Raw genomic sequence first — 115343 nt, forward strand, 5'->3', positions numbered from 1 at the left:
GAACAGCATCGCGCACTGTACGAATGGTCCACTCCGACAAGGACTTATGTCACCGAAACCGCCACACTGGCCGACCGGTTCGCGCTGGCCGCCGCGCTCGATCCGACAGCCGTCGCCGCCCGGGCAGGGACGCGGTCGCTGTCCTATGCCGAACTCGACGCCTGGTCGAACCGGCTGGCCAGGCGGCTGATCGCGGCCGGGGTCGGACCGGAAGCACTGGTGGCGGTGGCGCTGCCGCGGTCGGTAGAACTGGTCGTCGCGTTGGTCGCGGTGATCAAGGCGGGCGGTGGTTATCTGCCGATCGATCCGGATTATCCGGCGGATCGGATCGAATACATACTCGATGACGCCCGGCCGATCTGCGCGATAACCAGCGCCGAAACCGATTTGGCACCCGGCTGGTTCGGCGGGCCGGTGATCGATATCGCTGCTGCGAATCAGTGTTCGAGCGCCATCTCCCAGACGGAGCGACGCAGGCCGCTGAATCCGGCGCATACGGCTTACGTCATTTACACCTCCGGATCCACCGGGAACCCGAAGGGCGTGGTCGTCCCGCACCGCAATGTGTTGCGTCTGCTCGACAACACCCGGTGCCACTTCGAGTTCGGGCCCTCGGATGTCTGGACCCTGTTCCACTCCTACGCCTTCGACTTCTCGGTATGGGAGCTCTGGGGTGCGCTGCTGCACGGCGGCACGCTCGTAGTGGTCGACTACTACACCTCGCGATCACCGCAGCAATTCCTGGAACTGCTTGCCGCGGAACGGGTGACAGTGCTGAACCAGACGCCGTCGGCCTTCTATCAACTGATTGCCGCAGAGCCTGCCGAACTCGCACTGCGCTATGTGATTTTCGGTGGCGAGGCATTGGAACCGCAGCGGCTCCTCGGCTGGTTCGCTCGGCATCCGCGGTCGCCGCGACTGGTGAATATGTACGGCATCACCGAGACCACCGTGCATGTGTCCTACCGGCCGATCGAGGCGGGCACCGGATCGGCGAGTGTGATCGGTGGGGCCATACCCGGATTGGTCGTGCGGGTGCTCGATGCGCGGTTGCGGCCGGTGCCGGTCGGGGTACCCGGCGAGATCTACGTCTCCGGTGGTCAGTTGGCGCGTGGCTATCTCGGACGGCCCGCGCTCACCGCGAGCCGGTTCGTGGCCGATCCGTACGCCGGGGACGGTGCGCTGGCCTATCGGTCCGGTGACCTCGCACGGTGGACGGCCGACGGGGAGTTGGAGTATCTGGGCCGGGCCGACCAGCAGGTGAACCTGCGTGGGTTCCGCATCGAGTTGGGGGAGATCGAGGCGGCGCTGCTGGATGCGAGTGCAGCGGTGCGCGAGGTGGCGGTGGTCGTGCGCAGCGATCTGGTGGATGAGCCGCGCATCGTCGCGTATGTGGTCGGCTTCGACGCGGTCGATCGGGTGCGGCTGCGACGGCAGCTCGCGCGCCGGTTGCCTGAGCACATGGTGCCCGCCGCGATCGTGGTGGTGGATCGAATTCCATTGACCGTCAACGGAAAGCTGGATCGGGCGGCGTTGCCCGCGCCCGAATTCGAAGCGACGACCTATCGCAAGCCGGGGACTGTCGAAGAGGAGATCGTCGCCGGGACTTTCGCGGATGTGCTCGGAATAGACGGTCTGATCGGCGCGGATGACGACTTCTTCGCCCTCGGCGGCTCCTCCCTGCTCGCCGCGAAAGCCGCCGCTCGCATCGGGGCAGCGCTAGGGCGCACCGTCGGAATCCGCGCATTGTTCGAATCGCCGCGGGTCGCCGACCTCGCCGCGGCGGTGAGCGCGACCGATATGGCTGCGACCAGGCCGGCGCTGGTGGCCGCCGCCCGTCCGGACCGAATTCCGCTCTCCCCGGCGCAGCAGCGCATGTGGTTCCTCAACCGGTTCGACCAGCACTCCATTGCCTACAACATTCCGTTGGCGCTACGGCTCACCGGCGCATTGGATATCGCGGCGCTACGAGCCGCGGTCGGGGATCTGATCGGCCGACATGAATCGCTGCGGACACGGTATCCGGAAGTGGACGGTGCGGCGACCCAGCTGATCGTGCCGGTCGTGCAGGCGATCCCATCGCTGTACCCGATTGATATCTCTGAAGCCGAAGTGCCGGAACGGATTCGGGAGCTGGCGGCTACCACGTTCGATGTGACGACCGATATCCCGGTGCGGATGCGGCTGTTCCGGATAGCGGGGCGTGCGGAGTTCGTATTGGCGGCGGTGCTGCATCACATTGCCGCGGACGGATCCTCGCTCGCGCCATTCGTCCGGGATCTGATGCTGGCCTACAGCGCACGCCTGGACGAAAGTGCGCCCGGCTGGACACCGCCCGTCATGCAGTACGCGGATTACGCACTGTGGCAGCGGCAACTGCTCGGTCGCGAGGACGAGCCCGAATCGCTTTCGGCACAACAGATCGCATTCTGGACCAGGACGCTGGACGGACTGCCGGATCAACTGGCGCTGCCGACCGATCACCCGCGGCCCGCGCGGCAGAGTTTGCGCGGCGTGAAAGTGGAGTTCGCGATCGACGCGCGGTTGCACAGCGCGCTCGTCGCGCTCGGACGACGCAGTGGCGCAACGCTGTTCATGGTGGTACACGCGGCGTTCTCCGCACTTCTCGCTCGGCTGTCGGGCAGTTCGGATATCGCGATCGGTACGCCGATCGCGGGCCGGGGCGATGCGGAACTCGACGATGTCATCGGCATGTTCGTGAACACGCTGGTGTTGCGTACTCGGGTCGATGGCGGTGAAGGCTTCGATGCGCTGCTCGAGCAGGCCAGGGCCGCCGATATCGCCGCCTTCTCGCATGCGGATGTGCCGTTCGAGCGCCTGGTGGAGGTGCTGAATCCAGAGCGATCGACAGCGCGGCATCCGCTGTTCCAGGTCGGGCTTTCGTTCCAGAATCACGAGCGCGGTGAACTACGGCTGCCCGGGCTCGAAGTGCGAGAACTCGAATTCGACAGTGGGGTAGCACAATTCGATCTGCACCTGTTCGCTATCGATCACTACGGTGCGGACGGCGCGCCCGAAGGCATCGATCTCGCGCTCGGATTCGCGACGGACTTGTTCGAGCCCGCTAGCGCGCAGCGGTTCAGTGCCCAGCTGCTCCGAGTGTTCGAATCGGTTGTTGTCCAGTCGGATACGGCTGTCGGTGAGTTGGATCTGCTCGGTGCGGCGGAGCGCGCGCGGTTGCTCGAGGAGTGGAACAGGACCGCGCATCCGGTGGCCTCGGCGACATTGGCGGATCTCGTCGATGCTCAGGTGGCGCTGACGCCCGAGGGTGTCGCCTTGGTCGATGCGAGCTTCGAATCGGCGCTCACCTATGCCGAATTCGATACCGCCGTCAACAGGTTGGCGCGCAAGTTGATTGCCGACGGGGTCGGCCCGGAGGCGACCGTCGTGCTCGCAATGCGGCGCTCGGTCGAGTTGGTCGTCGCCATGTACGCGGTGGTGCGAGCCGGTGGTGCGTACGTGCCCATCGATCCGGATCATCCGGTCGACCGGATCGCGTACGTTATCGAGACGGCCGCGCCGACGTGTGTGCTCACCACGTCACGCGATGGTTTGCCCATCGAAACATCTCTTCCCGCAATGGAAGTGGATCGACTCGAGCTGGCCGACTACGCGGCGACTCCGATTATGGATCGCGAACGGGTGCGACCCTTGCGACCCGAGCACCCGGCATATGTGATCTTCACATCCGGTTCGACCGGACTGCCCAAGGGCGTCACCATTTCGCACGCGGCGATAGTCAACCAATTGGCCTGGCTGCGTGACCGATTCGCACTCGGGCCACACGGGAGTGCGTTGCTCAAGACTCCGGCGACGTTCGACCTGTCGGTGTGGGAGTTCTGGTCGGTCCTGACGACGGGCGGTCGCCTGGTGGTGACCGAGCCCGGCACCGAACGCGATGCGGATCGGCTGCTCGCCCTGATCGAACGGCATGCGGTGACGGTGCTGCACGCCGTGCCGTCACTGGTCGGCATGCTGCTCGCGGTATCGGATGCGCCGCTGCCGAACTCGCTGCGTCAGGTACTCGCCATCGGTGAGGCGCTGCCGCCCGCCACCGCGATCGAATTCCGTCGTCGAGCCGGACATTCCGGTGCACGACTGTTCAACCTGTACGGACCGACCGAGGCAGCCGTGTCGATCACCGCCTTCGAAGTCGATGCGGACCCGACCCATATCGTGCCGATCGGCGCGCCCGCCTGGAACAGCCGGGTCTACGTCCTCGATTCGCGGTTGCGGTCGGTCCCGGTGGGTGTGACCGGCGAGTTGTATCTGGCCGGGGCGCAATTGGCGCGCGGCTATCAACGCAGGCCCGGGCTGACCGCCGACCGTTTCGTCGCGGACCCCTTCGCGAGCGCCGTCGGCGCGACGATGTACCGGACCGGCGATATCGTCCGCTGGCGTTCCGATGGCACGCTCGAATATCTGGAGCGCGCCGACTTCCAGGTCAAGATCGGTGGATTCCGGATCGAGCTCGGCGAGGTGGAGGCCGCGCTGCTGCGGCTACCCGAGGTGCGCGCCGCCGTTGCGGTGGCGCACTCTGGAACTCGGCTCATCGCCTACGTTGCGGTGTCGGACTCGACCGCTGCTCCCGAACTGGCCGGGGCGTTGCGTGCGGCGGTGGCGACAGAGCTGCCCACCTACATGGTGCCCGCCGCGATCGTTGTGCTGGAGTCGTTGCCGCTCAATGCCAATGGCAAGGTCGATCGGGCCGCACTGCCCGAGCCGGCATTCACCGCGGCCGCTTTCCGCGCACCGACAAGTGAGCTGGAGCGCTTGGTCGCCGCCACGTTCGTCGAGGTGATCGCGGCCGAGGAAACGGTCGGGCTGGATACCGACTTCTTCGCGCTCGGGGGCAATTCGCTATTGGCGACCCGGCTGGCGGCACAGTTGGGCGCGGCACTCGGAGTGCGGATCCCGGTGGCCGCGGTATTCGACGCACCGACCGTCGGGCTGCTCGCCGCGCGACTGGGCGACCTCGGGGACGTCGATGCCAGGCCCGCGCTCACTCGGCGTTCCGGCGGCGCGCCTGCACCGCTTTCGCCGGCACAGCAGCGGATGTGGGTGGTCAATCGGCTGGCCCCGGACGCCTCGGCCTACAACATCCCCGCCGCACTGCGTTTGACCGGTGCATTGGATATCGCTGCCCTCGGCGCGGCAATCCTGGACGTGATCGAACGCCACGAAACCCTGCGCACCCGATATCCGGATGCCGAGCCCGAACCGGTGCAGCAAGTACTGGACGTCGCCGAAGTCGATCTGGCACCGATCCTGTCGGCACAGAATGATATCGACGCGCGCATCGCTGAATTCGTCACCGCCGGTTTCGATATCACCTCGGCACCACCGGTCCGCGCGGCATTGTTCCGCACCGACGGTGATGAGCATGTGCTCGTCGTAGTGCTGCACCACATCAGCGCCGACGGCTATTCCGTCGCTCCGATGACGCGGGATCTCATGCGTGCTTACCTCAGCCGGATCGCGGGCAATGCGCCCGACTGGGAGCCACTGCCGATCCAGTACGTCGACTACAGCGTCTGGCAACGCGCGGTGCTCGGCTCCGATCGCGATCCGAACAGCCTGCTGTCCAGGCAACTCGGCTATTGGACAAGGGAATTGGCGGGCTTGCCCGAGGTACTGCCCTTGCCGACCGATAGACCGCGCCCGGCGCGCCGGGATATGCGCGGTGCCACAGTCGGTTTCGAAATCGACACGGTACTCACCGCGCGATTGGAAACGGTTGCCCGTGCGCACGGCACAACACTGTTCACCCTGATCCACACCGCGTTCGCGGTCCTGCTCGCGAAACTGTCCGGCACCACGAATATTGCCATCGGCGCACCGGTCGCGGGGCGCGGCGAGCGTGAACTCGACGATCTGATCGGCATGTTCGTGAATACCGTCGTACTGCGGACGGAGGTCGACGCACGCACCGGCTTCGCGGATCTGCTTCGCCAGGCCCGAGATCGCGATATCGCGGCGCTGTCCCATGCCGACGTGCCGTTCGAGCGGGTGGTCGATGCCGTCGGCCGGAACAGGTCCAGTGCCTATACGCCGCTGTTCCAGGTGATGTTCACCTTCCAGAATATGGCGTCCGACCGCGTCGCATTGCCCGGGCTCGAGGTCGAGGTGCTCGATCTCGAGCTGGCGGAGGCCAAATACGACCTGCAGCTCACCGGCATCGAGTTGTTCGACGCGGCCGGTGACCGGGCCGGACTGGGTATGCGATTCGGTTACGCGACCGACATTTTCGATGCCGCGACGGTCCGGCTGTTCGCCGAGCGGCTACTCCACATATTCGAGGTAATCGTGAAAGACCCGGCTATCGCGATCCGCGCCATCGACATTCGCGATGCCGCCCAACAGTCGGCAAGCCCTGCGGTTCCCGCCGACCTGCGCGCACTGATCAACGCCGCCGCCGAAATCAATCACCGTGCCGTTGCTTTCACTCATGACGAGCACGCGGTGACCTTCGGCGAGCTGGCCGCGAAGCTCGCGACGGTCGCCAAGGCCATGGGGACCACCGCGAAACCGGAAGCGCTCATCAATGTCGCCCTGGCCGGGCTGGTGCCCGGCCTCCTGGCCGCGCTCGGCGGCAGTGGTCTCGCCGCAGTCCTGCGGTCCCTGCACACCGAGGCGCGGGCCGTGCTCGCCAACTCGGATCCGGAAGTCGATTCGGAAGGAATCAACTGATGTCCCAGGCAGAATCGGTCGCATCCAGCAAACTCGGCAATCGAATTGCCGCATACGATCATTCGGCACTGCGCCGCGCGTACGGACTCGACGATCTCCCCATCCTGATCGATAAGGTCGCCGAATTGGATCCGGATCGGGTCGCTCTACGCCACGACGGCACCACCATCACCTACGGTGTGCTGGCCACCGAGATCATGGTGCTGGACGAGGCGATGGGCGGCGGTCTCGGTGCCGACGCACTGGTATCGGTCGTGGTCTCCAGCCAACTGCCCGCCCTGCTGGAGTCCGAGGACGGCGCACTCGGCATCGTGCTGGAGGGACTGCTCGATGATGCCCTGACGGCGGCGGCGCACGCGCTGCCGTCGATATTCGCGCCGATCGAGACCCTGGTCAGCGAATTCGAGGCACAGGTGCGCCGGACACCGGACGCGGTAGCCCTGGAGTACGCGGGTGCGACGTTGACATATGCCGAGTTCGACGACCGGGTGAACGCCGTCGCGCTGCGGTTGATCGACCTGGGTGTCGGCCCGGACAGCCTGGTGGGACTCGCCGTCCGACGTTCGTTCGACCTGCTGGTCGGCATGTACGCGATCCTGAAGGCGGGTGGTGCGTATGTGCCGATCGATCCGGAGCATCCGGTCGAGCGCATCGGCTACGTGCTCGAGGTCGCCGCACCGGTCCTGGTACTCACCACGACCCACGACCAGCCCGAGCTCGGACCGGGTATCCCGGTACTGCGGATCGACGAATTCGACACCGTCGAAGCTGGGGCGTCGATGGATGACCGTCCGCGTCCGTCGGCGGACAATACCGCCTACGTCATCTTCACCTCCGGATCGACCGGACGCCCGAAAGGTGTTGCGGTATCGCACCGTTCGATTCTGGCCAATCTACGGTGGCGACAGCGGCTGTATCGGCTACGCGGCGATGATGTGGTGCTGCAGAAGACGCCGTTCACCTTCGACGTCTCGGTATGGGAATTCTTCTGGCCGTTGCAGATCGGTGCGCGTCTGGTGATCGCGGCGCCGGATGGTCATCGCGATCCGGCGTATCTGACGCGCACGATCGCCGAACGCGGCGTCACCGTCGCGCATTTCGTGCCCTCCATGCTCGCCGTATTCGTGGCCGAATCGCAGATCGAAAGCGCGGCACGGACCTTGCGCCTGGTATTCGCCTCCGGCGAGGCGCTACCGGCCGCCACCGCGGCCGCCTTCCGCGATATCAGCGGCGCGACACTGCACAACCTGTACGGCCCCACCGAGGCCGCCGTCGATGTCACCGCGCACGAGGTCACCGCCGCCGACAGCACGACCGTGCCCATCGGTGCGCCCGCCGACGACACCGAATTGCTGGTGCTGGACGACAATCTGAGGCCGGTGGCCACTGGCGTGGTCGGTGAGCTCTATCTCGCCGGCGTGCAACTGGCCCGCGGCTACGTGGCCCGTCCGGGACTGACCGCCGACCGGTTCGTGGCCAATCCGGAAGGTGCGCCCGGTGACCGGATGTATCGCACCGGCGACCTGGTCCGCTGGCGCACCGATGGCGGCGGCCCGGACGAACTGGAATATCTGGGCCGCATCGACTTCCAGGTCAAACTGCGCGGGCTGCGCGTCGAACTCGGCGAGGTCGAGGCGGCGCTGCTGCGCAATGAGCAGGTCGCGCAGGCCGCGGTGCTGCTGCATCGGCATGCGGGCGGTGATCACCTGGTCGGTTACGTGGTGGCCGACGGTGGTGTCACCATCGATTCGGCCGCGGTAGTCGAATCGATGCGCCGGGACCTACCGGACTACATGGTGCCGTCGCTGGTGGTTGTCCTCGACGAAATGCCGGTCAACGCCAATGGCAAGCTCGATCGGCGCGCACTGCCGGAACCGGTATTCGGAACGGCCGCGTATCGGGAACCATCGACCGAGGCCGAGGTAGCCGTCGCCGAGATCTTCGGTCGGCTGCTGGAGACGGAACGGGTCGGCGCGGACGACGACTTCTTCGCGCTGGGTGGCAACTCGCTCATCGCTACCCGCGCTATTGCCCGAATCGGGGCCGCGCTCGGCATCACCGTCGATGTCCGCGACTTTTTCGACCGCCCGACGGTAGCGGCGCTGGCTGGGCTGGCACGCACCGGAGCCGCACGACCGGCGCTCACCGCAGCCGCACGGCCGCAGCACATTCCACTGTCTCCGGCGCAGCGGCGCATGTGGTTTCTCAACCGGTTCGGCACGCACACCGAATCCGCCTACGTCTTCGATACCGCGGCGGTGGACAATATTCCGGTCGCACTGCGGCTGCGCGGTGCACTCGAGGTCACCGCCCTGTCCGCGGCGATCACCGACCTCGTTGCCAGGCACGAGATCCTGCGCACCGTCTATCCGCAGACCGCCGATGGTCCGGCTCAGGTGGTGCGGCCGATGCACGCCGCGTTCGACCTCTCCCCGAGCGCTATTCCCGAGGCCGAACTCGCCGCCGCGGTATTGGCAGGCGCGGTACAGGGATTCGATGTCACCGAGGAGATTCCGGTCCGGGTGCGGCTGCTGCGCAGCGGACCCGAGGACCACACATTGGTCCTGGTGGTGCATCACATCGCCGCCGACGGTGTCTCGATGGGACCGCTGATGCGCGATCTCGTCACCGCCTATGCGGCCCGTCGTGTCGGCCGCCGACCGGACTGGGCGCCGCTGCCCGTGCAGTACGCGGACTACGCGTTGTGGCAGCAGCAGGTGCTCGGCAGCGAGGACGACCGGGAATCGGTGGCCGCACGCCAGCTCGAATTCTGGGCCGCCGAATTGGCCGACCTGCCCGCACAGCTGGATCTGCCCACCGATCGGCCCCGCCCCGCCGTCGCGTCCTACCGCGGGGCGACCCATGAGTTCGCCATCGACGCGGAGCTACGCCATGCGATCGACCGGATTGCCGCCCGCAGTCGCGCCACGCCCTTCATGGTGGTCCATGCGGCGCTCGCCATGTTGCTCGCGCGGCTGTCCGGCACCGCCGATATCGCCATCGGCACACCCGTCGCGGGACGTGGCGATCGCGCCCTGGACGACCTGGTCGGCATGTTCGTCAATACCCTCGTGCTGCGTACCGAGGTACGGGGCGAGCTGAGCTTCGCCGACCTCGTCGCCCATGCGCGCGAGCGCGATCTGAATGCCTTCGCGCACAGCGATATTCCCTTCGAGCGTCTGGTCGAGGTGGTGAATCCGGCGCGTTCCCAGGGCAGGCATCCGCTGTTCCAGGTCGCGCTGTTCATGCAGAACATCGGCCCGATCGCATTGACCATGCCCGGCCTGGACGCGGAGCTGGTCGATTTCGATCCCGGCTTCGCCAAATTCGATCTGCAGCTCACCCTTTCCGATACCGAGGCGGGCTACCGCGCCGAATTCACCTATGCCACCGACCTGTTCGATGCCGCGACCGTGCGCGAGTTCGGTATCAAATTTCTCCGGCTGCTGCGCGCGGCGGCCGCCGATCCGGATGTCACGGTCGGCGATATCGAACTTCTCGACGCGGGTGAACTCGATTACGTCACCGCGAGCTGGAATGCCAGCGGGCACAAGGTCGCCGATCGATTTCTGCACGAAGGGTTCGACAGCCAGGTTCGTCGCACGCCGAATGCCGTTGCCCTGGCTTCCGATACCACCGAACTCACATATACCGAACTGACCGAGCGGGCCAATCGCCTCGCGCGGCTGCTGATCAGTACCGGCGTCGGCCCGGAATCGCTGGTGGTGCTCGCGCTGCCGCGCTCGATCGAGCTGGTCGTCGCGATGTATGCGGTGCTGCGCGCCGGCGGCGCCTACGTTCCGGTGGATCCCGGGCATCCGGCCGAACGCATCTGGCACATCCTCGATACCGCCCGGCCGCATTCGGTACTCACCACGCGCGGAACCGGTTTCGCCCTCCCCGCGACCGTGCCGCCGAGCGTGCACCTGCACCATATCGACGAACTGGACCTTTCGGAGTACTCGGCGGCGAATATCACCGACCGCGAGCGTCGCGCGTTACTGCGGCCCGAGCACCCCGCCTACGTAATCTTCACCTCCGGCACGACGGGCCGACCGAAGGGCGTATCGGTCGAGCACCGCGCCATTGCCAACCAACTCGCCTGGATGCACGCCGAATATCGGCCGCGCGTCGGCGATGTCTATCTGCAGAAGACCGCGACCACCTTCGACGTTTCGCTGTGGGGATACTTCCTGCCGCTGCGCGCGGGCGCGACCCTGCTCCTCGCCACGCCCGATGGCCACCGCGATCCGCGCTATCTCGCGGAAACCATTGCCCGCCACGGCGTCACACTGACCGACTTCGTGCCATCGATGCTCGCGGTTTTCGCCGCCCATGCCCAAGTGAACGAACTCGATTCGCTGCGCGATGTTTTCGTCATCGGCGAGGCCTTGCCGCCGGAGACCGTCGCGGCCTTCCACGCGGTGAGCGATGCCGCGCTGCACAATCTGTACGGCCCGACCGAGGCGGCCGTATCCATTACCCATCGCGAGGTCACGGTCGACGACGAGCTGGTGCCGATCGGCGAGCCGGAGTGGAATTCCCAGGTGTACGTGCTGGATGCGCGACTGCATCCGGTACCGATCGGGGTACCCGGCGAACTGTATCTGGCCGGTGACCAGCTGGCCCGCGGCTACCACGGCCGGGTCGATCTGACCGGTGAGCGGTTCGTGGCCAACCCTTTCGGGCGAGCGGGTGCGCGAATGTATCGCACCGGGGATCTGGTGCGCTGGAGCGCCGATGGGGAACTCGTCTACCTCGGCCGGGGGGACTTCCAGGTGAAGTTCCGCGGTCAGCGCATCGAGCTCGCCGAGATCGAGACGGCACTACTCGCGGTGCCCGAGGTGAGTCAGGCCGCGGTACGGCTGATCGATGGTGACTATTTCGCGGGGTATGTGATTCGCACGCCGGGCAGCGTTTTGGATCTCGAGGCTGTCAAGGCCGGGCTGGCCCGGCGTCTTCCTGGATATATGGTGCCGACCGCACTGGTCGAGCTGCCCGAATTCCCGCTCAACAGTAGCGGCAAGCTGGACCGCGAGGCGCTGCCGGTGCCGGTGCTGCGGCAACAGAGCTTCCGCGCGCCGACCAATGCGGCGCAGCGTCTGGTCGCCGCGGTATTCGCCGAGGTGCTGCGGCTGGAACGAGTCGGCCTCGATGACGATTTCTTCGCGCTCGGCGGCAGTTCGCTGGATGCCACCCAGGTCACCGCGCGGGCGGGGGAGGCCATCGGCATGCGCATCCCGGTGCGCGCCCTTTTCGACGCCTCGACGGTCGAGGGATTCGCGGCCGCCGTCGACGAGCTCAGTAGGACGGGTGCGGCCGCGCGTCCGCTGGTGCGCCGCGAGCGACCGGCGCGCATCCCGCTCTCGCCCGCCCAACAGCGGCTGTGGTTTCTCAACCGGATCGAAACCCAGGACGGCGCCGCGAGCGTGTACAACCTCCCGGTCGTGCTCCGGCTCACCGGCAGGCTCGATGTCACCGCGCTGGAGCGTGCGGTGCACGATGTGCTGTCCAGGCACGAATCGCTGCGCACCATCTACCCGGACAGCGAATCCGGTCCGTACCAGTCGATTCTGGTACCGGCCGATATCGGCCTGACCCTCGATCCGGTACCGGTCGATCGTGCCGATCTGACGGCTGCCATTACCGCGATCACGACGGCCGGATTCGACGTGAGCACCGAACTGCCCTCGCGCGTAGCGTTATTGAGCGTTGACCGGGTGGATGATCGGCACGGCATTTCCGGTGACGAATACGTGTTGGTCTTCGTCGTTCACCACATCGCCGCCGACGCATTGTCGATGACACCGCTGATCACCGATCTGGTGCACGCCTACCTGGCCAGATCAGGTACTGCATCGCGCGGCGATTCGATGGGGGGTGGTGGGCCGAGCCGCAAGCCCGACTGGCGCGAGCTGCCGGTCCAGTACGCGGATTACAGCCTCTGGCATCGCGAACTGCTCGGTTCCGAGGACCGGCCGGGCGATCCGGCATACCAGCAGTTGCGATTCTGGCGCGCCGCTCTCGACGGCACGCCGACCCAACTCGCGCTGCCGACCGACCGGCCCCGCCCCGCGCTGCCCTCGAATCGCGGTGCCGCGGTAAATTTCGAGATAGATCCCGAGTTGGCCGGCGCGCTACGCGTACTGGCACATCGCAGCGGTGCGACGCTGTTCATGGTGGTGCACGCGGCCTTCGCCGCGACGATTGCCAGATTGAGCGGCACCGATGACGTGGTGATCGGCTCGCCCGTCGGCGGTCGCGGGGAGCGCCAACTCGACGCGCTCATCGGCATGTTCGTGAACACTTTGGTACTGCGGACTCGGGTCGACGCGGCCGCCCCCTTCACCGAACTCCTTGCGGGCGTGCGTGATTGCGATCTCGCTGCCTTCGCCAATGCCGATCTGCCGTTCGAGCGACTGGTCGATGCCATGGCCGTGGACCGGAGAACCGGCGCGCACCCGCTGTTCCAGGTGCTGTTCAGCTTCGGCGCGGCACCGCGCGGCGTCGCGGGCAGTCGGGCGCTCGAGGTGCCGTGGCTCACCGTGCAGCCGCTCGAATGCCCGGATACCACAGCGAAATTCGACCTGCACCTGGTGGTGAACGAACGCGCCGGTGATCACGGGCTCAGCGGAAGTCTGCGCTATGCCACCGACCTGTTCGATGCGGCGACCGTCGCCGCGTTCGTCCGTCGCTTTCGGCGGGTACTCGCCGCGGTGGCCGATGCGCCGCAGACCCGGATCGGTGCGATCGAGCTGTTGGCTGCCGACGAGCGGTCGATATTGGACCGCTGGAACGACACGACGCACGCTGTCGACGAAACCCGGACGCTCGCTTCATTATTTGCCGAGCAGGTGTTGCGTACTCCAGGGCCACCTGCGCTCACCTTCGAGGGGACGACCCTGTCCTATGCGGAGTTGGCCGGACGGGTGAACCGGTTGGCGCGCTGGCTGATCGAACAGGGTGTTGGTCCGGATTCGCTTGTCGCACTCGGCATGCGGCGCTCGATCGACCTGGTAGTCGGCATGTATGCCATCACCGTGGCGGGCGGCGGCTATGTACCGCTGGATCCGGACCATCCGGCCGAACGCACCGGCCACATCCTCGATACCGCCGATCCGCTCTGCGTGCTCACCTCGGGTATGGATCTGGATATCGCCGCCACACAGGTCCGTATCGATCGTCTCGACCTTTCCAAGTATTCGGTCGCGCCGGTTACCGATGTGGATCGGCGCGCGCCGCTGCGGGCCGCCAATACCGCCTACGTCATCTTCACCTCGGGCTCCACGGGTCGCCCGAAGGGTGTTGCGATGACCCACCGTGGCATCGTGAACCGCCTGCTGTGGATGCAATCGGCGCACGTCGCGCTCGATGGCACCGATGCGCTGCTGCAGAAGACGCCGGTGACCTTCGATGTTTCGGTGCCCGAGTTCTTCTGGCCGCTGCAGGTCGGCGCCCGGCTGGTTTTGGCTCGTCCGGACAGTCATCAGGATCCGGTGTATCTGGCGGATCTCATTCGGCGCGAGTCGATTACGGTCGCGCATTTCGTACCTTCCATGCTCGCTGTCTTCGTCGCGGACGATATCGATGTGTCGCCACTGCGGCACGTGCTCTGCTCGGGCGAAGCGCTGCCCGCCACCATCGCCCAGCGGGCACGGGCGGTTACCGGCGCGCGGGTGCACAACATGTACGGGCCCACCGAGACGGCGGTCGAGGTCAGCGCATACGAGGTGACCGCTGCCGATAGCGGTCAGCTGCCGATGGGCGGACCGATCTGGAATACCCGTGCGTATGTGCTCGATGCGCGGTTGCGTCGGGTGCCTGTCGGTGTGCCCGGGGAGCTGTATCTGGCCGGAGCTCAGCTGGCCCGCGGCTATCTCGGTCGGGCCGATCTGACCGGTGAGCGGTTCGTGGCCGATCCGTTCGGTCCGGCCGGTGCGCGGATGTATCGCACCGGCGATCTGGTCGTCTGGCGGGCGGCCGCTCAACGGGGTGTGCTGGAATACCTCGGTCGCACCGACTTCCAGGTGAAGGTCCGCGGCCTGCGAATCGAACTCGGTGAGATCGAGTCGGCATTGCTGTCGGTTGCCGCGATCGCGCAGGCAGTCGTCGTGGTTCGCGACGACCACGGTGACCAACTGGTCGCCTACCTGGTGGCGGACGGTGAACTCGATACCGAAAGCGTTCGAGCCGAACTCGCGCGGCATCTGCCCGCCTACATGGTCCCGTCCGCCTTTGTCGTCTTGGCCGAATTCCCGATCACAACCTCCGGGAAGTTGGATCGAAAAGCATTGCCCGCACCGGCTTTCGTTGCTGCCGAGTTCCGTGCGCCCGGCGATCTCGCGGAAACCCTTGTCGCCGAGACATTCACCGCGCTGCTCGGCGTCGACCTGGTCGGTGCGGATGACGATTTCTTCGCCCTCGGCGGCAATTCGCTCATCGCCACGCAACTCGCGGCCCGGCTGACCAAGGCGACCGGCGCGGATATACCCGTCCGCACCATCTTCGATGCATCGACAGTGCGGGAGCTGGCGCGCCGGATCACGGTCGAGCAGGAGGCCGCGCCGCCGACCTTGCCGCCGTTGACGGTTCAGGATCGCAATGAGCCGATTCCGCTGTCGATCGCCCAGCAGCGCATGTGGTTCCTGAACCGATTCGACTCCGCGAGTGGCGGATACAACATCCCGTTCGCGCTACGCCTCACCGGTGTGCTGAATGTGCCCGCACTGGAACGTGCGATTGCCGATGTCATCGCCAAGCACGAGACACTGCGCACCATCTATCCCGAACGCGACGGCGCCGCGACGCAGGTGGTGCTGCCCGCCGGGACCAAGTTGGTGGAACTCGTCGCTCGTGCGGTGTCGACATCCGAGTTGCCCGAACTCGTCGCCACCGCCGCCCGGACCGGATTCGATGTCACTGCCGAAGTTCCGTTGCGTGTCCGGCTACTCCGAATCGACGACGGTGACAGCAGGTCCCGCCAACAGATGTACGTACTGCTGTTCGTCGTGCACCACATCGCCGCCGACGGCTGGTCTTTCGCGCCGCTGACCAGGGATCTGGCGACCGCCTATGTGGCTCGCTGTGCGGATGTCGCACCGTCCTGGAGCCCGCTCGCCGTGCAGTACGCGGACTTCGCGATCTGGCAGCGCGATGCTATGGGCCGGGCCGATGACAAGGGTTCGCTGCTGGCCCATCAGCTGCGGTACTGGACCGGTCGGCTCGCGGGCGTTCCCGAGGTATCGACGCTGCCGACGAACCGGCCGCGCCCTGCGGTCGCTTCGAACCGCGGCGGTGCCATCACCGGCCGCCTCGATCGGGTATTGCACCTGGGCATCCAGGATCTGGCGGCCGCCCATCGGGTCACCCCGTTCATGGTGCTGCACGCCGCGCTCGCGGTACTACTGAGCCGCCTGAGCGCTGCCGACGACGTCGTCATCGGTACGCCGGTCGCCGGACGCGGTGACCAAGCCCTGGACGAGCTCGTCGGCATGTTCGTCAATACGTTGGTGCTGCGTACCGAGGTGCGCGCCGACGCAACGCTCGGTGAGCTCTTGGCGACCGTCCGCGCAGCGGATCTGGCGGCCTTCGATCACGCCGTCGTGCCCTTCGAACAGCTCGTCGAAGTGGTGAATCCCGTTCGCTCGCAGGCACATGCGCCGCTTTATCAGGTGGCGATGACGTTGCAGAACCAGTCCGCGCCGGACTTCCGACTGCACCGTTTGAATATCGCCGCACTCGATATCGGACCCGCGCCGATCCAGCTGGATCTGGACTGGACGCTGACCGACCGCTACGACGCCGATGGCGCACCCGACGGCATTGATGTGCATCTGCACTACGCGCTGGACCTCTTCGACAAGGCAACCGTCGACGGGTTCCTGGCAGGTTTCGAGCGGGTAGTACGCGCCATGGTGCGTGACGTGCAAACCCTGGTCGGCAATGTCGAGTTGATGTCGGTGGCCGAACGCGGACTGCTGCTTTCGGATCGCAATGCCACCGCGCGGCTACTGCCTTCCGAAACCCTCGACGATCTGCTGACGGCCCGGGTGGCCGCGACACCCGATGCCGTTGCGGTGATCTTCGAGGACACCTCGGTGACCTATGCGGAACTCGAAGCCCAGGTGAATCGCCTTGCGCATTGGCTCATTTCGGCAGGTGTGGGTCCGGAGACGATCGTCGGACTCGCCGCGCTGCGATCCGTCGACATGCTCGTGGCCGTATTCGCGATCGTGCGTGCGGGCGGTGCCTACCTGCCATTGGATCCGGCCCATCCGGCCGAACGGATCGCGCAGGTGATCGACAGTGCCGCACCGGCACTGGTGTTGGCCGTCGGCGGCGCGGAGCTGCCCGACCTCGGTGCCGTCCGTGTCGTCGATATCACCGACCTCAGCAGTTCGGACGCCGCGCCGAGCGACAGAGCGCCACTGCGCCGCGACAATACGGCGTACGTGCTGTTCACGTCCGGCTCGACCGGCCGGCCGAAGGGTGTCGCGGTCACCCACCGCGCCATCATGAACCAGCTGCGCTGGCTCGAGTTCCGCTACGGCGTCACCGCCGCCGATCGCATTCTGCAACGTGCCCCGCTCACCTTCGATGTCTCGGTGTGGGAGTGTTTTCTGCCGATCGCGGTCGGTGCACCGCTGGTGATCGCCCGTCCGAGCGGCCACCTCGACCTGGCGTATTTCGCCGGACTTTTACGCGAACACGGCATCACCATCGCCGAGTACGTGCCATCGGTACTCGCGGCGCTCATCGGTGAGGGCATGGGCGATGCGCTGCGCTCCTTTCGCCACCTGCACTGCGGCGGTGAGGCGCTCACCCCGGACCTGCTCGCAGCAATTCGCGAACATGTCGGCGGCGCGGTGCACAACGCGTACGGCCCGACCGAGGCGGCGATCTCGGCGATCTATCACGAATTCACCGACCACGATTCCGGCCACGATGTCGCCATCGGACGTCCGTGCTGGAACACTCGCGCCTACGTCCTGGACGCACGGTTGCGCCCGGTCCCGATCGGTGTCACGGGCGAGCTGTATCTCGCCGGCGACCAACTGGCCCGCGGTTACCACAACCGCGCCGGACTGACCGCCGAGCGCTTCGTGGCCGATCCGTTCGGTGTACCCGGCCGGTTGATGTACCGCACCGGCGATCTGGTGCGCTGGAACCGCGACGGCGACCTGATCTACCTGGGCCGCAATGATTTCCAGATCAAGTTGCGTGGTCAGCGGATCGAACTCGGGGAGATAGAGTCGGCGCTGGCCGGGGTGGCGGGCGTGACGAATGCCGCGGTGGTATCGACGCGCGACACCTCCGGCTACGACTGCCTGGTCGGCTACATCAGTGGGACGGAACTGTCCTCGGATGCGGTACTCGCGCAGGCGCGTGCGCATCTGCCCGCATACATGGTGCCCGCACACCTGGTTGTGCTGGACGAGATGCCGCTCACCACGGTCGGCAAACTCGACCGCGCGGCGCTTCCCGCAGTCGAAGTCGTCGGTACCGCAACGGAATCCCGTGCACCGCGGGAAGGCACCGAATCGGTACTCGCCGCACTGATAGCCGACCTGATCGGTGGCGTGCGGGTCGGCGCGGATGACGATTTCTTCGCGCGCGGTGGCAATTCGCTATCGGCCATGCGCCTAGTGGCTCGAGCGAACGCGGCGTTCGGTAGTGCGCTGACCGTGCGCGAGATCTTCGAAGCACCGACCGTGGCCGAATTGGCTCTGCGGGTGACGCGCGCCGATGTCGCGCGGCCCGCGCTCGTGGCTAGGGGTCGTCCGGAGCGTATTCCGTTGTCGCTGGCCCAAACTCGGATGTGGCTGCTGAATCGGATCGATCCCGAATCGTCCGTTTACAACATTCCGATCACCATCCGCCTGACCGGTGCATTGGACGAAGCAGCGCTGCGTGCCGCGCTGGGCGATGTTGTCGCCCGGCACGAGTCGCTGCGCACTGTGTTCCCCGCGGACAGCATCGGTCCCGCGCAGGTGGTGACTGAATCGACCTTGGACCTGCAGCGGGTCGATATCGCCGAATCCGACCTGACCGCGGCGGTTGTCGGCGTCACCCGGATCGGGTTCGATCTGCGCACCCGGATACCCGTGCGCGCCAAGCTGTTCCGGATCGCGTCCGACGATCATCTGCTCGTCGTGGTGGTGCACCACATCGCCGCCGACGGTGTTTCAACGGCCCCGCTGGCGCGAGATCTGATGGTGGCATACCGCGCTCGCACCGAAGGCGTGGCACCGTGGTGGCAGCCGCTGCCGGTCCAGTACGCGGACTTCACACTGTGGCAGCACGACGTGCTCGGCTCCGTTGACGATCCCGACTCCGTACTGGCCCGACAGATCGCGCATTGGCGCACCGAACTCGACGGACTTGCTCCGGTGCTGGAATTGCCGGCCGATCGCACGCGCCCCGCCGTGGCATCCGGTCGCGGTGCGGCGTTCGAGTTCGCCATCACCTCGGAACTGACCGCCGCGATCGCGGATCTGGCGCGCAAACACGGCGTGTCGTCGTTCATGGTGGTGCACGCCGCTTATGCGGCATTGCTGGCCCGACTTGCGCGCGTGGAGGATATCGCCATCGGCACCCCGGTCGCGGGCCGGGCCGAGGCAGCGCTGGACGATCTGGTCGGCATGTTCGTCAACACGCTGGTGTTGCGCACCGAGGTCGCGGCCGGGGCAACCTTCGCCGAACTGCTCGACGGGGTGCGTGCCACCGATGTCCGGGCATTCGAACATGCCGATCTGCCGTTCGAGCGCCTGGTCGACGAGTTGAATCCGGTTCGTTCGCAAGCGCATTCGCCGATCGTGCAGACATTGCTCACCTTCGAGCATCGTGACGATACGGTGTTGCGCCTACCCGGGCTCGAGGTCGCCGCGTATCCCATCGACAATCAGGTCGCTCAGTTCGACCTCGCGCTCGAACTCGCGGAAGGCGACGGTACCGCGCTGCGTGCCGTCATGCGCTACGCGACGGATCTGTTCGACCGGGCGACGGTCGAATCGTTCGCGGTCCGCTTCGTGCGCTTACTCGAGGCGGTGGTAGCCGATTCCGCCGTACGCGTCGGCGATATCGAGCTACTGGACCGCGACGAGCTGTCTCTGCTCGATCGTTGGAACGACACCTCGTTCGCGATAAACCGGTCACAGACTCTGGTTTCGCTGTTCGAGGAACAGGTACTGCGGACACCCGACGCGACCGCGGTGACGTTCGAGGGGCGGAGTCTGTCCTACGCCGAGTTCGCGGGCCGGGTCCATCGCTTGGCGCGATGGCTGGTCGGGCATGGCGTGGGCCCGGATTCGGTTGTCGCGCTGGGCATGCGGCGCTCGCTCGACTTGGTGGTCGGCATGTACGCGGTCACTGTCGCCGGTGGCGCGTATCTGCCGCTCGACCCCGACCATCCGGCCGACCGGATCGCCTATGTGCTCGAGACAGCGCGTCCGGTGTGGGTGCTGACTTCGGGTACTGATCTGGAAGCTGTTACGGCACGCCAGGTTCGGATCGATCGTCTGGAGCTGACGCGATATTCACCCGCGCCGCTCACCACGAAGGATCGTCTCGGCGGGCTGTTGCCGAACCACCTCGCGTATGTCATCTTCACCTCTGGTTCGACCGGCCGTCCCAAGGGCGTCGCGGTGTCCCATGCCGCGATTGTCAACCGCCTGGTGTGGATGCAGTACGAGTATGGACTCCACGCCGACGACGCGGTATTGCAGAAGACCCCGGCGACTTTCGATGTCTCGGTCTGGGAGTTCTTCTGGCCGTTGCAGATCGGAGCGCGATTGGTGCTCGCGCGGCCGGACGGTCACCGGGATCCCGCCTATCTGGCGCGGTTGATCAGCGACGAAGGAATCTCCGTCGCGCATTTCGTGCCTTCGATGCTCGCGGTGTTCCTAGCGGAACCCCGTGTGCGCGAATGCGTCACGCTGCGAACTCTATTCGCCTCCGGTGAGGTGCTGTCCGCACCGACCGCGCAGCGAGCCCGTGAGCTGACCGGTGCCCGCGTGCACAATCTGTACGGGCCGACCGAGGCCGCGGTCGATGTCACCTTCCACGAGGTGACTGCTGCCGACGCGGAGTCGGTGCCGATCGGCAAGCCGGTGTTCAATACCCGATTGCTGGTGCTGGATGCTCGGATGCGGCTGGTCCCGGTGGGTGTGCCCGGTGAGTTGTACCTCGCGGGTGAGCAGTTGGCGCTCGGCTATGTACGGCGGCCGCAGCTGACCGCTGAACGTTTCGTCGCGAATCCCCACCGCGTGGGGGAGCGGATGTATCGCACCGGTGACCTCGTCCGGTGGACTGCGGAGGGCGAGCTGGAGTACCTGGGCCGCACCGACTTCCAGGTGAAACTGCGCGGGTTGCGCATCGAACTCGGCGAGATCGAATCCGCGCTCACCGCACTGGATGTCATCGAGCAGGCCGTTGTCGTGGTGCGTAGCGACGAGCGACTAGGCGATCAGTTGGTCGCCTACCTGGTGGCTGACCGCGCAGTCGATATCGACGACGTGCGCGCGGAACTGGACGCCGCACTGCCCGCGTATATGGTTCCGTCGGCCTGCGTCGTGCTCGATGCCCTCCCGCTCAATACTTCCGGCAAGCTCGATCGCGCCGCGCTGCCGGCTCCCGTATTCGAGACCGCCACCTACCGACCTCCCTCGACCGAGACCGAACAGACCGTTGCCGAGATCATGGGCGAACTGCTCGGCATCGAGCGAATCGGCGCCGACGACAACTTCTTCGCACTCGGTGGCAATTCACTGATCGCCACTCAGCTGGCTGCCCGGATCGGTGCCGCGCTGGATGCCGAAGTCCCCGTGCGGATGATGTTCGAGGCACCGACCGTTGCCGGAGTGGCCACCCGCGCCGCCCTGCTCACCGGCACGGGCGGTCGTCCGGAGCTCACCGCGCGCCAACGCCCGGACCTGATTCCGCTTTCCCCCGCACAGCAACGGATGTGGTTCCTCAACCGCTTCGATCCCGGCGAGACGGTGAACAATATTCCGGTCGCGATCCGGCTCACCGGAGATCTCGACACCGATGCGCTGGCCGCCGCGCTGGCCGATGTCGTCGCCCGCCACGAAACCCTGCGCACCGTATATCCGGACGTCGATGGCACCGGCTACCAACGGATTCTGGTCGCGACGCCCGAAATCCGCGAGCTGGATTCGTCGGCACTGGTGGACCTGGTTGCCACACCTTTCGACGTGACTACCGAAATACCGCTGCGTATCGGCGTGGCCACCCTGTCGGAGCGCGAGCACCTACTCGCCATCGTGGTCCATCACATTGCGGCGGACGGGTTCTCGATGCCCCCGCTGGCGCGCGATATCGCCACCGCATACGCGGCACGGGCCACCGGCACCGCACCGACGTGGACAGACCTGCGTGTGCAGTACGCGGATTACGCTCTCTGGCAACGCGAGGTCCTCGGAGCCGAGGACGATCCGGAATCGGTGGCCGCACAGCAACTGCGCTACTGGAGCGGCGTACTCGGCGGGTTGCCCGCTCAGCTCGACCTGCCCTCTGATCGGCCACGTCCCGCGGTTGCCAGTAACGCCGCCGCCAGCACCACCATCGGGCTCGATGCCGCCATCCGCGACGGCATAGCCGCCATCGCCGCCCGATACGACGTCAGCCCGTTCATGGTCGTCCATGCCGCGCTGGCCACCTTGCTGGCGCGACTGTCCGGCATGGACGACATCGCCATCGGCGCACCGATCGCAGGCCGCGGTGCCGCCGCCCTCGATGACCTCGTCGGCATGTTCGTCAACACACTGGTGCTGCGCACCGAGGTGGCGGGCTCGGACTCCTTCGCCGCCGTACTGCGTCGGGTCCGCGACGGTGACCTGGATGCCTTCGCCAATGCCGATGTGCCGTTCGAGCGGCTGGTCGAGGTGTTGGATCCGCCGCGCTCCGAGGCACGGCATCCGCTGTTCCAGGTCGCGCTGTTCTTCCAGAATCTCGCGCCCGTATCGGTGGAGCTGGCGGGCATTACTGTCGCCGAATACGAGATCGAATACGAGACAACACGATTCGATTTGCAACTGACCGTAGCCGACGACGTCCTGCGCTTCACCTACGCCACCGACCTCTTCGACGAGTCGACCATCGCGATCTTCGGCGCACGCTTCACCCGGCTGCTCGGCGCGGTCATCAGCGATCCGGAACAGGTGGTCGGCGATATCGATCTGTTCGAGACCGGTGAGCTGGAACGGGTGGTGACCGCATGGAACGATTCCGCGCACACCGCATTCGTGTCGGAAATGCTGCTCGACGAATTCGAGCAGCAGGCCGCCGCGACACCGGACGATATCGCCTTGGTCTTCGACGGAACCACCATGACCTACGGCGAATTGGACCGCACGACCAACCAGCTGGCTCGACATCTGATCGCGACCGGTGTCGGGCCGGAATCTTTGGTGGCATTGGCGATTCGGCGTTCGGTCGATCTCGTGGTCGCCATGTACGCGGTGCTCAAGGCGGGCGGCGCTTATGTACCGATCGACCCCGACCATCCTGCCCAGCGCATCGCGCACATCATCGGCACCGCCGCACCTATTGTGCTGCTCACCATCGAAAGTGATCGTCAGGACTTCGGATATGCCGGCTCGACAGTGTGTGTCGATACGGTCGCGCTGGGTGACTATGCCGACGACCCGATCGCGGTGAACGAGCGGACCGCGCCCATTCACCCGCAGAACCCGGCCTACGTGATCTTCACCTCCGGTTCGACCGGAAAACCCAAGGGTGTCAGCGTCTCCCACGCCGCGATCGTCAACCAGATGGCGTGGATGCAGTCCGAGTACCAGCTGATCGCCGAAGACGTATACCTGCAAAAAACGGCGACCAGCTTCGATGTCTCGCTGTGGGGCTATTTCCTGCCGCTGCGCATCGGCGCAACGCTGGTGCTCGCCACCCAGGACGGTCACCGCGATCCCGGCTACCTCGCCGAAGTGATCGCCGAATACGGCGTGACCGTCACCGATTTCGTGCCATCGATGTTGAGCGAGTTCGCGAGACATATCGAAACCGCTGCCGTTCTCGACACATTGCGCACGGTATTCGTCATCGGTGAAGCACTGCCCGCCGAGACCGTCCGTGCCTTCGGCGCGTTGAGTTCCGCGCGCCTGCACAACCTCTACGGCCCGACCGAGGCCGCGGTGAGCATTACCCACCGCGACGTCACCGGTGAAATCGAACGCACCGTCATGCCGATCGGCAATCCGGAATGGAACAGCCGCGTGTACGTGTTGGATTCCCGGCTACGACCGACGTTGCCAGGGGTCGCCGGTGAGTTGTATCTGGCAGGCACCCAACTCGCTCGCGGCTATCACGGCAGGCCCGATCTGACGGCGGACCGCTTCGTAGCGAATCCATTCGGACCCGTAGGTGAACGCATGTATCGCACCGGCGACTCGGTCCGCTGGGACACCAGTGGCGTCACCCCTGAACTCGTGTACCTGGGCCGCACCGACTTCCAAGTGAAGTTCCGCGGCCAGCGCATCGAACTCGGGGAGATCGAGGCGGTACTCGCGGCGGTGCCCGGTGTTTCGCAGGCCGCGGCAGGCGTGGTCGGCGACCGACTCGTCGGCTATGTGGTGAGTGATGCACAAGATGTGCGCGCGGCAGTTCTGGCGGCCGCGGTGAATGCGTTGCCGTCCTACATGGTCCCATCGGCGATCGTCGTACTGGCCGCATTCCCGCTCAACGCCTCCGGCAAATTGGATCGAAAGGCACTGCCGGAGCCGGTATTCGACAGCGTCGCCTACCGTGCCCCGGTCACCCCGGCCGAACGGCTGGTGGCCGAGGCATTCGAGGCCGTACTCGCGCGGTCGCCGATCGGCGCGGACGACAACTTCTTCGACCTCGGCGGCAACTCACTCATCGCCATCCGAGTCCTGGCCAGACTCGGCGAGCGGCTCGGTCGGGTGCCTGTGCGGTTGCTGTTCGAGGCGCCCACCGTGCATGCCTTCGCGGCATGCCTGGCCGCGCACGCACACGACCAGCTTGTACCACTGATCGCCGGGCCACGCCCCGAGCGCATTCCGCTCGCACCGGTACAGCGCGGCATGTGGTTCCTCAATCAACTCGACCCGGACTCGGCTGCCCACAATATTCCGGTCGCGGTGCGCATCGCAGGCGAGTTGGACCAGGCGGCGCTGTGTGCCGCGTTCAAGGATGTGATCACCCGCCATGAGGCACTGCGCACGGTGTATCCGGCCGATGCGAACGGCATCGGACACCAGGTGATCCTGCCGGCCGAACCGGCCCCGGTATCCCTCGTGGTCGAGACCCCGAGCTCGGTGGACGAGCGCATCGCCGATTTCCTCGGCACCGGCTTCGATATCACCACCGAGGTGCCGGTGCGCGCGATACTGCTGCGGGAGCACGCGACCAGCCATGTGCTCGTCGCCGTGCTGCACCACATCGCGGCGGACGGCTATTCGATGGGTCCGCTGCTGCGAGACCTGTTGTCGGCCTATCTGTCCCGAGTGATCGGCGGGACCCCGGTCTGGCCGGAGCTCGCGGCACAGTACGCCGATTACGCACTCTGGCAAACGGCCGAGCTGGATTCGGTTGCGGCCGAACAACTCACGTACTGGACCGAAGCGTTGCGGGATCTGCCGGAAGAACTGGCATTGCCCACTGATCGGCCACGCCCGGCTGTCGCGTCCAAGCGTGGCGGCGCGGTGCGTGCCCGCATCGGCGGTGGTGTCGGCGCCCGCATCCACGAGCTGGCCGCGCGTCACAACGCGACACCGTTCATGGTGGTGCACGCCGCACTTGCCGTATTGCTGGCCCGGGTGTCGGGCTCCGCCGATATCGCCATCGGCACCCCGGTCGCGGGTCGCGGCGCGGCGGCGTTGGACGACCTGGTCGGCATGTTCGTGAACACCCTGGTGCTGCGCACATATCCGGACCCGGCCCGTTCGTTCACCGATCTACTCCATGAGACCAGAACAAACGATCTGGCCGCGTTCGCCCATGCGACCGTTCCGTTCGAGCGCGTCGTCGATGAACTCGGCATCGAGCGCTCGCAGTCCAAGCATCCGTTGTTCACCGTGGCGCTGAGCTATCCGAATACCGGCACGGAGGAATTCACGCTGCCAGGCCTGGAGTTGACGGCTGTCGAATTCGATGAACAGGTGGCGCGCTTCGATCTCCAGTTCACCGTCGCGGCGGCATTCGACGCCGAAGGTCACCTGGCAATCGAACTCGACTATGCGACAGACCTTTTCGACGCAACAACCGCTACGGGACTGCTTCGCCGCTTCGGTCGGGTGATCGGCGCGCTCACCGAGAATCCATCCGCGCCGATCGGCGCCATCGATGTGCTCACTCCGGCCGAACGGAGCGAACTGCTCGGCAGGCGCGGCGGTGAACTGGTGCCGCCGCGTACTCTCGCCGAGCTGATGGCCGACGCCGTGGCAATGAATCCCGATGCGCTGGCTCTGCTTTCGGACGACCGTGAGCTGACCTACCGCGCACTGGACGAGCACTCGTCCCGGCTGGCCAGAATGCTGACCGGGCACGGCATCGGCGCCGAGGACTTCGTCGCCGTGGCCATCCCGCGTTCCGTGGAATCCGTGCTCGCGGTCTGGGCGGTGGCAAAGACCGGTGCGGCCTTCGTCCCGGTCGACCCGACGTATCCGGCAGATCGCATCGCACACATGCTGTCGGATTCCGGTGCCGCCGTGGGCCTTACGCTCACCGCATGCCGCCCGGCACTGCCCGGCACCGCCGAATGGCTGGTACTCGACGCACCGGCCACGGCCGCCCGCATACGGCATTCGAGCGCGGCACCCCTTGCGCCCGATGAGCTGATCCGTCCGGTGCGCGTGGCCAATCCCGCGTGGATGATCTACACCTCGGGTTCGACCGGCACCCCGAAGGGCGTAATCGCGACCCACGGCGGCCTCGCGGGCGTGGCGCGCGCACAGCGGGATCGCTACCAGGTCACCGCGACATCCCGCGTCCTGCACGTGGCATCGCCCAGTTTCGACGCCTCCATGCTCGAACTCTTGCTGGCCCTGCCCGCCGGCGCCGCACTGGTGATCGCTGCGGCCGGTGTCTACGGCGGTGCGGAATTGACCGCGCTCATCCGCGAGCAACGGGTGACCCACGCCTTTATCACCCCGGCCGTGCTGCAAACACTGGATCCCGACGAACTCCCCGAACTCACCCACCTGACCGTCGGCGGTGAGTCCTACGGCCCCGATACGGTGCGACGCTGGGGAACCGGGCGTGCGTTCCACAACACCTACGGTCCGACCGAGACCACGATCATCACCAATATCAGCGCACCACTGCGGCCCGGCGAATTCGATCTAGGCACCACCATTCACGGCATGTCCGCGGTGGTGCTCGATGCTCGATTGCAACCCGTCCCGGATGGGGTGACCGGCGAACTGTACTTGCGCGGGCCGGGTCTGGCTCGCGGATACCACGCGCGGCCGGGACTTACGGCGGATCGTTTTGTCGCCGATCCCTACGGTCCGGCGGGCGGGCGGCTGTACCGGACCGGTGATCTGGTGCGCTGGACCGCATCCGGCGCGGTCCAGTACGTAGGACGTGCCGACCATCAGGTGAAGGTGCGCGGTCTGCGCATCGAACCAGGTGAGATCGACGCGGTGCTCTCGGCCCACGAGAGCGTCGAATTCGCGGTGACGATCGGGCACACCGACGCCGCAGGTTCGGTTTCGCTGGTCGCGTATGTGGTAGCTGACCGAGCGATCGACACCGCCGAACTCAGCGCTTTCGCCGCGCGCTCGCTGGCCGCCTATATGATGCCCGCCGCCATCATGGTTCTCGACCAGATCCCGCTGACCCCGGTCGGCAAGCTGGACCGCAAGGCACTGCCCGCCCCCGAGTTCCGTACCGCGACCTTCCGCGCACCGGAGACGGTCGCCGAGCGGATCGTGGCCGAAATCTTCGCCGAGGTGCTCGGCCTGGCAGCGGTCGGGCTCGACGACGACTTCTTCGCCGTCGGCGGAAACTCCCTGACCGCAACACAATTGGCCGCACGACTGAGCGCTCGATCGGACTCCTCGGTCGGCGTGCGAATTGTCTTCGAGAACCCGACCGTATCGGCCTTGGCCGCCGCTCTCGACACCACTGCGACGCGCGCACGTCCGGCGCTGACCCGGCGCACCGGCACCGATCCGGTACCGCTTTCGCTGGCACAGCAGCGCATGTGGTTCCTCAATCGCCTCGACCGCCAGTCCACCGCCTACAACATCCCACTGGCAGTGCGGCTCACCGGCGATCTCGATATCGCGGCACTCGATGCGGCCGTCAGCGACGTGGTCGAACGCCACGAGGTGCTGCGCACGGTCTACCCGCAGCGCGAAAGCGGCCCGGTACAGGTTGTTCTGCCGATGGCCGCCGCGGGAGTGCCGGTGCTGGCCCCCATTCCGGTGGCCGTCGATGATCTGACATCCGCCGTCGCGGATTTCATCGGCGCCGGATTCGATGTCACCGACTCGGTTCCATTGCGCGCCAGGCTGTTCCGTCCGGAGGCAGGCTCGGCAGCTCTCGGTGAGCACGTGCTGGTCGTGGTCGTACACCACATCGCCGCGGACGGCTCGTCACTGGTACCGCTGGCACGTGACGTGATGGCCGCCTATGCCGCACGTAAGCACGGTATTCCGCCGGAGTGGACCCCGCTGCCGGTGCAATACGCGGATTTCAGCCGCTGGCAACGGGATCTGCTCGGCAGCGAGGACGATCCGAATTCGCTGATCTCCCAGCAACTCGGGTTCTGGACCGCAACCCTCACCGGACTGCCCGCACAACTCACGCTCCCCACCGACCGTCCCCGACCCGCCATCGTCTCCACCCGCGGCCGGCATGTCGACTTCACCATCGACGCCGACATGCAGGCGAGATTGGCGGACTTGGGCCGGAACACCGGAGCGACACTGTTCATGGTCCTGCACGCCGCCTTCGCGGTACTGCTGGCCCGCCTGTCCGGCAGCGCCGATATCGCCGTCGGTACGCCCGTCGCGGGCCGTGGTGCGGCCGAACTCGACAATGTGGTCGGCATGTTCGTCAATACGCTCGTGCTCCGTACCCAGGTGGAGGCGGCGACCGGTTTCACCGAACTCCTTGGTCAGGTGCGCGCCGCGGATGTCGCCGCCTTCTCCAATGCCGACGTACCATTCGAGCGGCTGGTCGAGGTGCTGAATCCGGAGCGCTCGACCGCACGGCATCCGCTGTTCCAGGTCGGCTTCTCCTTCCACAACCAGGCCGAGGCGGAATTCGCACTGGACGGATCGACCGCCACCGCAGTCGATTTCGACTCCGAGATATCGCAATTCGACCTGCACCTGGTCGTCACCGACCGCTACGGCCCGGATGGAAACGCGGCAGGCATGGCCGCATCGATCACCTATGCCACCGCACTGTTCGACGAAGCCACGGTCGCCGGTTTCGCCGGACGACTGCAACGCCTGCTGGCCGCCGTCTGCGCCGAACCGCAGCTGCCGGTCGGAGATCTGGCGCTACTGGATACCGCCGAACGCGACCGAATGCTGGTGTCCTGGAATCGGACCCAACGCGGATTCACTCCCACTACCCTCATCGCGGCCTTCGAGGCGCAGGTCGCCGAGACGCCCGATGCGGTGGCGATTGTCGATGACTCGGTAACGGTCACCTACGGCCAGTTCGCCTCGCGGGTGAACCGACTCGCCCGCGCGCTCATCGGTCGTGGCGTCATCCCGGAATCGCTAGTGGCCCTGGCGATTCCGCGCAGTGTCGACCTGCTGGTCGCAATGTACGCGGTGGTGACCGCGGGCGGCGCGTATGTCCCGCTCGACCCGACCCACCCGCTCGACCGGACCACGAGCGTACTCGCCGCCGCGAACCCAGCACTGGTGCTGACCTCGGCCGAGCGGCCGATGCTGCCCGAGTCGGTGGCGGATCACGATGTGGTGCTGGATATCTCGGTTGCCGCCGGTGTCCTCGACAGCAGTCCGATTCGTGCTGAGGAGCGGCGGTCCACGCTGACTCCCGCACACACCGCCTACGTCATCTTCACCTCGGGATCGACCGGAACCCCGAAAGGCGTCGCCGTCCCGCATGCTGCGGTCGCACACCAATTGGACTGGCTGCAAACGGAATACGCGCTCGAAGCGCACGACGCCACGCTGCTGATGACCTCGGCGGCCTTCGATCTCTCGGTCTGGGAGTACTGGTGGGCCTTGCGCACCGGTGCCCGGGTGGTGCTGGCGCCACAGGACGCACAACGTGATCCGGCCAGCGTGCTGGATCTGATCCGACGCGCCTCCGTCACCACGGTGACGCTGGTGCCATCGCTGCTGGCCATGCTGACCGAAGTCAGCGGCGACCAGCGACTGCCGAGATCGCTGCGACGACTGCTCGTCATCGGCGAGGCACTGCCCGCCGCGACCGTCGACCGGATCGGCGCACTCACCACCGCCAGGATCGACAACCTGTACGGCCCCACCGAGGCAGCGGTCTCGGTTACCCGGTTCCGCGCCGACGCCGGTATCCGCCAGACGGTAGTCCCTATCGGCACACCGGAATCGGGAAACCAGGTCTACGTACTCGACGACCGGCTGCACCCGGTGCCGACGGGTGTAACCGGTGAGCTGTACCTGGGCGGCGCGCAGCTGGCCCGCGGCTACTACGGCAGGCCCGACCTGAGTGCGGAACGGTTCGTGGCCAACCCGTTCGGCGCACCGGGCACCCGGTTGTATCGAACCGGCGATATGGTCCGCTGGGGTACAGACGGCAACCTCGAATATGTGGAGCGCCGCGACTTCCAAGTGAAGGTACGCGGTTATCGCATCGAACTCGCCGAAATCGAGCACGCGCTGCGCTCACGTCCGGGGGTCGCCGAGACCGTTGTCATCGCCCATCGCGGCGACCTGCTGGTCGGGTATTTCACCGCCACCGAGCCGCTCGATCCGACCGCGCTGCGATCCGCACTGACCGGCACCCTGCCGAGCTACATGGTTCCGACCGTGCTGATCCAACTGGATGCCCTGCCGCTCAACGCCAATGGCAAAGTCGACCGGAGCGCACTGCCCGAGCCCGAGTTGAGCGCCAGAGAATTCCGGGCTCCTGAGACGGAGTTGGAGCTGCTGGTCTGCACCGTCTTCGCGGAGGCGCTGGAGGTCGAGCGAATCGGTATGGAGGACAACTTCTTCGAACGTGGTGGTAATTCACTGTCGGCCACTCGACTGGCGGCCCAGCTGAGTACCGCACTCGCCGAACAGATCCCGGTGGTATGGCTATTCGCCGCCCCGACACCCGCGGACCTGATCACGCAACTGGAACTGCGCCGCTCCGGCCGCGGCCGCGTCGACGCGCAAGCGGCCTTCGATGTCCTACTACCGTTGCGTCCCGGAGGCTCTCGCGAACCGCTGTTCTGCATCCACCCGGTCGGCGGCGTCGCCTGGTCGTTCGCGGGTCTGGCCGCACATATCGATGCGGAGCGCGGCATCTACGGCATCCAGTCGCCGGTGCTGAATTCGGATGCGGCGCTGCCGGATTCCATCGAGAACTGGGCCGGACACTACGTCCGCGAAATTCGCGCGGTACAGCCCGAGGGCCCCTACCACCTGCTCGGCTGGTCGCTCGGCGGTGTACTCGCGCACGCCGTCGCGAATCAATTACAGGACCAGGGCCAACATGTCGCATTGCTGGCCATGATGGACAGCCCGCTGCACATTACCGTGGACGAGACGGCGACGGTGCCGGTGGCCGATCTGCTCGGCGGACTACTCGGCGAACAGGCCGACGACACCGATACCGAACTCGATCGCACCCGGCTCGCCCGGCGCATCGCCGAACTTCCGGAGCCGTTCGCGTCCTTCGGATTCGACCGGCTCGGCCGACTCCTCGACGCGGGCACGCACTCGCTGGAACTCATCACCCGCTACCGGCCACGGCCCTATAAGGGCAATCTCGTCTACTTCACCGCCGCACTCGACGACCCCACCGGGGCCACCGGCGCGGCCGGCTGGTCCGACGCCGTCGACGGCACCGTGCACAACCACGCCGTCCAGGCCACGCACTGGCGTATGACCTCCGAATCCGCCCTCGCCCGCATCGGCCACGTCCTGACCGATGTTTTGGCGGCTGGTGCGCCCTGCCACATCAAGCCAGGGTGCGCGGAGTATTGACGATCATCCGAGCCTGCTCGCGCCAATCGGCGACCGCGCGGCCCTGGAAACCCGACAGCGCGGTATCGAATTGTTTCGCGCGCTTGGTGACGGTGAGGCCGACGTAGGTGTGGCCATTGGTGATCGCGCGGGTCGCCACCGCGCAGGCCTCGTCCACCTCGCCCGAGGCGAGCAGCGCGGTGGCGTGTTCGAACCGGACCAGCGCGGGTTCCATGGTCTCGCTCGGGTCGTAGAGCCCGATAGCTCGCTCGGATGCCAGGGCGGTCTGCTCGGCGCGGCCCAATCGGGAGTAGCCGATGGCCTGATAGAAGGCGAGCTTCTCCGGGCGGAACGAAAAGATGCCGATCGAGAGTTGTTCCGCGGGAAAATTTTCCAGCGCCTGCTCCGACTTCGAGATGCAGCGGGCGAAGCCGTCGGAATTACCCAGGCTGGCGTGCGCGCGGGCCGCCATTCCCCACAGCCAGGCCGCCGCCGGACCGTTGCCCGGATTTTCTTCGAGGCGCGGGCTGAGCAGGTTCAAAACTTCCTTCGGATTATCGCTATAGGTCGGTAAATACGACAATCCAGCCAGTGCGATGTCCTCGGAAAAGCGATCGCCGATGTCCTGGGCGGCGTGAATTGCGGTGGTGTACCACAATCGGGCCTGACCGAAATGGCCCTCATTGAACAGAATTTCGCCGACGACATTCGCCAGGCGACCAGCCGTACGGACCAGTCGGATTTGATGAGGGGTCGCCTGCCGCTCCGCGAGACAGCTGCGGACCGTACGGAATTGGTCGAGCGTGGCCTGCAGCAACTCGTGCGGCGGAACCTGCACGACGCGGGTGCCAAGGGCCTCGACGGATTGCTCGAGCAGGCCGAGCCGTCGTTCGCTCATCGAGCCCGCGTCCAGGGTGGCGAGCATCTTCTCCGGTTCGCTCGCGACCATATCGGCCGCCTGACCGGCCAGGCCCGCGCCGATGCAGGCCAACAGCAATCGCCTTCTCACGTCGTCATCCTCGACTTCCTTGTCGAGCCCGATGTCCCTACCGAGCTGTATCCGATCGAGCGCCGCGCTCGTGTCTTCGGTATCGCGGGCCGCCGTCGGATCCGCGATCGCGCGCTCGAATCGCGCGACGACGACCGAATCGGCCTCCGAGAGCACTCGATCGAGCAAACGCCTGCTTGCGGCATGCATCCGGGTTGTCCGGCCGTTCTCCCACAAGATCACGGTGCGCGGGGTGACGCCCACCAGGCGTGCGAACTCATAGCGACTTCGCTTCATCGCCACGCGAAGAGCGAGTACGTCTTCGCCGGTCCAGTCGATCTCAACCATAGGTCCCGCTCCCTCGTACCAGGTTGATTCAATCGGAAATTACTCGCATTTATCGCATTCGGCTCTGTTATCCACCGAATCGCAACGTGCACGCTTAAGCGGTACCCGGCACCGGGTTTGTACCCCAAACCCTTTCGGGGGTGCCGGCTCTCCGGAACCCGACGCACGGTCCCGACGCTGTTCCGATCCACAGCGTCGACGGCGGGTTCCGGTGGCGCTGCCGGTGCCGGGTGCACTTATCTCTTCGGCGGAGGTGAACAATGGACGTTTTGCATTCGGATATCCGGGATTTGTGGCTGGTACAGAGCCGCGACTGCAATCAAGAGCCGGTGGGTCTCAGTGATGACCGGGCTCGATTCATCCTCTCCGTTCATGCTGGACACGGCGCCCGCTGCCGCCAATATCTGGCTGCGTCCGCGCACTGCTTCCGACGCACAGCTGAGAGATAACCCGCGGCCCTGATGGGGGTTCCGGTGCGGCGCTTATCCGCAGAAGTGCCGCACCGGGATGGGGCCGAAAGGCCTCGGGTGCAGGCGACATTGCCCAGGCGAATCGCGGGGGCGTTGTCTGCCGGTCGAGGTGCGTCAGTCGCTGGAGCGCTCCGCGAAAACCGTGCGTGCCACTGTGATTCCGTTGAGTGCGGCCGGGAATCCGGCGTAACCCGCCATCTGCGTGATGATTTCGACGACTTCGGTCTGGGTGCCCCCGACATTCAGCAGGCCGTGTATGTGCACGCCCAGTTGCGGCGCCGCCGTGCCGAGCGCGGTGCACATGGCGACGGTGACCATCTCACGGGTCTTCAGGTCCAGGCCGGGACGCGAGTAGATATCGCCGAAGCTGTACTCGATGATGTAGCGCCCGAGATCCGGCGCGATATCGCGCAGCGAGGCGATGACCTGTTCGCCCGCGTGCCCGTCGATCTCGGCGAGCTTGGCGCTCCCACGCTCGAACCGGTCACCGGCCGGTGCCGGTGCCGGTGCGGCCGGTGCGGGGAGATCGGTACGGGCGTCGAACACTTCGCGCGCCGCACCCAGTCCGTTCAGCGCGGCAGGGAACCCCGCGTACACGCTGACATGGATCAGCGTCTCCACGATTTCCTCCCGCGTGCATCCCACATTCAGCGCGCCGTCGATGTGGAATCGCAACTGCGGCACGGCATTTCCCATCGCAGCCAGTGCCGAGACGGTCGCCAGCTGCCGCTGCCGCAACGTCAACCCCGGCCGCGAGAGTATGTCGCCATACCCGAATTCGACGGTCAACCGCCCGAGGTCCGGTGCGATATCCGCGAGACTGTCCAGCACCGCGGGCCGCTCCTGCCCGCCGACCCGCCGAAGCAGTTCCAGTCCGCGCTCGAAACGATCATTGCTGGTAGAGCCCTGTGCGTTGGTCATGCACCGAACTCTAGAAGTTGGAGTGTGCTCCAATGCAAGCCCTGATTCTCCCGGCTGGCCATAAGCCGTGACCTGGCGCCCTGACCACCCACCACAACCGCCAAATCCCTTTCACCGTATGGGCGTATCTCGGAGTCCAAGGCTGTCGCAGAGCCAGTGACCACCGCGCAGAAGCCGCAACCTATGCGAGGTAGGCATTCGATTTGTGCGACCTCAATCGGATGGGTTTCTGCTCGGTGGGCCACCGTCTTCGCCGACCTTGTAAAGGGAGCCGTCCGGGAGTTCACACAGCGGGCGGCTGTCCGACGGGGCGAGTTCGAGCTTGATCCAGGTGTCTTGGTGGAAGGCGACGAGCAGTGTTCTGATGGCAGGCGAGATTTCGTTTCCCGGTGGTCGAGACATATGCGTCACGGCTCCAACGAGTTCGGGAGATCGGTCCGACTCAGGAGGGCAGCCCGGTAGTCGTCGCGCAGGACATCCCACAGGTCCTCGTGCTGGGGAAGCAGTTCCCGGGGCGTCGGCCGTGCTGGTTCGGGCGGGGGAGTCCTGGACCGGCTGGTCAATGCTTGGTGGATGCGGTCAGGGGTGGAGGTCTTTCACATGTAGGCGAGCCTACCAACGGTAGGGGGTATGTTACTGCAGATTCTGTACTGAATCAGCCAAGTGTAGCGCGCTGTACAGCGTGCGCAGCCGATAATCTCTGCTGTAAGTGTTGCAAAGTTCTTCCGCAATCGAAGGAATCATGCGTAACATACGCACCCATACCCGACCGATCGCAGCATGATCGGCCGCACTCTCGCCGCAGCGATGTCGCGCCTCGGCGTGTGTCCGGCTGTGCCGCTCGGGCGGCGGGGGAAAGGACACAGGCGCATGCTCAAGAAGCTGGATCGAATATTCAGCTACGAGATGAAGGTCTCCGAATTCCTCGGCACCCTCATCATTCTCGCCATTCCGTACGGGCTCGTCGGCCTCATCTGGACACTGACCCACACCAGCCATCTGCACCGCATGCACGGCATCGACGTGGTCATATCCTTCCTCGGCTCGATCGTGTGCTGGCCGGTGCTCACCTTCTCGAATGTGTGCATGACCTGATGATGATCTTGGTTTGGCTCATCGACATCTTGGTGATCGGCGTCAAGATCCTCGGGGGGCGTATGAAAGTCAATCCGGTGCTGCGATTCGGGCTCTGGCTCGCCGTGCTCAGCACCGCCGTCGCCGGTATCGCCGTGGTCGGCTATCTCCTCGTCCTGCTGCAGCATCAACTCAGCGAGTCGGCATGAGCACTCGACTCACCGAAAGACCTACTGAGCCAACAGATCTGGAACGGGCAGTCGAGGATCTGAAGGGCCTGTGGCAACGGCATCCGCAGCGGTCGCTGGAGACCTTGGGGCGCCAGGTACGGCTCATGCGCGATGCCTTCATCGAGATGCTGCGCGCGATATTCGTGCGCCGCTTCCCGTTCCACGAGTTCATCAAGCAGTGCGCGTTCATGGCGAGCGTTTCCGCCGCACCGACCGTATTCGTCGCGATCCCGGTGGCCGTTGTCGTGTCGATCCAGGTCGGCGCGCTGGTGAATCAGGTTGGTGCGACGACATTCATCGGCGCGGTCAGCGGTCTCGGCATCATTCGGCAGGGTGCGCCGCTGGTCACTTCGCTGATGATCGCGGGCGCGGTCGGTTCGGCCATCTGCGCCGATCTCGGCTCCCGCACCATTCGCGAGGAGATCGACGCGATGATGGTGATGGGCGTCGATCCGGTGCGCCGGCTGGTCGCGCCGCGACTGCTGGCGGCGATCCTGGTCAGCATCCTGCTGTGCGGATTCGTGGTGTTCGTCGGCTTCGCCACCGGCTATATGTTCAACGTGTACGCCCAGGGCGGCACGGCAGGCTCGTTCATCAGCACTTTCGCTTCCTTCGCGGTGGCGAACGATCTGGTGATCGCACTGGTCAAGGCCGCCATCTTCGGTGCGCTGACCGCAATCATCGCCTGCGATATCGGACTGCACACCAAGGGCGGTCCGGGTGGGGTCGCGAACTCGGTGAACGCGGCGGTGGTCAATTCGGCGCTGATGCTGTTCGCGACGAACATCATCATCACCCAGATCTACAACACGCTCTTCCCGGCGAAGGTGATCTGAGATGGGCACCCGATACACCCCGCCCGCGCTGAAGCCGTTTCGCGCGGTCGGCGCGGTCGTCAGTGTGCCGGTTCAGGCCAACCGGCGGCTCGGCCACCAGGCGATCACCTTCTGTCGAGCGGTGGCGGCAATTCCGTTCGTGCTCAGGCACTATCGCAAGGAAGTGCTGCGGCTGACCGCCGATGTCGGCTGGGGCAATGGTTCGCTCATTGTCGGCGGCGGCACGGTTGGTGTGGTCATCATCCTGTGCGGATTCGGCGGGATCACCGTCGGCATGGAGTCCTACACCGCGCTGAATCTGCTCACCATGAATCCGCTGACCGGCGCGATCTCCGGTTTCGCGACGACGCGCGAAATCGGCCCGATCCTTGCGACTTTGGCCTTCGCCATCCAAGCGGGCTGCCGATTCACCGCGCAGCTGGGTGCGATGCGGATCTCCGAGGAGATCGATGCGCTGGAATCCATTGCCATCCGGCCACTTCCATATCTGGTGACCACGCGGATGATTGCCGCGACACTGACCATCGTTCCGCTCTACAGCGTCGGTCTCGCCGTTGCGTATCTGATGACCAAGCTGTCCGTGCTGTTCCTCGGCGGCACCTCCGCCGGGACCTACGACCACTACTTCTTCCAGTTCCTCAACGGTATCGATGTCTTGTTCTCGGTCGTCAAAGTCGTGGTGTTCGTACTCATTTCGACCTTCATCCAGTGCTACTACGGCTATATCGCCACCGGTGGTCCGGAAGGCGTCGGCCACGCGGCCGGCCGCGCGATCAAGATGGTGATCGTCGTCATGGTGTTCGTGAATCTGTTTCTGACCCTTGCGATCTGGGGAATCGACCCCGGATTCCGGATTTCGGGGTAGGTGGCGATGCTGCTCGATCCAAGTGGGCGCGGTCCCACCGTACGTCAACTCACGCTCGCCGGAATAGCCATGACTACGGCGGCCGCATTGCTGCTGTACCTGCTCGGCCTGCGCTATACCGGCTATTTCCAGGACAAGGTCCCGGTTGTCGCGGTGCTCACCAGTACCGGTGACGGGCTGCCGACCCATGCCGATGTCAAGTTCCGCGGCATGGTCGTCGGTACTGTGGCCGATGTCGATGTCGTCGCCAAGGGCAAACGTCAGGATGCCGCCCTGGATCTGAAACCGGCTGTGGCGGGCTTTATTCCGGCGACTGTCACGGCCCGGGTGATCCCCAACAATATCTTCGGCGTGACCGCCATCGAACTCGTCGACAACGGGCACGCCACCGAAACCCTGCGGGCGGGAGCCCGGATTCCCGAGGACACCAGCGAAGGCACCGTGCAGTTGCAGACCACGCTCAGTGTGCTGCGCGATGTGCTCGACCATATCCAGCCGGAGAAGCTGGGCCGGGTGCTCGCAACCCTCGCCGACGCACTCGATCCCGCCGCGCGGGTGCCGGGTTCCACCATCGAACGCCTCGATACCTGGCTCACCCAGGTGCACGCGACTCCCGGCATCGGCGATCTGCTCGGCAACCTCGGTCGGGCCGTGACGGCGCTGAGCGTTTCGGCGCCGGAGCTGGTCGGCGTGCTGTCGGATTCGGTGACCACCGCACGCACGCTCACCGAGCGGCGCGACAACCTTGTCGCACTGCTGACCAATGCCGGCGGCGCGGTCGACTCGGTCAATTCGCTGTTCGCGCGGAATCCGGACGCCGGGAAGGACTTGGTCGTCGGACTCGACGGCCTGTTCGGCGGTCTGGCCAGGGATCCGCAGGCCATCCCGGATACCGCCGCCAACTTCAATGCCGCGCTGCAACGGGTGCGCACGACCTTCGGATTCGGACCGAGCCGGCAGATGGTGTGGAAGATGGATGTCAGCTTCACGCCGTTCCAGCAGTACACGGCCAAGGACTGTCCGCACTACGGCACAATGGCCGGTCCGCGCTGTGGCGGTAGTACGGTGCCGGATGTCGCGCCGCCGCAGGAGTTTCCGCCGCAGCTGATGCCGCAGCGGTTGGCCGCCGCGGGACCCGCGCCCATTGCTCCGACGCAGGGGCTGCCGAGTATTCCCGGCCTACCGAGTATGCCCGGCCTACCGAGTATGCCCGGCCTGCCAAGTAATCCCGGGCTGCCGAGTATTCCAGGGCTGCCGACGATTCCGGGGCTGCCGACGATTCCGGGTATCGCCGCGCCCGCCGCTGCGACGGATCAACCCGCCCAGCCGAATTCGAATCTGCGCGGTCTCGATGCTGCCGCCGCGATCGTCGGCGGGCGGCCGACCACCGCGCAGTACCTGCTCTTGGCTCCGGTACTGGCCGGTGGCTCGGTGACCGTGTACGACACCGCACCGGATGAAGGGCGGTGAGTACATGAAATCAAAGAAAGCGCTGGCCGGATTCAGTCTGTTCGCCGTGGTCGCCGTGCTGTTGACGTACACGATCTGGTCGACGCTGCAGCGTTCGGTAGCCGGCGATACCGACTCGTACTCGGCCACTTTCACCGATGTGCTCGGACTGCGCGTCGGCGATGACATCCGGATGGCGGGTGTGCGGGTCGGGCGGGTCGACGCCATCGATTTCGACGGCGACTACCGGGCGCGCGTGGACTTCCGTATCCAGCACGATCAGCGGCTGACCACGACGACGAAAGCCCTTGTGCGCTACCAGAATCTGATCGGCCAACGCTATATCGCATTGGTTCCGGGCAAGGACGAGGGTGCGGTGCTGACCGCCGGATCCGCGATTCCCGTCGAACGCACCGAACCGTCGTTCGATGTGTCATCGCTGCTGTCGGGTTTCGAACCGCTGTTCAGTGTGCTGCAACCTGATCAGGTCAATTCGCTGTCGGAGACCCTGATCCAGGCCCTGCAAGGCAACAATGTCTCGCTCAGTGCGCTGATTACCCAGGCTGCTGAACTCGCGGGCACCTTCGGTCAGCGCGACAAGATTCTCGGCGATGTCATCGGCAATCTCAGCAGTGTGATCGCGGGCCTGGCCAATCGCAGCGGTGAATTGGAAACCCTGATCACGCAGGCGCGTTCGCTGGTGGAATCGCTCTACGCACAGGGCGAATCGCTGAAGTCGTCGGTCGGTACGGTGGCGAAATCCACTGATTCGCTGGCGGCGCTGATCGGTCAGGTGAAGCCGAATCTGGCTCGGGCGCAGAACGATGCGACCAGCGGTGTCGCCCTGCTGATCCTCAATGGCGCGTCCCTGGATCAGGCGGCGGTCGAGCTGCCGACCGTCCTCAATGGTCTCGCCCGGTTCACCGGCTACGGCGCATACGCCAACGCCTACATCTGCTCGCTGGACGTCTCGCTGTGGGGCGTGCTGCTGCCACCCGGGTTGTTCTCGCAGGTTGGCGGCAATTCTCATTCGGAGGTCTGCCGATGACGGCATCAGTGGCTCGGCTGCGCAATCGCTTGTTATGGCTGGGACTGCTCGCGGCGGGTTCGGTCGTCGTGCTGCTGGTCGGCTCGAGTGCGTTATCGCAGGCGCATCTCGGCGATAAAACGATTCATGCCGAATTCGCGCAGGCGGCGGGGCTGCGGTCGGGAGCATCGGTGGATGTCTCCGGCATCGAGGTCGGCTCGGTGAGTGCCGTGCGACTCGACGGCGCGAAGGTCGTCGTGGATCTGAAGGTGCGCAAAGATCTTCGACTCGGTCCGGACGCCTCGGCTGCCATCAAGATGACGACCATCCTCGGCAAGCTGCATGTCGAGTTGGTGCCCGGTAATGGAAAAGGACTGCCGGACAACCGCATTCCGCTGAAGCAGACATCGGTGCCCTACAACCTCGGCAAGGTCATCCGGGATCCGAACTACAAATCGTCCTTCGAGCGCATCGAACGCCTGGATCCGGCGAAACTGCGGCAGTCACTGGATGTGCTCAGCCGGCAGATGGGTGACTCTCCGCAGCTCACCGTCGAGGCACTGAACAGCATCGGCGCGCTGGCCAAGGTGATCAATGATCGCCGCGACGAGGTGGACATACTGCTGAAGAGCATGGATCAGGTGGCCGAGCTGGCCTCCGACAACCGCAATAGCGTGCTGGTGCTGCTGACCCGCGGCGAGGCCATCGGCAATGCCGTCGCACTGCGGCAGAACCTGCTGAAACAATTGCTCGACAATGTCGCGAGCCTGTCGCGGCTGCTGCAGGACATGGGCCTGGAGAACCAGAATCAGCTCGGCCCGCTCATCCAGAATCTGAACACCATGTCCGAGGGCCTGGAAAAGAACCGGGACAACCTCGATTCGCTCTACGAGATCATGCCGGTCGCATTGCGGCAGTTCAACAATGCCCTCGGCAACGGCCCGTACGGCGATGTGTGGGCGCCGTGGGTATTCCCGGACAACTGGCTGTGCTTCGCCCAAGCCGTACAGGGGTGCAATTGATGAAGATGGGTACCTTGCTGAAATCGACGGTGCTCGGCCTCGCCGTAACGGTGGCGACCGGTTGTTCGCTGCTACCCGACAGCCTCACCGCACTGCCCGATCAGTATCTCGGCGACCATCTGCAGATCAGTGCCGATTTCGAGAATGTCGCCGGCCTTTATGCGGGCAATGACGTCGCGGTGCTCGGTGTTCCGGTCGGCCGGGTCGATACCGTGATCCCCAAGGGCAGTTACGTCGAAGTCACCATGTCCATCGATAAGGGCGTGCGAATTCCGGCCGACGCCATGGCGGCGTTGGTCTCACCACAACTGATCACCAATCGGCATGTGGAACTCGCCCCGGCCTACGAAGGCAATGGTCCGGTGCTGACCGACGGCCAGCACATCCCGCTCGCCCGGACTCGTACCCCGGTCGAACTCGACCGCATTCTGGAAACCTTCGATCAGCTCGGCGCGGCTCTCAAGGGCGACAACGAAACCGGTCCGATGGCGAGCCGGGTGTTGTTTCCGCTGCTGAACGGCAATGGTGACAAGCTGCGCGAAACGCTCGACGATCTGTCTTCCGCATTCGAGGTCACCCTCGCCAATGGCGACCAGGTCTCCAATACCATCGTCAAACTCAATGAGATCACCGAGATCATCGCCCAGAACGACCAGACGGTAAGGGACTTCAGCGGGCGGCTCACCGAACTCGTGCAACTGATGGGGGAGCAGGCGCCGGGTTTGCAGGCGGTGATCACCCAGCTCAACGACTTCGTCACCAATACCTCGACCGTGGTCGGCCAGAACCGCGAACAACTGCTCGGTGCGCTCACCCGATTCACGACATTGACCGCGCAGATGCGGGCCAATGCCCGCGGGCTCACCGAAATCACCGATGTGACACCGCTTTTCTTCCAGAACTTCTCGAATGCCGTGAGCCGTGAGAACCGGGCACTGCGCCTGCACGGTCTGCTGGACAAAGCGGTGCTCGACGGTGAGGCGCTTTCGCTGTTCTGTGAGCGTATCCAGCTGCGCCTCGACGGCTGCCGAACCGGGAGGATCCAGGACTTCGGCCCCGACTTCGGATTGACCGCCGCACTGCTCGGGATCACCAAATGAGGGCGGCGCGTTCGGCTTTCGTCGCGGCGATGGTGGTTGTCGCCTCGGCGGGGTGTGCGGTTACGGTCGACAATGTGCCACTGCCCAAGCCGGGTATCGGCGGACCGGGTTATGAGTTGCACGCCGTTTTCGAGGACGCACTCAACCTGCCCGCGAATGCACACGTGAAGATCGGTGGAACCGAAATCGGCATGGTCTCCAAGATCAGCACCACGAATTTCCTCGCCGATGTGGAAATGCAGATTCGGCAGGATATCCAGCTGCCCCGCGGCACCACGGCCGAACTGCGTCAGGCCACTCCGCTCGGTGACATGTTCGTCGCCATGTCGCTGCCCGCCGAGCAGGAGAGCACCGAAATGCTGCGCCCCGGCGACACCATCGCGCCCGACCACACCGGTACCGGCGCGTCGGTCGAACAGTTGATGATGTCGATCTCCATGCTGCTCAACGGTGGTGGGCTCAATCAGGTGGCTCGGATAACCACCGAGATGAATTCGATGTTCGCCGGGCGGGCGCCACAGCTGGCACATCTGATCACCGAAATGACCGATGTGCTCGCGGCACTCAACGCACGCACTGCCGACGTCGACAGCGTGCTCTCCGGACTGAATGCGCTCACCGGCGAATTGGCCAGGCGCAAGGCGGAATTGGGTGCTGCCGCGGATACGTTCCCACCGTTGATCGGATTGGTCGCCGAAAACAACAGGAGTATTGCCGACCTCGTCGCCAAGGTCTCGGTCACCATGTCCGCGCTCGGTGATTTCACCGATACCACCGGCCCGGAATTCCTGAGCCTGTTCGACAGCATCCAGCGGCTGATGTCCGGCTTCACCCAGATGGGCGACAATCTGGCGGGCACGCTGGACGGGCTGCACGCCATCTATCCCGATGTCATGGCCAGTTATGACGGACCGGTGCTTGCGGTCGCCGCCACGGTTTCTTATCTCGATATCGGTGCGCTCACCGATCCGAAGGGTAGCCGCTGGCCGGAAATCGGCGATGTACCCGCATTCATCGGCAGTCTGGCCGAGGTGATCCAGAAGGTCATCGGGCGGTTGCAGGGCGGTGGGCGATGAATATTCCGCTGTGGCACTGGCTGGTTCGGCATCGGATCGCGGTGGCGAATATCGGTCTGATCGTCGTCCTTATTCTCGGCATGTCATATCTCGGTGCGGCCGTGCTGCGGATCAATCCGCTGCCGAGCACCTATCGGGTCCGGGTCGAGCTGAAGAGTTCCGGTGGACTCGCACCGAACAATGACGTCACCTTCCGCGGCAGCAGGGTCGGCAAGGTAGTCGACGTCCGGGTATCCGGCGACGGTGTCGCCGCCGTCGCCGAAATCAATGACACCGCAAAGATTCCGGTGGGCGGCACCGTCGCGGTCGGCAGGCTTTCGGCGGCGGGGGAGCAGTACCTCGACTTCCGCCCCGACTCCGACAGCGGTCCGTATCTGTCCGACGGTTCGATCGTCGATCGGTCGGCCACGAGCACACCGGTGACGGTGCAGTCGGTGCTCACCGATATGAGCGGGCTGATCGGCGGGATGAATCCGGCGCGACTCAATGTGATCATCGATGAACTCGACAAGGCGCTGGCCGGTGGTCCGGATCGGTTGCGCAATATGGTCGCCGGAATCAGCCGGGCCATGTCCGGACTGACCGATCTACTTCCGCAAACCCAGCGACTCATCGAGAACCTGCAGGTGATCGCCGAAACCACCACTCACGCCCAACCCGATCTGACCACGCTGACCACCGGTTCGAGCGCACTGTTCCAGCAGCTCACCGCGGCCGATCAGGAAGTGCGCGAATTCCTCGAACTCGGGCCCGGCCAATTGGCCACCCTCGGCGGCATCGTGCACGACACACAGGACCCGATGACCAATCTGATCACCAACTTCGTCGCCATCACCAAGGCCGCCAAGCTGCGTCAACCGGCCATCGAAGCGCTATTCCCCGCGCTGCGCGCGGGTTCGGAGGCCATCGGAATTCCGGCGCACGACAACGCCTTCAACACCATGGTCGATCCGTGGCCGCGCCCGACCTGTGACTACGACACGATCCCCGTGGTGCCGACCGACAAGACGGTCGATACCCGAGTGCGGCTCTACAACTACTGCATCACCACCAATCCCGCACTGCAGGTTCGCGGTTCGGCGAACGCACCACGTCCGAATGTGCCGGACAACGGTTCCGGCCCGCCGCCCGGTGTCACCGGCAATGAACTCTCCAGACCCGCACCCGGCAGATAGGAACGAGAAGCTATGAGCGAGCCGATGATCGACACAGCGGCCGAACGATTTGCATTCCTCCGCACACCCGATAAGCGGACCGCGATCGCCTACCGCGCCGCCGCCGCACTACTGCTCGCCGCCGCAGTAGCCACCACGGTCTTCTTCTACCTCCAGAACAAGGACAACAAGGCCATAGTCACCGCCCACGAGGACGCCCGTCTCGCCGCCTGTCGATACGCACCTGTACTCGCCGACTACGACGCCAAAAGTCTCGACAAATACTTCGCCGGTGTCCTCGACGGCGCCACCGGCGACTGGAAGAAGCAGTTCGACAGCACCAGCAAGGAACTGCGCGACGTCCTCACCCAGGGCGAAGTGGTCTCCAAGGTCAACGACGTCCAGTGCGCGATCAAATCCGGCGACACCACCTCCGCCGAGGCGATCGTCGTCATAGGCCAGACCATCACCAGCATGGGCACCCAGGGCAAACCCGCTCCCGGTCAGCTATCCATGGTGATGCGCCTGGAAAAGGTGGACGGCCGCTGGCTGGTCAATAAGGTGAACTCCCCACTTGCCATCCCGCCGCGGTCCTAGTCGACACCTATATCCGATGAGATCGATCTGTTCCGTGCACCAAGCGGATGAAGTGCCATTTTTCGACATATTGCGGTTCCTTAACGGTATGTCGCTGTAAGTTTGCCAACGATCGCACTCGAATTCAGCCCGGTTAGTCGATGGATGCCCCGCACAACTCGTGGAGGTAGAGATCTTGACTCGTCTGATTCTTCGTTGTCTCCGCCGCAGCCACTGCGGTTGGTCCCATGCTCTCGGCGTATTCGGCGGTGTGGCGCTCGCGCTGCTGTTGGCTCCGCCGGCCATCGCGGAACCGACGTATCCGTTGCCCGATCCGGACCCGTTCTACGCCGCTCCGGCGGATCTGGGCGCGCACAGCCCCGGTGACGTGCTGGAGGTGCGGGCATTGCCGCCGGTGCCCCTCTTCGCCGGTGCCACTGCCACACTGGTCAAGTTCCGGTCCACCGACTCGCACGGTGGACCGATCGCGGCGACCACCACGGTCATAACCCCACTGCTCCATCAGGCCGACGCTCCGTTGCTGTCGTATCAGCATTTCATCAATTCGCTCGGTACGAATTGCGCGGTATCGCACACGCTGTACAGCGGCGATCTGAATCTGGGGACGACAGTGTCGATGTTGAACGCGGTGCTGCAGCGGGGGTGGAGTATCGCGCTGCCGGATCATCTCGGACCGCAGTTCGCCCTCGGAGCAGCGCGTTTGGGTGGTCAGATCGTATTGGACGGCATCCGGGCGGTGAAACGGCTGCCCGACCTCGCCGTACAGCACAGCCCGGTAGCGCTGGCCGGGTACTCCGGTGGCGGATTGGCCACCGCATGGGCGGCAGTGCTGCAGCCGTCGTACGCACCCGAGCTGCAGCTCCAGGGCGCGGCCATGGGCGGCGTCCCGGAGAACCTGGTGTCGATGGCGCAGGGGCTCGGCCTCGAGCCGCACCCGGCCTTCGGACTGGCCATGGCGGCGGCGATCGGTCTGGAGCGGGAGTACCCGGACCAGATACAGACCGGTGCCTATCTCAACCCGCGCGGCCTCGCGCTCCGTGGCGCCATGGCAAACAGTTGCACCAACGAAATCCTCTTCATGGGCGCCAACGGCAGCGCTCGCGAATTCGTCACCAGCACTTCGTTCATCGATAGTCGTACCGCGCGGTCGGTAGTGGAGGAGAACAGTCTGGAACTCTATCCCGGGGTGCCGGAAATACCGATGTTCGAATGGCATTCGCCGGCCGACCCGCTGATTCCGGTCGACTCCATCGGCAACACCGACCGCCGGTGGTGCGGCGCCGGGGTGCGGTTGCAGACGATGCAGGTGTCCGCGCCCGAGCATTTGTCCGCGGCGGTACAGGGCGCCCCCGAGGTACTGCAGTGGCTCGAGGGCCGGATGCGCGGTGAGCCCGCGCCTGTGGCCTGCTGAGATGAGACCGCGATCAGCGGCCGAAGAGGATGACCCGCATCAGGTGTGCGATGCGCTGTTGGGAGCAGAGCGGGTTATCGGGGCCGAGCCATTGACCGAGGTCGACGACCAAGGCCAGCGCGGCATGCACCAACACCCGTGATTCCGCTGCGGAGAGTTCGGGCCGGACGCCGATGAGTAGTTTGGCCCACTCCTCGACATTGAGCCGCTGGATATTTCGCAGTACGGTGCGATCCTCCGGCGGCACATTACTGATCTCCGCGTAGTACACGAAGGTCAGCTCGCGCTCGGCGAACGAGCCCTGCACATAGAGCTCGATCAGGGTGGTCAGTGCCTGTTCGGGGGTGTCCGACGCGGCGATGGCGGGTCCGATGACCGCCGAAACCCGGTCCGCCGCACGGCGAAACGCGGCCGCGAGCAGGTCGCCCTTGCTGCGGTAGAAGCGGTACACCGCTGACGAAGCGGGCAGGCCCGCGGCATTGGCGATATCCTCCACGCTCACATTGGGATAACCGTGCTCATGAAAAAGCTCGATGGCACGCACTAACAAAAGCTCGTGTTTGAAGGTGAGTGGAACCTCCTTCGCGCCAAGGGATTCGCTGTCGTCGCCGGGCGCGGGCAGATCACACGCGGTCACCGCATGACAGGCCGAGCGCAGCAGTGCCGTCAGCGTGCGCACCGGCACTGCGACATGGTGATCGGAGATGCTGCCGATCACGCTCATCGCGGCGGCCGAGACCACCGCCCGGTCCCCGTCGGACAGCTCAGGTCGGGTCTCGGCCAGTAGTTTTCGTGCCACCGAATCGGTGGTGATCAGGTGATCGATCAGTATTTGGCGATCCGGGTCCTCCAGATAGCGATTCTGCCAGCGCAGCAGTGCGGCGCTGCGGCGGTTCGCGATGGAGGCTGCGATCAGGACATCGAGGATGTGGTCGAGGCGTTCGGCGGCGGGCCGGTCGCGCAGTTGTTCGGGCAGGCCCACCGCCTCGGTGCTCAGGCCGGCCAGCCGCAGCGCCTCCTCGCGGAACAGGGCGTATTTGCTCGGATAGTGCCGATATAGGGCGGTCGAGCTGATATCGAGGCGCGAGGCGATGTCCTCCATGCTCACGCCGTGGTAGCCGAATGCGCCGAAGGCCTCCGCGGCGGCGGCGGCGATCTGCGCCCGTCGGTTGCGCGGGCGGCGGCGCACCTCACGCGATGGCGCGGTGCGGCGTGCGGTCGCGTCCTCCGCTGCGCGACGATCCTCGGCATCCATCCCGCGATGTTAGCTCAACCGGACGCTTGCTCGACCTCTCTTCCCAGTGCTGAAACGGCATTGAATAGAAGATCACAAAAATATGCTCTTACATGTAGTGACTCCGGTGAACCTGAAAAGAATGCTCGCTAACATATTAGCCGCAGCGACGGACGGCGTATTGAAGCGGAGGAGCGTGGACTACGAGTGGGCCGGGCGTCCGAACAGGACAAGCTGCATGAGCAATCGAACCCGAGCTGGGGAGGCGATCGGTTCGGCACTGAAGTTGCGCGCCAGATCGACCACCAACGCGAAGGCCGCATGGATCAGAAAGCGGGCCTCGGCGGGGGAAAGCTCCGGTCGCACATCACGCAGCAGCCGCGCCCACTCTTCGACGCTGAGCCGCTGGATATTCCGCAGTACGGTGCGCTCATCGCTCGGAACATGCTGGAACTCCGTGTAATACACGAAGGTCAGCGCGCGCTCGGAGAACGAACCCTCGACGTACTGCTCGATCAGTGTGGTCAGGGCCGTTTCGGCGTCGACGGCCGCCGCCACCGCCGGGCCGATCGCACCGGAAACCCGGTCGGCGGCCCGTCGGAACGCGGCCGCGAGCAGATCACTTTTGCCGCGATAGAACCGGTACACCGCCGACGCGGCGGAAAGTCCTGCGGCAGTGGCGATTTCCTCGACGCTGACATTCGGATAGCCGCGATCGTGGAACAGTTCGACGGCCTTGCGCAGCAACAGCTCATGTTTGAACGAATCCGGAATCTCGGCTGCCACCGGCAGTGCGGCGTCCGCATCCAGCGCTGGCAGCTCGGCGGGCACTATCGACCAACAGGCCGCACTCAACAGTCGGGCAAGGGATTTCACGGGCAAGCCGGCATGGTGATCGGCGATGCTGGTGATCGCGCTGAGCAGGGCGGCGCGCAGCACCCGCAACTCGTCCTCGGCGAGTTCCGGTCGCAATGCGGCCAATTGCACACCGATCGCGCCGACGACGGCGAGCTGCTGGTCGGTGAGAACCGTGAGATCGTCGGGTTCGAGATAGCGGCCCTCCCAGCGCACCAGCGTGACGGTCGGCCGATTCTCGATCGTGACGCCGATCAGTGCATCGAGTACCTGCCGCAGCCGCCGCTCCGGCGTCCTGAGTTCACCCACCCCGCCGACTCCGTCGGCTGCCATCCCCCGGCCCTCTGCCACCTCCGGCCGTTCGACCGATTCGGTCATGGCGCGACCCACCCGCAGCAATTCCTCTCGGAACAGCGCGTACTTGCTCGGATAGTGCCGATACAGCGCCGCCGAGCTGATCCCGAGCCCAGATGCGATGTCCTCCATGCTCACACCGTGATAGCCGAGCGCGCCGAATGCGGCCGCCGCGGCCGCCGCGATCTGGGCCCGCCGATTCTTCGGCCTGCGCCGAATCTCCCGCGGTGCCGAGTCGCCGCTGACCGCCTTGCGCGCCGTACGGCGATTGTCGACACTCATGGCGCCATGGTATCGACAACCTCGACACCTTCATCTGTCTAGGTCGGTCTGATTTTGCCCAGGTGGGCGCGCTCGACCCGAATTCGGGGTCAACGTCTGCGTTCTGGCGTCGCGTCGAGCGCATTGGTATCGAAGGTGGCCAACCCCAACGATTTCCACGCATCGAGGAGGCGCTTGTCGCCGGATGCGACGACAAGATCGGTGTCGTCCAACTGTTCGGCGGAAGCGCAATGGACGGCATCGTACCCGCGCAGCGCGAGGAGGTCGGCGAGTTCGGCCGCGCGCCGGACCGAACCCCCATCCACCTCGACTATCTCGAGCTGTAACCAGAGCTGGTCGAGTAGGCGCCGGCACGACGCATACTGCGGGTCGTTCAGGCGCGCCATGCGATGCGCCTGCGCGAGTGCGCCCGCGGTTTCGGCATACAGCAGTCTGCTCGACACCACGGCGTCGGCGTCATCCCAGAATCGGCGGCATGCCGCACTGCTCGGCTCGCTGACCAGCAGTGGGACGAAGGCCGACGTGTCGAGGTAGCCGATCACCGGCGCTGCTCGTCGATGAGCTCGCTGACTATGCCCTCACCACGGATCGGCTCGGGCGCAGGCTGCTTTTTCTTACGACCGGGCTGCACGCGCCCTTCGGCACGAAGTTGCTCCAGCCGCGTCGGTCGCCCGACAGGCACGATGCGGGCGATCGGTCGTCCGTGGTCTGTGACTGTCACCGTGTGTCCGGCGCGGACCTCGGTCAGATGGCGACTGAGGTTATCGCGCAGTTCCCGAATACCGACGTCCACGCCGACCTCCCTGATGTGGCTATTGTTCTTTATTGCATTGTAGCCACATTGCCCAGTGCTGGTTCAGTTCGAGGTTTCGGGTCGAACGGCGGCGTACCAGTCGAGGAGGTCTGGATCGTCCACGGCGCTGCGTTCGGCGACACGCGTCGGGTCGGCGCCCTGGAAGAGCTTCTTGATGGGGACCTCGAGTTTCTTGCCGGTGCGGGTGTGCGGAATGCCGGGGGCGACGATGATTTCGTCGGGGACGTGGCGGGGGGAGACCTCGGTGCGGATGGTGGTGTTGATGCGGGTTTTCAGGTCGTCGGTGAGGTCGGTGCCGGGGGTGAGGGTGACGAACAGGGGCATCCAGTAGCCGCCGTCGGGTTGTTCGGCGCCGATGACGAGGGCCTCGGTGATTTCGGGGAGGCGCTCGACGGATTGGTAGATATCGGCGCTGCCCATGCGGATGCCGTGTCGGTTGAGGGTGGAGTCGGAGCGGCCGTGCACCACGATGCTGTCGCGTTCGGTGATGGTGATCCAGTCGCCGTGCCGCCAGATGCCGGGGAACATGTCGAAATACGCGTCGTGGTAACGGATTCCGTCCGGATCGTGCCAGAAGCGCACCGGCATCGACGGCATCGGCTTGGTGATGACGAGTTCGCCGACCTCGTCGCGGACCGGTTTGCCGTCCGCGTCGAAGGCCTCCAGTGCGACACCCAGATAGGGCGCGGAAAGCTCACCCGGCCAGGTCGGTACGGTTCGCGCGCCGCCGATGAAAGCCGAGACCACGTCGGTGCCGCCGCTGATCGAGGCGACCTGGACGTGGTTACCGACATTCTCGCCCAACCACACCGCGGATGCGGGCGGCAGTGACGAACCGGTGATGCCGACCTGTCGCAGCGCGGTGAGGTCGTGATCGGTGCGCGGCACCGCACCCGCCTTGATACAGGCGAGCACGTAGCCTGGACTGGTGCCGAGCACAGTCGCGCCGACTCGAGATGCGGTGTGCCACAGTGCGTCCGGAGTCGGGTAGGTGGGGCTGCCGTCGTAGCAGACGATGGTCGCGCCGACCAGCAGTCCGGCGACCTGGAAGTTCCACATCATCCAGCTCGGGCTGGTGTACCAGAAGAAGGTGTCCTCAGGGCCGATATCGGCTTGCAGCGCAACGGCTTTGAGGTGTTCCAGCACGACGCCGCCGTGCCCGTGCACGATGCCCTTGGGTAGTCCGGTGGTGCCGGAGGAGAAGACGATCCACAGCGGATGGTCGAAATCGACCGTCTCGGTTTCGATGACAACGGTCTCGCTATTGGCGGCCGCCTCGGTCCAGGCCAGTGCGTCCGGAACCGGCAGGCCGAGCTGGGATACCGCGACCGTCGTCTGCACGGTGTCCAGTCCCGCCCGCAATGCCGCGATATCGTCGCGCTTGTCGTGCGTCTTACCGCCGAACCGGTAGCCGTCCGCGGTGACCAGCACGGTGGGCTCGAGCTGGCCCAGCCGGTCCAGCGCCGCCTTCGGCGAATAGTCCTGACCGCAGGCGCTCCACACCGCACCGATGCTCGCGGTGGCCAAGAAGGCGATCACCGCCTCCGGAATATTCGGCAGGTATCCGGCTACCCGATCACCCGGCCGCACGCCCAGCGAGCGCAGTGTGCGCGCGAATGCCGCTGTGCTGTCGATCAATTCGCTCCAGGACACCTCGCGCACCGGAGCGTCCTCGGTCACCGCGACAATGGCGGGCCGATCGGTGCGGAACTGCCGCACGACCTGATCGACGTAGTTCAGCCGGGTGCCCGGAAACCACTGCGCACCCGGCATTTCGGCGCTTGCCAGCACCTCGCCCGCAATCGGTCCGAGTTCGAAGTAATCCCACAGCGCACCCCAGAAGCCGGGCAGATCGTCGACCGACCACTGCCACAGCGACCGGTAATCCGGTGCGGATTGCCCGGTGCGCGCAGCCACGAACCCGGCGAAGTCGGTGATGCGCGCCTCCGCGATATCTGATTCGGTCGGCACCCATTGTGGTTGCACCGCATTACCTCCTGGGGAGAGTCTTCGGAAATCAGGTGTGGTTCGCGCGCCGCACAATCTGTTCGGCATGCCGCAGCACCGGGGCATCGACCATGCGGCCCTCGAACGCGAAGACGCCCCGATGGTTCGGGACTTCGTCGAGTACTCTTCGAGCCCAATCGATTTCGTCGTTCGACGGCGCGTAGGCCGCCCGGATGACCGGCACCTGGCTCGGATGGATCGCCACCTTGGCGTCGAAGCCGCTCGCGACCGCATCCACCGCTTCGGCGCGCAGCCCGTCGAGATCGCGGATGTTCAGATACACCGAGTCGAGCGCGAATTTGCCGTATGCCTTGGCCGCGAGCAGTGTGGTCGACCGAACATGGCGTGCCACATCGCGATAGCTGCCATCGGCATGCCGACTGGAGTTGCCGCCGAGCCCGGCGACCAGATCCTCCGCACCCCACATGACCCCGATCGCGTTGGGCGCCGATACCGCTCGCCCGACCGCCATGGCGCCGAGCGGCGATTCGATCAGCGCGATCACCTCGTAGCTGGACAGGGAGCCGAGCTGTTCGGCGGATTCGGCCTTCGGCAGCATGATCCGCCGATATTCGGTCTGCGCCAGCGCCGCGAGGTCGGGCTCGTGCTCATCGGTGCCGACGGCATCGACCCGGACCACGGTGGTCTCGGGATCCAGCGGAGTCTCGATGAGCGCCTCGCGTGCGGCCGCTTTATCACCGGCCGCGACCCCGTCCTCGAGATCGAGGATCACCACATCGGCTGCCGCGGCGGCCTTTTCGAAGCGTTCGGGGCGGTCGGCGGGGCAGAACAGCCAAGCCGGTCCGGGCATTTGCCAACTCATGCGGGCTCCTTGCGCACCAATGTCTTGCGTACCGCCGTCGCCACGATATCGCCATGCTGGTTGCGAGCGGTGTGCGCGAAGGTGAGGATGCCCTCGCCCGGACGGCTCTTGGATTCGCGCTTATCGGTGACCACCGTCTCGGCGTACATGGTGTCGCCGTGGAACAGCGGCTTCGGGAAGGCGACCTCGGAGAAGCCCAGGTTGGCGACGATCGTGCCCTGGGTCAGCTGCGCGACCGAGAGGCCGATCAGCGTGGAGAGCGTGAACATCGAATTCACCAGGCGCTGGTGGAACGGTGGCAGCTGATCGCTGAAGGCCGCGTCCAGGTGCAGTGCCTGGGTGTTCATGGTCAGCGTGGTGAACAGGACGTTATCGGCCTCGGTGATGGTCCGGCCCGGCCGGTGCTCGTACACCACACCGATCTCGAACTCCTCGAACCACAGGCCGCGCTGCACCACCCGGCGTGGCGCGTTCGTCTCCGTCACAGACCCAGCTCCCGTCCGATCAGCATCAACTGCACCTCCGTTGTGCCCTCGCCGATCTCCAGGATCTTGCTGTCGCGATAGTGCCTGGCCACAGCGTATTCGTTCATGAAGCCGTAGCCGCCGAAGATCTGGGTGGCGTCGCGGGAGTTGTCCATGGCCGCCTCGCTGGCCACCAGCTTCGCGATGGAGGCTTCCTTCTTGAAGGGTTTGCCCGCCAGCATGAGTGCGGCGGCGTCGTAGTAGGCGGTGCGGGCGGCGTGGGCTCGCGCCGCCATGCGGGCGATCTTGAAGGCGATGGCCTGGTTGCGGCCGATGGCCTGGCCGAAGGCCTCGCGCTCCTTGGCATAGCGCACGCTCTCGTCGACACAGCCCTGGGCCGCGCCGACCGACAGCGCCGCGATGGCGATGCGGCCCTCGTCGAGAATGCGCAGGAAGTTGGCGTAGCCGCGACCGCGCTCGCCGAGCAGATTCTCCTCGGGCACCCGGACGTCGGTGAAGCTCAGCGGGTGCGTATCCGAGGCATTCCAGCCGACCTTGTTGTAGGCGGGTTCGGCCACGAAACCGGGGGTGTCGGTGGGCACGAGGATGGTCGAGATCTCCTTCTTGCCGCCCGACTGTCCGGTCACCGCGGTCACGGTCACCAGCGTGGTGATATCGGTGCCGGAGTTCGTGATGAACTGCTTGCTGCCATTGATGACCCATTCGCCGCTGTCGGCGACCGCGGTGGTTCTGGTGCCGCCCGCGTCGCTGCCCGCACCGGGTTCGGTGAGGCCGAAGGCGGCGAGATTGCGCCCACTTGTCAACTGCGGCAGCCATTCCTGCTTCTGCTTATCGTTGCCGAAGCGGTAGATGGGCATGGCGCCCAGCGAGACACCGGCCTCCAGCGTGATCGCCACACTCTGATCGACCTTGCCGAGCTCCTCCAGCGCAAGGCAGAGGGCGAAGTAGTCGCCGCCCATCCCGCCGTACTCCTCCGGGAACGGCAGGCCGAACAAGCCCATATCGGCCATGCCCGCGACGACCTCGTACGGAAACGTATGGTTCGCATCGTGTTCGGCGGCTACCGGGGCGACCACCGTCTCGGCGAAATCGCGCACCGTCAGTGCCAGGTCGCGATAGTCCTCGGGCAGTGTGCCGGTGGACAGAAAGTCGGCTGTGCTTATTGTTCGTTCGCTGCGCTCACTCATGCGGAAGTTCCTTCTCGCTCGGCGGTTTCGGGTTCGGTGGGAACCGCGGTGATGCGCACCAGCGGCTGGTCGAGGCGGACCTGGGCGCCCGGTTCGATCAGGACTTCGACGGTGCCCGCGACCGGTGCGGTGAGCGTGTGCTCCATCTTCATGGCCTCGACCACGACTACCGGGGCCCCCGCGACGACAGTGGCACCGTTGGCGACCGGTACCGCGATTACCGAACCCGGCATGGGACTGCGGATTTCGGCGTCACCGACGTGCTCGGCGTCACTGCGGACATTCAGCTCGGCCACTTCACGCAGCACGGCCACACCGGAAGGTCCGGCCACCCAGAGCTGTCCGTCGTGCTCCGCGACGCGAAACTCTCGGCGCAGACCGTCCAGCGTCAGTACCAGCCTTCCGTCGGTGAAATCCGCGGTGAGCGAGACTGATTCACTCGTGTTGAGGCGGACTTCAGCGGCATCGGGTGCGCCGGTGAGGTAAACATGCTCGGTGCGGTCACCGCCGGCGAGCCTGATGGTGGTCGGCGCGGGTGTGCCGATGCGCCACCCGGACGGAATGTCCCACGGATCGCTCGGTGCGGCAGGCCAGCGTCGCAGCCAGTGATACGCACCGGCGGCGATGAATTCCTCATCCCCGACGGCTGCGGGCCGGAAGTCGCCGACGCGGCGATCCAGCAGTCCGGTATCGAGCTTCCCGGCGGCCACATCCTGGTCTGTCAGCAGGAAACGCAGGAACTCGATATTGCTGGTGACGCCGAGCAGGACGGTATCGCTCAGTGCCCGATCGAGTTTCGCGAGTGCGGTATGGCGATCGGCGGCGTGCACGATGACCTTCGACAACATGGGGTCGTAATCGCTACCGACGACGGTGCCGATGCGCAGTCCCGAATCCACCCGCACGCCCGCGCCTTCGGGCTCGGACAGGTCGAGCACAGTGCCGCCGGTGGGCAGGAAGCCGCGACCGGGATCCTCGGCATAGACGCGGGCCTCGATCGCATGTCCGACGAGTCGCAGCTCGTCCTGCTCCACCGCCAGCTTCTGCCCGGCCGCGACGCGCACCTGGCACTCCACCAGGTCGATCCCGGTGACCAGTTCGGTGACCGGATGTTCCACCTGCAGCCGGGTATTCATCTCCATGAAGAAGAACTCGTCCGGCCGATCGGCGGAGACGATGAATTCGACCGTGCCCGCGCCGACGTAGTCGACGCTGCGTGCGGTATTGCACGCGGCCGCACCGATGCGCGCCCGGGTCGCGGCATCGAGCAGTGGCGACGGCGCTTCCTCGATCACTTTCTGATGCCGGCGCTGCAGACTGCATTCGCGTTCACCGAGGTGGATCACGTGGCCGAATTGGTCGGCCAGGATCTGCACCTCGATATGGCGTGGCCGGGTGACGAACCGCTCCAGGAACAGCGTGTCGTCACCGAATGCCGCGGCCGCCTCACGCCGGGCACCGGCCAGCGCCGCGGGCAATGCCGACGGTTCCTCGACCAGTCGCATACCTTTACCGCCGCCACCGGCGGAGGGCTTCACGAGCACCGGATAGCCGATATCGGTTGCGGCGTCGATCAATTCGGCATCGGTGAGACCCGCGCGGGCCATACCTGGGACGACGGGCACATCGAAAGCGGCGACGGTGTTCTTCGCCGCGATCTTGTCGCCCATGATCTCGATCGCCTTGGCGGGCGGCCCGAGGAAGACAATGCCCGCCTCGGCCAGCGCGGATGCGAAAGCCGCATTCTCGGAGAGGAATCCGTAGCCCGGATGCACGGCCTTCGCGCCGGTGCGCACCGCCGCGGCGACCACCTTTTCGATATCCAGATAGCTTTCCCGCGCCGGAGCCGGACCGAGGCGCACTGCGGTATCGGCCTCGCGCACGTGCCTTGCCTGCGCGTCCGCGTCGCTGTAGACCGCGACCGAGCGAATTCCCATGGCGCGCAAGGTGCGGATGACCCGCACCGCGATCTCGCCGCGGTTGGCGACGAGCACGGTGTCGAAATCGATGGGATGGGATTTGTTCATCATCGCGATCACATCCGGAAGACGCCGTAGGAAACGGGTTCGAGCGGTGCTTGCGCACACACCGAAAGGGCAAGTCCGAGCACGGTTCTGGTATCGGCGGGGTCGATGACGCCGTCGTCCCAGAGCCGCGCGGTCGAGTAGTACGGATTGCCCTGATGTTCGTACTGGTCCCGAATCGGCGCCTTGAATGCCTCCTCGTCCGCGGCCGACCACGGCTGGCCGCTGCTGTCGAGTTGATCCCCGCGCACCGTCGAAAGCACCGAGGCGGCCTGCTCGCCACCCATTACCGAAATTCGCGCATTGGGCCACATCCACAGGAAGCGCGGCGAATACGCGCGTCCGCACATCGAGTAGTTGCCCGCGCCGTACGATCCGCCGATGACCACGGTGAGTTTCGGCACCCGCGCACACGCCACCGCGGTGACCATCTTCGCGCCGTGCTTGGTGATGCCGCCCGCCTCGTAATCGCGCCCGACCATGAAACCGGTAATGTTCTGCAAGAACAGCAGGGGAATCTTGCGCTTGTCGCACAGTTCGATGAAATGTGCGCCCTTCATGGCGGATTCGCTGAACAGCACGCCGTTATTGGCGATGATGCCGACCGGATGGCCGTGGATACGCGCGAATCCGGTGACGAGCGTCTTGCCGTATTCGGCCTTGAATTCGTGGAATCCGTTTTCGCCGTCGACGAGCCGGTGGATGACCTCGCGGACGTCGTACGGGGTGCGCAGATCGACCGGGACCACGTCGTACAGTTCGGACTCCGGCTTCGCGGTCGCGACGGTCGGCGTCACCTCCCACGGGCTCGCCGGGCGTGGGCCGAGCGTGGCCACGATGCGGCGCACGATGCGCAGCGCGTCCTGATCGTCTTCGGCCAGGTGATCGGTGACTCCGGAAGTACGCGAATGCAATTCGCCGCCTCCCAGCTCCTCGGCCGTGACCACTTCGCCGGTCGCGGCCTGCACCAGCGGCGGGCCGCCGAGGAAGATTGTGCCCTGATTGCGCACGATCACCGCCTCGTCGCTCATCGCGGGCACGTACGCACCACCGGCTGTGCACGAACCGAGCACCGCGGCGATCTGCGGAATTCCCTTGGCGCTCATGGTCGCCTGGTTGAAGAAGATGCGGCCGAAATGCTCCCGATCCGGGAAGACCTCGTCCTGGCGCGGCAGGAACGCTCCGCCGGAGTCGACGAGATACACACAGGGCAACTGGTTCTGCAAGGCGACCTCTTGGGCGCGCAGATGCTTCTTGACGGTCATCGGGTAGTAGGTGCCGCCCTTGACCGTGGCGTCATTGGCCACGATCACGCATTCGCGCCCGGAGATCCGGCCGATGCCGGTGATGATCCCGGCGCCGGGACATTCGTCGTCGTACATGCCCGTCGCGGCCAGCGGCGAGAGCTCGAGGAACGGGCTGCCCGGATCGAGCAGCTGATCCACCCGCTGCCGGGGCAGCAGCTTGCCGCGGGCAACGTGCCGCTCGCGCGCCTTCGCGGGCCCGCCGAGCGCCGCGGCGGCCAGCCGGGCGCGCAGATCCTCCAGTAGCGCCCCGTGTGCCGCGCGGTTGTCGACCCCGACCTGTTCGGTCACCGTCATCACGCTGTCCTGCCATCCGGTTAGTCGCCGATAACTGGAATTCAGGTTAATGTTGATTAACCGAGATGTCCAGGTGTGCTGAAAGGAGCGCGTGTGACCAGCACCGACCCCGTCGCGCCCACGCGCAGGGAACAACTGAAACTGCAGCGAAGAGCGCAACTGCTGGATGCGGGTGCCCGGCTTATCGCCGATCGCGGATTCTTCGGCATGCGCCTGGACGACCTCGGTGCGGCCGTCGGGATCAGCGGTCCGGCGGTCTACCGGCACTTCCCGAATAAGGAGGCGCTGCTGGTCGAACTGCTGGTCGGAGTCAGTCAGCGGTTGCTCGCCGGTGGGCAGGCGGTGGTCGCGCGAACCGTGTCGGCGCGGGAGGCGCTGGACGGGCTGGTCGATTTCCATCTGGACTTCGCGCTCGGCGAGCCCGAACTCATCCGGATCCAGGACCGCGACCTCGAGAACGTGCCGGCCGGATCCAGGCGCGAACTGCGGCGCACCCAGCGTCAGTACGTCGAGATCTGGGTGGCGGTGCTTCGGGAGTTGCACCCGGATCTGCCGGAGGAGACCGCGCGGGTGCAGGCCCACGCGGGCTTCGGCTTGATGAACTCCACGCCGCACAGCGCCACCAATGCCAGCGCTACCCGGGCCCGGCCGATACTGCGTCGCATGGCGTTGTCCGCATTGGCACAGGCGACGCCGGGTTGATCGTTCGCCCCCTTTTCAAGCCTCTTGCAGTCCCGACGGAGCGAGCGAACACGGAACACCAACGGCCATTGGGGATCTCGCGCGTCACTCGCTGGTGTACTTCATCGATTCGATGCTGCAAGTGGACGATTTGGACCTGTGCTCCAGTTTCGTGCCCGCCATGCGCGAATCCGTCACTTCCACAAATGTTTTCGTGCACGTCGAAGCGACCCGTGCGGCCGCGGGCATCGGCTTGCTGTCCTGCTTTATGGCCGATCGTCACGACGATCTGATCCGAGTGCTCATGGTTTCCACGTGATCATCTGTCCAGCCGGGTGTGCCCGGTGGTTGGGTTCGGTGGAGGGTTCTAGGGTGAGGGGATGGCCTCACTAGCGGATTCTGATGTGCGCGGATTTCTCTGTCATGCGACGCGAACTGCGAAGGTCGCGTTTGTTGCCGCTGATGGACGTCCGGTCGTGACACCGGTGTGGTTCGTCCTCGAGGGCGACGAACTGGTCTTCAATACCGGCAAGGCCACGGCCAAGGGCAAGGCCTTCGCCCGCGATCCACGCATCGCGGTGGTGGTCGACCTCGAGGAAGCGCCGTATTCGTCCATTCAGATCCAGGGCACCGTGACCCTGTCCGAGGATCCCGACGAACTCCTGCGCACCGCCACCGAGATCGGCGGCCGCTATATGGGCGCGGACCGGGCCGAAGAATTCGGCAAGCGCAACGGCGTCCCGGGCGAACTGGTGGTCCGGGTGCACCCGTCCAAGGTGATCGCCCACTTCGACGCGACGGCCTAGCCCTACACTCACCCGCATGACCGTGCATTTCATCGGGGCCGGGCCGGGCGCCGCGGACCTGCTGACCGTCCGCGCGGTCGAGCTGCTTCGCACCGCCCCGGTCTGCCTCTACGCGGGCACCTACCTCGACCCCGAGGTACTCGCGCACTGCGCTCCCGATGCCGAGCTGATCGACACTCAGCACCTGGACATCGACCAGATCACCGAGCACCTGGTGCGCGCGCACCGCTCCGGTAAGGAGGTCGCGCGCCTCTGCTCGGGCGATCCCTCCATATATTCGGCCCTCACCGAACAAACCCGCCGCCTCGACGCCGCGGACGTGCCGTGGGACATCACCCCCGGCGTCCCCGCCTACGCCGCCGCGGCCGCCATGCTCGGTACCGAGTTGACCGTTCCCGAGGTGGTCCAGTCGGTGGTCCTCACCCGCATCCAGGCCCGTTCGACTGCCATGCCCGAATCCGAGGCTCTCGCGAACTTCGCCCGGACACAGGCCACGCTGGTGCTGCACCTGGCCATTACCCGAATCCGCACACTGGCCGCCGAGCTGATCCCGGCCTACGGCGCCGACTGCCCGACCGCCGTGGTCTACCGAGTCAGCCAACCCGAGCAACTGGTCCTGCGCGGCACCCTCACCGACATCGCCGACCAGGTCGAATCCGCAGGTCTGCGCCGAGCCGCCGTCATTCTCGTCGGCCGCGCCCTCACCCTGAATCTGTCCTGTGCCCAGTCGCATCTCTACGACCCGGCCCGCGCCCGAGACCGACCTTCGCAAGCAGTGTGAGATCGGTGACAGCCATCCAGCAAACTTGCGATGATCCCCCTGCCAGGGCTGATGCTTCCCGGCTATGAGAGCTGATTGGTCGGCTGGCGAGGGCGACGGTAGATTGTTTCGGTGATCTGCATTGAACTTCCCGGCGGAGCCGGTCGGTGGGTGGCGGGCATGGTCGCGCCCATGTAACAAGGTCGGCCTGACGGGCAGATAGTGCCAATGAACATTTTTGCTTGATTGATGAGAACTGAACGCGGGAACACAGGCGCCACGCTGGTATAGGTGCGCGTCGACGTCCCGGTGTTCATCGGGGAGCGCTCGTGTGGTGTTCCGGAAGCGAGGTTACGGTTGGACCGGCTGGATTTCGGCGGAAACGGCGAAACTGGTGGCGAACGGGCGCACGCTGCTTCGAGGGAGTCGAGCGAGCCGTTCCCGTTGTCCCCGGCGCAGTTGGGTATCTGGTACGCCCAGCACGTCGACCCGCAGGTGCCGATCAACATCGCGCAGTACGTCGACCTGCACGGCGACCTCGACCTCGAGGTCCTGCGTGAGGCGCTGATCAACTCCGGGCACGAGCGCGGCTCCGGCATGCTCTGCATCACCGAGATCGACGGCCAGCCGTATCAGTGGATCGACTACACGATTCCGGACCGGGACAAGGTCTACTACGTCGACTTCCGCGGTGAGGCCGATCCCAAGGCCGCCGCCATGGCGTGGATGCGCGCCGAGTACAGCGCCCCGCTGAACCTGCTCGAGGATCGGCTGCTGCGCTTCGCGGGCCTGCAGGTGGGCGATCACCACTGGTACCTGTACCTGCGCGCGCACCACATCGTGTTGGACGGCTTCGGCGCGGTGACCAACCTCTCCAGGGTCGCCAACTGGTACACCGCCATGTTGAACGGCACCGAGCCCGCACCGGCCAATGCCGCGCCCCTGCGCACGCTCTACGAGCAGGAGATGGCCTACCGCGACAGTTCCCGGTTCCAGTCGGACAAGACGTACTGGGCCGAGCGGGTCGCCGGTGTGGAGGACGGCACCAGCCTGGCGGGCCGGTCCGCGGGACCGGCGCCGATCAACACCCTCAGCAGTGTGCTGCTCTCGGACGAGCAGAACGCGGCGCTGGAAGCGGCTGTGGCGCGCCATGATTCGTCGCCGGCCGGGTTGCTGCTCGCCGCGTTCGCCGGATATCTGGCGCAGTGGACCAGCTCCGAGGACGTGATCCTCAGCCTGCCGGTGACCGCGCGAACCACCGCCGTGATGCGCCGCTCCGGCGGCGTCTCGTCGAATATCGTGCCGTTGCGGCTGCGGATCGGGCACGAGACCACCGTGGCCGATGTGCTCAAACAGGTCCAGGTCGAGGTGACCGGCGCGCTGCGCCACCAGCGCTACCGACACGAGGACATCCGCCGCGACGCGGCCGGTGCCGGCGTGGTGACCAGGGAGTTCTTCGGCCCCTGGGTCAACATCATGCTGTTCCAGGACAAGATCAGCATGGGCTCGATGGTCGGCACCATGGTGGTGCTGTCCACCGGCAGCATCGAGGATCTCGGCGTCAATTTCTATCAGTCCGAGGGCGGTTCGCGCGCGCGCATCGACTTCGAGACGAACCCGAACCTGTACTCCGAGGCGGAGACGCAGCGTCAGCACGCACGCTTCCTCGAATTCTTCGAGCGCTTCCTGCGGGCCGAGGCGGATGCGCCGGTCTGGGGCCTGGAGCTGACCACCGCGGCGGAGCGGGAGCTGACCGTCGCGGAGTGGAACGACTCCGAGCAGGACGTCTCGGATACCACCCTGGCGGCGCTGCTGGATGCGCAGATCCAGCTGACTCCGGACAACGTCGCGCTGGATTTCGAGGGCGCGCAGCTGACCTATGCGGAGTTCGCCGCGCGGGTCAATCGCCTGGCCCGGTTCCTGATCGCCGACGGTGTCGGACCGGAATCGCTTGTCGCACTTGGCATGCGACGTTCGCTCGATCTCGTCGTCGGTATGCACGCGGTGCTCAAGGCGGGTGGCGCGTATGTGCCGATCGATCCGGATCATCCGGCCGATCGCACCGCCTACATCCTCGAGTCCGCGGCACCGGTCTGTGTGCTGACGGTCTCCGGTGACGAACTCGAGCTGCCGGAATCGGTGCGCCGGGTGGAAATCGACACCCTCGACGTTTCCGCGTACGACGATGCGCCGGTGGCGGATTCGGAGCGGCGCGCGCCGCTGCGTCCGGACAACACCGCCTACGTGATCTACACCTCGGGTTCGACCGGACGCCCGAAAGGTGTTGCGGTAACCCATCATGCGATCGTCAACCAGCAGCTGTGGATGCTCGACGAGTACCGCCTCACTGCCGACGACGTGTACCTGCAGAAGACCGCGACCACCTTCGACGTATCGCTGTGGGGTTACTTCCTGCCGCTGATGGTCGGCGCGAAACTTGTTGTCGCGACGCCGGACGGGCACCGCGATCCGCTGTATGTCGCCGAGATGATCGAGCGGCACGGTGTCACCGTCACCGACTTCGTGCCGTCCATGCTGACGGTCTTCGTCGCCCATGCCACCGCCGCCCAATGTGCCACGCTGCGTGCGGTTTTCGTCATCGGTGAGGCGCTGCCGCCGGAGACCGCCGCGAAATTCAGGGAGATCACCGCTGATTTCTCCGGTCGCTCCGCAGGCTCCGCTGATTTCTCTGGTCGCTCCGCAGGCTCCGCTGATTTCTCTGGTCGCTCCGCAGGCTCCGCTGATTTCTCTGGTCGCTCCGCAGGCTCCGCTGATTTCTCTGGTCGCTCCGCAGGCTCCGCTCCTGCCGGTCTGCACAACCTGTACGGCCCCACCGAGGCTGCGGTCTCGGTCACCTACTGGGAGGCCACCGGCGCGGACACCGTCACGGTGCCGATCGGTATCCCGGAGTGGAATGTCCAGGTCTACGTGCTGGATTCGCGGCTGCGCCCGGCGGCCGTCGGCGCACCGGGTGAGCTGTATCTGGGTGGGCGTCAGCTGGCGCGCGGTTACCGCGGTCGCCCGGACCTGACCTCGGATCGGTTCGTCGCCAACCCGTTCGGCGGCAATGGCGAGCGCATGTACCGCACCGGTGACCTGGTGCGCTGGAACGTCGCGGGGACCCTGGAATACATCGGCCGCACCGACTTCCAGGTGAAGTTCCGCGGTCAGCGCATCGAGCTCGGTGAGATCGAAACCGACCTCCTGGCCCATCCTGCGGTCAGCCAGGCCGCGGTGCTGGTGGTGGATACCGCGACCGGTCAGCAGTTGGTCGCCTATGTCGTGCCCGTGCCTGGCCAGTCGATCGCTCCGTCGAATGGCCACTCCGCAAGCTCCGTGGATGTGATCGACCTCACCCGGTTCGTCGCGGAAAAGCTGCCGAGCTACATGGTGCCCGCGGCGATCATGGTGCTGGACGCATTCCCGCTCAACACCTCCGGCAAGCTGGACCGAAAGGCTTTGCCGGAGCCGGTGTTCAGCGTGGACGCGACCACATTCCGTGCCCCGCGTACCCCGGCCGAGCAGATCGTGGCGGCGATCTTCGCCGATGTGCTCAGCCAGGAACGCGTCGGCATCGATGACAACTTCTTCGATCTGGGCGGCAACTCGCTGGTCGCCACCCAGGTGGTGGCGCGGATCGGCGCGGCATTCGGCACCCGGATCGGCGTGCGTGCGCTGTTCGAGACCCCGACCGTGGCCGGTCTGGCCGCCCGCGCCGAATCGGCGCCGCCCACCGATCGGCCGCGACCGGCCCTGGTGGCCCAGGAACTGCCCGAGCGGGTGCCGCTGTCGCTGGCACAGCAGCGGATGTGGTTCATCAACCAGTTCGACTCGACGGTGCCGACGTACAACCTGCCGTTCGTGGTGCGGTTGGGCGGTCGCGTCGATTTCGACGCGATGCGGGCCGCGCTCACCGATGTGCTGACGCGCCAGCAATCGCTGCGCACCATCTTCCCCAACTCGGGCGACGGCGCCTATCAGCAGGTGCTGCCGATCGAGGAGGTCGACCTCGGCGTCGACGTGCAGCCGCTCGAGGCGTCCGAATTGGTCGACGTGCTCACCGAATTCGCCTCCGCCGGCTTCGACGTCTCGGCCGAGCTGCCCATTCGGGTGCGCCTGTATCAGATCATCGGTGCGTCCTCGGATGACACGCCCGAGTACGCGCTCGCCTTCGTCGTGCACCACATCGCGGCGGACGGCTTCTCGTTCGGGCCGCTCGCGCGCGACGTCACGACCGCGTATCTGGCCCGCGCGGCCGGGGAAGCGCCCGCCTGGGCGCCCCTGCCGGTGCAGTACCGCGACTACACCCTGTGGCAGCGCGAATTGCTCGGCGCCGAAAGCGATTCCGAGTCCATGGCCGCCCGGGAGATCACCTACTGGCGCGATGCGCTGGCTGGTCTGCCGGATCAGCTGGATCTGCCCACCGATCGGCAGCGTCCGCCGGTGCAGAGCTTCCGCGGCGCGCAGTTCGCTTTCGATATCGATGCCGAACTGCACACCCGGCTGAGCGCACTGGCCCGCGCCGAGGGCGCCACCCCGTTCATGGTGCTGCACGCCGCGCTCGCACTGCTGCTGGCCCGGCTGTCCGGCACCACCGATATCGCCATCGGCACCCCGGTCGCCGGACGCGGTGAACAGGCCCTCGACGACCTGATCGGCATGTTCGTCAACACGCTCGTGCTGCGTTCGGAGGTCGATCCGGGTCGGTCCTTCACCGAATTCCTCGGGCGCACCAGGGAAGTCGACCTCGCGGCGTTCGCATACAGCGATGTTCCGTTCGAACGTCTCGTCGAGGTGGTCAACCCGACCCGCTCGCAGGCGCGGCATCCGCTGTTCCAGGTGATGCTGTCGTTCCAGGAGATGTCGCACGGCACGCTGGAACTGCCCGGACTGTCGGTGTCGGCCGCCGAACTCGAAGTCCACATCGCCAAATTCGATCTGCTCTGGACGCTGACCGAACAGCGCGGCAACCAGGGTGAGCCCGCGGGCGTTTCGGTGGTCGTCTCCTACGCCACCGACCTGTTCGACGAGGCGACCGTCTCCTCGTTCGCCGATCGACTGGTACGGATTCTGCGCGGTGTGACCGCGGATCCGGCGGCGATCGTCGGCGATATCGATCTGCTCGACGAGCGCGAGGTCGAGCTGGCACGCGACGGCTGGCACGGCGCGCCGCGTGAGTTCGAGGCGGCCGGGACGGTGAGCGATCTGTTCACCCGCCAGGTGGCCGCGACGCCGGACGCCATCGCCGTGGTCGACCGTTCCGTCGACGGCTTCACCCCGGCCGTCGGAGCGTCATTGACCTACGCGGACTTCGGCTCTCGGGTGCACGCACTCGCGCGCTGGCTGATCCGGGCGGGCGTCGGCCCGGATGTCCCAGTCGCACTCGGTATGCGACGCTCGCTCGACCTGGTGACCGCGATCCACGCGGTGCTCGAGGCCGGTGGCACCTATGTGCCGCTCGATCTCGATCAGCCTGCCGAACGCATCGCCCATGTGCTCGATACCGCGGCGCCTGCCTATGTGCTGACCACGTCGCGGGACCGGTTCGCGCCGGAGGGCCTGGAGTCGGTCGTTGAGGGCCTGGAGTCGGTCGTTGAGGGCCCGGAGTCGGTCGTTGAGGGCCCGGAGTCGGTCGTTGTCGACGAGCTCGATCTGTCCGGGATATCCGATGCCCCGGTGACCGATGCCGAGCGCGTATCGCCTTTGCGCCCAGAGCATTTGGCGTATGCGATCTTCACCTCGGGCTCCACCGGTCGCCCGAAGGGCGTCGGGGTATCGCATGCCGCGCTGGTGCACCAGATGCGCTGGCTCATCAGCGAATTCGGGCTCGGCGCCGACGATGTGGCGCTGTACAAGACCCCGGCCACCTTCGACGCGTCGGTGTGGGAGCCGTTGGCGCCCTTGCTGACCGGCGGCCGGACCGTCATCGCCACCCACGACGGCTACCGCGACACCCAATATCTGACCGAGGTCATCGCCGCCGAACAGGTCACCGTGACCTCGTTCGTGCCGTCGCTGCTGACCGTATTCGCCGGCACCGTCGATCCGGCGGCACTGAACTCGGTGCGCATGCTGCTGGTCGGTGGTGAGGCGTTCACCGGTGAGGCGGTCGAGGCGTTCCGCAAGCTCGGCCGCCCCGATATCACGCTGATAAACCTTTACGGCCCAACCGAATTCACCGTCAACGCCACCCACGCGGTCGTCGGCGAGGTGGTGCGCGGCGCGGTGCCGATCGGTGCGCCGGTCTGGAACACCCAGGCCTATGTGCTCGACGCGCGACTGCATCCGGTGCCCCCGGGTGTCGCGGGTGAGCTGTATCTGTCGGGCGACCAGCTGGCGCGCGGTTATCTCACCCGGCCGGATATGACGGCCGACCGTTTCCTGGCGAATCCGTTCGGCCCCAGCGGTTCTCGCATGTACCGCACCGGTGACCTGGTGACCCGCGATGCCGTTGGACAGATCGTCTACAGCGGTCGCACCGACTTCCAGGTGAAACTGCGCGGTGTCCGGATCGAGCTCGGCGAGATCGAAGCCGCCCTGCGCGCCCATCCCGCGGTGGCGCAGGCGGTCGCGCTGGTCCGTTCCGACAGTCGGCTCGGCGACCAGTTGGTCGCCTATGTGGTGCCGACCGAGGCCGAGCCGGAGGCGGGATTCGATACCGCGCTGCGCACGCATCTGGCAGGCATGGTGCCCACCTACATGGTGCCCGCGGCGTTCGTGACGCTCGAGGCCATGCCGCTCAATGCGAACGGCAAGCTCGATCGGCGCGCTCTGCCCAAGCCGGTCTTCGAGGTGCACACCTTCCGTGCGCCGAGCACACCCATCGAGGAGATCGTCGCCCAGATCTTCGGTGAGGTGCTCGACCTGCCGCGCGTCGGCGTGGACGACGACTTCTTCGAACTCGGCGGCAACTCACTGATCGCCACCCAGGTGGCCTCGCGCATCGGCACCGCACTCGATACCAGGGTGCCGGTGCGGATGGTGTTCGAGGCGTCCACCGTGGCCGCGCTGGCGGCCCGGGTGGAATCGCATGCCGGTGCCGGCGCCCGCAGTGCCCTGGTCGCCCAGGAGCGCCCGGAGGAGGTGCCGCTGTCGCTCGCGCAGCAGCGCATGTGGTTCCTCAACCGCTTCGATACCGCCTCGGCGGTCAACAACATTCCGGTCGCCATCCGGCTCTCCGGTGATCTCGATGTCGCCGCACTGCAGGTCGCGGTCATCGACGTGATCGACCGGCACGAGTCGCTGCGCACCGTCTTCCCGGAGACCAAGAGCGGTCCGGTTCAGGTGGTGCTCGACGCGGCGCAGATCGTGCCCGACCTGACCCCGTACCGGGTCACCGAGGAGACCCTGGTCGAGCATCTGATCGACCTGGCCTCCATGGCCTTCGACGTCACCGACGAAGTGCCTTTGCACGCAAGGCTTTTCGAGATCAGCGAGTCCGAGTTCGTACTCGGCATGGTGGTGCACCACATTTCGGCCGACGGTTGGTCGATGGGGCCGCTGGCGCGTGATGTCATGGTGGCGTACGCCGCGCGCACCTCGTGGGAGTCGCCCGCCTGGTCCGCGCTGCCGGTCCAGTACGCGGACTACGCGCTGTGGCAGCGCGAGGTGCTCGGCTCCGAGGGCGATCCGGCTTCGCTGATCTCCAGCCAGATCCGGTACTGGACCGAACAACTCGCCGATCTGCCCGACGAATTGGTGCTGCCTTCGGACCGCCCGCGTCCGGCGATCGCCTCCTACCGCGGCGGCACCTACGCGTTCGTTATCTCCGCCGAGACCCAGCGTGCGCTCATCGATCTGGGTCGCAAGCACAATTCGTCGCTGTTCATGGTCATGCACAGCGCGCTCGCCGTGCTGCTGGCGCGGGCCAGCGGTACCAGCGATATCGCCATCGGTACCCCGGCCGCCGGTCGTGGTGAGGCCGCGCTGGACGACCTGATCGGCATGTTCGTCAATACGCTCGTATTGCGCACCGATGTCGCGGGTTCGGCGAGCTTCGCCGACCTGCTCGCCCTGGCAAGGGAAACCGACCTGCAGGCGTTCGCGCACGCGGATCTGCCGTTCGAGCGCCTGGTCGAAATTCTCAACCCGGCCCGCTCGCAGGCCCGCAATCCGCTGTTCCAGGTGATGCTGGCGTTCCAGAACATCAAGCAGGCCAACCTGGAATTGCCCGGACTGTCGGTCAACGGCATCGATTACGACGCGCGACTGGCCAAATTCGATCTGCAGCTGACCCTGCAGGAGACCCAGGAATCGGGCGAGGCCGCCGGTATGTCGGCCGAAATCTCCTATGCCCTCGATCTTTTCGACGAAGACACGGTGGCGGCCTTCGCACGGCGTCTCGATCGGATCCTGGCGGCCATCATCGCCGATCCGACCGTGCCGATCGGCGATATCCAGCTGCTCGACGATCAGGAAACCGCACTCGCGGTGGTCGGCTGGAACGACACCGAGCACGACTTGCTGCCGCGTCGTCAGCCCGGTCGTACCCCGCGTCGTTCGGGTGTTCGCAAGGGTGGCGGGCTCACCCTGGTCGGCGAGTTCGCCGCGCAGGCCGCGGCCACGCCGGATGCGGTCGCGATTGTGGATCCCGCGACCGCCTCGAGTCGCTCCGCGACGCTGACATATGCCGAGTTCGCTGCGCGCGTGCACCGCTTGGCGCGTCGGTTGATCGAGGCCGGTGTGGGTCCGGAAAAGCTGGTCGCCCTCGGTCTGCGGCGTTCGGTCGATTTCGTGGTCGCGGCGTACGCGGTACAGGAGGCCGGCGGCGGCTATGTGCCGCTGGACCTGGATCAGCCCACCGAGCGGATCAGCTATGTGCTCGAGTCGGCGGCACCGGCCTGTGTGCTGACGACCTCACGGGACAACTTCGAAAGCGGCGGGCTGCCAACGCTTTCCATCGATGAGCTCGAGCTGTCCGAGTACTCGGACGCGCCGGTCACCGATGCGGAGCGGATCGCACCGCTGCGGGCGGAGAACACCGCGTACGTCATCTTCACCTCCGGTTCGACCGGTCGGCCGAAGGGTGTGGCGCTGCCGCACGCGGCCGTGGTCAACCAGATCCGTTGGATCACCGGTGAATACGGCATCGGTGCCGATGACGTCGTGTTGTTCAAGACCCCTGCCACGTTCGACGTGTCGGTGTGGGAGTTGTTCGGCCCGTTGTCCACCGGTGGCCGGATTGTCGTCGCGAGCCCGGACGGGCATCGCGACCCGCAGTACCTGGCGGAGGTCATCGCGGCCGAACGGGTCACCATGACCTCGTTCGTGCCCTCGATGCTGACCGTCTTCGCGGGCAGTGTGGATGCCGCCGGTGGCGCGGCGCTCGAGTCGTTGCGCGCATTGCTGGTCGCCGGTGAGGCCTTCACCGGTGACACCGTCGCCGCCATTCGCAAGGTCAGCTCGGCCGAGCTCTACAACCTCTACGGCCCGACCGAGTTCGCGGTGCACGCGACGCACGGTCCGGTGGCACAGGGCCTGGTCGGCGCGGTGCCGATCGGTCTGCCGGTCTGGAATGCGCAGGCGTATGTGCTCGATGCCCGCCTGCATCCGGTCGCGCCGGGTGTCGCGGGTGAGTTGTATCTGGCCGGTGCGCAGTTGGCGCGCGGTTACTTCGGGCGCACCGATCTGACCGCGGATCGCTTCGTGGCCAACCCGTTCGGCGCCTCCGGATCCCGGATGTACCGCACCGGCGACCTGGTGACCCGCAATGCCGATGGTGCCATCGTCTACCTCGGCCGTACCGACTTCCAGGTGAAGCTGCGCGGTCTGCGCATCGAGCTCGGTGAGATCGAAACCGCCCTCACCACACACGATTCGGTGGCCCAGGCGGTCGCGCTGGTGCGTGCGGATGCGCGGACCGGTGATCAGCTGGTCGCCTATGTGGTGCCCGCCAATGGCGGCACGGTCGACCTCGACGAGCTGCGTGCGCACCTGAGCGAGCAGCTGCCGTCGTACATGGTCCCCGCCGCCATCGTGGTGCTCGACGCCATGCCATTGAACCCCAACGGCAAGCTCGATCGGCGCGCGCTGCCCGAACCCGTCTTCGAGGCCAAGGAATTCCGCGCTCCGTCGACCCCGATCGAAGAGATCGTCGTCGACATTTTCAGCGATGTGCTGAGTCACGAGCGCATCGGCATCGATGACAACTTCTTCGATCTCGGCGGCAACTCGCTGGTCGCCACCCAGGTGGTGGCGCGACTCGGCGCGGCACTGGACACCCAGGTACCGGTGCGACTGCTGTTCGAGGCGCCGACCGTCGCCGCACTCGCCGCGCGCATGGAGGCCAGCGCCGGGGCCGGCGCCCGCCAGGCGCTGACCGTGCGCCCTCGGCCGGAGTACCCGCCGCTGTCGCTCGCGCAGCAGCGGATGTGGTTCCTCAACCGCTTCGACGCCGATTCGGCCGCCGACAATATTCCGGCGGCGGTGCGGCTGCACGGGCATCTCGATCTGCCCGCGCTGCGCGGAGCGATCGCCGATGTGATCACCCGGCACGAATCGCTGCGCACGATCTACCCGTCGCATGAGGGCGTGGCCTACCAGCAGGTGCTCCCGGCCGCGCGGGCGATTCCGGAACTGGAGATCGTCCCGGTCGCCGAAAGCGAATTGGGCAGTGCCCTCTACGAATTCATCGGCCGCGGCTTCGATATCACCACCGAATCCCCGGTGCGGATTCGGCTCTACCAGGTCGAGCGTGCGCCGCTGAGCAGCAAGAAGTGGCGCGACAACACTCAGAACCACGTGCTCTCGGTCGTGGTGCACCACATCGCGGCGGACGGCTTCTCGATGCGTCCGCTGGTCCGCGATCTGATGTCGGCCTACATCGCGCGTAGTTCGGAATCCGCTCCGGTCTGGCCGCCGCTGCCGGTGCAGTATGTGGATTACGCACTGTGGCAGCGTGAAACGCTCGGCTCCGAGGACGATCCGACCTCGCTGATCTCCGAACAACTCGGCTACTGGCGCGAAACCCTGGCCGGACTGCCGGAGGAACTGCGTCTGTCGCCCAAGCCGCGGCCGGTCGTCGCGTCGTATGCGGCGCGCACGCACCGATTCCAGCTGCCCGGCGCACTCGTGGAGGCGCTCAACCGTGTCGCGCACGAGCACAACACCACGCTGTTCATGGTGGTGCACAGCGCCTTCGCGACCCTGCTCGCGCGGCTGAGCGGTTCGGATGACATCGCCATCGGCATCCCGGTGGCCGGTCGTGGCGAGCAGGTCCTCGACGACCTGGTCGGCATGTTCGTCAACACCCTGGTGCTGCGCACCCAGGTCGATCCGACCGAAGCGTTCACCGATCTGCTCGCCCAGGTGCGCGAGCGCGATCTGCAGGCCTTCGCACACGCCGACGTACCATTCGAGCGTTTGGTCGAGGTGCTCAATCCGGCTCGCTCGCAGGCGCGCCATCCGCTGTTCCAGGTGATGCTGTCGTTCCAGAACCTCGGCCGCACTTCGCTGGAGCTGCCCGGACTCGCGGTCTCCGAACTCGGCATCGATCCGCCGACCGCCAAGGTCGACCTGCAGCTCACGCTGAGCGAGGGTGCGGAATCGGAGATGGCCGCCGAACTCGTCTATGCCACAGATCTTTTCGACGATCGGTTCGCGGAGGCGTTCGCCGAGCGGTTCGTCCGGGTGCTGCGCGGTATCACCGCCGCACCGGCGATCGTGGTGGGCGATATCGACCTGCTCGACGACACCGAGCGTGCCCAGGTGCTCGACCGGTGGAACGAGACCGAATTCCCGGTCGACGCGGCACTGACCTCGCCGGTCGGCGATGCGGCCGCGACGCTGGTCTCGCTGTTCGAGGCGCAGGTGCTGCGCACACCGGACGCGTACGCGGTCAGCTACGACGGGACAAGTCTGGCCCACTCGTCCCCCGACCACCATCCCTCATCGAGTCGCTCCGCGACGCTGACATATGCCGAGTTCGCCGCCCGCGTACACCGGTTGGCGCGCTGGCTGAAGCAGAACGGCGTCGGCCCGGAATCCTATGTGGCCCTGGGCATGCGGCGCTCGATCGATCTGCTCGTCGGCATGTACGCGATCAATGCCGCCGGTGGTGCGTACGTGCCGCTGGATCCGGATCATCCGGCCGAGCGCATCGACTACATCCTGGAGACCGCGCGACCGGTCTGTGTGCTGACCTCCGGCACCGATCTGGAGACCACGGTGTCGCGCCAGGTCCGCATCGATGAACTCGACCTCGCCGAATTCTCCGATGAACCGCTGACCGACGCGGATCGGCATCGCCCGCTGCGTCCGGGCAATACCGCGTACGTGATCTTCACCTCGGGTTCGACCGGTCGTCCCAAGGGTGTCGCGGTCTCGCACGCGGCGATCGTCAACCGCTTGGTGTGGATGCACGCCGAATACGGTCTGTCCGCCGAAGACGTTGTGCTGCAGAAGACTCCGGCGACCTTCGACGTGTCGGTGTGGGAGTTCTTCTGGCCCTTGCAGGTCGGCGCGCGCCTGGTCGTCGCCAAGCCGGACGGTCACCGTGATCCGGCCTATCTGGCGCGCCTGATCGCCGACGAGCAGGTCACCACGGTGCACTTCGTGCCGTCCATGCTTTCGGTATTCTTGAGCACGATTGCGGCGTCCGCGGGTCCCTATGGGGTTACGCAAGCTACCTCCTCCGGGCCCGTCGCTCCCGCCGCGGCCGACGACCGCGCGGCCGAATGCGCCAGTCTGCGTAATGTTTTCGCCTCCGGTGAGGCGCTGCCCGCCGTGGCCGCGCAGCGCCTGCGCCAGCTGACCGGCGCGCGACTGCACAACCTGTACGGCCCCACCGAGGCCGCGGTCGACGTCACGTTCCACGAGGTGACCGATGCCGATATCAGCTCGGTGCCGATCGGTGCGCCGGTGTTCAACACCCAGGTGTACGTGCTGGATTCGCGGTTGCGTCCGGTGCCCGCGGGCGTTCCGGGTGAGCTGTATCTGGCGGGCGCGCAGTTGGCGCACGGCTATGTCGGCCGCCCGGATCTGACCACCGAACGTTTCGTCGCGAACCCGTTCGGCGCCGCCGAGCGCATGTACCGCACCGGTGACCTCGTCATGTGGACGCCGCGCGGTGAACTGGAGTACCTGGGCCGCACCGACTTCCAGGTGAAGCTGCGCGGTCTGCGCATCGAACTCGGTGAGATCGAGTCGGCGCTCACCGCACAGGCCGCGGTCGCGCAGGCGGTCGTGCTCGTGCATTCGGATGACCGGACCGGCGATCAGCTGGTCGCCTACCTGGTCGCGAATCCGGACCGGGCCATCGACATCGAGACCGTCAAGAACACGCTCGGCGACCAGTTGCCCGCGTACATGGTGCCCGCGGCCTACATGGTGCTCGACGAGTTCCCGCTCAATGCCTCCGGCAAGCTGGATCGCAAGGCGCTGCCCGCACCGACGTTCGCGGCCAAGGTATTCCGCGCGCCGACCACCCCGGTGGAGGAGATCGTCGCGGGCACCTTCGCCGAGGTGCTTGGTCTGCAGGGCGTCGGCCACGGCGTCGGCTTGGACGACGATTTCTTCGAACTGGGCGGCAACTCGCTGATCGCCACCCAGGTCGCCGCGCGACTCGGCGCGGCACTGGACACCCAGATCCCGGTGCGCGCGCTGTTCGAGGCTTCGAACGTCGCCGCACTCGCCGCTCTCGTGGAATCGGCAGCGGGCGAGGGCGGTCGGGCTCCGCTGACCCCGCAACCGCGCCCCGAGCTGGTCCCGCTGTCGCTGGCCCAGCAGCGGATGTGGTTCCTGAACCGCTTCGACAATCGCACCGCGGTCAACAACATTCCGGTCGCCGTCCGGCTCACCGGCGATGTCGATATCGCCGCGCTGAACGCCGCGGTCGGCGACGTGCTGGCCAGGCACGAGGCGCTGCGCACCATCTACCCGGAGATCGAAGGCACCGGTTACCAGCACGTGCTGCACACCGACGAGGTGCGCTTCGAGCTGGCGACCGAGGCGATCGCTCCCGGCGCGGTGCCCGCGCGCATCGTCGAGCTGGCGAGCGTGTACTTCGATGTGACCAGCGAGGTGCCGTTCCGGGCCAACCTGCTCAGCATCGATGAGCAGAACCATGTCGCGGTGCTCGTCATGCACCACATCAGTGGTGACGGTTTCTCGCTGCGTCCGCTGCTGCGTGACGTGGTGCTGGCCTACACCGAGCGCAGTCGCGGCGAGGTGCCCGCCTGGGCGCCGCTGGATGTCCAGTACGCCGACTACGCGCTGTGGCAGCGCGACGTGCTCGGCAGCGAGGACGATCCCGAATCGGTCGCGGCGCAGCAGCTCGCCTACTGGACCGAGCAGCTGGCCGATCTGCCCGATCAGATCGAACTGCCCGCCGACCGCTCGCGGCCCGAGGTCGCGTCCAATGCCGGTGGCACGCACGGCTTCTCGATCGACGCCGAATTGCACGGAGCACTGGCCGAACTCGCCCGCGCCCGCGGGGTCACGCTGTTCATGGTCATGCACGCGGCACTCGCGGCCTGGGCGGCCCGGCTGTCCAACAGCACCGATATCGCCATCGGCACCCCGATCGCCGGACGCGGTGAACGCGCGCTCGACGATCTGGTCGGTATGTTCGTCAATACGCTGGTGCTGCGCAACGAGGTCGAGCCGAGCGCCAAGTTCAGCGATCTGCTCGCGCAGGTGCGCCGCACCGATCTGGCGGCCTTCGCCAATGCCGATGTGCCGTTCGAGCGGCTGGTGGATGTCCTCTGGGGACGGCAAGGCGGCGGAGCCGCCGGGGTGGGTAAGCACAGCCCGGCCCGGTCCCAGGCACACCACCCGCTGTTCCAGATCGCGTTGACCTTCGAGGCCGCCTCGGCCGCGGAAATGGGCACCGTCGCGCTGCCTGGCGTCGAGCTGTCGGTGGTCGAATTCGATCCCGGCACAGCCAAATTCGATGTGCAGCTGACCGTCGGCGAGACCGCCGGCGGTGCACTGGGCCTGTCCTGGAACTACGCTACCGAGCTGTTCGATCCGGAGACGGTGGCATCGTTCGCCGATCGCCTGGTCCGGATTCTGCGGAGTGTGGTCGAGGATCCCGAGATCGTCATCGGCGATATCGATCTGCTCGGTGAGGCCGAGCGGCTCAATGTGTCGCAGCGCTGGGTGTCGTCCGGATTCGACAGCCTGGCGCGAGCGACGGGCCCGGAGGAGGCAGCCCGCGTAACCACGCGGGGCACCAGCGCCGCAATCCGATACAGCGCACCGCGATTCAGTACACCGGGTACCACGCTGGTCGATCTGTTCGAGCAGGCGGTGGCCGCGCATCCGGACAATACGGCGGCCAAATTCGGCATCGAGTCGCTGACCTACGCGGAGCTGGATCGGCGCGCGAATGTGTTGGCGCGCAGGCTGATCGCCGACGGCGCGGGTCCCGAGTCGCTGGTCGCGGTGATCCTGCCGCGGTCGCTCGATCTCGTGGTCGCGCTGCTCGCGGTGGTGAAGACCGGTGCGGGCTATGTGCCCGTCGACCCGACCTACCCGGCCGACCGCATCGCCTACGTACTCGCGGATTCGCGTCCGACCAGTGTGATCCTCGATTCGACGGTTCAGGTGAGGGTGCCCGACGAGCTGCCGACCGTGGTGCTCGACGGATTCGCGGTGGAGACCGGCAATGTCGAGGACGCCGACGATGCGCCGATCACCGACGCCGACCGCCTCGCGGCGCTCACCCCGGACAATGTCGCGTACGTGATCTACACCTCCGGCTCGACCGGCCGCCCGAAGGGTGTCGCGGTCGCGCACCGGAATGTGGTGCGGCTGTTCGCCAATACCGATCGCGATTTCGGCTTCGGCCCCCGCGATGTGTGGACGCTGTTCCACTCCTACGCCTTCGACTTCTCGGTGTGGGAGCTGTGGGGTCCGCTGCTGTTCGGCGGCACCCTGGTGGTCGTCGACTACTACACCTCGCGCTCGCCCGAACAGTTCCTGGAACTGCTGCGGGTGGAACAGGTCACGGTGCTCAACCAGACGCCGTCCGCGTTCTATCAACTGGCCGAGGCGGATCGCAATGCCGCACCGGATGCCGAACCGCTGGCCTTGCGCTACGTGGTGTTCGGCGGTGAAGCCCTCGAATTGCGCAGGCTTTCGGATTGGGTTGCCCGACACGGTGACGGCACCGACCGGCGCTCGGCACATGTCGCTCCGCTGCTGGTCAATATGTACGGCATCACCGAGACCACGGTGCACGTGTCCTACCGTGCGCTGGACGCCGCGACCATCGCCGCCGCCTCCGGCAGCGTGGTCGGCCGCGCCATCGCGGGTCTGCGCGTGTACGTCCTCGACAACCGGCTGCGGCCGGTGCCGGTCGGCGTCGCGGGCGAAATGTATGTCGCGGGACCGCAGTTGGCTCGCGGCTACCTCGGCCGCTCGGACCTGACCACCACCCGCTTCGTCGCGAACCCCCTCGCCGACGCGGAGGCCGCGGGCACACGCCTGTACCGCTCCGGCGACCTCGCGCGCTGGAACCGCTTCGGCGAACTCGAATACCTGGGCCGCGCCGACGATCAGGTCAAGGTGCGCGGCTTCCGCATCGAACTCGGTGAAATCGAATCCGCCATACTGGCCCAGCCGGGCATCGCCCAGGCCGCTGTCATCGTGCGCGAGGACCAGCCGGGCGATCAGCGGATCGTGGCCTACGTGGTCGCCGAACCCGATGTGATCCCGGACCTCGACGTGGTGCGCAGCGGTGCGGCGCAACGCCTTCCGTCCTACATGGTGCCCGCGGCGCTGGTACGGCTCGAGTGGATTCCGTTGACCGTCAACGGCAAGCTGGACCGTCGCGCGCTGCCCGCGCCCGCGGTGCAGGCCAAGGCTTTCCGCGCACCGGTGACGCCGGTGCAGGAGACCGTCGCCGCGGTCTTCGCCGATGTGCTCGACCTGCCCAGGGTCGGTGTCGACGACGACTTCTTCGACCTCGGCGGCAACTCGCTCATCGCGACCAGGGTGGTCGCCCGGATCGGCGCGGCGCTCGGCACCACCGTCCCGGTGCGCGCGCTCTTCGAGGCCTCCACCGTGGAAGCGCTCGCGGCCCGGGTGGAATCGCATGCCGACGGCGCCGCGCGCGCCCGGCTCGTGGCCCGCCCGCGCAAGGCCGACGAACTCGTGCCGCTGTCGTTCGCGCAGCAGCGCATGTGGTTCCTGAACAAGTACGACACCACATCCGCGGCCTACAACCTTCCGGTCGCCATTCGCCTGACCGGTGCACTCGATATCGAGGCGCTGCGGCTGGCGGTGGCGGATGTGGTGCGCAGGCACGAATCGTTGCGCACCCGCTACCCGGAGCACGGCGGCACGCCGGTGCAGGTGATCGTGCCCGCCGACGCGATCGCGCTGGACCTGCAGCCGGTTTCGGTCGATCCGGCCGAGCTGACCGCGGTGGTGACCGAATTCGTGACCACCGGATTCGATGTGTCCGAACAGGCTCCACTGCGGACCAGGCTCTTCTCCGCAGGCGCCGATGAGCATGTGTTGGTCGTCGTGGTGCACCACATCGCGGCCGACGGCTTCTCCATCGGCCCGCTGACTCGCGACGTGATGCTCGCCTACACCGCGCGCGCCCAGGACGCCGCGCCCGGCTGGGCGCCGCTGCCGGTGCAGTACGCGGACTTCGCCATCTGGCAGCGCGAAGTCCTCGGCGCCGAGGACGATCCGACTTCGCTGATGGCGCGTCAGGTGGCGCATTGGAAGCGCGCGCTCGACGGCGTACCGGACGAACTGCCGCTGCCCACCGATCGGCCGCGTCCCGCGATCACCTCGCATCGCGGCGCGACCGTGCAGACCGAACTGCCCGCCGAACTCATCGCGGCGCTGGAAGGTATTGCGCGCCAACGCGGTGCGTCGCTGTTCATGGTGATGCACAGCGCGCTCACGGTGCTGCTGGCCCGCTTGTCGGGCACCGACGATATCGCCGTCGGCTCGCCCATCGCCGGACGCGGTGAGCAGGCGCTCGACGATCTCGTCGGCATGTTCGTCAACACCCTCGTGCTGCGCACCGGCGTCGATCAGTCCGAATCGTTCACGGCGCTGCTGGACCGGGTGCGCTCGACGGACCTGGATGCCTTCGGTAATGCCGACGTGCCGTTCGAACGGCTCGTGGAACTGCTCGCACCGGAACGCTCGCAGGCGCGCAACCCGCTGTTCCAGGTGATGCTCGCATTCCAGAACCTGGAGCGCACCGCACTCGAATTGCCGGGTCTGTCGGTGTCCGCACTGGACCTCGACGAGAATGTGGCCCGCTTCGACCTGCAGTTCACGCTGTCGGAAACCGGTTCCGCCGGAATGACTTCGGCGCTCACCTACGCCACCGAGCTGTTCGACGAGTCGACCGCCGAGCTGATCACGCAGCGTTGGCGGCGGGTGCTGGAGGCCATTGCCGCCGACCCGACGGTCGCGGTGGGTGCCATCGATGTGCTCGACGCGCAGGAGCGGGCCGAGCTCATTGCCCGCACCGGTGCACCGGCGGTGCCCGCGCGCACGCTGCCCGAGCTGCTGGCCGAGGCCGCCGCGATGGATCCGAAGGCGACCGCCGTGGTGTTCCAGGGGACACGTGTGGCCTACGGCGACCTCGACGAGCGCTCGAACCGGTTGGCGCGCTTGCTCATTGCCGAGGGCATCGGCACCGAGGATCTGGTCGCCGTCGGCGTGCCGCGGTCCGCGGATTCGGTCTTCGCCGCCTGGGCGGTATCGAAGACGGGTGCGGCATTCGTGCCCGTCGACCCGAACTACCCGGCCGAGCGCATCGCGCACATGGTCACCGATTCCGGTTCCCCCGTCGGTCTCACCGTCGCGGCGGTTCGTGACGGCCTGCCGGATTCGGTGCGCTGGCTGGTGCTCGACGAGCTCGACCTGGACGGATTCGACGGCGGGCCGATCACCGACGCCGACCGGGTCCGCCCGCTGCGTCCGGCGCATCCGGCCTACGTCATCTACACCTCGGGCTCCACCGGTGTGCCCAAGGGTGTCGTGGTCACCCATGCCGGACTCGCGAACTTCAGCGTCGAGCAGATCGTGCGCTACGACCTCGATTCCGGTTCGCGCGCACTGCATTTCGCCTCGCCCAGCTTCGACGCCTCGATCCTGGAACTGCTGCTCGCGGTCGGCGCGGGCGGTGCGCTCGTGGTGACGCCGCCCGGCGTGTACGGCGGTGAGGAACTGTCCGAGCTGATCCGCACCGAGCGGGTCACGCACGCGTTCATCACACCCGCCGCGCTGGCCACGTTCGATCCGACCGGCCTCGACTCGCTGCGAGTACTGGTCGCCGGTGGCGAGGCGGTGCCGGCGGATCTGGTCGCCAAGTGGGCGGTGCCGTTGGAGAACGGTTCCGTCCGCAGCTTCCACAACGGTTACGGTCCGACCGAGACCACCATCATGACCAATATCAGCGAGCCGCTGGTGGCCGGTGACACGGTGGTGATCGGTGCGCCGATCCGCGGCATGCAGTCGCTGATCCTGGACGCCCAGCTCCGGCCGGTGCCGGTGGGTGTCGCGGGTGAGCTGTATCTGTCGGGCATCCAGCTGGCGCGCGGCTATCACGCCCGCGCCGGGCTGAGCGCCGAACGTTTCGTGGCCAACCCTTATGTCGCGGGTGCGCGCATGTACCGCACCGGTGACGTGGTGCGCTGGAGTCGTACCGGCGAGGTCGAATATGTGGGCCGCTCCGACTTCCAGGTCAAGGTGCGTGGTTTCCGCATCGAACTCGGTGAGATCGACGCGGCGCTGGCATCGCACGAGACCGTCGACTTCGCGGTCACCGTCGGCCACAAGGGCGCGGCGGGCGCGACCTCGCTGGTGTCGTATGTGGTTGCGGTACCGGGTCATTCGATCGATGTCGCCGAGCTGACCGCGCACGTCGAGGAACGCCTGCCCGCGTACATGGTGCCGTCGTCGGTGATGGTGATCGACCACATCCCGCTGACCCCGGTCGGCAAGCTGGACCGCAAGGCCCTGCCGGAGCCGGTATTCGCGACCGAGGTGGTCTTCCGCGCACCGCGCACGCCGATCGAGCACACCATTGCCGAGGTCTTCGCCGAGGTGCTCGGCGTCGAGCGCGTCGGTGTCGACGATTCGTTCTTCGCCCTCGGCGGCGACAGCATCGTGTCCATCCAGCTGGTTTCGCGGGCCAGGGCGCGCGGTGTGGTCTTCACCCCGCGCAATGTCTTCGAGCAGCGCACCGTGGCCGGACTCGCCGCGGTCGCCGAGACCGCCGACAGCACCGATACCGCCGTCGAGGCGCTGGCCGAGCTGCCCGGTGGCGGCGTCGGTGCCATGGCGCTGACCCCGGTGGTCCGGTTCATGGCGCAGCGGCAGGGTTCGTTCGGCCGGTTCAACCAGACCATGGCGCTCGAATTGCCGGTCGGCATCGACCGCGCGGGCATCGCGAAAACCGTTGCCGCGGTGGTCGACCGCCACGACATGCTACGGGCGCGACTGTACCGCGAGGATGCCGACTGGACCCTCGAGACCGTCGAGCCGGGCACCATCGACGTGGACGCGCTGATCGATCGCACCGAATTCGATGCCGGTATCGACGACGCGGCATTGTTCGAAATCGCTTCCGCCGCATTGGATTCCACACTGGATCGACTCGACCCGGCGGCGGGTGTAGTGATTCGCTTCGTCTGGCTGGAACCGTCGGACGGCAGCCGCGGCGGTCGCCTCATCGTGGCGGCGCATCACCTCGTGGTGGACGGTGTCTCCTGGCGCATCCTGGTGCCGGACTTCGTCGCCGCCTGGGGCCAGCTCACCGCGGGCCAGCAACCGCAGCTCGTCGCGCCCGCGACCTCGATGCGGGCCTGGGCGGACGCGCTGCGACGCGAAGCCGAAAGCGCCGAGCGGGTGGCCGAACTGGACTACTGGCGTTCGGTGGTCGGCACGGCCGATCCGCTGCTGACCGAGCGTGCGCTGGATCCGGCCGTGGATACCTCGGGCGCCATCGAGAAGCTGCAGGTCGAGGTGTCGGCCGAGGTCACCAAGGCGCTGCTGACCACCGTGCCCGCGCTGTTCCACGGCGGCGTCAACGACGGTCTGCTCACCGCGCTCGCCCTGGCGACCGCGAAGTGGCGTGCGGGCCGCACCACCGCGCGCGCCGACGATGCGCTGCTGATCCGCCTGGAGGGCCACGGCCGCGAAGAGGGCATCGTGCCCGGTGCGGATCTCTCGCGCACCGTCGGCTGGTTCACCGCGATCTTCCCGGTCCGCTTCGACCTGTCCGGCATCGATATCGATGCCGCGCTGACCGGCGGTCCCGCGCTCGGCAAGGCCGTCAAGGCGGTCAAGGAGCAACTGCTCGCGGTGCCGGACAAGGGCATCGGCTACGGCCTGCTGCGCTACATGAACGAAGCAACCGCGACGGAACTGCCCGTCGAACAGCCGGGCCAGGTGAGCTTCAACTACCTGGGCCGCGTCTCCGAGGGCGATGTGCCCGAGGCGCTGCGCGGCTTCGGCTGGATCCCGGCCGCCGAACTCGGTGCGCTCGGCGGCGCCTACAACGCGGATATGCCCGCGATGGCTCCGCTGGACATCAATGCCATCGTGGTCGGCGACAAGCTGACCGCCAATATCGGCTACCCGAGCACCCTGCTCGATGCCGCGCAGGTCCGCGAATTCGGCGAACTGTGGACCACCGCACTGGAAGCGGTTGCCCGGCACGCCAATTCGAACGGCGCGGGTGGGCACACACCGTCGGACTTCGCCCTGATGCGCTCGGCGCGGGGCGGCTCGGGGCGGGAGCTGACACAGCGCGATATCGACAACTGGGAGCAGCGCTTCCCGGCACTTGCCGATATCTGGCCGTTGTCCGCACTGCAGGCGGGTCTGCTGTTCCACGCGCAGCTGGCCGCCACTTCGGTGGACGTCTACACCGCGCAGGCCGTGCTGACGCTCACCGGCCGGCTGGACCCGACCCGATTGCGTTCGGCCGCACAGGCTCTGGTGGATCGCTACGAGAACCTGCGCACCGCGTTCGTCACCGATAACGACGGCAACCCGGTCCAGATCGTCCTCGACAACGCCCGGGTCGCCTGGGCCGAGCACGACCGGATCGAATCCGGCGAGGCCGCCGATCTCATCGCCGCCGACCGCACCCAGCGCTTCGATCTGACCGCGCCGCCGCTCGTCCGCTTCACGCTGATCCAAACCGCTTCGGCGGCGGGCCCGGAGGCGGTAGCGGAGCGTGACCACACTGCGGCGCGAGCGACGCACCCGGAGGCGGTAGCGGAGCGTAACCACGGAGGGGGCCGGGAGCGCCGCGAATCAGACACAGGAACCCGCGGCCGCCGCCAATCGGACACCGGCAGCTGGCAGTTCGTGGTCTCCAACCACCACATCCTGCTCGACGGCTGGTCCATGCCGCTGCTCATGCGGGATCTGCTGGTGCTCTACGCGGCACACGCCGATGCCAATGTGCTGCCTGCGGTGCGCTCCTACCGGCACTTCCTGGAATGGACCAGGCAGCAGGATCACGCGGCCTCGGTGGCCGTGTGGACCGAAGCACTGCGCGGTGTCAGCGAACCGACGCTGCTGTCCCGCCCGGATGCGACCCGCGAAATCACCTCGCTGTCCGGCGAATACTTCTTCGAGCTGGACGAGCAGGCGACCGCGCGACTCACCGCACTCGCCGCCTCGCTCGGCGTCACGCCGAATACCGTGCTCCAGGTCGCCTGGGGCATCTTGATCGGCCGGATGACCAGCCGTGACGATGTGCTGTTCGGTACCACCGTGTCCGGCCGTCCGGCACAGCTGTCCGGCGTCGAGTCGATGGTCGGCCTGTTCATCAATACCGTTCCGGTGCGGGTGCGCTTCGATCCGTCGGAATCGGTGGAGCAGTTGCTCACCCGGACCCAGGGCGAGCAGGCGGATCTGCTCGATCACCACTATGTCGGCCTGGCCGATATCCAGTCCGCCGCCGGCATCGGCGGTCTGTTCGACACCCTGGTGGTATTCGAGTCCTACCCGGTCGATGCCGAAGGCATCCGGGCGCAGGCCGCCGATATCGATGGCATGGCCGTGGCCGATATGCAGGCCGCCGACGCCACGCACTATCCGCTGACCCTGATCGCGCAGCTGGACTCCCAGCTGCGGGTGCGCGCGGGCTACCTGCGCGACCTGTTCGACGAGCAGACGGTGCGCCGCATCGCCGACCGCCTGGTGCGGGTGCTCACCGCGATCACCACCGAACCCGCCGCGGTTGTCGGCGATATCGAACTGCTCGACACCACCGAGCGCAAGCTGGTGGTGTCCGATTGGAACGACACCGCACACGATGTGGACGCTGTGCTGTCGGCTCGCTCCGCAGGCTCCGCTCACGGGGCGTTGTCGGCTCGCTCCGCAGGCTCCGCTCACGGGGCGTTGTCGGCTCGCTCCGCAGGCTCCGCTCACGGGGCGTTGTCGGCTCGCTCCGCAGGCTCCGCTCACGGGACCACGCTGGTCTCGATGTTCGAGGCCCAGCTCGCGGCAACTCCCGACGCGACCGCGCTGACGTTCGAGGGGACCAGTCTGACCTACGCCGAGTTCGGCACCCGGGTCTACAGCCTGTCGCGCTGGCTCATCGAACGCGGTGTCGGCCCGGAATCGTATGTGGCCCTGGGCATGCGGCGCTCCATCGATCTGGTGGTCGGCATGTACGCGGTGGCCGTCGCCGGTGGCGCGTACGTGCCGCTGGATCCGGATCATCCGGCCGAGCGCACGGAATACATTCTCGCCACCGCCGATCCGGTCTGCGTGCTGACCTCCGGCGACGATCTGAAGATCGACACCGCCCAGGTGCGCATCGATCTGCTCGACCTGTTCGGGCTTTCGGACCAGCCGGTGACCGAGGCGGAACGGCGTGCGCCGCTGCGCCCGTCGAATACCGCGTACGTGATCTTCACCTCGGGTTCGACCGGTCGTCCGAAGGGTGTGACGGTCAGCCATGCCGCGATCGTGAACCGGCTGGTGTGGATGCAGTCGGCCTACGGGCTGACCGGCGCCGACGCCGTACTGCAAAAGACGCCCGCCACCTTCGACGTTTCGGTGTGGGAGTTCTTCTGGCCGTTGCAGATCGGTGCGCGGCTGGTCATCGCGAAGCCGGACGGGCACCGCGATCCGGCCTACCTCGCCGAGATCATTACCGCGGAGCGGGTCACCGTCACCCACTTCGTGCCGTCCATGCTGTCGGTCTTCGTGGCCGATGCGGCCGCGGCGCGGTGTGATTCGCTGCGACTGGTATTCGCCTCCGGTGAGGCGCTGCCGCCCAAGCCCGCGCATCGCCTGCGCGAGCTGACCGGTGCGGCGCTGCACAACCTGTACGGCCCGACCGAGGCCGCGGTCGACGTCACCTTCCACGAGGTGGTCGCGACCGACACCGACACCGTGCCGATCGGTGCGCCGGTCTTCAATACCCAGGTCTACGTGCTCGATTCGCGGCTACGTCCGGTGCCGGTCGGTGTCGCGGGCGAGCTGTACCTCGCGGGCACCCAGCTGGCGCGCGGCTATGTCGCGCGTCCGGATCTGACCAGCGATCGGTTCGTCGCGAACCCGTTCGCCACCGACGGCGCGCGCATGTACCGCACCGGCGACCTGGTGGCCTGGACGGCCGACGGTGAGCTGGATTACCTGGGCCGCACCGACTTCCAGGTGAAGCTGCGCGGTCTGCGCATCGAACTCGGCGAGATCGAGCAGGCGCTTACCGCGCTGGACGAGATCGCCCAGGCCGTCGTCGTGGTGCGCGGTGATCAGCACACCGGCGACCAGCTCGTCGCGTATATCATCGCGACGCCGAACCTGCGGCTGGATATCGAGACGGTGCGCGAGGACCTGGCGCGGCAGCTGCCCGCGTACATGGTCCCGTCGGTGGTCATCGTGCTCGATGCCTTCCCGCTCAACGCCTCGGGCAAGCTGGATCGAAAGGCACTGCCCGCACCGGTGTTCGAGGCCGCGGTATTCCGCGCGCCGACCACGCCGATCGAGGAGATCATCGCGGCCACCTACGCCGATGTGCTCGGCCTGGAACGCGTCGGTCTCGACGACGATTTCTTCGCACTCGGCGGTAACTCGCTGAGCGCCACCCAGGTCGCCGCCCGGCTCTCGGCCGCACTGGATACCGATCTCGGTGTCCGCGAACTGTTCGAGGCGTCCTCGGTGGCCGCGCTCGCGGCCCGCGCGGAGTCTCGTGCCGGTGCCGGTGCGCGCATGGCCCTGGTGCCGCAGCAGCGTCCCGAGCGGGTGCCGCTGTCGCTGGCCCAGCAGCGCATGTGGTTCCTCAACCGCTTCGATCCGGAATCGGCCGTGGACAATATCCCGGCCGCGGTGCGGCTGTCGGGTCTGCTCGACCGGCAGGCACTGCAGATCGCGGTCGCCGATGTGCTGGCCCGCCACGAATCGCTGCGCACCTTCTACCCGGAGTACGACGGCACCGCCTACCAGCAGGCCGTCTCCACCGCCCGGGTGATCCCGGATCTGACGCCCATCGATGTCACCGAAGCCGAACTGCCGCAGCGCGTCGCGGAGGTCATCCTGACCGGCTTCGACGTCACCGCCGAAGTTCCGTTCCGGGCCAAGCTGTTCGAGATCAGCCCGACCGAACATGTGCTCGCCCTCGTGGTGCACCACATTTCGGCCGACGGCTTCTCGATGGGTCCGCTCACCCGTGACGTGATGACGGCCTATGCCGCGCGCGTCGAGGGCGGCGAACCTGCCTGGCGTCCGCTCGACGTGCAGTACGCCGACTTCGCGCTGTGGCAGCGCGCGGTGCTCGGCGCCGAATCCGATCCGGAATCGGTGATCTCGGCGCAGATCGAGTTCTGGTCCGAGACTTTGCGCGGTCTGCCCGAACAGCTCGACCTGCCCGCCGACCGGCCGCGTCCGGCGGTGGCGTCGGGTCGCGGTGCGACGCACGTGTTCGAGATCGATGCCGAAACCCACGGCAAGCTCACCGAACTCGCGCGCACCAGGGGCACGACGCTGTTCATGGTCGCGCACACTGCGCTGGCCGTGCTGCTGTCGCGGTTGTCCGGCGAGGAAGACATCGCGATCGGTACGCCGATCGCGGGACGCGGTGAGCGCGCGCTCGACGATCTGATCGGCATGTTCGTCAACACCCTGGTGCTGCGGACCCCGATCGACGGCGCGGCCACCTTCACCGAACTGCTGCGCACCGTGCGCGGCATCGATATCGGCGCGTTCGGCCATGCCGACCTGCCGTTCGAGCGGCTGGTGGAGATCCTCAACCCGGCCCGTTCGCAGGCACGGCATCCGCTGTTCCAGGTGATGCTGTCGTTCCAGAACACCGGCCAGAACAGCCTGGCACTGCCCGGACTCACCGTCAGCGGTGTCGAACTGCCGATCGATGTGGCCAAGTTCGATCTGCAGCTGGTGCTCTCGGAGCAGACCGCGACCCCGATCAGCACCTCGAACGGTGCGGGTGCCACCACGGTCGCGCCTTCGGGCATCGTCGGCGAATTGATCTACGCCACGGATCTTTTCGACGCGGACACCATGGCGGCGTTCGGACAGCGGTTCAACCGGCTGCTGCGAGCCGTCGCGGCCGAACCGGATCGGGCCATCGGCGATATCGACCTGCTCGATGCGTCCGAAGCCGAACTGGCACTGCGTGGCTGGAACGACACCGAGCGCGATCTCGGTGCGGTCGGCACGCTGGTCGACGCATTCGCCGCGCAGGCAGCGGCGACGCCGGACGCGGTCGCGATCGTGGACCCGGCGACGGGTGCGGCACTGACCTACGCCGAATTCGGTGCCCGCGTGCACCGCTTGGCACGTCGCCTCATCGCGGATGGGGTCGGCCCGGAGAGCTTGGTGGCCCTCGGTCTCCGGCGCTCCGTCGACCTTGTTGTCGCGGCGTACGCCGTGCAGGAGGCCGGTGGCGGCTATGTGCCACTCGACCTCGATCAGCCCACCGAGCGGATCAGCTATGTGCTCGAGTCGGCCGCGCCGGTGTGTGTACTGACCACTTCGCGTGACGACTTCGACGGCACCGGTCTGTCCACGATCGTCATCGATGACCTGGATCTGTCCGAGTACTCGGATGAGCCGGTCACCGATGCGGAGCGGATCGCACCGCTGCGGGCGGAGAACACCGCGTACGTCATTTTCACCTCCGGTTCGACCGGTCGGCCGAAGGGTGTGGCCGTGCCGCACGCGGCCGTGGTCAACCAGATCCGTTGGATCACCGGTGAATACGGCATCGGTGCCGATGACGTCGTGCTGTTCAAGACCCCTGCCACCTTCGACGTGTCGGTGTGGGAACTGTTCGGCCCGCTGAGCACCGGTGGCCGGATCGTGGTGGCCGGCCCGGACGGCCATCGCGACCCGCAGTACCTGGCCGATGTGATCGCGGCCGAGCGCGTCACCATGACCTCGTTCGTGCCCTCGATGCTGAGTGTCTTCGCGAGCAGCGTCGACGCGGCTGTCGGCAGCGACGCGCTGGCATCGCTGCGCGCACTGCTCATCGCCGGTGAGGCATTCACCGCCGATGCCGCGAACGCCATCCGCCGGGTCAGCTCGGCCCAGCTCTACAACCTCTACGGCCCGACCGAATTCACCGTCCACGCGACCCACGGCCCGGTGGCCGACAAGGTCGAGGGCGCGGTGCCGATCGGCCTGCCGGTGTGGAATGCGCAGGCGTACGTACTGGATTCGCGCCTGCATCCGGTCGCGCCGGGTGTCGCGGGTGAGTTGTATCTGGCCGGTGCGCAGTTGGCGCGCGGTTACTTCGGGCGCACCGATCTGACCGCGGATCGCTTCGTGGCCAACCCGTTCGACGCGCCGGGCACCCGCATGTACCGCACCGGTGACCTGGTGACCCGGGCCGCCGACGGTTCGATCGTCTACCTCGGCCGTACCGACTTCCAGGTGAAACTGCGCGGTCTGCGCGTCGAACTCGGTGAGATCGAAACCGCCCTCACCACACACGATTCGGTGGCCCAGGCCGTGGCGCTGGTGCGTTCGGATGCCAGGACCGGTGATCAGCTGGTCGGCTACGTGGTACCCGCGAACGGCGCCACCGTCGACATCGACGCGCTGCGCACCCACCTGACCGCGCAGTTGCCGTCGTACATGGTTCCCGCGGCGCTCATGGTGCTCGAAGCCATGCCGCTCAACCCCAACGGCAAGCTCGACCGCCGCGCGCTGCCCGAACCCGCCTTCGAGGCCAAGGAATTCCGCGCTCCGTCGACCCCGATCGAAGAGATCGTGGCCGATACCTTCGCCGAGGTGCTCGGTCTGTCGACCGCGGACGGCGCGCGCCCGGTCGGCCTGGACGACGACTTCTTCGACCTCGGCGGTAACTCGCTGATCGCCACCCAGGTGGTCGCTCGTCTGGGCGCGGCACTCGACACCCGCATTCCAGTGCGGCTGCTGTTCGAGGCGCCCAATGTCGCCGCGCTCGCCGCGCGGATGGACGGGCAGCAGGGCACCGGCGGACGCCGGGAACTGACGGCCGGACCGCGGCCGGAACAGATTCCGCTCTCGCTGGCCCAGCAGCGGATGTGGTTCCTCAACCGCTTCGACAACCAGACCGCCGTCAACAACATCCCGCTGGCGGTCCGGCTCACCGGCGCACTCGACACCGATGCGCTGCGCATGGCCGTCGCCGACGTGATGGACCGGCACGAGGTGCTGCGCACCGTCTACCCGGAGACCGCCGACGGTCACGGTGTGCAGGTCGTGCTGCCCACCGGTCAGGTCCACCTCGACCTGACCCCGCTCGTGGTGTCCGAGACCGATATTCGCGATCGCATCAGCGAACTGGTGCTGACCGGCTTCGACGTGACCGCCGAAGTTCCGGTGCGCGCTAAGCTGTTCCGGCTCGAGTCGCCTGCGGGAGCGGAGCCTGCGCAGCGACCAGAAGATGCGGGAGCGGAGCCTGCGCAGCGACCAGAAGATGCGGGAGCGGAGCCTGCGCAGCGACCAGAAGATGCGGGAGCGGAGCCTGCGCAGCGACCAGAACCTACCGACGGCTCGTCGACGGAAACCCACGTGCTGGTCTTCGTGGTGCACCACATCTCCGGTGACGGCTGGTCGGTGCGTCCGCTGGCTCGCGATGTGATGGTCGCCTACGTGGCCCGCACCCGCGGCGAATCGCCTGCCTGGACGCCGCTGGCGGTGCAGTACGCCGACTTCGCGCTCTGGCAGCGCGACACCCTCGGCTCCGAGGACGATCCGGAATCGCTGATCGCCCAGCAGGTTGCCTACTGGTCGCGGAATCTGGCCGGACTGCCCGACCAGCTGGATCTGCCGTCGGATCGTTCGCGCCCTGCCGTCGCGTCCAACCGCGGTGACGTCTACGAATTCGGGATCGACGCGCAGTTGCTGACCGAGCTCAACGCACTGGCCCGCGCGAACGGCGCGAGCCTGTTCATGGTGGTGCACGCCGCGTTTGCCGCCCTATTGTCCCGTTTGTCCGTCAGCGACGATATCGCCATCGGCACCGCGGTCGCGGGTCGTGGTGAGGCCGTGCTCGACGACGCGATCGGCATGTTCGTCAATACGCTCGTGCTGCGCACGCCGGTCGATTCCGGCGCGTCCTTCGCCGACTTGGTCGCGCGGGCACGCGAAACCGATCTGGCCGCCTTCGGCCACGCCGACCTGCCGTTCGAGCGGCTGGTCGACATCCTCAACCCGGCCCGTTCACAGGCGCGGCATCCGCTGTTCCAGGTGATGCTGTCGTTCCAGAACACCGGTGAGGCATCGTTCGAACTGCCCGGTCTCGAGGTGGCGGGTGTGCCGCTCGACGTGGTGACCGCGAAGTTCGATCTGCACCTGAACCTGGCCGACCGGCTCGACGCGGCCGGGAATGCGGACGGCATGACCGCCGAATTCGCCTACGCGACGGATATGTTCGACGCGAAGACGATCGCCGGTGTCGCCACGCGCCTCATCCGCCTGCTGCGGGCAGTGGTCGCGGATCCGGCCGTCGCGGTCGGTGACGTCGACCTGCTCGATGCCGCCGAGCACACCTTGGTGCTCGAGAAGTGGAACGAAACGGCCCATGTCGTCGATGTCCAGGCAACCCTGGTCTCGATGTTCGAGGAGCAGGCGGTCCGGAGCCCGAAGTCGACCGCGTTGACGTTCGAGGGGACGAGTCTGTCCTACGGGGAGTTCACCGCCCGGGTGAATCGCCTTGCCCGGTACCTGGTTTCGCTGGGTGTCGGACCCGATTCGATGGTCGCACTCGGCATGCGCCGATCCTTCGAGCTGGTGATCGGCATGTACGCGGTGAGCGTGGCCGGTGGCGCGTATGTGCCGCTGGATCCGGATCATCCGGCCGACCGCACCCGCTATGTGCTCGACACCGCGCAGCCGGTCTGCGTGCTGACCACCGCGGCCGACGAGTTCGACGCGGGCTCGACACCGACGCTCGAGATCGAGGCACTGGATCTGTCGGCATACTCCGACGAACCGCTGATCGATGCGGAACGCCTTGCGCCGCTGCGGCCTTCGAATACCGCGTACGTGATCTTCACCTCGGGTTCGACCGGTCGTCCGAAGGGTGTGGCCGTCAGCCATGCCGCGATCGTCAACCGTTTGGTCTGGATGCAGGCCGAATACGGGCTGGATCGCGGCGATGTGGTGTTGCAGAAGACGCCCGCCACCTTCGACGTGTCGGTATGGGAATTCTGGTGGCCGCTGCAGGTCGGCGCGCGCCTGGTCATCGCGAAGCCGGACGGCCATCGCGATCCGGCCTACCTGGTCCAGACGATTGCCGAGGAGCAGGTCACCACGGTGCACTTCGTGCCGTCCATGCTGTCGGTCTTCGTGGCCGACGACCGGGCGGGCGAATGCTTCGACCTGCGCAATGTCTTCGCCTCCGGTGAGGCGCTGCCCGCGGTCACCGCACAGCGGTTGCGCGAGCTGACCGGTGTCTGGCTGCACAACCTGTACGGCCCGACCGAGGCCGCGGTCGACGTCACCTATCACGAGGTCACCGATGCCGATACGGTGTCGGTCCCGATCGGTGCGCCGGTCTTCAACACCCAGGTGTATGTGCTGGATTCGCGCCTGCACCCGGTTCCGGTCGGTGTCGCGGGTGAGCTGTACCTCGCGGGCGAGCAGTTGGCGCGCGGCTATGTGGCGCGTCCGGATCTGACCGCGGATCGCTTCGTGGCCAACCCGTTCGGCACCGGCGGGCGCATGTACCGCACCGGTGACCTTGTCACCTGGACCGGCGACGGTGAGCTGGAATACCTGGGCCGCACCGACTTCCAGGTGAAACTGCGCGGTCTGCGGATCGAGCTCGGCGAGATCGAATCGGCGCTCACCGCGCTGGGGACGATCGCGCAGGCGGCCGTGCTGGTCCGCTCCGACGACCGCCTCGGTGATCAGCTGGTCGCGTATGTGATCGCGGCGGCGGATCGTTCGATCGATATCGACCAGGTGCGCGGCGAACTCGCGGGCGAGCTGCCCGCGTACATGGTGCCGACCGCCTTCGTCGTACTGGACGCGTTCCCGCTCAACGCTTCCGGCAAGCTGGATCGCAAGGCGCTGCCCGCGCCGGTCTTCGAGGCGAAGGTGTTCCGCGCACCGTCCACCCCGATCGAGGAGATCGTGGCGGGCGTGTTCAGCGATGTGCTCGGCGTCGCGCGCGTCGGCCTGGACGACGACTTCTTCGAACTCGGCGGCAACTCACTGCTGGCCACCCAGGTGACCGCGCGCATCGGCGCGGCGCTGGATACCCAGCTCGCGGTCCGCGATCTGTTCGAGGCCTCGACGGTCGCCGCGCTGGCGGCCAAGGCCGAACACAATGCCGGATCCGGCCGCACCCGGCCGCGGCTGGTCGCGGGGGAGCGCCCGGCCCGGGTGCCGCTCTCGCCCGCACAGCAGCGGTACTGGTTCCTCAACCAGTTCGACACCACCACCTCGGCTGTGGACAACATCCCGCTCGCGGTGCGGTTGTCCGGTGAACTGGATGTGGCGGCGTTGGAAAAGGCGCTCGGCGATGTGTTCGCCAGGCACGAGGTGCTGCGGACCACCTACCCGAGTTCGGCCAGTGGCCCGCACCAGGTGATCCTGCCCGCCGACCAGGCCGTGCCGGAGCTGACCGTCACCGATATCTCGGAATCGGACCTGGTCGGCGCGGTGATCGAATTCGCGCTCACCACCTTCGATGTCACCGTGCAGGTGCCGCTGAAGGTGGGCCTGTTCCGGCTCGCCGAACAGGAACACGTGCTGGCGTTCACGGTGCACCATGTCGCGGCCGACGGTTCGTCGATGGGTCCGCTGGCCCGCGACGTCATGGCGGCGTATGTGGCACGGGCCCAGGGGGAGATCCCGCAGTGGCAGCCACTGCCGGTGCAGTACGCCGACTACGCGCTGTGGCAGCGTGCAGTGCTCGGCTCCGAAGAGGATCCGGAATCGCTTGCGGCACAGCAGGTCGCCTATTGGCAGTCCGCGCTCGCGGGCATGCCCGATCAGCTGGAGTTGCCGGCCGACCGGCCGCGCCCGCGCGCGCAGTCGTTCCAGGGCAAGGCGATTCGCTTCGAGATCGCACCGGACAAGCACGCCGAACTGCACGAGCTGGCGCGGGCCAATAACGCCTCGCTGTTCATGGTCACGCATGCGGCGCTGGCCGTACTGCTCTCGCGACTGTCGGGTACCGACGACATCGCGGTCGGCACCCCGATCGCGGGTCGCGGTGAACGCGAACTCGACGATCTGATCGGTATGTTCGTCAACACCTTGGTGTTCCGGACCATCATCGAGCCCGGTGACACCTTCGCCGACCTGCTCGCCGATGTGCGCGAGCGGGACCTCGAGGCATTCGCGAATGCCGATGTGCCGTTCGAGCGGCTGGTCGAGGTGCTCAACCCGGAGCGTTCGACGGCGCGCAATCCGCTGTTCCAGGTCGGACTCTCGTTCCAGAACCTGGCCGAGACCACCTTCACGCTGCCCGGCCTTTCGGTCAGCGCGGTGAACTTCGATTCGCAGCTGGCCAAGACCGATCTGCACGTCACGCTGTACGACCGCTACGCCGAGGACGGCACGCCCGCGCAGATCGTCGCCGAATTCGGCTACGCCACCGACCTGTTCGACGAGTCGACGGTGCAGGGCTTCGCCGACCGCTTCGTGCTGGTGCTCGATGCCGTATTGGCTGATGCCGATGTGCGGGTCGGCGAGATCGATCTGCTCTCGCCCGCCGAGAACGCGCGAATCCTGCGTGCCTGGAACGACACCGCGCACTCGCTCGACATCGACGCCTCGACCACGCTGGTGTCCCTGCTGGACGCCACCGTCGCGGCGAGCCCGGATGCGGTGGCGCTGGTGGCCGAGGACACGACGCTCACCTACGCCGAGTTGGACGGCCGGGCCAACCGCCTGGCGCGTCACCTGATCACGCTCGGTGTCGGCGCGGAGGACCGGGTGGCGCTGGCCATTCGGCGCTCGGTGGATCTCGTGGTCGCGATGTACGCGGTGGCGAAGTCGGGTGCGGCGTATGTGCCGATCGATCCCGATCAGCCCGCTGAGCGCACCGACTACATCCTGAGCACCGCGGCACCGGTCTGTGTGCTGACCACCGGTCGCGATGGTTTCGACAGCACCGTGGCCGCGGTGGTGTCGATCGATGAGCTGGATCTATCCGGTGTCGCGGACGGTCCGATCTCCGACGGCGACCGGCTGCGGCCACTGGCGGCGGCGAATACCGCGTATGTGATCTTCACCTCGGGCTCCACCGGCCAGCCGAAGGGCGTGGCGGTGCCGCATGCGGCGATCGTCAACCAGTTGCTGTGGAAGACAGCCGAATTCGGCCTGGCCGCCGATGACGCGGTGCTGCTGAAGACCGCGGCGACCTTCGACCTTTCGGTCTGGGAGTTCTGGTCGGCCGCCGTCTGCGGTGGCCGGTTGGTCATCGCCGACGCCGATGGTCACCGCGATCCCGCGTACCTCAACGAGTTGATGCGCTCCACCGGTGTCACGACACTGCACGTGGTGCCGTCGATGCTGGACGCGCTGCTCACCGAATCCGGTCGCCGCCTGCCGCAGTCGCTGCGGCGGGTGCTGGCGATCGGTGAGGCGCTGCCCGCGACGACCGCGCAGCGGTTCCGGCGGGACAACGCGGCCGAGCTGTTCAACCTCTACGGCCCCACCGAGGCCGCGGTGTCGATCACCGCGCACACCGTCACCGATGCCGACAATGTGTCGGTGCCGATCGGTGCTCCGGAGTGGAACAGCCAGGTGTACGTGCTGGATTCGCGGCTGCGTCCGGTACCGGTCGGTGTCTCCGGTGAGCTGTATCTGGCCGGTGCGCAGTTGGCGCGCGGCTACTTCGGGCGCGTCGACCTGACCGCGGATCGCTTCGTGGCCAACCCGTTCGGCGCAGCCGAGCGCATGTACCGCACTGGTGACCTGGTGGCCTGGAACAGCGAGGGCGGGCTGGAGTATCGCGGCCGCACCGACTTCCAGGTGAAGATCCGCGGTTTCCGGATCGAGCTCGGTGAGATCGAGGCGGCGCTGCTGCGCCAGCCCGAGGTCGCGGCCACCGCGGTGCTCGCGCACACCGACCCGAACCTGGGCGACCGGCTGGTCGCGTACGTGGTGCCCGAAGCCGATGAGTTCGACAACACGCGGCTGCAGTCGGCGCTGGCCGCCGAGCTGCCGTCCTACATGGTGCCGTCGGTCTTCCTCACCCTCGATGCGCTGCCGTTGAACGCGAACGGCAAGCTGGATCGAAAGGCATTGCCGGAGCCCACCTTCGAGAAGGCGGTCTTCCGCGCGCCGGTCACCCCGATCGAGGAGATCGTCGCGAATACCTTCGCCGAGGTGCTGCACCTCGGTTCCGGAGCGCAGGCACAGCGGCTCGGCCTGGACGACGACTTCTTCGCGTGGGGCGGTAACTCGCTGCTCGCGACGCAGGTCGCGGCGCGCCTCGGCGCGGCACTGAACACCCGCGTCCCGGTGCGACTGCTGTTCGAGGCGCCGACCGTCGGCGCACTGGCCATCCGGGTCGAACAGCAGGCCGACGGGCGCGGACGGCACGCCCTGGTCGCCGGTCCGCGGCCGGAACATATTCCGCTGTCGCTGGCACAGCAGCGGATGTGGTTCCTCAACCGCTTCGACACCCAGTCCGCCGCCTACAACGTCCCGATCGCGGTGCGGCTGACCGGCGCGCTCGACGTGGACGCACTGCGCGCCGCGATCGCGGATCTGGTGCGCAGGCACGAGGTCTTGCGCACCATCTACCCGGAGACCGAGTCGGGAGCGGTGCAACTGATTCTGCCGGTGGGACAGGCGATTCCGGAGCTGGACGTCCGAATGGTCACACCGGATCAGGTCGAAACCGCTGTGGTCGAGTTGATTTCGGCGCCGTTCGACGTGACCGCCGAGGTGCCGGTGCGGGTGCGGTTGTTCGAGATCGACACCGAAAGTTCGGCTCCCGAATACGTGATCGCGATGGTCGTGCACCATATCGCCGGTGACGGCTCCTCGATGGGACCGCTGACACGGGATCTGATGACGGCGTACGCGGCGCGCTCGGCGGGTGTCGCACCCAACTGGGCGCCGCTGGAGGTCCAGTACGCGGACTACAGCATCTGGCAGCGCGAACTGCTCGGCAGCGAGGACGATCCGGAATCGCTGATGTCCAAGCAGGTCGCCTACTGGCGGACCGCGCTGGCCGATCTGCCGGAGCAGCTGGACCTGCCCGCGGATCGTCCGCGGCCAGCGGTGCAGTCCTTCGCTGGTGGCACCGTCGAGGTGCGCATCGACGCCGACACCCACCGCGGTCTCAGCGGGGTGGCGCAGGCCGAGGGTGCGACGCTGTTCATGATCGTGCACACGGCGCTGGCCGTGTTGTTGTCCCGGCTGTCGGGCACGGACGACATCGCGATCGGTACGCCGATGGCGGGCCGCGGTGAGGCGGCGCTGAACGACCTGATCGGTACGTTCATCAATACCTTGGTGTTCCGTACCCGGCTGGATTCGGCCGAGCCGTTCGCGGATCTGCTCGGGCGGCAGCGGGAAACCGACATCCAGGCGTTCGCCAATGCCGATGTTCCGTTCGAGCGGTTGGTCGAGGTGCTGAACCCCGCGCGGTCGCAGGCGCGGCATCCGCTGTTCCAGGTGGGCCTGTCGTTCCAGAACCTGGCCCAGACCACCCTGGAATTGCCGGATCTCACGGTCTCGGGCGTGGACTTCGATACCCGCATCTCCCAGTTCGATCTGCATCTGATTCTCAGCGACCTGTACGACGAGTCCGGGGCTCCCGCGGGCATCGCAGGCATATTCACCTACGCCACCGATCTTTTCGACCGCAGCACGGTCGAAGGGTTCGCGGACCGGTTCACCAGGCTGCTCGGCGAGATCATCAACGCGCCACGCGCCGCGGTGGGCGATCTCGAGTTGCTCACGTCGGTGGAGCGGGAACGGATGCTCGACGGCTGGAACGCCACCGCGCATCCGGTGCGGCCCGAACTGCTGCTCGACGGATTCCGGCGCGCTGTCGTGGCGCAACCGGATGCCGTCGCGCTGGTGTTCGAGGGTGCCGAGCTGGCCCACCCGTCGCCCGACCACCACCCCCCATCGAGTCGCTCCGCGACACTGACGTATCGGGAATTCGACGAGCGGGTGAACAAGCTTGCCCGCCTGTTGATTTCGCAAGGTGTCGGTGCCGAGTCGCTGGTCGGCCTCGCCGTTCGACGGTCGCTGGATCTGGTCGTCGGCATGTACGCGATCGTGACGGCCGGTGGCGCGTATGTGCCGCTGGATCCGGATCATCCGGCGGAGCGGATCGCGCACATCCTGGACACCGCCCAGCCCGCGTGCGTGGTCACCACCGCGGCCGACGCGGTGCCGGTCCCCGCGGACATCCCGGTGCTCGAATTGGATTCGCTGGAGCTGGACGGGTTCTCCTCCGCTCCGATCGAACCCGGTGAGCTGCTGCGCCCGGTAACCCGGGACAACCCGGCTTACGTCATCTTCACCTCGGGTTCGACCGGTCGTCCGAAGGGCGTCGCGGTATCGCACGAGGCGATCAACAACCAGATCGAGTGGATGCTCGCCGAGTACCCGCTCGGCTCGGCCGACGTGTACTTCCAGAAGACCGCCACCACGTTCGACGTGTCGCTGTGGGGTTACTTCATGCCACTGCGCGCGGGTGCGAAACTGGTGGTCGCCACCCACGACGGCCATCGCGACCCGGCCTATGTGGCGGAAGCGATTGCCGCGCACGGGGTTACCGTCACCGACTTCGTGCCGTCCATGCTGACGGTGTTCGCCGCACAGCTGGCGGCGGGCTCGCTGCCGACGCTGCGGGACGTGTTCGTGATCGGTGAGGCGCTGCCGCCGGAAACCGTGACTGCGTGGCGGACCGTTTCGGACGCGGTACTGCACAACCTGTACGGGCCGACGGAGGCCGCGGTGTCGGTGACCTACTGGCCCGCGCGCGAGACGGATGTGCGCACCGTGCCGATCGGCTTGCCGCAGTGGAACACCCAGGTGTTCGTGCTGGATTCGCGGCTGCGGCCGGTGCCCGCCGGCGTGGCCGGTGAGCTGTACCTCGCCGGTGATCAGCTGGCTCGCGGTTACGTCGCGCGGCCGGATCTGACCTCGGATCGCTTCGTGGCCAGCCCGTTCGCGCCCGGTGCGCGGATGTACCGCACCGGCGACCTCGTGGTCTGGCGCGAACCTGCGGATGCGGGCTATCGCCTCGAGTACCTGGGTCGCACCGACTTCCAGGTGAAGTTCCGCGGCCAGCGGATCGAGCTCGGCGAGATCGAAACTGCGCTGCTCGCCCATGGCGCGGTGAGCCAGGCGGTGGCGCTGGTGGCCGCGTCGGCACTGGGCGACCAGTTGGTCGCCTACGTGGTTCCCGCGCCGGGTCAGTCCATCGACCAGCCGACACTGCTGGCCGAGGTCTCGGATGTGCTTCCGGCCTACATGGTTCCGGCCGCCATCGTGGTGCTCGATGCCCTCCCGCTGAATTCCAGCGGCAAGCTCGACCGCAAGGCACTGCCCGAACCGACCTTCACCACGCGCGAATTCCGTGCCCCGGCAACGCCGGTGGAGGAGATCGTGGCGGGCGTCTTCAGTGACGTGCTCGGTATCGAGCGCGTGGGCGCCGACGACGACTTCTTCGCACTCGGCGGCAACTCGCTGGTCGCCACCCAGGTGGTCGGGCGCCTGAGCGCCGCGATCGGCGGCAGGGTGCCGGTGCGCGCGCTGTTCGAGGCGCCGACCGTGGCGGCCCTGGCGGTGAAGCTGGAGCAGCTGTCCGGCGTGGGCGAGCGGCGGCCGCTGGTCGCCGGTCCGCGACCGGATCCGGTGCCGTTGTCGCTGGCCCAGCAGCGCATGTGGTTCCTGAACCGCTTCGACACCGAGTCGGCGGCCTACAACCTGCCCATCGCGGTCCGGTTGACCGGTGCGCTGGATGTCGACGCGCTGCGCGCGGCCATGGCGGATCTGGTCGGCAGGCACGAGATTCTGCGGACGGTGTACCCGGAGACCGCGGGCGCCCCGGCACAGGTGATTCTGCCGGTGGCGCAGGCTGTTCCGGCACTGGAGCTGCGGCCGATCGCGGCCGCGGAACTGGAATCCACGGTGATCGCGGTGATGGCGGCGCCGTTCGACGTCACCGCCGAGGTGCCGGTCCGTATCGAGCTGTTCCAGGTGACCGACATCCCCGGCGCTGTGCCGTCGGGTCGCTCCGCAGGCTCCGCTCCTGTGTCATCGGGTCGCTCCGCAGGCTCCGCTCCTGTGTCATCGGGTCGCTCCGCAGGCTCTGCTCCTGTGTCATCGGGTCGCTCCGCAGGCTCTGCTCCTGTGTCATCGGGTCGCTCCGCAGGCTCCGCTCCTGTGTCGTCGGGTCGCTCCGCAGGCTCCGCTCCTGTCCTGAACGAGTTCGTGCTGGTGCTCGTGGTGCACCACATCGCGGGTGACGGTTCGTCGATGGGACCGCTGACCCGGGATCTGATGACGGCGTACGCGGCCCGCTCGGTCGGCGAATCGCCCACGTGGACGCCGCTGCCGGTGCAGTACGCGGACTACTCCATCTGGCAGCGCGAGCTGCTCGGCAGCGAGGATGATCCGGAGTCGTTGGCGGCCAAGCAGATCGCCTACTGGCAGTCGGCGTTGGCGGATGTGCCGGATCAGCTGGATCTGCCGTCGGATCGCCCGCGTCCCGCCGTGCAGTCCTTCACCGGCGGCAAGGTCGAGCTGAGCATCGACGCCGAAACGCATCGTGCGCTGGTCGGTCTGGCCAGGGCCGAGGGGGCGACGCTGTTCATGGTGGTGCACACCGCCTTCGCGGTAATGCTCTCGCGGCTCTCCGGAACCGATGACATCGCGATCGGCACACCGATGGCAGGTCGCGGTGAGGCCGTGCTCGACGACCTGATCGGCATGTTCGTCAACACCCTGGTGTTCCGTACCCAGCTGGAGCGCGGCGAGGCGTTCACGGATCTGCTCGGGCGTCAGCGCGAAACGGATATCCAGGCGTTCGCGCATGCGGATGTGCCGTTCGAGCGGTTGGTCGAGGTGCTGAACCCGGTGCGGTCGCAGGCGCGTCATCCGCTGTTCCAGGTGGGCCTGTCGTTCCAGAACCTGGCGCGGACCACGCTGGAACTGCCAGGGCTCACGGTGGCCGGATTCGATATCGACACCCAGCTCTCGCAGTTCGATCTGCATCTGATCGTGGCGGATAGCTACGACGAGGACGGGACTCCGTCGGGTATCGGCGGATACTTCACCTACGCCACCGATCTGTTCGACGCGGATACCGTCCGTGGCTTCGCCGATCGCTTCGCACGTGTGCTCGCCGAGATCATCGCGGCGCCGCGCTCGGCTGTCGGCGATCTCGAGATCATGGCAGCGGACGAACTCCGCGAACTGGTCTCCGGCCGCAATGCCACAGCGCACCAGGTGGATTCGTCCGCGACGCTGGCCTCGCTGCTGGATCGGACCGTGGCAGCCACGCCGGACGCGGTGGCGTTGGTCGGCGACGACGGTACCGCCGTTACCTACGGCGAACTCGGCTCCCGGGTTAATCGTCTTGCGCGGCACCTGATTTCGCTGGGTGTCGGTCCGGAGGCGCGGGTGGCGCTCGCGCTGCGCCGCTCGGTGGACCTGGTGGTCGCGATGTACGCGGTGACCCAGGCCGGTGGCGCGTACGTGCCGCTGGATCCGGATCAGGCGGGTGAGCGGACCGACTACATTCTCGAAACCGCTCGGCCGCTGTGTGTGGTGACCGATGCCGACACCGATTTCCAGACCTCGGTGACCGATGTCGTCCGGATGGACGCACTCGCGGACATCACGGACACGCCGATCGCCGACGCGGAGCGGATCGCGCCATTGCGCGCGGCGAATACGGCCTACGTGATCTTCACGTCGGGTTCGACCGGTCGCCCCAAGGGTGTCGCGGTGCCGCATGCGGCGATCGTCAACCAGTTGCTCTGGAAGACGGCCGAATTCGGCCTCGGCGCCGAGGACGCGGTGTTGCTCAAGACGGCCGCGACCTTCGACCTCTCGGTGTGGGAGTTCTGGTCGGCGGCGGTTTCCGGTGGCCGACTGGTCATCGCGTCCGCCGACGGTCATCGCGATCCGTCCTACCTCAACACGCTGATGCGCGATGCCGCCGTCACCACCCTGCATGTGGTGCCGTCGATGTTGGATGCCCTGCTGATCGAATCGGACGGACAGTTGCCCGAGTCGTTGCGCCGGGTACTCGCCATCGGTGAGGCGCTGCCCGCCGCGACGGCGCAGCGGTTCCGGGAGTCGAACGCGGCCGGTCTGTTCAACCTCTACGGCCCGACCGAGGCCGCGGTCTCGATCACCAACCACGAGGTGACCGATGCGGACACCGTCTCGGTGTCGATCGGTGCCCCGGAGTGGAACAGCCGTGTCTACGTGCTGGATTCGCGGTTGGGTCCGGTGCCGGTGGGTGTTTCGGGTGAGCTGTATCTGGCCGGTGCGCAATTGGCACGCGGCTACTTCGGCCGGGTCGATCTGACCGCGGAGCGGTTCGTGGCCGATCCGTTCGAATCCGGCGCTCGGATGTACCGCACCGGTGACCTGGTGGCTTGGAATGCTCATGGTGAGCTGGAGTACCGCGGCCGCACCGACTTCCAGGTGAAGATCCGCGGTTTCCGTATCGAGCTCGGCGAGATCGAGGCGGCGCTGCTGCGCCAGACCGCGATCGCGTCGGCCGCGGTGCTCGCGCATACCGATCCGGCACTGGGTGACCGCTTGGTCGCCTATGTGGTTCCGATTACCGGCGAATTCGACAAGAGTGCGGTGCAGTCGGCGTTGGCCGCCGAGTTGCCGTCGTATATGGTGCCGAGCGCCTTCTTGGCGCTGGACGCCCTGCCGCTCAATGCGAACGGCAAGCTCGATCGAAACGCCTTGCCGCAGCCCACCTTCGAACATGCCGCCTTCCGCGCGCCGGTTTCCCCGGTCGAGCAGATCGTGGCCGGTGTATTCGCCGATGTGCTCGGCATCGAACGGATCGGCGCCGACGACGACTTCTTCGCACTCGGCGGTAACAGCATCCTGTCGATCCAGCTGGTATCGCGGGCGAAGGTACAGGGCGTGGTGTTCTCCGTGCGCGATGTCTTCGACCAGCGCAGCGTCGCCGGACTCGCCGCGATCGCGTCCTCGGCCGCGGATCTGCGGCAGGCGACCATGGCCGAGCTGCCCGGTGGTGGGATCGGCGAGATCCCGCTGCTGCCCGGTATCGCGGCGGTATCGGCGAACGACACGGCGTACCAGCGCTTCTCCTACGAGGCGGCGGTGGCATTGCCGAGCGAACTCGACGGGGATCGGCTGCGTGCGGCGATCGCCGCCCTGGTCGACCGGCACGATGCGCTGCGCACTCGCTTGCGCAAGGTCGACGAGGCCTGGGAATTCGAAGCGCTCGAGCGCGGCGCCATCGATATCGATGCGCTGGTGCACGAGGTCGCCTTCGATGCCGTCCTCGACCAGGACTACGGCTATGACGAACTCATGCGCCTGGCCGACAACGAACGCGCCGCCGCCGCGGATCGCCTCGATCCGGCCAACGGTGTGATGGCGCAGTTCGTGCGCTGTACCGCCGACCGGCTCGACGGCGGCAACTTCATGCTCGTCGTGGTGCACGGCTTCGCGGCCGATCCGAAGTCCCTCGGCATCCTGACCGGCGATCTGCTCGATCTGATCGCCGACGACCAGGGCGCCCTGCCCGAGGTCGGTACCTCGCTGCGGCGCTGGGCCTACGGCCTGACCGAGCAGGCGAGCGACCGCGCCGCCGAACTGCCTTTCTGGCAGGAGGTTTCGGCCACACCCGATCCGCTGCTCGGCGCGCGGGCCTTCGATCCGGCTTTGGATACCGTCGCCACCACGCGCCGGGTCCGTATCGAGGTGCCGATGGAGATCTCCGAGGTCCTGCTCACCATGGTCCCGGCGCGGTTCCACGGCGGCGTGCCGGACGGGCTGCTGTCGGCATTGGCCATGGCGCTGGTGCGCTGGCGCGGTGCGGAGCATGGATCGGATGTACTGATCCGGCTCGACGGAGACGGCCGGGCGGCGGTCGACGGTGCCGAATTGTCGCGCACCGTGGGCGCTTTCACCGCCGTCTACCCGGCCCGGCTCGCGCTGAACGGGATCGATCTGGCCGATGCGTTCGACGGCGGCGCTGCCGCCGGTTCGCTCATCAAGTCGGTGAAGGAACAGCTGCTCGCGGTGCCCGATCATGGCGTCGGCCACGGGCTGCTGAATCTGCCGCTGGCCGGTCAGGTCGGCTTCCGATACCAGGAAGCGGCGATCAAGACCGAGCGGGATGCCACCATGCCCGCGAACGGTGCGCTCGATATCGCCGTCACCGTCGGCGACGAGGACGACGGTCCGCGGTTGCTCGCCACCTTCGAGTTCCCGGTCGGGCTGCTGTCCCCGGAGCAGGTGCAGGAGTTGGCGGAGCTGTGGGTTGCCGCGCTGACCGCGCTGGCGAAGCACGCGCAGCGGCCGGACGCCGGTGGTCATACGCCGTCGGATCTGCCGCTGGTGCGGGTCGGCCAGGCCGATATCGACCTGTGGGAGCAGACCTACCCGGGCCTCGACGATGTCTGGCCGGTCTCGCCGCTGCAGTCCGGTCTGCTCTTCCACGCGCTGATGACCACGGCCACCGTGGACGTCTACACCATGCAGGCCGTGGTGCAGCTGGCCGGAGCGGTCGATGTGGCGCGGTTGCACGCGGCGGCGCAGGCGATCCTGGATCGATACCCGAACCTGCGCACCGCATTCGTCACCGATTCCACCGGTCAGGTCCGCCAGGTCGTGCTCGACCGGATCGAAGTGCCCTGGCGCATCGAGGATCTCACCGATGTGCCGGAGGCGGAGCGGGCCGACGAACTGCGTCGCCGGATCGATGCCGACCATGCGGACCGCTTCGACATGTCCAGCCCGCCGCTGGTGCGCTACACGATGTTGCGCACCGCTGCCGAGGAATGGACGCTGGCGATTACCACGCACCACGTGCTGATCGACGGCTGGTCGATGCCGCTGCTGATGCGGGATCTGCTGGTGCTCTATGCGACGCGTGGTGATCAGTCGGCACTGCCGCAGGTCTCCTCCTACCGCGACTTCCTGGACTGGCTCGCCACTCGCGATCAGGACGCGTCGCTGCGGGTCTGGGCCGATGCCTTCGACGGTGCGACCGAACCGACCGAATTGGCGCCGCCGGCGCGGACGGCCGAGACCTACGAGACCGCGAAACTGATCACCGAGATCGACGCCGACCGCACCCGTCAGCTGACCAAGCACTGCGCCGAACTCGGCATCACGGTCAACACCCTGGTGCAGGCGGCCTGGGGCATCCTGCTCGGTAGGCTCACCGGCCGCGCCGATGTGGTCTTCGGCGCCACGGTGTCGGGTCGGCCCGCCGAGCTGCCCGGCGTGGAATCGATGGTCGGTCTGTTCATCAATACGCTCCCGGTCCGGGTGCGCATCGATGACCGCGCGACCGTCGACGATCAGCTCGAGCGGTTGCAGCGTGACCAGACCGAGCTGCTCGACCACCACTACGTCGGCCTGTCCGATATCCAGCGGGCCGCTGGAATCGCCTCGCACTTCGACACCCTGCTGGTGTTCGAGTCCTACCCGATCGATCGGGAGGCGATCGCCGCGGCGAGTTCGATCGACGGCATGTCGGTGACCGGTGTCGGCATGGAAAGTGCGACGCACTATCCGCTCACCCTGCAGGTGACCGCGGAGTCCACCCTCGAATTCACCTTCGAGTACCTGCTCAGCCGGTTCACCGCCGAAGAGGTGGAGACCTTGTCCACCAGGCTGCTCCGGGTGCTGGACGCACTGCTCGGTGATCCGGCCGGACTGGTCGGCGATATCGATATCCTCGATGCCGGTGAGCGGGCCCGCCTGCTCGTCGAATCCGGTATCGCGGCAACGGCACCCGCACCGGAACCGGTCGGCCGGGTCGGTGCGCGCACGGTGTCGCGGGTGCTCGCCGAGGTGGTCGAGGCCGATCCCGAGGCGCCCGCGCTGCTGGTGGACGGCGACGAAATCGCCTACCACGTCCTGGATCGTCGTTCCTCGCAGCTGGCCCGGGTGCTCATCGCGCACGGCGCCGGACCCGGCGATGTGGTGGCGCTTGCGCTGCCGCGTTCGGTGGATGCGGTGGTCGCGGTCTGGGCAATCCAGAAGGCCGGTGCCGCCTGCCTGTTCGCCGGTGATCTGTCCGCCGCCGAAATGGCCACCGCCGGAGCCGGTTTCGGTATCACGCTGGAACCGACCGACGGCCCGATCAACTGGCTGGTCCCGAGCGATCCGGCGGTCCGGGCCGAACTGGCCGCCGCCCCATCGCACCCGGTCTCCTACGCCGATCGGGTCCGCCCGCTCGCCGAGGAACACCCGGCCTTCGTAATCCTCACCGCCGACGGCGCCGTACGCGCCTTCAGCCAAACCGAGGCACTCGAGCAGGCCGAGCAGGTCCGCTCGGAGTACGACATCGATTACGAGTCGACAACCTTCACCACCGCCATCTCGGGTCGAGCCGCATTCCTGGAGTCCATGACAGCAGCCGTTGCCGGAGCGTTGTCGGTGCTGCCCGGTGCGGACGACATCGCCGATGATTTGGCCGACGGCGAGGTCACCCACTGGTTCGTCACGGTGGGCGAGTCGACCGACGCGGCGAACGAGGACGTGCGAATCGTGATCGTCGAGTAACCGAGACCGCCCGGGCGGTACACGAAAGTAAGAGCCCCGCACCTCGAAAGGTGCGGGGCTCTTGTCTTTCCGCTTTACAGTCGGCCAGTCCCGTCTCGGTGCACTGCCTGCCCTGCGGTCACCACCGCGCGGTTCGTGGACCACTCCATCAAGCGCGACACTGGTCGCCGATTCGGTGCATGCCACCCCGACCAATCGGTCGGAGGTCGTGCGCACCTGGGGCCTATGTGTCAGCTTCGAGGAAATCCGAGGTCGGATTCCCCGAGGAACGTGTACTCGCCGTCGTTGGCTTCGAGCAGACGACCGGCGAAGACCATTGCCTCGATCAGGGCCTGTACCGCATCCACACCGAAGATAGCCCGGGTCAACGGCTCCGTCTCCATGCCTTCGATCCGGACGGGGCATGAGTAAGAACCGCTTTCGGACGGCTCCGGCTTCCCGAACGTGACGATGTTCGGCGTCCGTGGTTCGGATCTCCCTGACGGTGCTGTCCTTCGGAATCTGTTCCGGCCACACGATCACTCCGACGGTCACTGCCAGCGGTAGCCCGATCGCGACAACCCAGCCGAGCGCGATCACGGCAGGTCTCGGAGCAGTCGCAGCACCGTGGCGCACGTCTCGGCGTCGGCAGGTTCGACAGGGCTGACGCGATGATTCACAACGGCAGCACCCGGAACCCGTTGCGGTAGCGAATGATTGGCTGGAGTCCACAACTCCAGGTACACCCCCGGGCCGTCGTTCTCGTCGCCGTAGTCGGCGACCTCCAACAACCCTCCTGGGAACACGAACAGTCTTGTGCGCCTGTCCATCTCGACTCCTGTTGTCCAGTGTTGGTAGGCACCCCGTGACCGGTATGGCGTCACATGTCACGGGGGCCAGCTCAGACGCTAAGGAGTCCCCGAGCAGCAACACCAGAAAGTTGCAAAAAGTTGCTCAGATTCGTCTATCAGGCAACAAAGGTTTGAGATGCAGGGGATCATGTAGCCAGCACGAGAAACTTCGTGCACCCAATTAGATAGGAGGCTTGGACATGGGCTTGAGGTTCCTCGGGAAGGGTGGCTCAGAGGTCACAGGATGCCCTTCCCTCTACGCCACCGACGACGGCTACCTTGCTCAGGGGTGGATCACCGACCGACCCGAAACCGTTGAGATACCTCATCTCCTACTCGGCTTCCTGGAGCCGGATACGTTCATCGGAGCCACGCTCACTGACACCGGCAGGGGTACCTTCACCCTTACAGGTCAACCTGTAACCGACGCTGAGACGCTGGGGCAGCTAGACCTAGCCGACAACGAAACCGCTATCGAAGTACCGATGTCACAGAGGATGTTTTACGGTGCAGTACCTTCGAAATGATTGGTCAACCTGGTTGGGCTTCTTCCACGGTTGTAAGGCTCGAGCATTTCATTTGGAGGTCAGAGACGCTTATGCCGTTCCACAGGAAAACGAACGCTTTCGCCGATTCCTCAACGGCGAGCCTCCGACGGTTGACGACTACAAGAACGATTGGGTTGCCCTCGTTCAAGATGCAACCGTGCGGGGTGTGGAAATTAGCCGCGTGCGAGTTGTAACCATCCCCCACTCGGATTACCAACGATGGCTATTGTCTGTCACTAAGGGCAATGTGGAGGCGGGCGAAGATATTCGTTACGTACCGCGCCATCTCGCCGGGGAGGTGCCACCCGATGATTGGTGGCTCATCGATAATGATCGGGTGGTTTTCAACCTCGTTGACGAGCAGGGCGCACAGGCAGAAGGGGTGGCCGTCACTACTGACTCCCGCATAGTCGAATACTGCCAGAGTGTGAAACAACGGCTTTGGGATTTGGCTACGCCGTACGTCGAATATGTCGATAGCGACTACGGCCGACAGTGACAGGTGTTGACGACGCGCGCGAAGCTCTCGGAGCGCGGCTCCGGGAGCTTCGCCGCAGATCGGGTATCACTGGCCGGAGGCTCGCCTCTCTGTCTGGCTGGCACCCGTCGAAAGTCTCGAAGATCGAATATGGGCGGATCAAGCCGTCTGACTCCGATATACGCGCCTATTGTGAGCATGCGAATGCAGCCGATCAACTCGAGGACCTGCTCGCGACCCTCCACAACATCGATACTGCTTATCTGGAGTGGCGGCGAATCCTTGCTACCGGGGTGAAGCGCCGACAGCAGAAATCTGTGAAGCTCGAAGCGGAGGCGAATAGCCTCCGTGTCTACACCACTCAAGTAGTTCCTGGTCTCCTCCAGACCGCCGAATACGCTGAGGCCATCCTCAGGCGTCATGTCGAGTTCTATCGAGTGCCCGATGATGTAGAAGAAGGCGTATCCAAGCGGATGGACCGGCAACGCATTCTCTATCAGCGTGAACACCGGTTTCACTTCCTGATCAGTGAGCAGTCGCTATTTACGACTGTTGGGAATGACGATGTGATGCGAGGGCAACTCGATAGGTTGGCGTCAATCATCGGAATTCCCCGGATCACTATAGGTATTATTCCGGCTATTGCCGAAGCGCTCATCGTTTCGAACAGCTTTGTCATGTTCGACAACCGCATGGTTATGGTTGAGAGCACGGCGGCAGAGCTGACAATCACTCAGCCGAGAGAAGTTGCGATCTATGGCCGGGCGTTCGATGTGCTTGCCGGTCAATCGGTTACAGGTGAGGCAGCGCGGGAACTTATCCGGAAGGCGCTCGAAAGGCGGGCTAGATAGCCGTCTGACGGACGGCCTATCCAGCTCTTGGGCCGCCCGCCCCCGTCCTGGGCCTGGTTGTGCGTGCGTGGCCCGTATCGACTGAGGGTAGGCCGTTAAGCCCGACTATCGCTCGTTTACGCATCAGTAAATCAACGACCATGCAGGACGCAATGGTCAAGCCCGTGCTCTACGCGGCCGCCGAAATCCCCAACTACTGGCGCGTCGAGATCAACCCGTTCAAAGGCCAGCTCACCGACGAAAAGTTGCCGGTCCTGTTCGCACACGCCCTTGGACCGGAAGACGCCTACGAACGGACGCACCGGGTGGCGGCCGGAGACACCGTCACCCTGCGCAGTCCTTTCGAATTCACCGTGGATCCGGCGTCACTGATGCCATGAGCCGAACTTGTCGTTCGGCGATCATGTGTATGGATCGATCGTTCCTGGGCAGGTGGTCCAGGTCGCGGCCGCGCAGGTACGAAGGCCAGCAGTTCATCGACCGACAACAAAACGATCCCAACTGACCCGCGCCTGCGTTATCCGCCTCCGGCAACTCGCCGAGCGTAGTGATATGGCGGTCGGATTCGGCGTGGGCGACCACCATTCGACTGCGTTCGACGACACCCCAGGGGGCGAGCAGTGTCACCCGTCGTTGCGGTGTGGCTGTTGGTTGATTGCTGTGGTAAGGCGGGTGGTGAGTTCGCGGATGTGGGCAATCAGTTCGGGGGGTTCGTGGATTCGGCAGTCGAAGCCGAAAGTCGCTATGTAGACGGCGAGTTCGTCCAGGGAGTTGGAACCGGTGCGGAGTAGGCAGGTCCGGTCGTCGATGGCCTCGATGACGCCGACGGTCGGGGCAATGCGTTCTGCGGCGACCTGGGCGGGTACGTGCAGGGTGACGCGGGCGACATAGCGGTAGGGGGAAGTCGTTGTGCCACTGGTGACGTAGTGGGCGAGGTCGGTTTCGGGTGGCTCGCGCGGGGTGAAGCGGGGGCCGGTGGGAATGCGGGGGTGCAGGCGGTCGACGCGATAGGTACGCCAGTCCGCGCGGTCGATGTCCCAGCCGATGAGGTACCAGTGCCGACCGGTGTGCGCCAGCCGATGCGGTTCGGTGGTGCGCAATGATGTTGTGCCGCTGTGGGTTCGGTAGTCGAAGCGCAGACGGTGATTGTCGCGGATGGCGCCGGCGACGGCGGTCAGCACATCGGGATCGACGGTGGGGCCCGCGGAAGGCACTGTGACAGTGACCGATTGGAGCAGGCTGACGCGATGCCGCAGCCTCGACGGCAGCACCTGCTCGAGTTTGGTGAGCGCGCGCAAAGAGCTGTCCGCGATGCCCGCGATGGTGCCGCCCGCCGCGGTGCGCAGCCCGACGGCAACGGCCACCGCCTCATCGTCGTCGAGCAGCAGCGGCGGCAGTTTCGCCCCCGCCCCGAGGCGGTACCCGGCCACACCGGCGGTCGCGTCGACCGGATAGCCGAGGTTGCGCAATTTATCGATATCGCGGCGCACTGTGCGCACATCGACGTCGAGGCGTTCGGCGAGTTCGGTGCCGGTCCAGTCGCGAGGAGTCTGCAATAGCGACAGCAATCGCAGCAGGCGCGCGGAGGTTTCCAACATGACTGAAAGTCTGCCGCAAACCTAGGGCTGAAGCTGTCCTAGGTGGCCAATAGTGTGGTTCTCATGAGCACAGAAATCACCCCGTTCCGCATCGAAATCCCTCAGCAGCAGCTCGATGACCTGCGCAATCGTCTCGACAATGCGCGCTGGCCCGCACCGCTGCCCGGCGATGGCTGGGACACCGGCGTGCCGACTACCTGGCTGCGCGAACTGGTCGACTACTGGCGCACCGACTACGACTGGCGCGCCGCCGAGGCCCAGCTCAACACCTATCCGCAATTCACCACCGAAATCGACGGGCAGCGCATCCACTTCCTGCACGTCCGTTCGCCCGAGCCCGATGCCCTCCCGCTGATGCTGACGCACGGCTGGCCCGGGTCGGTCGTCGAATTCCTCGACGTGATCGGACCGCTCACCGACCCGCGCGCCCACGGCGGCGATCCCGCCGATGCCTTCCACCTGGTCATTCCATCGCTGCCGGGTATCGGATTCTCGGGTCCGGTCACCGAGAGCGGCTGGACGATCGAGCACATCGGCGCGGCCTGGGCGGAGCTGATGCGCAGGCTCGGTTACCAGCGCTACGGCACCCAGGGTGGCGATGTCGGCGCCGCGGTGAGCCCGCAGGTCGGGCGAGTCGCACCGGATCGTGTTGTCGGCGTGCACGTCAACGGTCCCGGACCGATCAAGACACAGCAACTCGACGAGGAAGAGTTGGCGAGTCTGACCGATCTCGAACGCGACCGGATCCGGCGCATCGAGGCATTCATGCGCGAGGAGTACGGCTATATCGCGATTCAGTCGACCCGCCCGCAGACCTTGGCGTACGGGCTGGTCGATTCACCGGTCGGCCAACTCGCCTGGATCATGGACAAGTTCCGGGAATGGACCTATCCGCGAAATGTCGACCCGGACAAGATCATTGATCGGGATCGGCTGCTGACCAATGTGATGCTGTACTGGCTCACCGGCACGGCGGGCTCGGCCGCCTACGTCGTCTATGCACAGGCAGGCACCTGGGGCGCACCCAAACCGAACTCCGGTGTGCCGACCGCCGGTCTGGTCCTGGCCCATGACGTCGCCATTCGCCGGTACACCGAAGTCGAGAGCACCATCACCCGCTGGAACGATGTGGACCACGGCGGGCATTTCGCGGCGCTGGAGGAACCGGTACTGCTGACAGACGATATTCGCGAATTCTTCCGCGAACTGCGCTGAAAACATGGGCCTGTTCCAGCATGTCGCGGCCCGAGCAGGCTCACAATCAATGGCAGCACGACGGTGGCAATGCAGAGGTGAGCGCCATGAGTGAGCCGAGACGGATTACTCAGCAACATCGGGAAGACTTCTGGCGGAGCTGCGGCTGGTCACCGGGTCTGCCCGAGGCCGAACGACGCCATATCGAGGAACTCTGGGATGACGAGTCCATCGATATGGCAGAGCTCTTCGGCTGGTAATGCGCGATCAGGCGGTGAGTTCACCGGCCTGCCGCCAGGAGTCGCGTTCGGCGGCAAAGGCTTCGGCCTGTACCGCGCGGAATTCGTCTATGGATTCGGCATTGTCGGTCAGGAACTTGCGATAGTCGGCGAGCGCGAATTCACCGTCCTCGGCCCGCACCTGCACCTTGCCCGCCGCGAAATCGGCCCGCAGGTCGAGGAGTTCATCGGCCTCGACCGGATACCAGTGGATCCGGTCGAAATAGCGTAGTAGCCAAGGGGATTCGTCGCGCAGGGTGCCGGGGTGACGGTGGTTCCAGACTTGGGTCGTGCGGCCGACGAATTGGTAGCCGCCGGGACCTTCCATCCCGTAGATGCACAGATAAGCACCGCCGATGCCGACGGCATTCTCAGGAGTCCAGGTGCGGGCCGGGTTGTACTTCGTCGTGACGAGCCGGTGGCGTGGGTCGATCGGGGTGGCGACCGGTGCGCCGAGATAGACGTCGCCGAGACCGAGGACCAGATATTCGGCCCCGAAGACAGTGTCGTAGACGTCCTGTACCGACGCCGATCCGTTCATGCGCCGGATGAATTCGATATTCCACGGGCACCAGGGTGCGTCCGCGCGCACGCCGTGCATATAGCGGGTGATCGCCTCCCGCGTGGCCGGATCGTCCCAGGACAGCGGCAGGTGCACGGTGCGGCTCGGCACCACGAGCCGGTCGGAAGCGGAGATGCGCTGTTCGGCTTCGGTGAGCAGATCGAGCAGCGTGGAGACCGGCATGACCGCCGGATCGACGCGGATCTGCAGAGAACGGACACCCGGCGTCAGCTCCGTCACGCCGCGCACACCGACCTCGAGCAGGTGCTGGTGCAAGGCGTGCACGCGGGCGCGCAGACCGAGATCCAGTGTCATGGTGCCGTATTCGACGAGTACGCCGTCGTCTCCCTGACGGCGGTAGGTCACCCCGGTCTCGTCGTCGACATCGGTGTGGCGCAGTACACCGTCATCGCCGTCGCCGCCGGGGGAGAGCACCGTGGGCCACGCGGCGCGCCGGGCCGGGCCGAGTTCGCGCACCGAGGCGGCGCGATCGCTGCGGATCGGGACGAAGCGCACGGCATCGCCCGGCGCGAGCTGACCGAGTTTCCATCGATCGGCGGCGACCACCGTCACCGGGCAGACGAAGCCGCCGAGGCTGGGTCCGTCGGGGCCGAGCAGGATCGGCGTATCACCGGTGAAGTCCAGCGCCCCAACCGAATACGGGGTGTCGTGGATATTGGACGGGTGCAGACCGGCTTCGCCGCCATCGGTCCTGGCCCATTCGGGTTTCGGGCCGATCAGTCGTACGCCGGTGCGATCGGAATTGAAATGCACCTCGTAGTCGGTGCCGACGATCGTGTCGAAGTCATCGCGGGTGAAGAACTCCGGTGCGCCGTGCGGACCTTCGGTGACGGCCAATTCCCACCGCCGGGACAGGACCGGCTGCTCCTCCATCGGCACTGCTGCCGCCACCCGGCCCTGAGGCACGCCGAGCGGCAGCATTTCACCGGCACGCAACGCGGCACCCGCGCTGCCGCCGAACTTGCCGAGCGTGAATGTGGCCGCGCTACCCAGATATTCGGGCAGTTCGATACCGCCCGCGATCAGCACATAGCAGCGCATGCCGGGTCCGCTTATCGCGCCGATATCGAGAATTCCATCCGCCGGGACCAGCACCGTTCGCCACTGCTGGACGCGAGTCCCGTCCACGGTGACATCGGTCGGCGCACCGGTGACACACACCCAGGTGGGCGCGGAAAACCTCAGCGCGGGACCGCCGAGTGTGCACTCGAGGCCGGCCGCACCCTCCGGATTGCCGAGTACACGGTTGCCGAGCCGGAACGACAGATCGTCCATCGGTCCCGAAGGCGGAACGCCGACGTGCCAATATCCGATCCGCCCCGGCCAATCTTGCACCGTGGTGAGCATTCCCGGCCGTACCACCTGCGCTGAACCGACGGCGCGCGTACCCTCGATCGGCATCGCGCCCTCGGTGGGGCCGGTAACTTCGCTCTGCGCGACAACCGCTAGGTCGGCGAGGGTCATCGGGTAACCACCATTCGCACGGGTGTGGGATCGAAGCCGTTGCAGGGGTTATTGATCTGCGGGCAATTCGACACCAGCACCAACGTGTCGATCTCGGCGCGCAGCGTGACCTTCTTTCCCGGAGCCGACAATCCGTCGACAATGCCGAGGGTTCCGTCGGCCTCGACCGGAACATTCATGAACCAGTTGATATTCGACACCAGATCACGTTTGCCCAGTCCCCATTTCAGTGCTTCGGACAGGAAGTTCTCCACACAGGCGTGCTGGTGGCGGGTGTGATGGCCGTAGCGCAGCGTATTCGACTCCTGGGAGCAGGCCCCCGCGATGGTGTCGTGGTTGCCGACCTCGTCGGCGAGCACGGTCATGAGTGCGGTGCCCGCATCGGTACGCAGCACGCTGCCGGTCCCGATGAAGATATTGCGCTGTGCGGTAATGGTGGCCTGCGCGCTATAGCGGTCGGTGTGGTCGGCCGCCGAGTACAGCAGGCAGTCCACCGCCTGATTTCCGTGCAGGTCGATGATTTCGAGCTGATCGCCCGCGCGGACCACGGTCGACCACGGCGCGCAGGCGGGCACGGTTTCCTCGAGCACAACGGTGCGGGTCGGTGCCGAGATCATGCTCCTACCTCCAGAGTCGCGGCCGTCCAGGCCTGTTCGGTGTTCTCCACGGCCCGCAGATACTCCGGATCGGAATTGTGCCGCACGGCAAGCTCTTCCGGTGCGGACCAGGCGACGATGTCGAGATCCGTCGCGGGCCGGTCGTCGAGCGGGTGTGCGGTGTCGACGACGAGCAGCACCACCGGCAGGTGGATGAGCAGGTCGACCGAGGAGCCAGCGCCCGCACTACCGGTGGCGGTCAGCGCACCATCGGATTCGACGCGGACGCCGCGGAAGAAGGAAACGGTCGGCCCGATATCCCGCGGTCGGAGTCCTTGCTTCGCACCCGCGAGCCGCAGCAGCGCACGGCCTTCGGGAGTCGGGCCGCACAGGGTGTCGTGCCGACCTGACGTGTCGGCGACCACGGTGGCCAGCACCCGCCCCTGATCCGAGAGCAGTGGATGTCCGGCACCCAGATACGCCTGCCACGGCACCTTCACCGTATCGGCGACATTGAGCCGCTCCCACGGTGCGTCGGCCCGCAGCAGCAAGACGTGCGCGCATGCGGCACCGGCGGGGTCGCGCAAACGCAGTCCGGTTCCGCGACCGAGTACGACATTCGCGTATCCACCGGCCGGAATGCGTTGTGCGAAAGTGATATTCGCCGCTGCGACGTCATCCGGTAGTTCAGGTCCGGCAATGGTCGCGGCGGTGGCTTGCGACCTCGCATGTGCGCGCGCTCCGGTAGTGGAGGCTGTGCTGGTCATCGTTGTCCCTAAAGGTCGTAGTCGTCTCGAGGGTGCTCTGGACGCCCAGGGCGGTGGGTAGCTGATCGTTGGTTGCAGTTGTCGTGTTGTTGTGGCTCGAAGGGGAATGGCTACCCCTGTCGCGGCGGCGGTGGGCGTCAGTACCCACCGCCGCACGCAAGGTCAGGCGAGCTGGGTGGCGGGTTCGAGACTTTCGGTGCTCGGCCTCGCATTGACGATCCGATGCACGACAACTCCGACGGCGACCACGATCACCACGAAAAGCGGTGCGGCCCAGAGCATCCACCAGCTGCCGCCGTTCGGCGTATAGACCTCGGCACGCGGCCAGGCCAGGTTCACCGCCATCGCGATGCCCCAGACGACAGCGAGCGCATTGATCGGAATTCCGAAGCGACCCAGGCTGAACAGCCCGGCAGCACCGCTTTCCCAGCCCCTGATCCGCCGCATTAGCAGCGGCACCGTGACCAGCAAATACGCCAGATAGAGCGTCACGATGCAGACGCTGGCCAGGGTGGCGAAGATCGCCGCATTGCCGAGGTTGAGCACCAGCAGACCGATACCGAGCACACCGATGATCACCGCGGGCAGCACCGGTGTGCCGAAGCGCGGATGCACCACAGCCAGGCGACGGGCGAAGGGAAGCTTGCCATCTCGCGCCATCGAGAACATCAACCGCGAGCCCGCGGTCTGAATTGC

42 protein-coding genes and 2 pseudogenes (2 of these 44 only partly in view) are annotated in these 115343 nt (G+C 66.4%); 25 read left to right on the forward strand and 19 right to left on the reverse strand.

The genetic code is table 11. From position 1 onward, the window contains the following. Both ACQPXH_RS05440 and ACQPXH_RS05445 read left to right on the forward strand, forming a co-directional pair. Nucleotides 1–6711 carry the final stretch of a non-ribosomal peptide synthase/polyketide synthase gene (locus ACQPXH_RS05440; protein WP_433601231.1) on the forward strand. Its footprint begins 11001 nt before the window's first position, so 6711 of the gene's 17712 nt are visible here — the last part of the coding sequence; its start codon lies off the left edge, out of view; it ends in the stop codon at nt 6709–6711. Next, nucleotides 6711–31871, forward strand: a complete 25161-nt coding sequence (locus tag ACQPXH_RS05445) for a non-ribosomal peptide synthase/polyketide synthase (protein WP_433601232.1) — start codon at nt 6711–6713, stop codon at nt 31869–31871. Before ACQPXH_RS05440 ends, ACQPXH_RS05445 begins: the two co-directional genes overlap by 1 nt. On the opposite strand, the gene ACQPXH_RS05450 is transcribed toward ACQPXH_RS05445, so the two are convergent. Together ACQPXH_RS05450 and ACQPXH_RS05455 are read right to left on the reverse strand one after the other, a co-directional pair. After that, nucleotides 31846–33186 carry a helix-turn-helix domain-containing protein gene (locus ACQPXH_RS05450; protein WP_433601233.1) on the reverse strand — a complete coding sequence of 447 codons (1341 nt, stop codon included), beginning with the start codon at nt 33184–33186 and terminating at the stop codon, nt 31846–31848. The genes ACQPXH_RS05445 and ACQPXH_RS05450 overlap by 26 nt on opposite strands. A 584-nt stretch (nt 33187–33770) precedes the next feature. After that, complete coding sequence (locus tag ACQPXH_RS05455; protein WP_433601234.1) at nt 33771–34577, reverse strand: carboxymuconolactone decarboxylase family protein; 807 nt, start codon at nt 34575–34577, stop codon at nt 33771–33773. A gap of 870 nt (nt 34578–35447) precedes the next feature. On the opposite strand from ACQPXH_RS05455, the gene ACQPXH_RS05460 reads away from it, so the two are divergent. From ACQPXH_RS05460 to ACQPXH_RS05515, 12 genes are all read left to right on the forward strand, one after another. After that, the gene (locus ACQPXH_RS05460) at nt 35448–35672 is read left to right on the forward strand and encodes a hypothetical protein (RefSeq protein WP_433601235.1); all 225 of its coding nucleotides are present in this window, start codon (nt 35448–35450) and stop codon (nt 35670–35672) included. Continuing rightward, nucleotides 35672–35860, forward strand: a complete 189-nt coding sequence (locus tag ACQPXH_RS05465; RefSeq protein WP_040695727.1) for a hypothetical protein — start codon at nt 35672–35674, stop codon at nt 35858–35860. The genes ACQPXH_RS05460 and ACQPXH_RS05465 overlap by 1 nt, the downstream gene beginning before the upstream one ends. Beyond that, complete coding sequence (locus ACQPXH_RS05470; RefSeq protein ID WP_433601236.1) at nt 35857–36717, forward strand: MlaE family ABC transporter permease; 861 nt, start codon at nt 35857–35859, stop codon at nt 36715–36717. The genes ACQPXH_RS05465 and ACQPXH_RS05470 overlap by 4 nt, the downstream gene beginning before the upstream one ends. 1 nt (nt 36718) lies before the next feature. After that, a complete protein-coding gene (locus ACQPXH_RS05475; RefSeq protein ID WP_433601237.1) occupies nt 36719–37582 on the forward strand; it encodes an ABC transporter permease in 864 nt (287 codons plus the stop codon). Between the two features lie 6 nt (nt 37583–37588). Next, the gene (locus tag ACQPXH_RS05480) at nt 37589–39052 is read left to right on the forward strand and encodes an MCE family protein (RefSeq protein ID WP_433601238.1); all 1464 of its coding nucleotides are present in this window, start codon (nt 37589–37591) and stop codon (nt 39050–39052) included. 4 nt (nt 39053–39056) lie between these two features. Continuing rightward, complete coding sequence (locus ACQPXH_RS05485) at nt 39057–40079, forward strand: MCE family protein (RefSeq protein WP_433601239.1); 1023 nt, start codon at nt 39057–39059, stop codon at nt 40077–40079. Further along, entirely contained in the window at nt 40076–41080 is a 1005-nt protein-coding gene (locus tag ACQPXH_RS05490) for an MCE family protein (RefSeq protein ID WP_433601240.1), read from the forward strand. Before ACQPXH_RS05485 ends, ACQPXH_RS05490 begins: the two co-directional genes overlap by 4 nt. Next, complete coding sequence (locus ACQPXH_RS05495) at nt 41080–42180, forward strand: MCE family protein (protein WP_433601241.1); 1101 nt, start codon at nt 41080–41082, stop codon at nt 42178–42180. Before ACQPXH_RS05490 ends, ACQPXH_RS05495 begins: the two co-directional genes overlap by 1 nt. Beyond that, entirely contained in the window at nt 42177–43256 is a 1080-nt protein-coding gene (locus ACQPXH_RS05500; RefSeq protein WP_433601242.1) for an MCE family protein, read from the forward strand. The genes ACQPXH_RS05495 and ACQPXH_RS05500 overlap by 4 nt, the downstream gene beginning before the upstream one ends. Further along, nucleotides 43253–44431, forward strand: a complete 1179-nt coding sequence (locus tag ACQPXH_RS05505; protein WP_433601243.1) for an MCE family protein — start codon at nt 43253–43255, stop codon at nt 44429–44431. Before ACQPXH_RS05500 ends, ACQPXH_RS05505 begins: the two co-directional genes overlap by 4 nt. Before the next feature lie 12 nt (nt 44432–44443). Beyond that, a complete protein-coding gene (locus ACQPXH_RS05510) occupies nt 44444–45007 on the forward strand; it encodes a hypothetical protein (protein ID WP_433601244.1) in 564 nt (187 codons plus the stop codon). Nucleotides 45008–45257: 250 nt separating this feature from the next. Next, nucleotides 45258–46418, forward strand: coding sequence for a lipase family protein (locus ACQPXH_RS05515; RefSeq protein WP_433603316.1), 1161 nt, complete (start codon nt 45258–45260; stop codon nt 46416–46418). Nucleotides 46419–46431: 13 nt separating this feature from the next. Here the strand turns inward: ACQPXH_RS05515 and ACQPXH_RS05520 are convergent, their stop codons facing one another. From ACQPXH_RS05520 to ACQPXH_RS05565, 10 genes are all read right to left on the reverse strand, one after another. Beyond that, nucleotides 46432–47673 (reverse strand): TetR/AcrR family transcriptional regulator, encoded by a 1242-nt coding sequence (locus ACQPXH_RS05520; RefSeq protein ID WP_433601245.1) that lies wholly within the window; start codon nt 47671–47673, stop codon nt 46432–46434. Nucleotides 47674–47853: 180 nt separating this feature from the next. Further along, nucleotides 47854–49143, reverse strand: a complete 1290-nt coding sequence (locus tag ACQPXH_RS05525; protein ID WP_433601246.1) for a TetR/AcrR family transcriptional regulator — start codon at nt 49141–49143, stop codon at nt 47854–47856. An 89-nt stretch (nt 49144–49232) separates the two neighbouring features. Then, complete coding sequence (locus tag ACQPXH_RS05530; RefSeq protein WP_433601247.1) at nt 49233–49685, reverse strand: type II toxin-antitoxin system VapC family toxin; 453 nt, start codon at nt 49683–49685, stop codon at nt 49233–49235. Beyond that, on the reverse strand, nt 49682–49936 hold the full coding sequence (locus ACQPXH_RS05535) for a type II toxin-antitoxin system Phd/YefM family antitoxin (protein WP_433601248.1): 255 nt from the start codon (nt 49934–49936) through the stop codon (nt 49682–49684). Before ACQPXH_RS05535 ends, ACQPXH_RS05530 begins: the two co-directional genes overlap by 4 nt. A 63-nt stretch (nt 49937–49999) precedes the next feature. Next, nucleotides 50000–51943: an acetoacetate--CoA ligase gene (locus ACQPXH_RS05540; protein WP_433601249.1), complete on the reverse strand. Its 1944-nt coding sequence runs from the start codon at nt 51941–51943 to the stop codon at nt 50000–50002. A gap of 31 nt (nt 51944–51974) precedes the next feature. After that, complete coding sequence (locus ACQPXH_RS05545; protein ID WP_433601250.1) at nt 51975–52787, reverse strand: HpcH/HpaI aldolase/citrate lyase family protein; 813 nt, start codon at nt 52785–52787, stop codon at nt 51975–51977. Next, on the reverse strand, nt 52784–53272 hold the full coding sequence (locus ACQPXH_RS05550) for a MaoC family dehydratase (RefSeq protein WP_387294459.1): 489 nt from the start codon (nt 53270–53272) through the stop codon (nt 52784–52786). Before ACQPXH_RS05550 ends, ACQPXH_RS05545 begins: the two co-directional genes overlap by 4 nt. Further along, the gene (locus ACQPXH_RS05555) at nt 53269–54459 is read right to left on the reverse strand and encodes an acyl-CoA dehydrogenase family protein (protein WP_433601251.1); all 1191 of its coding nucleotides are present in this window, start codon (nt 54457–54459) and stop codon (nt 53269–53271) included. Before ACQPXH_RS05555 ends, ACQPXH_RS05550 begins: the two co-directional genes overlap by 4 nt. Next, on the reverse strand, nt 54456–56489 hold the full coding sequence (locus tag ACQPXH_RS05560; protein ID WP_433601252.1) for an acetyl/propionyl/methylcrotonyl-CoA carboxylase subunit alpha: 2034 nt from the start codon (nt 56487–56489) through the stop codon (nt 54456–54458). Before ACQPXH_RS05560 ends, ACQPXH_RS05555 begins: the two co-directional genes overlap by 4 nt. Before the next feature lie 5 nt (nt 56490–56494). Beyond that, complete coding sequence (locus tag ACQPXH_RS05565) at nt 56495–58084, reverse strand: carboxyl transferase domain-containing protein (protein WP_433601253.1); 1590 nt, start codon at nt 58082–58084, stop codon at nt 56495–56497. A 93-nt stretch (nt 58085–58177) separates the two neighbouring features. On the opposite strand from ACQPXH_RS05565, the gene ACQPXH_RS05570 reads away from it, so the two are divergent. From ACQPXH_RS05570 to ACQPXH_RS05590, 5 genes and pseudogenes are all read left to right on the forward strand, one after another. Then, nucleotides 58178–58786 (forward strand): SACE_7040 family transcriptional regulator, encoded by a 609-nt coding sequence (locus tag ACQPXH_RS05570; protein ID WP_433601254.1) that lies wholly within the window; start codon nt 58178–58180, stop codon nt 58784–58786. Between the two features lie 43 nt (nt 58787–58829). After that, nucleotides 58830–59069: pseudogene (locus ACQPXH_RS05575) on the forward strand (LysR family transcriptional regulator); the annotation flags it as partial. 76 nt (nt 59070–59145) lie between these two features. Beyond that, the gene (locus ACQPXH_RS05580) at nt 59146–59571 is read left to right on the forward strand and encodes a PPOX class F420-dependent oxidoreductase (RefSeq protein ID WP_433601255.1); all 426 of its coding nucleotides are present in this window, start codon (nt 59146–59148) and stop codon (nt 59569–59571) included. Nucleotides 59572–59587: 16 nt separating this feature from the next. Beyond that, nucleotides 59588–60352, forward strand: a complete 765-nt coding sequence (gene cobM / locus ACQPXH_RS05585; protein ID WP_433601256.1) for a precorrin-4 C(11)-methyltransferase — start codon at nt 59588–59590, stop codon at nt 60350–60352. Between the two features lie 336 nt (nt 60353–60688). Next, complete coding sequence (locus ACQPXH_RS05590) at nt 60689–105460, forward strand: non-ribosomal peptide synthase/polyketide synthase (protein WP_433603317.1); 44772 nt, start codon at nt 60689–60691, stop codon at nt 105458–105460. A 230-nt stretch (nt 105461–105690) separates the two neighbouring features. On the opposite strand, the pseudogene ACQPXH_RS05595 reads toward ACQPXH_RS05590, so the two are convergent. Together ACQPXH_RS05595 and ACQPXH_RS05600 are read right to left on the reverse strand one after the other, a co-directional pair. Beyond that, nucleotides 105691–105942: pseudogene (locus ACQPXH_RS05595) on the reverse strand (DUF6968 family protein); the annotation flags it as partial. 93 nt (nt 105943–106035) lie between these two features. Continuing rightward, on the reverse strand, nt 106036–106269 hold the full coding sequence (locus tag ACQPXH_RS05600; protein WP_433601257.1) for a hypothetical protein: 234 nt from the start codon (nt 106267–106269) through the stop codon (nt 106036–106038). 221 nt (nt 106270–106490) lie between these two features. On the opposite strand from ACQPXH_RS05600, the gene ACQPXH_RS05605 reads away from it, so the two are divergent. The 4 genes from ACQPXH_RS05605 to ACQPXH_RS05620 all read left to right on the forward strand — a co-directional run bounded on the left by ACQPXH_RS05605 (nt 106491) and on the right by ACQPXH_RS05620 (nt 108547). After that, entirely contained in the window at nt 106491–106817 is a 327-nt protein-coding gene (locus ACQPXH_RS05605; protein WP_433601258.1) for a hypothetical protein, read from the forward strand. Then, nucleotides 106798–107337, forward strand: a complete 540-nt coding sequence (locus tag ACQPXH_RS05610) for a DUF6879 family protein (protein ID WP_433601259.1) — start codon at nt 106798–106800, stop codon at nt 107335–107337. Before ACQPXH_RS05605 ends, ACQPXH_RS05610 begins: the two co-directional genes overlap by 20 nt. Continuing rightward, nucleotides 107334–108167 carry a helix-turn-helix domain-containing protein gene (locus ACQPXH_RS05615; RefSeq protein ID WP_433601260.1) on the forward strand — a complete coding sequence of 278 codons (834 nt, stop codon included), beginning with the start codon at nt 107334–107336 and terminating at the stop codon, nt 108165–108167. Before ACQPXH_RS05610 ends, ACQPXH_RS05615 begins: the two co-directional genes overlap by 4 nt. A gap of 140 nt (nt 108168–108307) precedes the next feature. Then, complete coding sequence (locus ACQPXH_RS05620; RefSeq protein ID WP_433601261.1) at nt 108308–108547, forward strand: hypothetical protein; 240 nt, start codon at nt 108308–108310, stop codon at nt 108545–108547. Between the two features lie 243 nt (nt 108548–108790). On the opposite strand, the gene ACQPXH_RS05625 is transcribed toward ACQPXH_RS05620, so the two are convergent. Beyond that, on the reverse strand, nt 108791–109765 hold the full coding sequence (locus ACQPXH_RS05625; RefSeq protein WP_433601262.1) for a helix-turn-helix transcriptional regulator: 975 nt from the start codon (nt 109763–109765) through the stop codon (nt 108791–108793). 63 nt (nt 109766–109828) lie between these two features. On the opposite strand from ACQPXH_RS05625, the gene ACQPXH_RS05630 reads away from it, so the two are divergent. Both ACQPXH_RS05630 and ACQPXH_RS05635 read left to right on the forward strand, forming a co-directional pair. Continuing rightward, nucleotides 109829–110980 (forward strand): epoxide hydrolase family protein, encoded by a 1152-nt coding sequence (locus tag ACQPXH_RS05630; protein ID WP_433601263.1) that lies wholly within the window; start codon nt 109829–109831, stop codon nt 110978–110980. Nucleotides 110981–111066: 86 nt separating this feature from the next. Further along, nucleotides 111067–111219, forward strand: a complete 153-nt coding sequence (locus tag ACQPXH_RS05635) for a hypothetical protein (protein WP_169814426.1) — start codon at nt 111067–111069, stop codon at nt 111217–111219. A 7-nt stretch (nt 111220–111226) separates the two neighbouring features. Here ACQPXH_RS05635 and ACQPXH_RS05640 read toward each other — a convergent pair whose 3' ends face one another. From ACQPXH_RS05640 to ACQPXH_RS05655, 4 genes are all read right to left on the reverse strand, one after another. Beyond that, nucleotides 111227–113221, reverse strand: coding sequence for a 5-oxoprolinase/urea amidolyase family protein (locus ACQPXH_RS05640; RefSeq protein WP_433603318.1), 1995 nt, complete (start codon nt 113219–113221; stop codon nt 111227–111229). A 59-nt stretch (nt 113222–113280) separates the two neighbouring features. After that, nucleotides 113281–113901, reverse strand: a complete 621-nt coding sequence (locus ACQPXH_RS05645) for an urea amidolyase associated protein UAAP2 (protein ID WP_433601264.1) — start codon at nt 113899–113901, stop codon at nt 113281–113283. Beyond that, nucleotides 113898–114647: a DUF1989 domain-containing protein gene (locus ACQPXH_RS05650; protein ID WP_433601265.1), complete on the reverse strand. Its 750-nt coding sequence runs from the start codon at nt 114645–114647 to the stop codon at nt 113898–113900. Before ACQPXH_RS05650 ends, ACQPXH_RS05645 begins: the two co-directional genes overlap by 4 nt. Nucleotides 114648–114809: 162 nt before the next feature. After that, nucleotides 114810–115343, reverse strand: the 3' end of a protein-coding gene (locus tag ACQPXH_RS05655) for an amino acid permease (protein WP_433601266.1). 1002 nt of this gene lie beyond the right edge of the window; the window shows 534 of its 1536 coding nt (coding positions 1003–1536); the start codon falls outside the window, past its right edge; it ends in the stop codon at nt 114810–114812.

Source organism: Nocardia sp. CA-135953 (genome assembly GCF_050955735.1).
Taxonomy (GTDB): domain Bacteria; phylum Actinomycetota; class Actinomycetes; order Mycobacteriales; family Mycobacteriaceae; genus Nocardia.

Coding starts and splice junctions, on each gene's coding strand:
- ACQPXH_RS05510 (WP_433601244.1), top strand. CDS start 44,444: ATGAGCGAGCCGATGATCGACACAGCGGCCGAACGATTTGCATTCCTC.
- ACQPXH_RS05445 (WP_433601232.1), top strand. CDS start 6,711: ATGTCCCAGGCAGAATCGGTCGCATCCAGCAAACTCGGCAATCGAATT.
- ACQPXH_RS05455 (WP_433601234.1), bottom strand. CDS start 34,577: ATGACCAACGCACAGGGCTCTACCAGCAATGATCGTTTCGAGCGCGGA.
- cobM (WP_433601256.1), top strand. CDS start 59,588: ATGACCGTGCATTTCATCGGGGCCGGGCCGGGCGCCGCGGACCTGCTG.
- ACQPXH_RS05600 (WP_433601257.1), bottom strand. CDS start 106,269: ATGGACAGGCGCACAAGACTGTTCGTGTTCCCAGGAGGGTTGTTGGAG.
- ACQPXH_RS05495 (WP_433601241.1), top strand. CDS start 41,080: ATGAAGATGGGTACCTTGCTGAAATCGACGGTGCTCGGCCTCGCCGTA.
- ACQPXH_RS05605 (WP_433601258.1), top strand. CDS start 106,491: ATGGGCTTGAGGTTCCTCGGGAAGGGTGGCTCAGAGGTCACAGGATGC.
- ACQPXH_RS05485 (WP_433601239.1), top strand. CDS start 39,057: ATGAAATCAAAGAAAGCGCTGGCCGGATTCAGTCTGTTCGCCGTGGTC.
- ACQPXH_RS05560 (WP_433601252.1), bottom strand. CDS start 56,489: ATGATGAACAAATCCCATCCCATCGATTTCGACACCGTGCTCGTCGCC.
- ACQPXH_RS05635 (WP_169814426.1), top strand. CDS start 111,067: ATGAGTGAGCCGAGACGGATTACTCAGCAACATCGGGAAGACTTCTGG.
- ACQPXH_RS05565 (WP_433601253.1), bottom strand. CDS start 58,084: ATGACGGTGACCGAACAGGTCGGGGTCGACAACCGCGCGGCACACGGG.
- ACQPXH_RS05625 (WP_433601262.1), bottom strand. CDS start 109,765: ATGTTGGAAACCTCCGCGCGCCTGCTGCGATTGCTGTCGCTATTGCAG.
- ACQPXH_RS05520 (WP_433601245.1), bottom strand. CDS start 47,673: ATGGATGCCGAGGATCGTCGCGCAGCGGAGGACGCGACCGCACGCCGC.
- ACQPXH_RS05460 (WP_433601235.1), top strand. CDS start 35,448: ATGCTCAAGAAGCTGGATCGAATATTCAGCTACGAGATGAAGGTCTCC.
- ACQPXH_RS05500 (WP_433601242.1), top strand. CDS start 42,177: ATGAGGGCGGCGCGTTCGGCTTTCGTCGCGGCGATGGTGGTTGTCGCC.
- ACQPXH_RS05475 (WP_433601237.1), top strand. CDS start 36,719: ATGGGCACCCGATACACCCCGCCCGCGCTGAAGCCGTTTCGCGCGGTC.
- ACQPXH_RS05470 (WP_433601236.1), top strand. CDS start 35,857: ATGAGCACTCGACTCACCGAAAGACCTACTGAGCCAACAGATCTGGAA.
- ACQPXH_RS05650 (WP_433601265.1), bottom strand. CDS start 114,647: ATGACCAGCACAGCCTCCACTACCGGAGCGCGCGCACATGCGAGGTCG.
- ACQPXH_RS05450 (WP_433601233.1), bottom strand. CDS start 33,186: ATGGTTGAGATCGACTGGACCGGCGAAGACGTACTCGCTCTTCGCGTG.
- ACQPXH_RS05465 (WP_040695727.1), top strand. CDS start 35,672: ATGATGATCTTGGTTTGGCTCATCGACATCTTGGTGATCGGCGTCAAG.
- ACQPXH_RS05630 (WP_433601263.1), top strand. CDS start 109,829: ATGAGCACAGAAATCACCCCGTTCCGCATCGAAATCCCTCAGCAGCAG.
- ACQPXH_RS05555 (WP_433601251.1), bottom strand. CDS start 54,459: ATGAGTGAGCGCAGCGAACGAACAATAAGCACAGCCGACTTTCTGTCC.
- ACQPXH_RS05620 (WP_433601261.1), top strand. CDS start 108,308: ATGCAGGACGCAATGGTCAAGCCCGTGCTCTACGCGGCCGCCGAAATC.
- ACQPXH_RS05505 (WP_433601243.1), top strand. CDS start 43,253: ATGAATATTCCGCTGTGGCACTGGCTGGTTCGGCATCGGATCGCGGTG.
- ACQPXH_RS05580 (WP_433601255.1), top strand. CDS start 59,146: ATGGCCTCACTAGCGGATTCTGATGTGCGCGGATTTCTCTGTCATGCG.
- ACQPXH_RS05640 (WP_433603318.1), bottom strand. CDS start 113,221: ATGCCGATCGAGGGTACGCGCGCCGTCGGTTCAGCGCAGGTGGTACGG.
- ACQPXH_RS05525 (WP_433601246.1), bottom strand. CDS start 49,143: ATGAGTGTCGACAATCGCCGTACGGCGCGCAAGGCGGTCAGCGGCGAC.
- ACQPXH_RS05490 (WP_433601240.1), top strand. CDS start 40,076: ATGACGGCATCAGTGGCTCGGCTGCGCAATCGCTTGTTATGGCTGGGA.
- ACQPXH_RS05480 (WP_433601238.1), top strand. CDS start 37,589: ATGCTGCTCGATCCAAGTGGGCGCGGTCCCACCGTACGTCAACTCACG.
- ACQPXH_RS05645 (WP_433601264.1), bottom strand. CDS start 113,901: ATGATCTCGGCACCGACCCGCACCGTTGTGCTCGAGGAAACCGTGCCC.
- ACQPXH_RS05545 (WP_433601250.1), bottom strand. CDS start 52,787: ATGAGTTGGCAAATGCCCGGACCGGCTTGGCTGTTCTGCCCCGCCGAC.